104 protein-coding genes, 1 other RNA gene and 1 pseudogene (1 of these 106 cut by a window edge) are annotated in these 110,970 nt (G+C 56.1%); 39 read left to right on the top strand and 67 right to left on the bottom strand.

Annotated elements, in window-relative coordinates:
• Together mscK and acrR are read right to left on the bottom strand one after the other, a co-directional pair.
• Positions 1–2,278: the 5' portion of a mechanosensitive channel MscK gene (mscK, locus tag N6P30_RS11200; RefSeq protein WP_023293140.1), read on the bottom strand. The gene continues 1,070 nt to the left of window position 1, outside the view; only the first 2,278 of its 3,348 coding nucleotides appear in the window; the start codon lies at positions 2,276–2,278; its stop codon lies beyond the left edge, outside the window.
• 113 nt (positions 2,279–2,391) lie between these two features.
• Positions 2,392–3,045: pseudogene (gene acrR, locus N6P30_RS11205) on the bottom strand (multidrug efflux transporter transcriptional repressor AcrR).
• Between the two features lie 140 nt (positions 3,046–3,185).
• On the opposite strand from acrR, the gene acrA reads away from it, so the two are divergent.
• The 6 genes from acrA to N6P30_RS11235 all read left to right on the top strand — a co-directional run bounded on the left by acrA (position 3,186) and on the right by N6P30_RS11235 (position 10,021).
• Positions 3,186–4,379, top strand: a complete 1,194-nt coding sequence (gene acrA, locus N6P30_RS11210) for a multidrug efflux RND transporter periplasmic adaptor subunit AcrA (protein ID WP_021241633.1) — start codon at positions 3,186–3,188, stop codon at positions 4,377–4,379.
• Positions 4,380–4,401: 22 nt separating this feature from the next.
• Positions 4,402–7,548, top strand: a complete 3,147-nt coding sequence (acrB, locus tag N6P30_RS11215; protein ID WP_008499289.1) for a multidrug efflux RND transporter permease subunit AcrB — start codon at positions 4,402–4,404, stop codon at positions 7,546–7,548.
• Positions 7,549–8,057: 509 nt separating this feature from the next.
• Entirely contained in the window at positions 8,058–8,432 is a 375-nt protein-coding gene (gene tomB / locus N6P30_RS11220) for an Hha toxicity modulator TomB (protein ID WP_008499288.1), read from the top strand.
• A gap of 27 nt (positions 8,433–8,459) precedes the next feature.
• Complete coding sequence (locus N6P30_RS11225; protein WP_008499287.1) at positions 8,460–8,678, top strand: HHA domain-containing protein; 219 nt, start codon at positions 8,460–8,462, stop codon at positions 8,676–8,678.
• A 206-nt stretch (positions 8,679–8,884) separates the two neighbouring features.
• Positions 8,885–9,436: a maltose O-acetyltransferase gene (gene maa / locus N6P30_RS11230; RefSeq protein WP_023293144.1), complete on the top strand. Its 552-nt coding sequence runs from the start codon at positions 8,885–8,887 to the stop codon at positions 9,434–9,436.
• A gap of 117 nt (positions 9,437–9,553) precedes the next feature.
• On the top strand, positions 9,554–10,021 hold the full coding sequence (locus tag N6P30_RS11235; RefSeq protein WP_008499285.1) for a YlaC family protein: 468 nt from the start codon (positions 9,554–9,556) through the stop codon (positions 10,019–10,021).
• Here the strand turns inward: N6P30_RS11235 and N6P30_RS11240 are convergent.
• The gene (locus tag N6P30_RS11240; RefSeq protein WP_023293145.1) at positions 9,993–11,453 is read right to left on the bottom strand and encodes a PLP-dependent aminotransferase family protein; all 1,461 of its coding nucleotides are present in this window, start codon (positions 11,451–11,453) and stop codon (positions 9,993–9,995) included. The two genes, N6P30_RS11235 and N6P30_RS11240, sit on opposite strands and share 29 nt — an antisense overlap.
• Positions 11,454–11,554: 101 nt before the next feature.
• Here N6P30_RS11240 and N6P30_RS11245 point away from each other — a divergent pair, with 101 nt between their 5' ends.
• Positions 11,555–12,265: a GNAT family N-acetyltransferase gene (locus N6P30_RS11245; RefSeq protein WP_023293146.1), complete on the top strand. Its 711-nt coding sequence runs from the start codon at positions 11,555–11,557 to the stop codon at positions 12,263–12,265.
• On the opposite strand, the gene ykgO is transcribed toward N6P30_RS11245, so the two are convergent.
• Both ykgO and N6P30_RS11255 read right to left on the bottom strand, forming a co-directional pair.
• Complete coding sequence (gene ykgO / locus N6P30_RS11250; RefSeq protein ID WP_003859006.1) at positions 12,262–12,402, bottom strand: type B 50S ribosomal protein L36; 141 nt, start codon at positions 12,400–12,402, stop codon at positions 12,262–12,264. The genes N6P30_RS11245 and ykgO overlap by 4 nt on opposite strands.
• Before the next feature lie 2 nt (positions 12,403–12,404).
• Positions 12,405–12,665 carry a type B 50S ribosomal protein L31 gene (locus N6P30_RS11255; RefSeq protein ID WP_006176933.1) on the bottom strand — a complete coding sequence of 87 codons (261 nt, stop codon included), beginning with the start codon at positions 12,663–12,665 and terminating at the stop codon, positions 12,405–12,407.
• A 219-nt stretch (positions 12,666–12,884) separates the two neighbouring features.
• On the opposite strand from N6P30_RS11255, the gene N6P30_RS11260 reads away from it, so the two are divergent.
• Entirely contained in the window at positions 12,885–14,450 is a 1,566-nt protein-coding gene (locus N6P30_RS11260; protein WP_008499281.1) for an EAL domain-containing protein, read from the top strand.
• Here the strand turns inward: N6P30_RS11260 and N6P30_RS11265 are convergent.
• Positions 14,443–14,715, bottom strand: a complete 273-nt coding sequence (locus N6P30_RS11265) for a metal-sensing transcriptional repressor (RefSeq protein ID WP_008499280.1) — start codon at positions 14,713–14,715, stop codon at positions 14,443–14,445. The genes N6P30_RS11260 and N6P30_RS11265 overlap by 8 nt on opposite strands.
• A 132-nt stretch (positions 14,716–14,847) precedes the next feature.
• On the opposite strand from N6P30_RS11265, the gene N6P30_RS11270 reads away from it, so the two are divergent.
• Positions 14,848–15,675, top strand: a complete 828-nt coding sequence (locus N6P30_RS11270; protein ID WP_023293147.1) for a nickel/cobalt efflux protein RcnA — start codon at positions 14,848–14,850, stop codon at positions 15,673–15,675.
• 39 nt (positions 15,676–15,714) lie between these two features.
• Here the strand turns inward: N6P30_RS11270 and N6P30_RS11275 are convergent, their stop codons facing one another.
• The 3 genes from N6P30_RS11275 to N6P30_RS11285 all read right to left on the bottom strand — a co-directional run bounded on the left by N6P30_RS11275 (position 15,715) and on the right by N6P30_RS11285 (position 20,668).
• Positions 15,715–18,804: a beta-galactosidase gene (locus N6P30_RS11275; protein ID WP_023293148.1), complete on the bottom strand. Its 3,090-nt coding sequence runs from the start codon at positions 18,802–18,804 to the stop codon at positions 15,715–15,717.
• A 103-nt stretch (positions 18,805–18,907) separates the two neighbouring features.
• A complete protein-coding gene (locus N6P30_RS11280) occupies positions 18,908–19,978 on the bottom strand; it encodes a LacI family DNA-binding transcriptional regulator (RefSeq protein ID WP_023293149.1) in 1,071 nt (356 codons plus the stop codon).
• A 78-nt stretch (positions 19,979–20,056) separates the two neighbouring features.
• Positions 20,057–20,668: a YczE/YyaS/YitT family protein gene (locus N6P30_RS11285; RefSeq protein WP_023293150.1), complete on the bottom strand. Its 612-nt coding sequence runs from the start codon at positions 20,666–20,668 to the stop codon at positions 20,057–20,059.
• A gap of 86 nt (positions 20,669–20,754) precedes the next feature.
• Here N6P30_RS11285 and N6P30_RS11290 point away from each other — a divergent pair, with 86 nt between their 5' ends.
• The gene (locus N6P30_RS11290; protein WP_023293151.1) at positions 20,755–22,176 is read left to right on the top strand and encodes a PLP-dependent aminotransferase family protein; all 1,422 of its coding nucleotides are present in this window, start codon (positions 20,755–20,757) and stop codon (positions 22,174–22,176) included.
• Between the two features lie 82 nt (positions 22,177–22,258).
• Here the strand turns inward: N6P30_RS11290 and N6P30_RS11295 are convergent, their stop codons facing one another.
• The 6 genes from N6P30_RS11295 to ffs form a co-directional block, all read right to left on the bottom strand.
• The gene (locus N6P30_RS11295) at positions 22,259–22,474 is read right to left on the bottom strand and encodes a hypothetical protein (RefSeq protein WP_023293152.1); all 216 of its coding nucleotides are present in this window, start codon (positions 22,472–22,474) and stop codon (positions 22,259–22,261) included.
• The gene (locus tag N6P30_RS11300; protein ID WP_021241644.1) at positions 22,471–22,722 is read right to left on the bottom strand and encodes a hypothetical protein; all 252 of its coding nucleotides are present in this window, start codon (positions 22,720–22,722) and stop codon (positions 22,471–22,473) included. Before N6P30_RS11300 ends, N6P30_RS11295 begins: the two co-directional genes overlap by 4 nt.
• Positions 22,723–23,157: 435 nt before the next feature.
• The gene (locus tag N6P30_RS11305) at positions 23,158–23,565 is read right to left on the bottom strand and encodes a hypothetical protein (RefSeq protein WP_023293153.1); all 408 of its coding nucleotides are present in this window, start codon (positions 23,563–23,565) and stop codon (positions 23,158–23,160) included.
• A 106-nt stretch (positions 23,566–23,671) separates the two neighbouring features.
• Complete coding sequence (locus tag N6P30_RS11310) at positions 23,672–24,280, bottom strand: hypothetical protein (RefSeq protein ID WP_023293154.1); 609 nt, start codon at positions 24,278–24,280, stop codon at positions 23,672–23,674.
• Positions 24,277–25,428, bottom strand: coding sequence for an N-acetylmuramidase family protein (locus tag N6P30_RS11315; RefSeq protein ID WP_227113906.1), 1,152 nt, complete (start codon positions 25,426–25,428; stop codon positions 24,277–24,279). The genes N6P30_RS11310 and N6P30_RS11315 overlap by 4 nt, the downstream gene beginning before the upstream one ends.
• A 60-nt stretch (positions 25,429–25,488) precedes the next feature.
• Positions 25,489–25,585, bottom strand: an RNA gene (gene ffs / locus N6P30_RS11320) — signal recognition particle sRNA small type.
• Between the two features lie 118 nt (positions 25,586–25,703).
• On the opposite strand from ffs, the gene N6P30_RS11325 reads away from it, so the two are divergent.
• A complete protein-coding gene (locus N6P30_RS11325; protein ID WP_023293156.1) occupies positions 25,704–26,069 on the top strand; it encodes an MGMT family protein in 366 nt (121 codons plus the stop codon).
• A 32-nt stretch (positions 26,070–26,101) separates the two neighbouring features.
• On the opposite strand, the gene N6P30_RS11330 is transcribed toward N6P30_RS11325, so the two are convergent.
• Positions 26,102–26,629, bottom strand: a complete 528-nt coding sequence (locus N6P30_RS11330) for a YbaY family lipoprotein (RefSeq protein WP_008503301.1) — start codon at positions 26,627–26,629, stop codon at positions 26,102–26,104.
• Between the two features lie 203 nt (positions 26,630–26,832).
• Here N6P30_RS11330 and tesB point away from each other — a divergent pair, with 203 nt between their 5' ends.
• Complete coding sequence (tesB, locus tag N6P30_RS11335) at positions 26,833–27,693, top strand: acyl-CoA thioesterase II (protein WP_023293157.1); 861 nt, start codon at positions 26,833–26,835, stop codon at positions 27,691–27,693.
• Positions 27,694–27,788: 95 nt separating this feature from the next.
• On the opposite strand, the gene amtB is transcribed toward tesB, so the two are convergent.
• The 5 genes from amtB to N6P30_RS11360 all read right to left on the bottom strand — a co-directional run bounded on the left by amtB (position 27,789) and on the right by N6P30_RS11360 (position 33,708).
• Positions 27,789–29,078 (bottom strand): ammonium transporter AmtB, encoded by a 1,290-nt coding sequence (amtB, locus tag N6P30_RS11340; RefSeq protein WP_008503303.1) that lies wholly within the window; start codon positions 29,076–29,078, stop codon positions 27,789–27,791.
• A gap of 35 nt (positions 29,079–29,113) precedes the next feature.
• A complete protein-coding gene (glnK, locus tag N6P30_RS11345) occupies positions 29,114–29,452 on the bottom strand; it encodes a P-II family nitrogen regulator (RefSeq protein WP_008503304.1) in 339 nt (112 codons plus the stop codon).
• Between the two features lie 220 nt (positions 29,453–29,672).
• Positions 29,673–31,454, bottom strand: a complete 1,782-nt coding sequence (locus N6P30_RS11350) for a SmdB family multidrug efflux ABC transporter permease/ATP-binding protein (protein WP_023293158.1) — start codon at positions 31,452–31,454, stop codon at positions 29,673–29,675.
• Complete coding sequence (locus N6P30_RS11355; RefSeq protein WP_021241647.1) at positions 31,447–33,219, bottom strand: SmdA family multidrug ABC transporter permease/ATP-binding protein; 1,773 nt, start codon at positions 33,217–33,219, stop codon at positions 31,447–31,449. Before N6P30_RS11355 ends, N6P30_RS11350 begins: the two co-directional genes overlap by 8 nt.
• A gap of 30 nt (positions 33,220–33,249) precedes the next feature.
• Positions 33,250–33,708, bottom strand: coding sequence for an Lrp/AsnC family transcriptional regulator (locus tag N6P30_RS11360; RefSeq protein WP_008503307.1), 459 nt, complete (start codon positions 33,706–33,708; stop codon positions 33,250–33,252).
• A gap of 115 nt (positions 33,709–33,823) precedes the next feature.
• Here N6P30_RS11360 and N6P30_RS11365 point away from each other — a divergent pair, with 115 nt between their 5' ends.
• A complete protein-coding gene (locus N6P30_RS11365; RefSeq protein WP_008503308.1) occupies positions 33,824–34,870 on the top strand; it encodes a PLP-dependent cysteine synthase family protein in 1,047 nt (348 codons plus the stop codon).
• A 40-nt stretch (positions 34,871–34,910) separates the two neighbouring features.
• Here N6P30_RS11365 and cof read toward each other — a convergent pair whose 3' ends face one another.
• The gene (cof, locus tag N6P30_RS11370; RefSeq protein WP_023293159.1) at positions 34,911–35,729 is read right to left on the bottom strand and encodes an HMP-PP phosphatase; all 819 of its coding nucleotides are present in this window, start codon (positions 35,727–35,729) and stop codon (positions 34,911–34,913) included.
• Between the two features lie 101 nt (positions 35,730–35,830).
• Between cof and N6P30_RS11375 the strand changes: the two genes are divergently transcribed.
• Positions 35,831–37,531: an SgrR family transcriptional regulator gene (locus N6P30_RS11375; protein WP_023293160.1), complete on the top strand. Its 1,701-nt coding sequence runs from the start codon at positions 35,831–35,833 to the stop codon at positions 37,529–37,531.
• A gap of 66 nt (positions 37,532–37,597) precedes the next feature.
• Entirely contained in the window at positions 37,598–38,293 is a 696-nt protein-coding gene (gene queC, locus N6P30_RS11380; RefSeq protein WP_008503311.1) for a 7-cyano-7-deazaguanine synthase QueC, read from the top strand.
• A 61-nt stretch (positions 38,294–38,354) separates the two neighbouring features.
• Here queC and N6P30_RS11385 read toward each other — a convergent pair whose 3' ends face one another.
• From N6P30_RS11385 to bolA, 9 genes are all read right to left on the bottom strand, one after another.
• Positions 38,355–38,753, bottom strand: a complete 399-nt coding sequence (locus N6P30_RS11385) for a YbgC/FadM family acyl-CoA thioesterase (protein WP_021241651.1) — start codon at positions 38,751–38,753, stop codon at positions 38,355–38,357.
• 99 nt (positions 38,754–38,852) lie between these two features.
• Positions 38,853–39,233 (bottom strand): helix-hairpin-helix domain-containing protein, encoded by a 381-nt coding sequence (locus tag N6P30_RS11390; protein ID WP_023293161.1) that lies wholly within the window; start codon positions 39,231–39,233, stop codon positions 38,853–38,855.
• A gap of 148 nt (positions 39,234–39,381) precedes the next feature.
• Positions 39,382–41,253, bottom strand: a complete 1,872-nt coding sequence (gene ppiD / locus N6P30_RS11395) for a peptidylprolyl isomerase (RefSeq protein WP_023293162.1) — start codon at positions 41,251–41,253, stop codon at positions 39,382–39,384.
• A gap of 212 nt (positions 41,254–41,465) precedes the next feature.
• Positions 41,466–41,738 carry a nucleoid-associated protein HU-beta gene (hupB, locus tag N6P30_RS11400; RefSeq protein WP_002444653.1) on the bottom strand — a complete coding sequence of 91 codons (273 nt, stop codon included), beginning with the start codon at positions 41,736–41,738 and terminating at the stop codon, positions 41,466–41,468.
• A 210-nt stretch (positions 41,739–41,948) separates the two neighbouring features.
• On the bottom strand, positions 41,949–44,303 hold the full coding sequence (gene lon / locus N6P30_RS11405) for an endopeptidase La (RefSeq protein ID WP_008503315.1): 2,355 nt from the start codon (positions 44,301–44,303) through the stop codon (positions 41,949–41,951).
• Between the two features lie 182 nt (positions 44,304–44,485).
• Positions 44,486–45,760 (bottom strand): ATP-dependent protease ATP-binding subunit ClpX, encoded by a 1,275-nt coding sequence (clpX, locus tag N6P30_RS11410; protein ID WP_008503316.1) that lies wholly within the window; start codon positions 45,758–45,760, stop codon positions 44,486–44,488.
• 126 nt (positions 45,761–45,886) lie between these two features.
• Positions 45,887–46,510: an ATP-dependent Clp endopeptidase proteolytic subunit ClpP gene (gene clpP, locus N6P30_RS11415; RefSeq protein WP_008503317.1), complete on the bottom strand. Its 624-nt coding sequence runs from the start codon at positions 46,508–46,510 to the stop codon at positions 45,887–45,889.
• Positions 46,511–46,770: 260 nt separating this feature from the next.
• Positions 46,771–48,069, bottom strand: coding sequence for a trigger factor (gene tig, locus N6P30_RS11420; RefSeq protein ID WP_008503318.1), 1,299 nt, complete (start codon positions 48,067–48,069; stop codon positions 46,771–46,773).
• A gap of 330 nt (positions 48,070–48,399) precedes the next feature.
• Complete coding sequence (gene bolA, locus N6P30_RS11425; RefSeq protein WP_021241655.1) at positions 48,400–48,717, bottom strand: transcriptional regulator BolA; 318 nt, start codon at positions 48,715–48,717, stop codon at positions 48,400–48,402.
• A gap of 305 nt (positions 48,718–49,022) precedes the next feature.
• On the opposite strand from bolA, the gene N6P30_RS11430 reads away from it, so the two are divergent.
• The 8 genes from N6P30_RS11430 (at position 49,023) to N6P30_RS11465 (ending at position 57,898) form a co-directional block, all read left to right on the top strand.
• Complete coding sequence (locus N6P30_RS11430) at positions 49,023–49,601, top strand: lipoprotein (protein WP_023310568.1); 579 nt, start codon at positions 49,023–49,025, stop codon at positions 49,599–49,601.
• A gap of 46 nt (positions 49,602–49,647) precedes the next feature.
• Entirely contained in the window at positions 49,648–51,123 is a 1,476-nt protein-coding gene (gene ampG / locus N6P30_RS11435; protein ID WP_023293163.1) for a muropeptide MFS transporter AmpG, read from the top strand.
• Between the two features lie 479 nt (positions 51,124–51,602).
• A complete protein-coding gene (gene cyoA / locus N6P30_RS11440; RefSeq protein WP_008503322.1) occupies positions 51,603–52,550 on the top strand; it encodes a cytochrome o ubiquinol oxidase subunit II in 948 nt (315 codons plus the stop codon).
• Positions 52,551–52,566: 16 nt separating this feature from the next.
• The gene (cyoB, locus tag N6P30_RS11445; protein WP_008503323.1) at positions 52,567–54,558 is read left to right on the top strand and encodes a cytochrome o ubiquinol oxidase subunit I; all 1,992 of its coding nucleotides are present in this window, start codon (positions 52,567–52,569) and stop codon (positions 54,556–54,558) included.
• A complete protein-coding gene (locus tag N6P30_RS11450; protein ID WP_008503324.1) occupies positions 54,548–55,162 on the top strand; it encodes a cytochrome o ubiquinol oxidase subunit III in 615 nt (204 codons plus the stop codon). Before cyoB ends, N6P30_RS11450 begins: the two co-directional genes overlap by 11 nt.
• A complete protein-coding gene (locus N6P30_RS11455; protein WP_006176899.1) occupies positions 55,162–55,488 on the top strand; it encodes a cytochrome o ubiquinol oxidase subunit IV in 327 nt (108 codons plus the stop codon). Before N6P30_RS11450 ends, N6P30_RS11455 begins: the two co-directional genes overlap by 1 nt.
• An 11-nt stretch (positions 55,489–55,499) precedes the next feature.
• Positions 55,500–56,387 carry a heme o synthase gene (gene cyoE / locus N6P30_RS11460; RefSeq protein ID WP_008503325.1) on the top strand — a complete coding sequence of 296 codons (888 nt, stop codon included), beginning with the start codon at positions 55,500–55,502 and terminating at the stop codon, positions 56,385–56,387.
• Positions 56,388–56,536: 149 nt separating this feature from the next.
• Complete coding sequence (locus tag N6P30_RS11465) at positions 56,537–57,898, top strand: MFS transporter (RefSeq protein WP_023293164.1); 1,362 nt, start codon at positions 56,537–56,539, stop codon at positions 57,896–57,898.
• Positions 57,899–57,929: 31 nt separating this feature from the next.
• Here the strand turns inward: N6P30_RS11465 and N6P30_RS11470 are convergent, their stop codons facing one another.
• Entirely contained in the window at positions 57,930–58,421 is a 492-nt protein-coding gene (locus tag N6P30_RS11470) for a YajQ family cyclic di-GMP-binding protein (RefSeq protein ID WP_023293165.1), read from the bottom strand.
• Between the two features lie 121 nt (positions 58,422–58,542).
• On the opposite strand from N6P30_RS11470, the gene panE reads away from it, so the two are divergent.
• A complete protein-coding gene (gene panE / locus N6P30_RS11475; protein WP_008503328.1) occupies positions 58,543–59,454 on the top strand; it encodes a 2-dehydropantoate 2-reductase in 912 nt (303 codons plus the stop codon).
• A complete protein-coding gene (gene yajL, locus N6P30_RS11480; RefSeq protein WP_008503329.1) occupies positions 59,417–60,010 on the top strand; it encodes a protein deglycase YajL in 594 nt (197 codons plus the stop codon). Before panE ends, yajL begins: the two co-directional genes overlap by 38 nt.
• A 94-nt stretch (positions 60,011–60,104) precedes the next feature.
• Here the strand turns inward: yajL and thiI are convergent, their stop codons facing one another.
• Entirely contained in the window at positions 60,105–61,553 is a 1,449-nt protein-coding gene (gene thiI, locus N6P30_RS11485; RefSeq protein WP_023293166.1) for a tRNA uracil 4-sulfurtransferase ThiI, read from the bottom strand.
• A gap of 191 nt (positions 61,554–61,744) precedes the next feature.
• On the opposite strand from thiI, the gene xseB reads away from it, so the two are divergent.
• From xseB to N6P30_RS11505, 4 genes are all read left to right on the top strand, one after another.
• Positions 61,745–61,987 carry an exodeoxyribonuclease VII small subunit gene (gene xseB / locus N6P30_RS11490; protein ID WP_008503331.1) on the top strand — a complete coding sequence of 81 codons (243 nt, stop codon included), beginning with the start codon at positions 61,745–61,747 and terminating at the stop codon, positions 61,985–61,987.
• On the top strand, positions 61,988–62,887 hold the full coding sequence (ispA, locus tag N6P30_RS11495) for a (2E,6E)-farnesyl diphosphate synthase (protein ID WP_008503332.1): 900 nt from the start codon (positions 61,988–61,990) through the stop codon (positions 62,885–62,887).
• Positions 62,888–62,911: 24 nt separating this feature from the next.
• A complete protein-coding gene (gene dxs / locus N6P30_RS11500; protein WP_008503333.1) occupies positions 62,912–64,774 on the top strand; it encodes a 1-deoxy-D-xylulose-5-phosphate synthase in 1,863 nt (620 codons plus the stop codon).
• Positions 64,775–64,838: 64 nt separating this feature from the next.
• On the top strand, positions 64,839–65,813 hold the full coding sequence (locus N6P30_RS11505; protein WP_023293167.1) for an aldo/keto reductase: 975 nt from the start codon (positions 64,839–64,841) through the stop codon (positions 65,811–65,813).
• 61 nt (positions 65,814–65,874) lie between these two features.
• On the opposite strand, the gene thiL is transcribed toward N6P30_RS11505, so the two are convergent.
• From thiL to nrdR, 5 genes are all read right to left on the bottom strand, one after another.
• Positions 65,875–66,846: a thiamine-phosphate kinase gene (thiL, locus tag N6P30_RS11510; RefSeq protein WP_021241664.1), complete on the bottom strand. Its 972-nt coding sequence runs from the start codon at positions 66,844–66,846 to the stop codon at positions 65,875–65,877.
• A 77-nt stretch (positions 66,847–66,923) separates the two neighbouring features.
• On the bottom strand, positions 66,924–67,343 hold the full coding sequence (gene nusB / locus N6P30_RS11515; protein ID WP_006809908.1) for a transcription antitermination factor NusB: 420 nt from the start codon (positions 67,341–67,343) through the stop codon (positions 66,924–66,926).
• Positions 67,344–67,364: 21 nt separating this feature from the next.
• Positions 67,365–67,835, bottom strand: a complete 471-nt coding sequence (ribE, locus tag N6P30_RS11520) for a 6,7-dimethyl-8-ribityllumazine synthase (protein WP_003859098.1) — start codon at positions 67,833–67,835, stop codon at positions 67,365–67,367.
• Between the two features lie 87 nt (positions 67,836–67,922).
• Positions 67,923–69,026 (bottom strand): bifunctional diaminohydroxyphosphoribosylaminopyrimidine deaminase/5-amino-6-(5-phosphoribosylamino)uracil reductase RibD, encoded by a 1,104-nt coding sequence (gene ribD, locus N6P30_RS11525; protein ID WP_023293168.1) that lies wholly within the window; start codon positions 69,024–69,026, stop codon positions 67,923–67,925.
• A gap of 4 nt (positions 69,027–69,030) precedes the next feature.
• Entirely contained in the window at positions 69,031–69,480 is a 450-nt protein-coding gene (nrdR, locus tag N6P30_RS11530; RefSeq protein ID WP_008503337.1) for a transcriptional regulator NrdR, read from the bottom strand.
• A gap of 152 nt (positions 69,481–69,632) precedes the next feature.
• On the opposite strand from nrdR, the gene N6P30_RS11535 reads away from it, so the two are divergent.
• Together N6P30_RS11535 and N6P30_RS11540 are read left to right on the top strand one after the other, a co-directional pair.
• Complete coding sequence (locus N6P30_RS11535) at positions 69,633–70,172, top strand: DUF3251 domain-containing protein (protein WP_008503338.1); 540 nt, start codon at positions 69,633–69,635, stop codon at positions 70,170–70,172.
• Between the two features lie 270 nt (positions 70,173–70,442).
• Positions 70,443–71,327: a nucleoside-specific channel-forming protein Tsx gene (locus tag N6P30_RS11540; RefSeq protein WP_031275068.1), complete on the top strand. Its 885-nt coding sequence runs from the start codon at positions 70,443–70,445 to the stop codon at positions 71,325–71,327.
• Between the two features lie 87 nt (positions 71,328–71,414).
• On the opposite strand, the gene N6P30_RS11545 is transcribed toward N6P30_RS11540, so the two are convergent.
• The 7 genes from N6P30_RS11545 to queA all read right to left on the bottom strand — a co-directional run bounded on the left by N6P30_RS11545 (position 71,415) and on the right by queA (position 78,080).
• Positions 71,415–72,095: a helix-turn-helix transcriptional regulator gene (locus N6P30_RS11545; protein ID WP_008503340.1), complete on the bottom strand. Its 681-nt coding sequence runs from the start codon at positions 72,093–72,095 to the stop codon at positions 71,415–71,417.
• A gap of 14 nt (positions 72,096–72,109) precedes the next feature.
• Positions 72,110–72,475, bottom strand: coding sequence for a VOC family protein (locus N6P30_RS11550; RefSeq protein ID WP_008503341.1), 366 nt, complete (start codon positions 72,473–72,475; stop codon positions 72,110–72,112).
• Positions 72,476–72,616: 141 nt separating this feature from the next.
• Positions 72,617–73,588 carry a protein translocase subunit SecF gene (secF, locus tag N6P30_RS11555; protein WP_008503342.1) on the bottom strand — a complete coding sequence of 324 codons (972 nt, stop codon included), beginning with the start codon at positions 73,586–73,588 and terminating at the stop codon, positions 72,617–72,619.
• Between the two features lie 10 nt (positions 73,589–73,598).
• Positions 73,599–75,446, bottom strand: coding sequence for a protein translocase subunit SecD (gene secD, locus N6P30_RS11560; protein ID WP_021241665.1), 1,848 nt, complete (start codon positions 75,444–75,446; stop codon positions 73,599–73,601).
• A gap of 27 nt (positions 75,447–75,473) precedes the next feature.
• On the bottom strand, positions 75,474–75,806 hold the full coding sequence (yajC, locus tag N6P30_RS11565) for a preprotein translocase subunit YajC (protein ID WP_000007630.1): 333 nt from the start codon (positions 75,804–75,806) through the stop codon (positions 75,474–75,476).
• Positions 75,807–75,828: 22 nt separating this feature from the next.
• Positions 75,829–76,956 (bottom strand): tRNA guanosine(34) transglycosylase Tgt, encoded by a 1,128-nt coding sequence (gene tgt, locus N6P30_RS11570; protein ID WP_003859110.1) that lies wholly within the window; start codon positions 76,954–76,956, stop codon positions 75,829–75,831.
• 53 nt (positions 76,957–77,009) lie between these two features.
• Positions 77,010–78,080, bottom strand: coding sequence for a tRNA preQ1(34) S-adenosylmethionine ribosyltransferase-isomerase QueA (queA, locus tag N6P30_RS11575; protein WP_008503345.1), 1,071 nt, complete (start codon positions 78,078–78,080; stop codon positions 77,010–77,012).
• A gap of 92 nt (positions 78,081–78,172) precedes the next feature.
• Between queA and acpH the strand changes: the two genes are divergently transcribed.
• Both acpH and N6P30_RS11585 read left to right on the top strand, forming a co-directional pair.
• Entirely contained in the window at positions 78,173–78,754 is a 582-nt protein-coding gene (acpH, locus tag N6P30_RS11580) for an ACP phosphodiesterase (protein ID WP_023293170.1), read from the top strand.
• A gap of 127 nt (positions 78,755–78,881) precedes the next feature.
• Positions 78,882–79,484 (top strand): peroxiredoxin, encoded by a 603-nt coding sequence (locus N6P30_RS11585; protein ID WP_008503347.1) that lies wholly within the window; start codon positions 78,882–78,884, stop codon positions 79,482–79,484.
• 43 nt (positions 79,485–79,527) lie between these two features.
• Here the strand turns inward: N6P30_RS11585 and N6P30_RS11590 are convergent, their stop codons facing one another.
• From N6P30_RS11590 to phoB, 7 genes are all read right to left on the bottom strand, one after another.
• A complete protein-coding gene (locus tag N6P30_RS11590) occupies positions 79,528–80,913 on the bottom strand; it encodes a DUF3999 domain-containing protein (protein WP_023293171.1) in 1,386 nt (461 codons plus the stop codon).
• On the bottom strand, positions 80,910–83,531 hold the full coding sequence (locus N6P30_RS11595) for a DUF2339 domain-containing protein (protein ID WP_023293172.1): 2,622 nt from the start codon (positions 83,529–83,531) through the stop codon (positions 80,910–80,912). Before N6P30_RS11595 ends, N6P30_RS11590 begins: the two co-directional genes overlap by 4 nt.
• An 86-nt stretch (positions 83,532–83,617) precedes the next feature.
• Entirely contained in the window at positions 83,618–85,435 is a 1,818-nt protein-coding gene (gene malZ, locus N6P30_RS11600) for a maltodextrin glucosidase (RefSeq protein ID WP_023293173.1), read from the bottom strand.
• Between the two features lie 162 nt (positions 85,436–85,597).
• A complete protein-coding gene (proY, locus tag N6P30_RS11605; RefSeq protein WP_260629945.1) occupies positions 85,598–86,971 on the bottom strand; it encodes a proline-specific permease ProY in 1,374 nt (457 codons plus the stop codon).
• 81 nt (positions 86,972–87,052) lie between these two features.
• Positions 87,053–88,372 carry a branched-chain amino acid transporter carrier protein BrnQ gene (gene brnQ, locus N6P30_RS11610; RefSeq protein ID WP_008503262.1) on the bottom strand — a complete coding sequence of 440 codons (1,320 nt, stop codon included), beginning with the start codon at positions 88,370–88,372 and terminating at the stop codon, positions 87,053–87,055.
• Between the two features lie 409 nt (positions 88,373–88,781).
• Entirely contained in the window at positions 88,782–90,077 is a 1,296-nt protein-coding gene (phoR, locus tag N6P30_RS11615; protein ID WP_008503264.1) for a phosphate regulon sensor histidine kinase PhoR, read from the bottom strand.
• A 21-nt stretch (positions 90,078–90,098) separates the two neighbouring features.
• On the bottom strand, positions 90,099–90,788 hold the full coding sequence (gene phoB, locus N6P30_RS11620; RefSeq protein WP_008503265.1) for a phosphate response regulator transcription factor PhoB: 690 nt from the start codon (positions 90,786–90,788) through the stop codon (positions 90,099–90,101).
• A 187-nt stretch (positions 90,789–90,975) separates the two neighbouring features.
• On the opposite strand from phoB, the gene sbcD reads away from it, so the two are divergent.
• Both sbcD and sbcC read left to right on the top strand, forming a co-directional pair.
• The gene (gene sbcD, locus N6P30_RS11625; protein WP_032664034.1) at positions 90,976–92,181 is read left to right on the top strand and encodes an exonuclease subunit SbcD; all 1,206 of its coding nucleotides are present in this window, start codon (positions 90,976–90,978) and stop codon (positions 92,179–92,181) included.
• Positions 92,178–95,309 (top strand): exonuclease subunit SbcC, encoded by a 3,132-nt coding sequence (gene sbcC / locus N6P30_RS11630; protein ID WP_023293176.1) that lies wholly within the window; start codon positions 92,178–92,180, stop codon positions 95,307–95,309. Before sbcD ends, sbcC begins: the two co-directional genes overlap by 4 nt.
• A 110-nt stretch (positions 95,310–95,419) precedes the next feature.
• Here the strand turns inward: sbcC and mak are convergent, their stop codons facing one another.
• Complete coding sequence (gene mak / locus N6P30_RS11635; RefSeq protein ID WP_021241673.1) at positions 95,420–96,325, bottom strand: fructokinase; 906 nt, start codon at positions 96,323–96,325, stop codon at positions 95,420–95,422.
• A 123-nt stretch (positions 96,326–96,448) separates the two neighbouring features.
• Here mak and rdgC point away from each other — a divergent pair, with 123 nt between their 5' ends.
• The gene (gene rdgC / locus N6P30_RS11640) at positions 96,449–97,363 is read left to right on the top strand and encodes a recombination-associated protein RdgC (protein ID WP_008503269.1); all 915 of its coding nucleotides are present in this window, start codon (positions 96,449–96,451) and stop codon (positions 97,361–97,363) included.
• A 48-nt stretch (positions 97,364–97,411) separates the two neighbouring features.
• Here rdgC and ppnP read toward each other — a convergent pair whose 3' ends face one another.
• The 5 genes from ppnP to N6P30_RS11665 form a co-directional block, all read right to left on the bottom strand.
• A complete protein-coding gene (gene ppnP / locus N6P30_RS11645) occupies positions 97,412–97,699 on the bottom strand; it encodes a pyrimidine/purine nucleoside phosphorylase (RefSeq protein WP_008503270.1) in 288 nt (95 codons plus the stop codon).
• A gap of 71 nt (positions 97,700–97,770) precedes the next feature.
• A complete protein-coding gene (locus N6P30_RS11650) occupies positions 97,771–98,448 on the bottom strand; it encodes an AroM family protein (RefSeq protein WP_008503271.1) in 678 nt (225 codons plus the stop codon).
• 237 nt (positions 98,449–98,685) lie between these two features.
• Positions 98,686–98,877 carry a protein YaiA gene (yaiA, locus tag N6P30_RS11655; protein WP_008503272.1) on the bottom strand — a complete coding sequence of 64 codons (192 nt, stop codon included), beginning with the start codon at positions 98,875–98,877 and terminating at the stop codon, positions 98,686–98,688.
• A 44-nt stretch (positions 98,878–98,921) separates the two neighbouring features.
• Positions 98,922–99,446: a shikimate kinase AroL gene (gene aroL, locus N6P30_RS11660; RefSeq protein ID WP_032639634.1), complete on the bottom strand. Its 525-nt coding sequence runs from the start codon at positions 99,444–99,446 to the stop codon at positions 98,922–98,924.
• Positions 99,447–99,587: 141 nt separating this feature from the next.
• Positions 99,588–100,049: a YaiI/YqxD family protein gene (locus N6P30_RS11665; RefSeq protein ID WP_021241674.1), complete on the bottom strand. Its 462-nt coding sequence runs from the start codon at positions 100,047–100,049 to the stop codon at positions 99,588–99,590.
• Positions 100,050–100,146: 97 nt separating this feature from the next.
• On the opposite strand from N6P30_RS11665, the gene proC reads away from it, so the two are divergent.
• Positions 100,147–100,956, top strand: a complete 810-nt coding sequence (gene proC, locus N6P30_RS11670; protein WP_021241675.1) for a pyrroline-5-carboxylate reductase — start codon at positions 100,147–100,149, stop codon at positions 100,954–100,956.
• A 16-nt stretch (positions 100,957–100,972) separates the two neighbouring features.
• Here proC and adrA read toward each other — a convergent pair whose 3' ends face one another.
• The 6 genes from adrA to N6P30_RS11700 form a co-directional block, all read right to left on the bottom strand.
• Positions 100,973–102,076, bottom strand: a complete 1,104-nt coding sequence (adrA, locus tag N6P30_RS11675; protein ID WP_023293177.1) for a diguanylate cyclase AdrA — start codon at positions 102,074–102,076, stop codon at positions 100,973–100,975.
• A gap of 102 nt (positions 102,077–102,178) precedes the next feature.
• A complete protein-coding gene (gene psiF / locus N6P30_RS11680; RefSeq protein WP_008503278.1) occupies positions 102,179–102,499 on the bottom strand; it encodes a phosphate starvation-inducible protein PsiF in 321 nt (106 codons plus the stop codon).
• Positions 102,500–102,588: 89 nt separating this feature from the next.
• A complete protein-coding gene (phoA, locus tag N6P30_RS11685; RefSeq protein WP_021241677.1) occupies positions 102,589–104,004 on the bottom strand; it encodes an alkaline phosphatase in 1,416 nt (471 codons plus the stop codon).
• A gap of 99 nt (positions 104,005–104,103) precedes the next feature.
• A complete protein-coding gene (gene iraP / locus N6P30_RS11690; RefSeq protein ID WP_023293178.1) occupies positions 104,104–104,364 on the bottom strand; it encodes an anti-adapter protein IraP in 261 nt (86 codons plus the stop codon).
• 209 nt (positions 104,365–104,573) lie between these two features.
• Complete coding sequence (locus tag N6P30_RS11695) at positions 104,574–105,788, bottom strand: multidrug efflux MFS transporter (RefSeq protein ID WP_008503282.1); 1,215 nt, start codon at positions 105,786–105,788, stop codon at positions 104,574–104,576.
• Positions 105,789–105,955: 167 nt separating this feature from the next.
• Positions 105,956–106,639 (bottom strand): extensin family protein, encoded by a 684-nt coding sequence (locus N6P30_RS11700; RefSeq protein ID WP_023293179.1) that lies wholly within the window; start codon positions 106,637–106,639, stop codon positions 105,956–105,958.
• Positions 106,640–106,742: 103 nt separating this feature from the next.
• On the opposite strand from N6P30_RS11700, the gene ddlA reads away from it, so the two are divergent.
• Positions 106,743–107,843 (top strand): D-alanine--D-alanine ligase, encoded by a 1,101-nt coding sequence (gene ddlA, locus N6P30_RS11705; RefSeq protein ID WP_023293180.1) that lies wholly within the window; start codon positions 106,743–106,745, stop codon positions 107,841–107,843.
• Here the strand turns inward: ddlA and N6P30_RS11710 are convergent.
• Positions 107,840–108,076 (bottom strand): DUF2754 domain-containing protein, encoded by a 237-nt coding sequence (locus N6P30_RS11710; RefSeq protein ID WP_008503286.1) that lies wholly within the window; start codon positions 108,074–108,076, stop codon positions 107,840–107,842. The genes ddlA and N6P30_RS11710 overlap by 4 nt on opposite strands.
• 247 nt (positions 108,077–108,323) lie before the next feature.
• Here N6P30_RS11710 and N6P30_RS11715 point away from each other — a divergent pair, with 247 nt between their 5' ends.
• The gene (locus tag N6P30_RS11715; RefSeq protein WP_008503287.1) at positions 108,324–108,623 is read left to right on the top strand and encodes a DUF2755 family protein; all 300 of its coding nucleotides are present in this window, start codon (positions 108,324–108,326) and stop codon (positions 108,621–108,623) included.
• On the opposite strand, the gene N6P30_RS11720 is transcribed toward N6P30_RS11715, so the two are convergent.
• Both N6P30_RS11720 and sbmA read right to left on the bottom strand, forming a co-directional pair.
• Positions 108,620–109,717 (bottom strand): DUF1615 domain-containing protein, encoded by a 1,098-nt coding sequence (locus N6P30_RS11720; RefSeq protein ID WP_023293181.1) that lies wholly within the window; start codon positions 109,715–109,717, stop codon positions 108,620–108,622. The two genes, N6P30_RS11715 and N6P30_RS11720, sit on opposite strands and share 4 nt — an antisense overlap.
• Positions 109,718–109,731: 14 nt before the next feature.
• On the bottom strand, positions 109,732–110,952 hold the full coding sequence (gene sbmA, locus N6P30_RS11725; protein ID WP_008503289.1) for a peptide antibiotic transporter SbmA: 1,221 nt from the start codon (positions 110,950–110,952) through the stop codon (positions 109,732–109,734).
• Between the last annotated feature and the right edge of the window lie 18 nt (positions 110,953–110,970).

The raw sequence follows: 110,970 nt of genomic DNA on the forward strand, positions 1-110,970 counted from the left end.
GACGACGCGCGATGGCGCGGCGATAGGCAATGCGGCGTGCCGCCACGCTCAGGCCGCGCAGTACGGTCTGATAGAGCAGGTTCCAGACGATCACCAGATAGACCGTTTCAATCCAGCGCCCGGACAGGCGCAGCGTGGTATAGAAGTAGCCCGTCGCCGTTAGCACCATCAGCGCCAGCGGAATGATCGCCAGCACCGTCACGGTGGCCAGACGAATATTGTGGGACTCTTTATCACGCCAGCTGTCGCGACACATCGGCCACATCAGGATCGCAATCAGCAGCAGGTTCAGCAGGATGACCAGCTGGCCCAGCACGTCATCCATCAGATGCAGCGGGGAAAGCTCAGAGACAACCGACCAGAAGTGCAGCGGCAGCAGCGCCAGGCTGATGCGCACGATCTGACGACGCCAGTGGCTGGTCAGCTGCGCTGGCATGTTGAAATGACGCACCGCCACGCCGTCTTTTTCCAGTACCTTCCAGCACAGGCCAAACACCAGCCAGAACAGCGCCAGTTTTTTACTGAACGCCCACAGCAGATCGCTGACGTTGAGCTGCATAGTGAGCAGAATCAGACCCACAGCCAGAATAATCAGGCACACCGGCAGGGCGCGAATAAGGTCAATCAGAATCGCTTTTGGCGTATGGAGCTGGCTATCGTTGCGCAGCTGCCCTACTTCGGAAGCCAGCTTCGCCTGGTATTTTTTCAGCCAGCCCAGACGCCAGCGGATAAGACCAGCAATCAGCAGCAGCGGCAAACCGGCCAGGAAAGCAATCATTACCGCAGGCCAGGCTTTCTCCCAGTTTACGGTGATCTTCATGCTCTTAATCTGCGTTTTCAGCGTCTCAGGGAAGGATTTAACCCAGTCCCAGTCCATCGGCTTGTTGCTGTTCACCCAGAAAATCTGCTGGGTCAGGATCTCCTGCAGACTTTTCGAGACGCTCACCAGCTGCTGCTGGTTGATTTGCAGGTTAATGGCCATCATCAGCTGGTTACCCAGCTGTTTATTGAGCTGGTCCAGCAGCTCGCGACGCATATCCACGACCTGGAGCAGCGCGTCGTGCACTTCCGGGTTCACGTCGCTGGAATGCCCCTCCTCAATTTTGGCGACAAAGGTATCGCTCTGAAAAAGGGCATCGCGCTGCTGGTTGACGTCAAACTGCTCCAGACGTAAATCCGCAATGCGGTTGGTCATGTCCTCCAGCTCGTCGGCGGACGGAAGCGTCTGCTGCTGCTGGTAGAGAATACGCGACAGCAGGAGGCTGCCCTTCAGGACCGCGATCTGCTCTTTGATGTTGCGTTCCGCCTGCAGGGCGCGATCCAGCCAGTTTTTCACCTTGATATTTTGCTGAACCAGCGAGTTGCCGTTTTCCGTCGCCAGTATCAGGCGCTGACTGAGCTGATGGTTAGCCTCAAGCTCCTGTTTTACCAGCGGGTTGGCCTGAATACGGGCGGTTTCGTCAGGGGATACGGCCTCCTGGGCGGTTTTTTCCGTCAGGGTCAGGCGTTTGCTGTTAACCGCCTCCTGCAATAGCTGAAGCTGATGCTCCAGACGATTAATGTTCGCGGTGACGTAATCACGCTGTTTCTGCAGAGTGTCCTGCAGCACCGTATTCCCTTCCAGGCTTTTACGCTGCTGTTCGATCTGCGCATTGAGCAACGACTGCTGAACCAGCAGCAAGGTTTGCTGCGTCGGGCGCAGCGTGCCTTCGCCCACCGTCGTGCCGTTCAGGCGGTTGCGGATCTGCTGCAGCTGCTGAGACGCGGTATACATCGCATTTTGCACGCGCTCGGGCTGGGTTTGCAGGGAAACAAGCTGGCTGTTGTAGGTCGCGAGATCGGACTGCGCGGTTTGCAGATCGTCGAGCAACTGGGCAACGCGCGATTCCAGCTGGCGTAAGGAGAGCGTGGCGAGCGTTTTGCGCGTTTCGTTGTCGTTATCAACGTCACTCAGGGCATTCAGCGACTCCGTCGCTTTGCGCATGTTTTCAGGGGCCTGCGCCACCTTCTGACGAAGCTGGGCGGTTTCAGCCTTAACGCGTTCAATTTTATCCAGCGTTTCCAGCGTTTCCGTCAGGTCCTGCTGCGTCAGTTTTTCCTGAGGAGAGAGTTCTTTTTGTTTGTTCAGCGTGTCGAGCTGCGACTGAACGTCAGCACGGGTGGGAATATCGTTGCTGTTATCGGCGCGGGCCCAGGTCAGCGGCGCCGTGGCGAAGAAAAACAGCATCGCAAAGAGCAATGCAAAAACAGGATGTTGCGAGCGATTGATGGGCAGCATAGTTGTGAATGATGTCAGAAGATGACCGAAAATAGTCCGGCGTGAAGAATATCACGCTCGTCAGATGCAGAATAGCGCGAACGTAAGCCTCTGAGATAAATCCTGGAAAGGGGTCAGGCCGTTAGCGAAGGCGCGTCGCTGCGCAGCGTCGGGCTGAGCTGTAGCATTTCCAGTAAAATCGCCACGTAGCTGCGGGCTTCCGCTTTAAGATCAAACGATTGCGGTGCAAAAAGCCAGTTTTCCATCAGACCAGAAATGTAGCTGCGCATCAGAATCGCCGCCCGACGGGTCAACAGATTGGCAGGTAGTAGTTTTGCCTCCATACAGAGGTTCAGGTTGTGCTCAATACGGTCATAGCTTTCCAGACTGAGGCTTCGTTGCGCCTGCTACACGACCGCCATCTCGCCCACGAACTCGCATTTATGAAAAATAATCTCCATCATTAATCTGCGACGTTCTTCAACTACCGTTGCTTCAAGGATATATACTAATATTTCTCTCAATACTGAGAGTGGATCGTCTGGGAATTTTGCCCGATACTCACTCTCGAGATCGCTAATGCTGGACTCTGAAAGCTCCCAGATTTCACTGAACAGATCTGACTTGTTTTTAAAATGCCAGTAAATCGCTCCTCGCGTCACACCGGCGGCCTGAGCAATTTGCGCCAGCGAGGTTGCTGAAACACCTTGCTGCGAGAACAAACGTATCGCCACATCCAGAATATGTTGTCGGGTTTCCAGCGCTTGTTGTTTAGTTTTTCGTGCCATAGGTGAGTGAATTTACAGGAGTCAGATTTACATACATTTGTGAATGTATGTACCATAGCATGACGATAATATAAACGCAGCAATGGGTTTTAGACTCAGGACCCTTGATCAATTTGAAATCGGACACTCGAGGTTTACATATGAACAAAAACAGAGGGTTAACGCCTCTGGCGGTCGTTCTGATGCTTTCAGGCAGCTTAGCGCTAACAGGATGTGACGACAAACCGGCTCAACAAGGAGCTCAGCAGGCGCCAGAAGTAGGCGTTGTGACGCTCAAATCTGAACCTCTACAAATCACCACCGAATTACCCGGCCGTACAAATGCTTACCGCATTGCGGAAGTGCGTCCTCAGGTTAGCGGCATTATCCTGAAACGCAACTTCACCGAAGGCGGTGATGTGCAGGCCGGTGAGTCTCTGTATCAGATTGATCCCGCAACCTATCAGGCGTCTTATGAAAGCGCGAAAGGCGATCTGGCTAAAGCACAGGCCGCGGCTAAAATTGCCCAGCTGACGCTGAACCGCTATCAAAAACTGCTCGGTACCAAGTACATCAGTCAGCAGGATTACGATACCGCCCTGGCGGATGCCCAGCAGGCTAACGCCGCCGTGGTGGCAGCCAAAGCGGCCGTCGAAACCGCGCGCATTAACCTGGCCTATACCAAAGTGACCTCCCCTATCAGCGGTCGTATTGGTAAATCTTCCGTCACGGAAGGGGCTCTGGTGCAGAACGGTCAGACCACTGCGCTGGCGACCGTGCAGCAGCTCGATCCGATCTATGTTGACGTCACGCAGTCCAGCAATGATTTCCTGCGCCTAAAACAGGAGCTGGCTAACGGCACCCTGAAACAGGAAAACGGCAAAGCCAAAGTGGAGCTGATTACCAACGACGGTATCAAGTTCCCGCAGGAAGGGACGCTGGAATTCTCTGACGTGACGGTCGACCAGACCACCGGTTCCATCACCTTACGTGCGATTTTCCCGAACCCTGACAAAAATCTGCTGCCAGGTATGTTCGTTCGCGCACGTCTGGAAGAAGGAACGAATCCAACCGCCCTTCTGGTTCCACAGCAGGGTGTGACCCGTACGCCACGCGGCGATGCGAGCGCACTGGTTGTTGGGGCTGATAACAAAGTCGAAATGCGCAACATCACCGCCACCCAGGCGATTGGGGATAAATGGCTGGTGACGGAAGGTCTGAAAGATGGCGATCGCGTGATTGTTACTGGTTTGCAAAAAGTTCGTCCTGGCGCGCAGGTTAAAGCACAGGAAGTGAAATCTGACGATAAACAACAAGCTTCGGCCGCTGGCCAGTCAGAACAAACCAAGTCTTAACTTAAACAGGAGCCGTTAAGACATGCCTAATTTCTTTATCGATCGCCCCATATTTGCGTGGGTGATCGCCATTATCATCATGCTGGCCGGGGGACTTGCGATCCTGAAGCTGCCTGTCGCGCAATATCCAACGATTGCGCCACCGGCGGTGACGATTTCCGCGACCTACCCAGGGGCTGATGCAAAAACGGTGCAGGACACCGTCACTCAGGTTATCGAACAGAACATGAACGGTATCGATAACCTGATGTACATGTCCTCAAACAGTGACTCTACCGGTACAGTTCAGATCACCCTGACCTTCGAGTCAGGTACGGATGCTGACATTGCGCAGGTTCAGGTGCAGAACAAACTGCAGCTGGCGATGCCGCTGCTGCCGCAGGAAGTACAACAGCAGGGCGTGAGCGTCGAGAAATCGTCCAGTAGCTTCCTGATGGTTGTCGGCGTTATCAACACCAACGGCACCATGACGCAGGAGGATATTTCCGACTACGTGGGCGCCAACATGAAGGACGCCATCAGCCGTACGTCCGGTGTGGGTGACGTGCAGCTGTTCGGTTCTCAGTACGCAATGCGTATCTGGATGGATCCGAACAAGCTGAACAACTTCCAGCTGACGCCGGTTGACGTGATTAACGCCATTAAAGCGCAGAACGCCCAGGTGGCAGCCGGTCAGTTAGGCGGTACGCCGCCGGTGAAGGGCCAGCAGCTTAACGCCTCGATCATCGCGCAAACCCGTCTGACCTCCGCGGATGAGTTCAGCAAAATTCTGCTGAAAGTGAATCAGGACGGCTCGCAGGTTCGCCTGCGCGACGTGGCGAAAGTCGAGCTGGGCGGCGAGAACTACGACATCATCGCGAAGTTCAACGGTAAACCGGCTTCCGGTCTGGGTATCAAACTGGCGACAGGCGCGAACGCCCTGGATACCGCCACGGCGATCCGTGCAGAACTGAAGAAAATGGAACCGTACTTCCCGTCAGGCCTGAAGATCGTTTATCCGTACGACACCACGCCATTCGTTAAAATTTCGATTCACGAAGTGGTTAAAACGCTGGCAGAAGCGATCATCCTGGTGTTCCTGGTCATGTATCTGTTCCTGCAAAACTTCCGCGCGACGCTGATCCCAACCATCGCCGTTCCGGTCGTTCTGCTAGGGACCTTTGCTATCCTCGCGGCCTTTGGCTTCTCGATAAACACCCTGACGATGTTCGGGATGGTGCTTGCCATCGGCCTGCTGGTGGATGACGCCATCGTCGTGGTAGAGAACGTCGAGCGCGTGATGGCGGAAGAAGGTCTGCCGCCGAAGGAAGCCACCCGTAAATCAATGGGTCAGATCCAGGGCGCGCTGGTTGGTATCGCGATGGTACTGTCTGCGGTATTTATCCCGATGGCCTTCTTCGGCGGCTCTACCGGTGCGATTTACCGTCAGTTCTCGATCACCATCGTTTCCGCAATGGCGCTGTCGGTACTGGTCGCATTGATCCTGACGCCTGCGCTGTGTGCCACCATGCTGAAGCCGATTCAGAAAGGCGGTCATGGCGAGCATAAAGGGTTCTTCGGCTGGTTTAACCGCATGTTTGATAAGAGCACGCACCACTACACCGACAGCGTGGGCAACATCCTGCGCAGCACCGGTCGTTACCTGCTGCTCTATATCATCATCGTGGCGGGGATGGCGATCCTGTTCGTTCGTCTGCCAAGCTCGTTCCTGCCGGATGAAGACCAGGGCGTGTTCCTGACGATGGCACAGCTTCCTGCGGGTGCGTCGCAAGAGCGTACCCAGAAAGTGCTGGACGAAGTGACGGACTACTACCTCACCAAAGAGAAAGACAACGTTGAATCCGTGTTTGCGGTTAACGGCTTTGGCTTTGCGGGTCGTGGTCAGAACACCGGTATCGCCTTCGTTTCTCTGAAAGACTGGTCTGAACGTCCGGGCAAAGAGAACAAGGTTGAAGCCATTACCGGCCGTGCGATGGGCACCTTCTCGCAGATTAAAGATGCGATGGTGTTCGCCTTCAACCTGCCGGCGATTGTTGAACTGGGTACCGCGACCGGCTTCGACTTCCAGCTGATTGACCAGGGCGGTCTGGGTCACGAAAAACTGACGCAGGCGCGTAACCAGCTGTTTGGCGAAGTGGCTAAGCACCCTGACCTGCTGGTCGGCGTGCGTCCAAACGGCCTGGAAGATACGCCGCAGTACAAAATCGACATCGACCAGGAGAAAGCTCAGGCGCTGGGCGTGTCCATCAGTGACATCAATACCACGCTGGGCGCCGCCTGGGGCGGTAGCTACGTTAACGACTTCATCGACCGCGGTCGCGTGAAGAAAGTGTACGTGATGTCCGAGGCGCAGTACCGTATGTTGCCAAACGATATCAACAGCTGGTTCGTGCGCGGCAGCAATGGTCAGATGGTACCGTTCTCGGCATTCTCAACGTCACGCTGGGAATACGGTTCGCCGCGTCTGGAACGCTATAACGGTCTGCCATCAATGGAGATCCTGGGTCAGGCTGCGCCGGGCCGAAGCACCGGTGAAGCCATGAACCTGATGGAAGAGCTGGCGAGCAAACTGCCTTCGGGTGTTGGCTACGACTGGACCGGGATGTCCTATCAGGAACGTCTGTCCGGTAACCAGGCCCCTGCCCTGTACGCGATTTCACTGATCGTCGTCTTCCTGTGTCTGGCAGCGCTGTACGAGAGCTGGTCAATTCCGTTCTCTGTTATGCTGGTGGTACCGCTCGGGGTTATCGGTGCGCTGCTTGCGGCAACGTTCCGCGGACTGACCAACGACGTGTACTTCCAGGTAGGCCTGCTGACAACCATTGGCTTGTCGGCGAAGAACGCGATACTTATCGTTGAATTCGCCAAAGATCTGATGGAGAAAGAAGGCAAAGGTCTTATTGAGGCGACGCTTGAGGCTGTTCGTATGCGTCTGCGCCCAATCCTGATGACGTCACTGGCGTTTATCCTCGGCGTACTGCCGCTGGTTATCAGCTCCGGTGCTGGCTCCGGTGCGCAGAACGCGGTCGGTACGGGCGTTATGGGGGGTATGATCACCGCAACCGTACTCGCTATCTTCTTCGTACCGGTGTTCTTCGTGGTGGTTCGCCGCCGCTTCAGCCGTAAGAATGAAGATGTTGAACACGCGCATTCGGTAGAACCTCACTGATACCGGTTTCACATGATAAAAAGGCCGCATTAGCGGCCTTTTTCATTTTCAGAAAAAATCATAAATTACGCTTATTGTGATTCAATTTATTTTCTGCCATCTTAATTAGACATATCATAATTAACTGATAACTTAATCGGTGAATTCAGGATTTTTTTAATTTCATTTCCCCGCTTAAGCTATTAGGAATATTCCTAATAAGAAGTTCTGACAACGTGAAGTACGAATCTGAACTTTTCTCGCCATTTTTGCTAAGCCAATGAAACGTAAGGAAGCGATAAAACAGCGCGTTAATTTGGACAAAAAAGGGGTGTCCAGGGTGGAACATTGCGTACATGCTCGCAGTCTCCGGTTTTATTTGTAATTTTTCGTAATAGCGCGATGAAATCCAGGAAGGAGTGGCTTATAGTTAGGTTATCAGGAACACAGCACTCATGTAGCTAAGTCAGTTGTATCCATCCCGACAATGATGTTCGGTGAGTAAGAAATCACTCAGAAGGGGATGCGCTATGGACGAGTACTCGCCAAAAAGGCATGATATCGCGCAGTTGAAATTTCTCTGCGAATCCTTGTACCATGACTGCCTTGCCAACCTTGATGAAAGCAACCATGGCTGGGTAAACGACCCAACGTCTGCCATCAATTTACAGTTGAATGAGCTGATAGAGCATATCGCAACCTTCGCACTTAATTATAAAATTAAGTACAATGAAGATAATAAGCTCATTGAGCAAATTGATGAATACCTGGACGACACCTTTATGTTGTTCAGTAGTTACGGCATTAACGCCCAGGATTTGCAAAAATGGCGTAAATCGGGAAACCGGCTATTCCGCTGTTTCGTCAACGTGAGCAGAGCTAACCCGGTTAGCCTTTCCTGTTAAAATTATTACAATTACTAAGGTGAATTTATGTCTGATAAACCACTCACTAAAATCGATTATTTGATGCGCTTACGACGTTGTCAGTCAATTGACACCCTCGAACGCGTGATTGAAAAGAATAAATACGAGCTTTCTGATAATGAACTGGCCGTATTTTATTCAGCCGCTGACCATCGTCTTGCTGAGCTGACCATGAATAAGTTGTATGACAAAATCCCTACTTCTGTATGGAAATTTGTCCGTTAATCTTTGAAGGGTGTCTGTAGAGTTCTACGCCACGTTCTGAGTTTTTTACCTATCCCGTTTTGTTCCCTGTGCCCAGGCCAGGTCTCCGTGTAAAACGTGTTCATCAGCAACAATGTTGTGACGACAGTCACATCGGCTTTTCGGGAACGTTCCCCTCTCGACCTGTTCCGATTACCCTGCGGTAATCATTTCCAGAGAGGTTTCCTATGAGCGTAGAAAAACAGAAGATGATTGCCGGTGAACATTATCGCCCCGGCGATGAGACGTTACGGGCCGACCGACTGCGGGCCCGCCATCTGGTTTACCGCTATAACCACACCGCGCCCGATGAAAAAACAGAACGCCAGAATATCCTGGCGGAACTTCTGGGGCAAAGCGAAGGCGCTTATATAGAACCGAGCTTCCGCTGCGACTACGGATACAATATTTATCTGGGCAAAAACTTTTACGCGAACTTCGACTGCGTGATGCTGGATGTCTGCCCTGTTCGTATCGGCGATAACTGTATACTCGCGCCGGGTGTGCACATTTATACGGCCACCCACCCGCTGGAAGCAGAGGAACGGAACAGCGGCGTGGAGTTTGGGAAACCGGTCAACATTGGGAATAATGTCTGGATTGGTGGCCGGGCGGTCATTAACCCTGGCGTCACGATCGGTGATAATGTGGTGGTGGCCTCCGGCGCCGTGGTGACAAAAGACGTCCCGGCTAACGTCGTCGTGGGCGGCAATCCGGCAAAAATCATCAAAACTTTATAAGGGCGCGGGGAGCCAACTGTTATGGTCTTTTAGCGCCGGACTGTTACTTTTTTCAGCCCGATGGCTCCCCTAAAATTGGCAGACACCCTGTATTGTCAACTCTTATGAAGGCAAAAAATGACCGAGATACAGCGCCTGCTTACCGCCACCATCGACGATCTTAACCTCCGCGAAAAGCGCGACAATCGCCCGCGCTTTAGCATTAGCTTTATTCGCAAACATCCTGGACTGTTTGTCGCCATGTATGCCGCCTGGCTGGCGACGCTGATTGTGATGCTGAAGTCCGAAACGCTGGTGGACTCCGTCTGGCTGCTGGTTGTGCTGTTTGTGGTCTTTAACGCCTTTTTCTTTTTCGACGTGAATCCGCGCTACCGTTACGAAGATATCGACGTTCTCGATTTCCGGGTCTGCTACAACGGTGAATGGTATAACACACGTTTCGTGCCTACGGAGCTGATCGACAGCATCATGCACTCTCCGGCCGTTGAAACAGCGCAAAAAGAGAAGCTGCAGAAAATGGTCTCCACCAAAGGCCAGCTCTCTTTCTATGATGTCTTTACCCTTTCGCGCCCTGCTGCTGCGTAATTAACGCCTGCAGACGCCGGATCCCCGGCGCAAACTGCGAAGCAGAGGTGTTGCCGTAACCTAAAACCAGACCGGTTTGCCCCTGCTTCGCCTCCAGGTAATACCCGCTCAGTGCAGCGGGTGCCAGCTGAAACGCCCTCGCCTGCGCCACCAGCGTCTGGTCGTCAATATCGTCTATCGCCAGCGTCAGATGCATCCCGCCTTCACCGGCCAGTATACGGTGCGGCGTGTGAAGCTCTGCCCCCAGCACCTCCCGCAGCTGGCGGTATCGCTTACGATAGAGCCGACGCATGGCGGCAAGATGACGGGCATAGTGGCCTTCTTCAATGAACAGCGCCAGCGTACGCTGTTCGGCACGATGCCCGCCCCGCAACAGCGAGCCGATGGCCGGGCGAGCCGCTTTCGCCAGCGCTGGCGGCAAGACCATGAAGCCCATTCTGAGCGACGGAAACAGTGTTTTACTGAACGTTCCCAGATAAACCACGGGCGCGTTGTTGACCATCCCCAGCATCGCCGGAACAGGCTCACCGGCATAACGGAATTCGCTGTCGTAATCGTCTTCTATGATCCACGCGTTCTGCTGCCGGGCCAGTTCCAGCAGCGCCAGACGTCGCCGGGCGCTGAGCACGCTTCCGTAAGGGAACTGGTGCGAAGGCGAGGTAAAAATCAGCGAGGGAGCAGGCGCATCCCGTCCTTCCCAGCACATTCCCTCGTCATCAACAGGGATTCCCGTCATGGTCAGGCCTGTTTTAACAAACGCGCTCTTTGCCCCGCTATAGCCGGGGTTTTCCACCCACGCGACATCGCCAGGCTCACTCAACAGCATGGTGCACAGATTAACCCCCTCAAGCGCCCCTTCCGTTATCACTATCTGGCCGGCGTCGCAGTCGATACCGCGGGACAGGGCGAGGTGTCGGGCAATCGCTGCCCGCAGCGACGGTTCACCGGCCGGGTCGCCATACCCTAGCAGGGCACTTCCCTCCTCGCGCATCACGCGATCGTACAATCGCCGCCACAGCGGTAGCGGAAAATAGTTGATAGCCGGGGTTCCCGGGGTAAACGCCAGCACCGGCGTGTCCCGGGGCACGGGCGCTGGCAGCAGGCCGACCCGCCGGGCGAGCCTGATGGCAGGGTCCGGCAATGTCTGGGCGACAGAGCGGTGAGCGAGCTGTGCCACCCGCGTTCCCTGGCGGTTACGCTGCAAATACCCTTCCAGCGTGAGCTGGTCCAGCGCCGCATTGACGGTATTGCGGGAAAGGGAGAGCTGCTGAGCCAGCGTTCGCGAACCGGGAAGCTGGCTGCCGGACAGTAGCCTTCCGCACAGTATGGCCTCCCGTAACGCAAGATAAAGCGCGCGCTGGCGCGTCTCTTTCCCACGTTTTTGCAGGGCAGCATTGAGCAAGGTATAAAATTCATCACCCGGTATATTCATCTCGCCTCCTCGTGGCACCATCAAAACATAGCGCAGTGGTTCTTTTTAAGGAACCAGCAATTCACTAGTCTGGAACTCTTTTCAACGTCACGGAAATTAAGATGAAGACATTCAATCAGTTCGGACAGCCCGTAGGCGAAGCGCTTAGCGACTGGCAGCCTCGTCAGCACCCGTCCCGGGTCGTGCTTCAGGGACGCTTTTGTCGGCTTGAACCGCTGCGCGTGGAGCATGCCAACGCGCTGTTTTCCGCCTATTCCCTGGCTGAAGATACGCGCAGCTGGACGTGGCTACTGCGTGAACCCGATGCCACCGCAGAGGAGTTTGCCGAATGGGTGGCGAGCGTAAGTGAGTTATCCGATCCCATCCACTTTACCGTGATGGATAACCGGACTCAGTCCCCCGTTGGGACGCTGTCCCTGATGCGGATCGATCCTAAAAACGGGGTTGTGGAGGTGGGGCACGTTCACTTCTCGCCTCTTTTAAGCCGCACGCCCATGTCAACAGAGGCGCAATATCTGCTGATGCGGTATGTGTTCGATACCCTGGGCTACCGGCGTTATGAGTGGAAGTGCAATAGTTTGAACGAGCCTTCCCGCAAAGCGGCACTGCGTCTGGGTTTTCAGTTTGAGGGGCGTTTTCGTCAGGCGCTGGTCATAAAAGGTCATAACCGGGATACCGACTGGTTTTCGATTCTCGACAAAGAGTGGCCGGCGCTGGCAAACGCCTTTGAAAGCTGGCTTGCCACCGACAATTTTACTGCCGATGGCAAACAGAAAAGATCCCTGGAAAGCTGGCGAGAAACGCGCGTTTAGCGTCTTTTTTTACGGCCCTGCACCGCCTTAAAGCGCGGATTGGATTTGCAAATCACGTACAGGCGTCCCTTGCGTTTGACTATCTGGCAATCCGGGTGACGCTGTTTTGCACTGCGCAATGAGTTAAGTACCTGCATGGTTAGCCCCGCTTCGCATTGAGAAAACCGCCAAAACGCTTGCGGAAGCGCGCTGCGCTGCCGTCCGTGGAGAACGTTTTCTGCTTACCGGTATAAAACGGGTGCGATTTTGAAGAAACCTCGATGGTAATGTACGGATACGTTTCACCGTCGAGTTCAATTTCGCGGTCGGTCTTAATGGTTGAACCCACTTTGAAGTATTCATTCGCGCTGGTGTCGTGGAATACCACGGTGCGATACGCTGGATGGATGTTTGGTTTCATCGTAAATCCCTTATGTTTTGTTATAACATAACAAAATAATATCCAGGCCAGGTTAAAAAAACAACCCCTTCCTTCTGACGATATTTTCTGGTTTACCTGAGATAAAATGAAAATCACGCCACCCACGTGCTATAACTATATCATTTCGCGGTAAAATCTTTCTCTTCAGGCAGGGAACTCAGTGCTCAGGAACGGGTATACGAGGAAGGAAACGACAGCATGAAAACCCGACATCTGGTCAGTCTGGTGACTGGCATACTTATCTTTTCCGTGCTGGTCCCCATTTGCCTGAGCATCTGGCTGGCTCATCGTCAGGCGGAAGATAAATTTGTCGATGCGCTGGATAACTATGCCTCACGCGTGCTGATACGTACCGACAAGGTCGTGGATCAGGCGAAGGAAGCGCTCAATCATCTGCAGGCCTTTGAGGGTGTGCCGTGCAGCCCCCTGCAGTTAAGGGAGATGCGACGGGTCGCTTTCTCGTGGCGATATGTGCAGGAAGTGATTTATATCGACAACCTCAGGCCACTCTGCTCCTCTCTTGAACAAACCAGCCATGCCGCCCCTTTCCCCCCGCCGATGCGCGTTACCGAAGATGGTTACAGCGCATGGCTGACCACGCAAAACGATCTGGGGTTTCATCGCTACATGGCCGTACTGGGGCAAGGTCATTACCTGGTTCTGGTCGATCCGGCCTCGCTTGTGGATGTGATCCCCTTCGGCGAGATAGCGATTGATGCTGCCCTGGTAGGAAATACCACACGCCGCATCTTTGCCAGCAGCAATACGCTCGATCCGCATATCCGTGACATGATCATGGGTCAGGAGATGACCAGCATACAGTACGATGGTTCAATGTACGTTATGAAGCCCGTCCCTGAACTGGGGTTTACCGTCGTTGCATGGGCTACGCTCAAACCGCTGGCTGAAACCTGGCACCGGCAGCTGCTTTTGTGGCTGCCCTTCGGCATCCTGATAAGCCTGCTTGCCGCGCTCTTTGTCCTGCGGATACTGCGTCGCATCCAGTCGCCGCGCAACCGCCTGCTCGACGCCATTAACAGCCGCGATTTTGTGGTTCACTATCAGCCCATCGTGGCGCTGTGTAGCGGAAAAATTGTCGGCGCAGAGGCGCTGACCCGCTGGCCGCAGCCGGACGGAAGCAGCCTCTCGCCTGATATTTTTATCCCTCTTGCTGAACAAACCGGGCTTATCTCCCAGCTGACGCAGCTCGTTATCGAAAAGGTGTTCGAGGATATGGGCAGCTGGCTGCATCTTCACCCCGATCAGCATATCTCCATCAACCTCGCGCCCGCCGATTTGACCTCCGGCACGCTGCCGCCGCTGCTGAGTCACTTGCTGAACAAATGGAAGGTCCACCCAGGCCAAATCGCCCTTGAGGTTACCGAGCGCGGCTTTGCCGATCCCAAAATCAGCGCGCCGGCTATCGCCGCATTCCGCCGTTCGGGGCACCCTGTCTATATTGATGATTTTGGTACGGGCTATTCCAGCCTGAGCTATCTGCAGGATCTGGATGTCGACACGCTAAAAATTGATAAATCGTTCGTGGATGCGCTGGAGTATAAAAACGTGACGCCGCACATTATTGAAATGGCGAAGTCGCTGAAGCTGGCGATGGTGGCGGAAGGCGTCGAGACCGCCGGGCAGCTCGCCTGGCTGCACCAGCACGGCGTGCAGTACGGGCAGGGCTGGTACTACAGCAAAGCGCTACCAAAGACGGAATTTATTCTTTGGGCAGAGAATAACCTCGGCACGCACGCTACTTAAGGTAGGATTTCATCACCTGCAGCACCACGCCAAGATCGGCTTCACGCTGCGCCTCTTCGGGCTCTTTCACCACGTGATCGGTAAGGTGCCCTTCAATCACCTGCATCATCATGCCGTTGACCGCTCCACGGATCGCCGCCAGCTGCTGTAACACCTCGGCACATTCGTGTTCGCTGTTGAGCATTTTTTCGAGCGCGGTGCTCTGCCCCTGAATTTTCTTCAGGCGAGTCAGTAACATCTTCTTGTCGCGAACGGTATGTGACATCTCTGTCTCCCTCAGTTTTGGCTTTTAGAGCATATCACGCTCTACTCCCCCTGAGTATTTTTCTACTGGGGGGTAGTATTAAGCTACTGGGGGGGAGTACTATTTGCGCACGCTTCCACTCCGGAAATTTCAATGAACGATTTCGCCTCACTCCTGCAGCAGGGTAATGCCTGGCTGTTTGTTCCCAGCGCTATCCTGCTCGGTGCACTACATGGCCTGGAGCCGGGTCACTCAAAAACCATGATGGCCGCCTTTATCGTGGCTATCCGCGGCACGCTGAAACAGGCGGTCCTGCTCGGCCTGGCAGCCACGCTTTCGCATACGGCAGTAGTCTGGATTATCGCCATGGCGGGTTTATGGTTTGGTCGGGGATGGGATGCGCATACGTCTGAACCCTGGTTCCAGCTGATCTCAGGGGTATTGATCGTTGCGATCGCCCTGTGGATGGCGTGGCGAACCTGGAAAGAGAACCAGCCACACGATCATCATCACGACCATGATCATCACCACCACCATGACCATGACCATGACCATCATCATGAACATCACCACCACGAACACCCGCTGGTTGAAGAAGAGTGGCAGGACGCCCACCAGCGCGCGCACGCGCAGGATATTAACCGGCGCTTCAGCGGCCAAAACGTCACCACCGGACAGATCGTGATGTTTGGCCTGACCGGCGGGCTTATCCCCTGCCCGGCGTCCATTACCGTTCTGCTGATCTGCCTGCAGCTGAAGCATTTCGCCCTCGGCGCGACGCTGGTGTTCAGCTTTAGCATTGGTCTGGCGTTAACGCTTGTCGCTTCCGGCGCGATTGCCGCCTTGAGCCTCAAGCACGCGACCAAACGCTGGCCCGGGTTTAGCGAATTCTCCCGTAAAGCACCGTGGATCTCCGCTGCGCTGATTACCGTGGTAGGTATTTATATGAGCCTGCATGGCCTGAGCGGCATTCTGGCGTAAGCCTGCGGCCACACTCTGTGGCCGCATCTCCAGGGTCAGTTAAGGGTTCTGCTGCCAGCTGAAGGTATAGCGAAGCTGGCGTGTCTGCAGGAGGAATTCCGGCGAGACGCTGGGGCTCCAGGAGTCGTCGCCGCCCACGCCCATATGGAACGCATCGAGATTGAGCCAGCATCCCGGCTCTTCGCGCAGCAGATGGTGATGGGTTGTCTCCCGCAGCTGCTGCTGGCCGTAGCGGCTCACCGAGAAATGGAACCGGCCGTTCAGCTGATGCGTTCCCAGCGCCAGCTCCCGCGTATCACAGCGCAAACCATTTTCCGTCGGGAAGATATACGGCGTGTGCATCTCCGCCAGGGGTAATGTCCAGCGCCCCTGCTGCGCCGCCAGCGTTCTGTCCGGGTAGTTTTCATGCGGCCCCAGCCCCAGCCAGGACACGTTTTCCGGCGTTTCGGCGAGATGAACGCTCAGGCCAACGCGCGCGGGTTCCGGGATATCAGACGCAATATCCACCTGAATGTCGCCGTGCAGAACTCCCCGATCGTCCACCCGCCAGGTTTTACGACTCAGAAACAGCGCGTTGCCGCGATACGCAAGCACGTGCTGGGTTGTGACCACCACCTCGTCTGCGTGCTGCGCTGCCTCACAGTACAGAACGCGCGAGGTGAGATCGTACATGCCCGCCGCTTTCCAGCGCTCAACCCAGGCATTCGGATCGATCTTCGTCGCTTCACTCACCCCAATATCATTGTCCAGCGGCGCACGGCTGACGTTATCCGTCAGAGGCGATATCAGCGTTTCCACGCCATTTCGCCACCATTGAGCCAGGTTTCCGGTTGCGCGATCGAACTGCCAGCGCTGTTGACCATGCGCGATCTCAAGGATGCGGTCGTTTTGCGTCAAAACCGGCGGCTCGCCCGCAGAGGCTGGCGGTGCGACAAACAGCGGAGACGGAAGCAGCCACTGTTCCCACGCGCAGCGATGGTCAGCCGGTGACCACGGCGTTGCCCGCGGCTGGCGCACTTCAACATTCAGCCAGACTTCCCCCGGCTCGGCTTTCAATTCCGGCAGAGCGATCTCCAGACGCTGAACGCCTTCAGGGGCTATCGCCAGCGTCACCTCGCCCGAAGCCAGTACCTTCCCATCCCGGGCAACCGTCCAGCTCAGCACTTCGTTATCGGTATGGCGGAACAGATACCCGCTTTGCACCTCAATCACCAGCGGAGAAGTGCTGACCCGCGTAAAGGTGAAGAACTGCTGCGCGCGCTGCGCCTCGAACAGCGCCGGGTGCGGCGTGCGATCGGGGAAGACCAGGCCGTTGAGGCAGAACTGTCGATCGTTTGGCTTATCGCCAAAGTCCCCGCCGTACGCCCAGAACGCGTTGCCATTTTCGTCTTTCTTCGTTAGTGCCTGATCGACCCAGTCCCAGACAAATCCCCCCTGCAGGCGAGGATGGCTGCGAAACGCCTGCCAGTATTTCGCGAACCCGCCGAAGCTGTTTCCCATCGCGTGGGCGTATTCGCAGAGGATCAGCGGACGCGTTTCATCCGGCATGCCGATCCATTTTTTGATTGACCATTTAGGCACCGCCGGGAAGGGTTGATCCTGATCGACCCGGGCATACATCGGACAGACAATATCGGTCGCCGCCGTGTTCGCGCCGCCGCCTTCATACTGCACCGGACGCGTCGGATCCGTGGATTTCACCCAGCGGTACAGTGCGTCGTGGTTTGCGCCGTGCCCGGACTCATTGCCCAGCGACCAGATGATAATTGAGGGATGATGACGATCGCGCTGCACCATGCGGGTCACGCGCTCGCTCATGGCGGGCAGCCAGCGCGGATCGTCAGCAAGGCGGCTCATCGGCACCATGCCATGGGTTTCGATATTGGCCTCGTCAACGACGTACAGCCCGTAGCGATCGCAAAGCCGGTACCACAGCGGATGATTCGGGTAATGCGAGCAGCGCACGGCGTTGAAGTTGTGCTGCTTCATGATCTCGATATCGCGACGCATCGTCGCTTCGTCCATCACCTGGCCGTTTTCCGGATGATGCTCGTGCCGGTTAACCCCGCGGATCAGCAGCGGTTTACCGTTGAGCTTCAGCAGGCCGTTGCTGATTTCAATCCGGCGGAAGCCGACATCGCAGGCTTCCGTCTCCAGCACGTTGCCCTGCGCATCCAAAAGCGCGATCGTCAGACGATAGAGTTCCGGGGTTTCTGCGCTCCATAACGCCGGGGCTGTAACCGGGATCGCCGCCGTTAACCGCTCGGCCCAGTTGCCGCGCTCGTCCACAATGGCAGATCCGGGCCGTTGGGTAGTACTGCCACACCGCTCGCCGTTGCGCCACAGCGTGATCGCCACCTCGCATTCCGGGTAGTCAGTGCCTGCCAGCGCGACGTCGACTTTGAGCACCGCGCGGTCCAGCTCCGCATTCAGATCGGTGACCACGTGATAATCCGCAATGTGCGTCTCCGGCTTATGCAGCAGGGAGACATCGCGGAAAATGCCGCTCATGCGCCACATGTCCTGATCTTCCAGATAGCTGCCGTCGCACCAGCGCAAGACCATGACCGCCAGGCGGTTCTGCCCGGGGCGTAATGCCGCCGAAAGGTCAAACTCGGCGGGCAATCGACTGTCCTGGGAATAGCCTATCCACTGCCCGTTACACCACAGATGGAACGCCGAGTTCACACCGTCAAAAATAATTCGGGTTTGCCCGCGCTGAAGCCAGGCGTCATCCACGTCAAATGTGAGCGAGTAACAACCTGTCGGGTTGTCCTGCGGCACAAAAGGTGGGTTAACGGGAATGGGATAGGTGACATTAGTGTAGATAGGCGTGTCGAACCCCTGCATCTGCCAGTTCGACGGCACGGGCATCGCGACGGCATCCGCGCAATCTTCGCTGCCCCATGCCTCAGGAACCTGCTCGGGTGCAGAAAAGTAGCTAAATCGCCACATCCCGTTAAGAGAGCGCCTGCTGATAGATCCAGCGTCATCTCTGGCGGAAGATTCATTACGCCAGCTGTGCAACGGCGCGTGTGCGGGCAGGCGGTTCCACTGGGTAACGCCGGGGTTTTCCCAGTCCCGACGGGCCAGGATGTCGCTGAGGGTCAGCGAGGATGTGTTGGACATAGTAACCTCTTTGCGAAGCGCTCACAATTTTGGTTAACATGCCCTGGCATTCTGCGACGGTAAAGCATTCAATCGCAGGCTAGCGAGTCCGATCACAAAAGTCTTATTTGCGGACAAGCTGCTCGGCCAGGAGAGCCAGGCTTCTGAGCTGCTGCGCCAGATCCTCGCGTTCGGCCTGCTGCGGCGCGCGGCGCGCGCTGGAATGGCGGGTAACCAGCGTCACCGGCAGCTGAACCTGCCAGCACGTCTCGCCTTCGGTGGGCGCCAGCAGCCACTCCACGCTACGCTCGCCCGCCTCGCGAAATGCCTGGCGAATGGTCGTCAGCGGCGGGGAAAACCAGGCGCTGTCAGCCGTATCGTCGAACCCGACCACCGACATCTGACCTGGAATCGCGATCCCCTTTTCCGCGCAGGCGCGCATTACCCCCAGCGCCATTTGATCGTTCGCCACCAGAATGGCATCCGGCAATGCGGTACCCGACAGCAGCACATGTCCTTTCTCATAACCGCTGGCCGCGCTCCAGTCTCCGTAGGCCACCGCAGTGGCTTCATGCCCCGCGCGGGCCAGAGCCGCTTTCCATCCCGCCAGACGCGCCCGAGCAGAGACCGAGCTTTCCGGCCCGCTCAGCAGAGCAATATGCTGATGCCCCAGCGAAAGCAGATGCTCAACGCCCAGATGCGCGCCCTGCCCGGCGTTAAACACGAGGCTGTTTACCTGTGCTGAAGGCGAGACATCAAGGAACAGCACCGGAACAGGTGATGCCAGCGCCCTGAGCGCTTCGGCGTCAGGATCGTCGAGCGGCACATTCACCAGCAACGCCTCCACCCGCTGTGCCAGCAGCGCCTGAAGCGCGGCCTGACACTGCTGCGGTTGCTCCACCATGGAAATGAGGACGCTCGCCCCTTTTTCGGCCGCACGTGATTTTACCGCCGACACAATTTGCGAGGGCGCATGCAGGGCCAGATCGGTGGTGATGAGTCCCAGCGTGCGGGTGCGTTTACCCGCCAGCTGCTGTGCCCGCAGGTTAGGCACGTAGTGCAGCTCCGCCATCGCCTGCTGAACCTTTTCCCGGGTACGGGCAGACACATGCTCCGCGTCGTTAATGACGCGAGAGACGGTCTGATAAGAAACCCCCGCAAGGAGGGCGACATCATAGAGAGTGATAGCTTTCATGCATTGTGGCATCGCGTGAGTCGGGGCCCATTATTGTGGCACAGCGACGCCGTTAAAACATGTGAGCGCTTCGCAAAATTAAACAACCCGCTCCGGCTGCGCGATTTCAGCAACCCGCGGCTTCTGGCGGAACCAGGGCAGACAGAGCTGGATAAGCGGGCCAATGGTCAGAGCATACACTACCGTTCCCACCCCAAACGTGCCGCCAAGCACGCACCCAATCAGCAGGACGGAGACCTCAATGGAGGTACGCACGCTGCGAATGGACCATCCCAGCCGGGCATGAATGCCGGTCATCAGGCCGTCGCGCGGGCCTGGCCCAAAACCGGCACCGATGTACATGCTGGTCGCAATCGCGTTCATCACGATGCCCGACACCAGGAAAGCGATGCGCACAGGTAACGAGTCCAGTTCCGGGATAAGCGCCATGCTGGCATCCGCCGCCAGACCGATACAAATCACGTTGCTGATGGTGCCCAGGCCCGGCATCTGGCGCAGGGGGATCCACAGCAGCAGCACCGCAGCACCGGTTAAAATGATCACCATTCCGATAGTCATCCCCAGCTGTATCCCCACCCCAAGGTGAAAAACATCCCAGGGATCGACACCCAAATCGGAACGAATAAACATCGCGGTGGACAGGCCATACAGTCCTAAACCGACATAGAGTTGTAGCAGACGACGTACCATTTTTATCTTCTCCAGTGAACCAGACTTTCATCCTGACCTAAAATGGCACTATGATTAATGTCCAGTTTTCAAATAGTGGACTGCATATGTCGTCACGCCGCTTCGGAAGTCAGTCTCTGGTACGCCTTTTAGGCCACTGGCAACAAGCCTCATCCCGAACCCCGCTCTGGCGACAGCTGGCCGACGCGCTGCGCCTGTTAATTCTTGATGGACGTCTGGCACTGAATACACGGCTACCGGGAGAGCGCGAGCTGGCCACGGCGCTGGACGTAAGCCGGACCACCATCAGCAGCGCCCTCGCCCATCTGCGCGAGGAGGGATATCTTGAGAGCCGCCACGGCAGCGGGTCACGCGTGATCCTCCCGGATACGCGCGCCGTTCCCACGCTTTCCGCGGCGAGTGCCGCACTGGATCTCTCTACTGCCGCCCTCAATGCCGGGCCGGAAATCCACCAGGCGTATACCCACGCGCTCACGGCCATTACGCAGCACCTCGCGCTGACGGGTTACGATCAGCTAGGGCTCCCGACGCTGCGGGAGGCCATCGCTGCGCGCTACACCGCGCGGGGCCTTCCCACCCGCGCGGACGAAGTGATGGTGGTCAATGGCGCCGTCAGCGGCTTCGCGCTGGTCCTGCGGATGATGACCGGGCCCGGGGATCGCGTCGTGGTCGATCATCCCACCTATCCGCTGGCGATTGCCGCCATTCAGGGCGCGCAGTGTCGGCCCGTGGGGGTGTCGCTGCCGGAAACGGGCTGGGATACGGACGGCTTCGCCGCCACGCTTGCCCAGACCGCGCCGCGCCTGGCGTACCTGATGCCTGATTTTCATAACCCCACCGGGCGCTGCATGAATGTCGCGACCCGTCAGGCCATTACCGACATTGCTGCGCAAACCCGTACGACGCTGGTGGTGGATGAAACGATGGTGGATCTCTGGTTTGACGCCCCTCCTCCGCCCCCGCTGGCCTCCTTTAACCCGCAGGCCACCGTCATCACCTTAGGTTCTGCCGGAAAAAGCTTCTGGGGCGGGCTGCGTCTCGGCTGGATCCGCGCGTCCTCGCGCACGATCGCCACGCTTGCCCAGACGCGCGATACGCTGGATTTAGGCTCGCCGCTGCTGGAACAGCTAGCGGCGCTGTGGCTCATCAACAACAGCGAGACGTTTCTACCCGCACGCCGCAAAATGCTGGCGGAACGACGCGATCGATGCGGTGAACTGCTGCGTGAACATTTCCCGGAGTGGACATTCCATGAAGCAGAGGGCGGGCTCTCATACTGGATTGAGCTCCCCGGCATGCTGGCGACGCAGCTTGCCGCGCGGGCTGAGATTCTGGGGATTAATCTGGGGACCGGTACGCGGTTTGGTTTATCGGGTGCGTTTGACCGCTATTTGCGGATGCCCTTCTCGCTCGAGCCGACAGAGCTTGAACAGGCGCTGCTGAGGATTAAACCGTTATGGCTCGCCCTGAATAAAAACGTGCCATCCGTAAAACGCAGCGTCATTTAATAGCAAAAGTTTGAAGCCGATCATAAAAAATAAAAACTGCTGACTGTCATGGATACAGTCAGCAGTTTTCACCAGTCCGGAATTAATGCTGAGCAGGAATAGGAAACCCTTTAAGTGAAATAACGAAGTTTTCACCGTCTTTCTTTATTTTTGCGCCAGTATCACACCAGTCAGACGCAATACGAAAGAACTCATCACTTCCGACATTCCAGCCAAGACGTACATGCTTCACGTAGCCTGAACGCAACAAATCGCAGGCCTCTTTGTAGTCATTGGCAGTTGACAGTTGTTGTTTCATTTTCTCTTCTTCAGAAGTTTACGTAGAGCCTTGATTTCTTTAGGAGTAAATGGAGAAACATTCTCTTCTTCCGTATGCTGATTATCAATATCCTCTTCCGATACTCCCGCCTCTTCTACTGCCTCGAACGCCAGCAGCAGCAGTTTCTCTGTCGTCACGCTTAAATTCTCGTTATTCACTTCCGCATAGTGGCGAAGCCTTTCTTTTAGCGCGTCATCAATCTTAACGTTTAATACCGCTGTAGCCATGTTTATCACTTCCCTTCGGAATAAGTACTTTATTTAATACACGAAGTTAACAATGTTATCCAGATATAAATTTTTTCGAGTTATGGAAGAAAATAGACGTCCAATTATAAAATGACAGTCTATTATTACAGGTTTATGACAATAATATTTCAGCGCGATGAAATATATATTACACGATATAGGCATAATATTATTGTGGGATAGCAGTCAAAAGTGAGAGGTGAAAGCAGGAAGATTTTATGAGGGCGGAAATGGGTAGGGGCCCTGCCAGCTAAGCTTTTTCTAATAAAACCTATGTATTTCAATGCACTAAAAAGCGGTGGGGCAATGATTTTGTATCACCAAAAGTATACACTGGCAAGCCGTTTTCTCATGCGACAGACACAAAAAAACCGGGGCTGACCCGGCTTTGTATGGCTTTTGACCAAACTCCATCTAAGCTACATTTTCCACTACCATGTAGGATCGCCCAACCTCTTCAATCAGTGGTTGGAGGTTCGTATTGCTGCCTTTGACTGTAAATAGGTCTTCTGGCTGTTCATCTTTTACGGCTTTTTTAACATAACCATAATACGGACGACTAACCGCAGTCCTTAAAGATACCGCCGTACAAGAAGATAAAGCGACCACATTTTCCCCTGTGTACCTGAACACTGGCGGCTCATAGTTTTTGATCACGCTTCGGCAAGAGTTCACAAATTGTGTGAACGCTTCAATTTTACCTTCCAGTGCCATACGACGGGCATGTTCGATCTCATCTACCGTGAGATCGGGAGCGGAATATCTGTCGCACAAATGGGTGGGCCCCTGACGGCTAGCTATAACTCTCATTTTCAGTGTCATAGGGTGCGGTCATGCGGGGAAAATAGCGTTACGGATTAGCTTAATGAGATTGCCGATGCGAAAGCATCGCCCGGCAATATTGAATTCAGGGGGAGAAATAAATCGATCAGGATGCAGGAGGCGTTAACGGCTGAACGTCATTGCTATTCACCCAGCCGTGCGTCGTTTTTCCGCTACGGGCGACAAACTCTACCTCTGCCCAGCCAGCCTGGGTTTGTATTACCCCTACTACGTCTCCTTTAACGATCCAGGCTTTACGCCGGGTCGCGGCATCAGGCGTGGAGCTCAGATAAGCCCGCGGGCTGCTTACCTTCATCAGCGTTTGCCACTGTGTCTGCCGCGTCCTCTCCAGTTCCAGACCTGTCGCAATTTCAGGCATCAGCACATTCATACACCCAGCATGGTTTTGCCCATCAGGAATGGCTAATGTGACACCCGCGGTATTCGCGGCAATATGGCCCGCGAGCACAGATGAAGACCATGAAGTGATGGTGTCTGGCTGTTGCGCTGAAACATGGCCTGTCAGAAAGAAATTGCAGGTACGTTTTATGCTGTCTTCAGCCGATTCAGAGTAATACCCGGTGATATTGCCCGTCGGTGAGACGGCGAGTAACAAACCTTCATATACGCCAGACTGTAGCGTCGTGGCATACGAAGAAAACGCCGCCATTAAGACTGAAAAACCGCAAACTATGCGCATCATTTTAATTTTCATCTCCGCCCCTTCTCCAGGCTTTCATACGTTCTGCGAATTTTAACGTCATAATCACCGAAATCGCTTCCGTTATAGTTGAATGCCATATTATAAAAGTCCTTATTTACCATTGCCGACAGTAGTGAGCTGTTCTTATTGCACAAATGTAAAAAAGCATTTAATTGCTTACCGGCATTTGACTTCATATCTTTTAAAAATGTGCCGAGATCTTTATAACCGCACGATTCGTAATTAAACCCCATAATCTGAAACATCCCCCATGAACACGATTTTATCGCAGCTTCGGCATCAAGTGCGTAAGCCTTCGCCAGGGTATTCCATGCAGAAAGCTGGTCGATATTGTTTTTTTGCCATTCCGGACCCGCTTTCTTTACATATTTATAAGACAAAAAAGGGTGGGTTTGATCGTATTTCCTTTTGGTGTATTTACGGAAAATATGCCCTTCATACGCAATAATCGGTAGATTTAAAGCATTAAACCCAGATCGTCCGCCCGACTCCACAATAGAAAAAGCTTTGATGATATTCAGTTCTACCCGACGATTAAGATTTTCCCAGGCTTCAGTAAAGTCCTGTTCCGTCAGCGATACAGCCCCATCAATACCAGGTGCCATGAGCTTGCTTCGCTCAAGGGTTTCATCTGCTACGTTGTAGCGCTCTTTTCTCAGATAATCGTTAACCAGCTGACGGACGCTATTTTCATTGGCAGAAGGTTGCCTAAAAAATGAAGACGTGAAAGACGATTGTTGAGACGCAAGGGGATATTTCATCGCAGCAGCAACTAATCCACGGAAAGTCTTCCCTTCTGGCTCAATAACCCCATCGGGATGCTGGAAACGCAAATGAATGGACTGAAACTGGCTGATGGTTCTGATCAATGTCGGGGAAATAATCCCATCTTCTGGGATGTCATACTGGATGATAGGCTTAATGAAATTAAACAGGTATTGCACGATAATCACGTCGCGCTGAAAGTTTCCTGCTTTACCTGGCGTTCCTACGGCACTTTTCAATAAAGGTGACAAACGTCTGAGAGAATTATCCATTTCTGAGTACTCATAAATGAAAAAATATACGGTTAGTGGGAAACCGCATCTCGTGATCGACAGCATCAAGCTGCTCACATCCAGCAGGCATTGATACGCCACTTGCGCCGCACCAGGTAAACACTGAAAACAGGAGTTATTGGGAGCACAAATGGGTGGGGGCCCTGCCAGCTACATCCCGGCACACACGTCGTCTGCCCTGGCTGCTTCCTTCCGGACCTGACCTGGTGAACAGAGTAGCGTTGCGGGAGAACCAACAGAGCCCCCATTGAGAGCGTTGATAACCAACGCGCTGGCGCATTATCCCTGTGCTAAAGCCCAATTGCAAGTGACCAGGAACCGGATGCTGGTTTCTTGCGCAAACAGGCGCAGCAATCATGAAGATCTTCGTTTACCATAGCGTTCCAGAAACTCCCCCCACAGGTGAAGGTATGGACGAACACGACTCCTTTCCACAGCGCGTATGGCAAATCGTGGCCTCAATACCGGAAGGCTATGTCACTACCTATGGTGATGTTGCGCGCCTGGCCGGTTCCCCGCGCGCGGCGCGACAGGTTGGAGGCGTCCTGAAACGGCTGCCGGAAGGCAGTACGTTGCCCTGGCATCGCGTGGTGAATCGTCATGGGAACATTTCGCTCACCGGGCCGGATCTTCAGCGTCAGCGTCAGGCGTTACTTTCAGAGGGTGTCCAGGTGTCAGGGTCGGGTCAGATCGATTTGCAGAAGTACCGGTGGGTGTACTGACCCCTCTCCCGAAGGAGAGGGGAATAACCACATTACATCTGCGTCGGTGGGGTTGGCAGAGACGGCTGATTGGTTTGCGGTGCGACCGGTACTTCGGTCTGCTGTACTGGCACCAGGTTCAGGTCGATTTTGGTTCCACCGTTGTTAATCGCTTCCTGGACCGTATCGGTGATAAACACCAGCTTACCGTTGATGGTGACCGCTGCGCTCAGCAGAATACGGGCATTAGGCTGCACGTCCGACGGGTTATACGGCAACACGAAGCTAAACGGCGCCTGCTTGCCTTCAGTACGGACGGCACGCTGGGCCACGACTTTCGACGGCGCGTCGGCCAGGGAAGCATCAGACAGCGTCACCGTTAATACCGCATCCGGCGGCAACGCAACTTTCTGTTTAATCCAGATGGTACCGGAAACGTTAGGCTGCTGAATGGACTGCTGCGAAAGGGTATTAATCCCGTTCGGGTCAGCTGCTGGCACTGGCACCTGGGCGCTCTTACCGGCACAGGCGGACAACGCCACCGCAATCGCTACACCACTTAGCATAGGCACGAGTTTCATTGAAGTCTCCTTATCATCAATGCACCAGCGGGATCGATCCCATCCGATGTCGTTTCAATCACATAACGTTTTTAAGTGTGGCACAACTCACTGATTAATGCCTGAAATCATCCCGATATTCAGATTATTCTACCCATCGGACCACTTTCATTTCTGCGTTATACTCTGCCTATCTTTCGCTACGGCGTTTATTGAGGACAACTATGAGTCAGGCACTGAACAATCTGCTGACATTACTGAATCTGGAAAAAATTGAGGAAGGACTCTTTCGCGGACAGAGCGAAGATTTAGGCTTACGCCAGGTCTTCGGTGGGCAAGTCGTTGGACAAGCGCTGTACGCTGCAAAGGAGACTGTCCCGGCAGACCGTCTGGTGCATTCATTCCACAGCTACTTTTTACGCCCTGGCGATAGCGCGAAACCCATCGTGTATGACGTTGAAGTTCTGCGAGACGGCAACAGCTTCAGCGCGCGCCGCGTCGCGGCCATCCAGAACGGTAAGCCGATCTTTTACATGACCGCCTCTTTCCAGGCGCCGGAGCCGGGTTATGAGCATCAGAAAGTCATGCCCCCTGCCCCCTCGCCGGACGATCTCAAATCGGAAACGGATATCGCTCGCGCATTGGCGCATCTGCTGCCGCCGCAGGTTAAAGAGAAGTTTCTCTGCGATAAGCCGCTTGAGATCCGCCCCGTCGAGTTCCACAACCCGATGAAGGGCCACACCGCCGAGCCAAAGCGTCAGGTGTGGATCCGCGCCAACGGCACCGTGCCGGAAGATTTCCGCGTCCATCAGTATCTGCTGGGCTATGCGTCTGACTTCAACTTCCTGCCGGTGGCGCTGCAGCCGCACGGCGTCGGCTTCCTCGAAAAAGGGATGCAGGTCGCGACGATCGATCACTCGATGTGGTTCCACCGTCCCTTCAACATGAACGAGTGGCTGCTCTACAGCGTGGAGAGTACGTCGGCATCCAGCGCCCGCGGGTTTGTGCGTGGGGAGTTTTATACTCAGGACGGCGTGCTGGTCGCTTCAACAGTGCAGGAAGGGGTGATGCGTAACAGAGGTTGATGTAAAAAGCCCGGTGGCGCGATGCTTACCGGGCCTACGTTTTGTGCTGTTGTAGGCCGGGTAAGGCGAAGCCGCCACCCGGCAAGACACTCAGATCATGCGTTATACGCATTCTCGCCGTGGCTGTTCACATCCAGACCTTCGCGCTCCTGCTCTTCCGGTACGCGCAGGCCCACCGTCATGTCCGCCAGCTTGTAGCCGATGAACGCGACAACTGCAGACCACACCACGGTGATAGCGATGCTTTCCAGCTGCACCAGCACCTGATGAACCATGGTGACGCCTTCTGCGTAGCCCACGCCACCGAGCGATTTCGCCGCGAAGATACCGGTCATGATACAGCCGACAATCCCGCACACGCCGTGCACGCCGAACACATCGCAAGGGTCATCCACGCGCAGAACTCGTTTCAGTGCGGTGACGCCCCACAGACCCGCCAGACCAGACACCAGGCCGACCAGCAGCGCGCCGCCGACACCGACATAACCACACGCAGGGGTGATACCAACCAGACCGGCAATCGCACCTGAACAGGCACCCAGCAGGGAAGGTTTACCGCGCACCGCCCACTCGCCAAACACCCAGGAGAGGATTGCACCCGCCGTGGCCACCACGGTGTTCACGAAGGCCAGTGCGGCAATTTCGTTCGCGGCACTGGCTGAGCCGGCGTTGAAGCCAAACCAGCCAAAGTAGAGGATCGCGGTACCGGTAAAGACCATCGGCAGGTTGTGCGGTTTGAACGCTTCTTTACCGAAGCCCACGCGTTTGCCAATCAGGTATGCGCCCACCAGACCCGCGACCGCGGCGTTAATGTGAACAACGGTACCGCCCGCGAAGTCCAGCGCGCCGTGCGTGGCCAGCAGACCACCGCCCCAGACCATGTGCGCAATCGGCACATAGGAGAGCGTTAGCCAGACCACAACGAAGATCAGGACCGCAGAGAAACGAATGCGCTCGGCGAGCGCGCCCACAATCAGCCCGACGGTAATGCAGGCGAACGAGCCCTGGAACGCCACGTGAATATACTGATAGAAGCTGCCCATCAGCGCGGTCAGTTCAATGTTTTTCAGCATCACCCAGTCGAAGTTACCAAAGAACGCGTTACCCGTGCCGAACGCCAGAGAGTAACCGTAAACCACCCAAAGCACGCAGACCAGTGCAAACGTCACGGCAACCTGCGTCAGCATGGAGAGAACGTTTTTGCCACGGATCAGACCGCCGTAGAACAGCGCAATGCCCGGAATGGACATGAACAGCACCAGCGCGGTGCTGATCATCATAAAGGCGTTATCGGCTTTGTCGGCCACCGCAGGGGCAGCAGCCAGCGCCAGGCCCGGCAGCAGCGCCAGCGAACCCAGACCCGTTTTAAGTGTTGCTATCTTCATTTTCTCGATCCCTATCACTGTGTGCCAGGCGTTAATTACAGTGCCGCTTCGTCAGATTCGCCGGTACGGATGCGAATGACGCGCTGCAGTTCGGCAACGAAAATTTTGCCGTCGCCAATTTTGCCGGTGTAGGCCGCTTTGCTAATGACATCAATGACTTCATCAAGCTGATCGTCAGCAATCGCGACATCAATTTTTACTTTTGGCAGAAAGTTAACGCTGTATTCCGCCCCGCGATAAAGCTCGGCATGACCCTTCTGACGACCAAAGCCTTTCACTTCGGTGACAGTCAGTCCCTGAATACCCATTGAAGACAATGCTTCGCGCACGTCTTCGAGTTTGAATGGTTTGATTACAACCGTAACCAGCTTCATAGATCCCCTCCAGTCAGAATTCGGTAATGGCCGCAGCTTACGCGGAAAGTATTGCAAGGGATGTGCCAGAAATGAAAACGTGAGGGAATCGCGGCGCGATGTGCGTTACGCGGTTCTGATAAATGAACCGGTGAAAAAAAACGCACCATGCCGGTGCAGGGTGCGTTTCAGTTTTGCACCAACAGGAATGACTGTTAGCGCGGCGCCTCATTTTAGTGCATCAGGCGCTAAGGGACTCTTCATCACGCACGCTGGCGGCCAGCTCTTCGCCCGCCAGCTGCAGCTGGTACATCTGCCAGTAGCGCCCTTGTGCTTCCAGCAGCTCGCGGTGCGTACCGCGCTCCACGGCCTGTCCGCGATGCAGCACCAGAATCGTGTCCGCGTCAACGATGGTGGAGAGCCGGTGAGCAATCACCACCAGCGTCGTATGGTCGCGTACGGCGGCCAGCGCCTGCTGAATCGCCTGCTCGGTTCCAGAATCTATGCTGGCCGTGGCTTCGTCCAGAATCAGCACCTGCGGCGTTTCAATCAGGACGCGCGCCAGCGCCAGGAGCTGTTTTTGCCCCACGGAGAGATTGTTGCCCTGCTCGCCCAGTTTCGTGTTGATCCCGTCGCTGAACCCGCGCGCCAGCTCTGCCAGCTGCACCGTTTCCAGTACCGCCCAAACCTGCGCCTCCGAATAGTCCCGTCCCAGGGTTACGTTGGCGTAGAAGGTATCGGCCAGCACGACCGGATCCTGCTGCACCATCGCAACGCCTTTGCGTAACACCGTGTGGCTAAGCGACGCGAGCGGACGTCCGTCGAGGCGGATTTCGCCTTGCGTGACCGGATAGTAGCCCATCAGCAGGCTGGCGAGCGTGCTTTTACCGCTGCCGGTATGGCCCACCAGCGCGACGAAACCGCGTGACGGCACATCGAGCGTAATGTCCTGCAGCACCAGACGGTCTTCGCGATAGGCAAATGAGACGTTATCAAAGGTGATAGCCCCGCTTTGCAGAGGTCGCTCGTCATTGCCGTAGGCCTGGCGCGGCCTGTCCATCAGCTCAAAGACGCGCTCACCGGCGACAACCGCCTGTTGCAGCATCGATTGCTGCGTAGTGAGTTCGATCAGCGGCTCGTTAAGGCGTCCCAGATAGCTAATGAAAGCGTACAGCACACCCACTTCAATCGTACCGTTTGCGCTCAGGCCAAAGAGCATCAGCAGCCCGCAAAGCACCAGCGCCGAGAACAGGCTCAGCAGCGGTCGCAGCAGGAAACCGTCCAGGCGCAGCGTCTGCATACGCGCCATATAGTGCGAACGGCTGGCTTCGCCCATGCGCTCGCCAAAGCGCGCCTGCTGGCGGAACTGCTGGATGACGCTCATGCCGTTGATCACTTCGTTGAAGCCATCGTTGATATCGGCCAGATAGGCGCGCACCCGGCGCACAATTGGCGTGCTGTAACGCTGGTAAATCACCATGACGATCAGCACCGCCGGGAAGATCGTTATCGCCACCAGCGCCATGCGCCAGTCGAGGCTGAACATCGCCACCAGCATCGCGCCAATCAGCGCCGCGCTGCGCAGCACGGTTGCCACCACGGTGACGTACAGATCGCGGATCACCTCGGTATCGTTGGTCACGCGCGAAATCACCTGCCCGACCGGCTGGATATCAAACTCGCTGAGCGGCTGGCGAAGCGCCGCGTCCATCACATCGGTACGCAACTGCTGAACAACGCCTACGGCTGCACGGTTAAACAGCAGCGACTGCGCATAGTGCAGCCCTGCCGCCGCCAGCTGCAACCCAACGTAGGCCACGCCTAACCCCGCCACCAGCCCGAGCGGCAGGTAGCTTTTGGCGACCATATTGTCGATGAAATAGCTGATGAGCAGCGGTCCGCTCACTTCGGCAATCGCCGCAATCCAGAGTAAAAGCACGGCCACGGAGAGCGGTTTGCGCCACGGCGAGCCGTAGGCCAGCAGACGTTTGAGCGTCGGCGACATCGTTCCAAGCTTACGCATTGGCGGCCTCCTCATCCTGCTCCGGCGCATCGTCCAGCGCCGCCTCAAGCTGCTGATAGCGGTACATATCGCGATACCAGCCCGGCTGCTCGCTAAGCGTTTCATGCTGCCCGCGCTGGGCAATATGGCCGTGCTGCAAAACCAGAATTTCGCTGGCTTCGGTGAGCGCTGACAAACGGTGGGCACTGATAATTATCGTGCGTCCGTCGCCCCACTGGCGCAGGTTATGCAGGATCTGATGCTCGGTACGGCCGTCCACGGCGGAGAGCGCATCGTCCAGAATCAGGATTTCCGCATTGAGCAGCAGCGCGCGGGCAATGGAGATACGCTGTTTTTGCCCGCCGGACAGCATGACGCCGCGTTCCCCGACTTCCGTTTCGTAGCCCTGCGGCAGGCGCAAAATGTCATCATGTACGCTGGCTAAACGCGCCACATGCTCGATCTCTTCCTGCGTTGCCGCAGGGCACCCAAGTGCGATGTTGTTCGCCACGGTGTCAGAAAAAAGAAACGGCGTCTGGCTGACGACCGCCAGGCGACCACGCCACTCATCCAGCAGCAGCCTGGTCAGCGGAATATCATGGAAACGAATATCGCCCTCGGTAACGTCAAAATGGCGCTGGAGCAGCGAGAGTACGGTACTTTTACCGGAGCCCGTCGGGCCGCAGATGCCGAGCATCTGGCCCGGCTGAAGGGTAAAACTGACGTTCTCCAGTACCGGATGTTCCGTTTGCGGATAGATAAACTTGCGGACGTCGACTTTCATGACGCCGCGTCCTTCCGGCAACGCTTCGCTGCCGTCATTGACCACCGGCGCTTCGGCCAGCATGGCGCGAATACGGCTGTAGGCGGCGCTGCCGCGCTCCACGATGTTAAACATCCAGGCCAGCGCCAGCATCGGCCAGATCATCAGCCCCAGATACATGGCAAAGCTGGTCAACTGGCCCAGGGTGAGCGTGCCCTGCACCACCATCCAGCTCCCGCCGCCAATCGCCAGCATATTTGCCATGCCAATTGCGATATAAATCGTTGGATCAAATCGCGCGTCAATACGCGCGACGCGCATGTTTTTCGCCCCCGTGTCGGCCGCATCGGCGGCAAACAGCGCGGACTGCCGGTCTTCCAGACCAAACGCTTTGATCATGCGTATGCTGGTCATGCTCTCCTGGGTGCGATCGTTCAGCGACGAAAACGCCGCCTGCGCCAGCTTGAAGCGCTCGTGCAGCTGTTCGCCGTAGCGATTGATCGCCAGCGCCATGAGCGGCATCGGCAGCAGCGCCAGCAGGGTCAGCTGCCAGCTGATCTGCGTGGACATGACGATCAGCACCGCGCAGCCCATTACCAGCGAGTCCACCAGCGTCAGCACCCCTTCCCCGGCGGCAAAGACCACGCGATCGACGTCGTTAGTCGCGCGCGCGATAAGATCCCCGGTGCGATGGCGCAGATAAAATTCGGGATGCTGTCGACTCAGCTGGCGATAAAAATCTTCACGCAGCTCAACGGCCAGCTGATAGGACGCACCAAACAGCAGCACGCGCCAGACGTAGCGCAGCAGATAAACAATGACCGCCGTCAGCACCAGCGTGCCAACCCACATCAACACCCGTGCGGTGGTGTAATGCTGTTCGGTGACGCCATCCACGACGTAGCCCACCACTTTCGGCGGGATCAGCTGCAGGATAGCAATGATAATAAGCAGGGCGACTGCACCGAGGTAGCGTTGCCACTCCCGACGAAAGTACCAGCTTAATTGGGCAAATAATCGCACGCGGTTTGTTCCTGAAGGTATTTTACGAAGTTATTCAATGGGTAATGCTGTGGTGTATTTAATCTGTTCCATAGCGAAGCTTGAGGTGACGTCCGATAACCCCGGCACGCTGTTCACCAGCCGCTTGTAGAAGTCATCATAACGCTTCATGTCGGCCACCTGGACGCGCATCAGGTAATCGTACTCGCCGGCCATACGCCAGAAACCGAGCACTTCGGGCATCTCAGACACCTGGGTAACGAAGCGGCAATACCACTCGCTGCTGTGATGCTGGGTTTTTATCAGCACAAATGCCGTCAACCCAAGCCCCAGTTTTTCAGGATCTAACAGCGCGACGCGCCCCAGAAGAATACCGTCATCTTCCAGCTTCTTAAGCCGCTTCCAGCACGGGGTGGTGGTCAGATTAACGGCATCTGCCAGCGCCTGCAAAGAGAGGGTACAGTCACTTTGCAGCAATGAAAGGAGCTTGCGGTCAATTTTATCTAGCATACCCACCTCACAGAGAAAATTTTTCTCCCTTAATTCTATTTTAAAGGCCAGATAGCAACAATTTTTTCTGTGCTTTTCGCTATGCTAGGCACAAAATGACAAACGGATAACGACGATGAATAGCACCTGGGTTAAACATGCGATCAGCGAAATCAATGCCGACTATCAGCGCTCGGCGGATACGCACCTGATTCGCCTTTCCCTGCCGGGATTTGACGGCATTCAGCTCTATCTGAAAGATGAAAGCACCCATCCTACCGGCAGCCTGAAGCATCGCCTGGCGCGCTCGCTGTTTTTATACGGTTTATGTAACGGCTGGATTAAAGAAGGCACCACCATCATTGAATCCTCTTCCGGTTCAACGGCGGTGTCCGAAGCCTATTTCGCCCGCCTGCTGGGCCTGCCGTTTATTGCGGTGATGCCCTCCTGCACCGCAAAACGCAAAATCGAACAGATCGAATTTTACGGCGGTCGCTGCCACTTTGTGGAAAGCGCCTGCGAAATCTACGCCGCCTCCGAAATGCTGGCCCGTGAGCTGAACGGCCACTATATGGACCAGTTCACCTTCGCCGAGCGCGCGACGGACTGGCGCGGTAATAACAACATTGCCGACAGTATTTTCCGCCAGATGACCCACGAACCGCATCCGGTTCCGTCCTACATTGTGATGAGCGCCGGTACCGGCGGTACGTCAGCCACGATCGGACGCTATATCCGCTGTCAGGGTTACGATACCCAGCTGATGGTAGTTGACCCGCAGAACTCCGTGTTCCTCGACTACTGGCAAAACCGCGATGCCGGTCTGCGCAGCCCGGTGGGGAGTAAAATTGAAGGGATTGGCCGTCCGCGCGTCGAGCCCTCTTTCATCCCCGACGTGGTGGACGAGATGATGCGCGTGCCGGATGCCGCCAGCGTGGCAACGGCGCACTGGCTGGAAACGCAGCTGGGCCGCAAAGTGGGCGCCTCGACGGGCACCAATATGTGGGGCGCGCTGCAGCTTGCCGCACGTATGCGCGAAGCGGGACGCACCGGTTCCATCGTCACGCTGCTGTGCGACAGCGGCGAGCGTTATCTCGAGACCTACTACAATGCGGAGTGGGTGCAGGCCAACATCGGTGATATCGCCCCCTGGAAGGCGCAGATTGCTCAACTGCTGAAATAAAAAAAGCCAGACCGAAGTCTGGCTTGCTGGAAGGGTCTCACTATTCGGGGGAATATGGGAGGTTGTTATTGTCCAGCCAATGCGTCAAAAAATGGGACACTGCTTCATTACGGCAGTGACCGATAACCGGCAGATGGGGAAGTTCTGCTTTCAGCTGCGCCATCGCATTCCCCATGATCAGACCGCGACCTACGCTACCCAGCATTTCGCGGTCGTTCATGGCGTCACCGAACGCCATACACTCCTGCAGCGTTAAGCCCAGGTGGTCGCTCAGCACCGCCAGAGCGGAACCTTTGTTACAGCCCACCGGCAGCACTTCCAGGCAATCCACCGCCGAGAAGGTCAGGTGCGCCCGGTCGTCCAGCGCCTCATTCAGTTGGATCCGTAAGCGACAGAGATCGTCGTGATCGCCGCAGAAGCAGATCTTGGTCACCGCATGGGCGGGGATCCGACGCAGATCGATAAGCTGGTATTTAAAACCGCTATACACATGCGCGTGCAATAATTCCGGGATGTCGCTTCCGGTAAACCAGCCCCGATCGTTAAAGACGTGGATGCTGGCCTGCGTGTCCCAGGTACTGTGCAGCACGATATCCGCCACTTCCGGGTTGAGATCCTGTCGGTACAGCACATCGCCTTCTACAGAGTGAATTCGCGTCCCGTTACCGGTGATCAGAAAGGCATCGAGGGCAAACGCGCCCAGCAAATGGCGCATTTCCAGAACATGGCGCCCGGTGGCAAACGTCAGGGTGACATTACGCTCGTGCAGGCGCTTCAGCGTGTTCAGGGTTTTCTCCCCTAAACGGTGATCCGGCATTAACAGCGTACCGTCCATATCAAATGCAGCGAGCCGAGCCATGATTACTCCCGAAATGTGATGCGGTTAACTTGTGCATCAGTATCGTGTGAGATATACGGAAGTAATAGTGAATAGATGAAAATTATTGTTCCGGGTTTCTTATGCGCCAGCTTAACCGTCTTAACCAGTATCAACGCCTGTGGCAACCTTCCGCTGGCGCGCCGCAGCAGGTAACCGTAAATGAACTTGCCAGCCGCTGCTTTTGTAGCGAGCGACATGTCCGTACTCTGCTGCGTCAGGCCCAGGAGGCGGGCTGGCTGACCTGGCGCGCGCAATCCGGGCGTGGAAGGCGCGGTGCGCTGACGTTTCACGTCACTCCGGAATCACTGCGCAACACGATGATGGAAGAAGCGCTAAAAAGCGGGCAGCAGCATAACGCCCTCGAGCTGGCGCAGCTTGCTCCCGAAGATTTGCGTGCGCTGCTGCACCCGTTTTTGGGTGGGCAGTGGCAAAACGACACGCCGACGCTGCGCATCCCCTACTACCGCTCACTGGAGCCGCTTCAGCCGGGCTTTTTACCGGGTCGGGCAGAGCAGCATCTGGCAGGGCAAGTCTTCTCAGGTTTGACGCGATTTCACGGCAACAGCAGTGAGCCTACGGGCGATCTGGCGCATCACTGGGATGTGTCGGATGATGGCCTGCGCTGGCATTTCTACATTCGCTCCACGCTGCACTGGCATAACGGCGATAAAATTGAAACGGCGCATCTCCAGCGGAGCCTGACCGCGCTGTTGACGCTTCCCGCCCTGCGCACCCTGTTTCAGAGCGTCCTCTGTATCGAAACAACGCATCCGCAGTGCCTGACGTTTACGCTGCATCATCCGGACTACTGGCTGCCGCACAGGCTGGCAACCTACTGTAGCCGTCTGGCGCATCCCGACCATTCGACGATTGGCAGCGGCCCCTTTCGGCTGGTCGCCTTTGAACCCGACCTGGTTCGTCTGGAAAGCCATGAGCAGTACCACCTGAGCCATCCGCTGCTCAAAGCCATCGAATACTGGATCACACCCCAGCTTTTTGATCACAGGTTGGGTACCAGCTGCCGTCACCCGGTGCAAATCGCGATTGGTGAGGCCGACGAGCTGGAAAGTCTGCGGCTGGTAAGCAGCAGCACCAGCCTGGGGTTCTGTTACCTCACGCTAAAACAGAGCGCACGCCTGAGTGAGAACCAGGCAAAGCGGCTGATTAATATCATTCATCACTCCAGGCTTCTCCACACGCTTCCGCTAAACGAAGGGCTCATCACCCCCACCGGGGAACTGCTTCCCGGCTGGACAATCCCCGAATGGACTGATTTAACCGATGTTGCCCTGCCTGAAGCACTGACGCTGGTTTACCATCTTCCCGTTGAGCTTCACACCATGGCCAGCCAGTTGAAGACGTACCTGGCGCTACAGGGTTGTGAGCTGACCGTCATCTTTCATGACGCCAAGACGTGGGACGGATGCCAGCAGCTTGCCGAAGCAGACATCATGATGGGCGACAGGCTGATTGGCGAAGCGCCAGCGTATACGCTTGAGCAGTGGCTGCGCTGCGATACGCTTTGGCCACACGTGTTAAGCGCACCGGCGTACGCCCATTTGCAAGCCACGCTGGATGCGGTACAGACTCAGGCCGAAGCTCGGGATCGGCACGCGGGCCTGAAGGCCATTTTTAGCCGATTAATGGAAAATGCTGTGCTGACGCCGCTCTTTAATTATCAGTATCAGATCAGCGCGCCGCCGGGCGTGAATGGGATTCGCCTCAACACCCGCGGCTGGTTTGATTTTACCGAAGCCTGGCTGCCCGCCCCCAAATCGTGAAGAAGCTGGTCGCCGCCACAGGCAGACGGTAACATAACGTTTTTACCGTAACAGTCGAGATGATTTATGAAACGTGCCGTCGTCGTGTTCAGCGGAGGACAAGACTCTACTACCTGCCTGGTCCAGGCTCTTCATCAGTACGATGAGGTTCACTGTGTCACTTTCGATTATGGTCAGCGACATCGCGCTGAGATCGACGTTGCCCGTGAACTGGCCCTGAAACTGGGGGCACGCGCGCATAAGGTGCTGGACGTTACGCTGTTAAATGAACTGGCCGTGAGTAGCCTCACCCGGGACAGTATTCCCGTCCCGGACTACGAACCCGATGCCAGCGGCATTCCGAATACCTTCGTGCCGGGCCGCAATATTCTGTTCCTCACCCTGACGGCAATTTATGCCTACCAGGTAAAAGCCGAAGCGGTGATCACGGGCGTGTGTGAAACAGACTTCTCCGGCTACCCGGACTGTCGTGATGAGTTCGTGAAGGCGTTAAATCACGCCGTCAATCTGGGGATGGCGAAAGAGACGCGCTTTGAAACCCCGCTGATGTGGCTGGATAAAGCCGAAACCTGGGCGCTGGCCGACTACTGGGGCAAGCTGGACCTGGTTCGCAGCGAAACCCTCACCTGCTACAACGGGATTAAAGGCGACGGTTGCGGCCAGTGCGCCGCCTGTAATCTGCGCGCTAACGGGCTGAACCACTATCTTGCCGATAAAGCCGGCGTCATGGCCGCAATGCAGAAAAAAACCGGGCTTAAATAGGGTGACCTGACCGTGCTGTCGCATAACAGGTGTCGACAGCACGGGTAAGCCTGAACCTGTGTTACACGATCATTAGTTCCAGCTTTTCGCGCAATTCCCCTTCCAGCGGCAGCGCTTTCTGCGTTTTCAGATCGATACAGACAAAGGTGATCAACGCATCAGCCACCACCTGCCCTTCGGGATCGAGCGTCACCACCTGGCTTAACACGCCGCTTTTGCCATTGATCTGCTGCACCTGGCTGGTCACCGTGAGCACATCGCCCAACACGGCAGGGCGACGGTAGTTGATATTAATATTGACGACCACGAACGCGATGTTGTGCGCGGTCATCCACTGAAAGCTTTCGCTGTTTTCCAGCCCGTCCCAGCGCGCTTCCTCAAGAAACTCCAGGTAGCGGGCATTGTTCACATGCTGGTAAACGTCGAGGTGAAAACCGCGTACTTTTATTTTTGTCTGCATAGCGCAATAGCCTTTACTGTTATTGTAGGATGAGAGGTCATAACTGGTATGACCTCTTTATCCTGGCAAAATTTTGCCGCTGTGCAAGTAATTGTGAGATTACAACGTCAGGTGTGCGAGGTTGCGCTCAACCAGCGCGCTCCCCATGCCCGGAACCTGCTTGAGATCGTCGACCGTTTTGAAAGGACCATACTCTTCACGATAGCTTACGATGGCCTGCGCTTTTTTCAGCCCGACGCCATTCATCACGCGGGCCAGCTCTTCCGCAGAGGCCGAATTGATGCTGACTCGCGTACCGTCATCATCCACGTTTTTACCAACGTCAGCCGCTTTGGTTTGCCCCTGCCCCGGCGCTGCGGTGTCGTTTTTACTCTGTACCGCCTGTGGTTTAGCGGCAGGTGTCGCTGCCAGTGCGCCCGCGTTCAGCCCGGTGGTGGCAATAGCCAGCGTAATTAACAGTGCTTTGATTCCACATTTCATGCTGTTATCTCCTTGTTTGTAGACAGCCACGTCACGATAGCCGCCCGATAAAAGAGGCACAAACAGCAGAGTGCAGAAATGGAAAAGGCCGCGAAAGCGGCCTTTAATTATTGCAGAGCGTTGCGAAAATCTGCGAGCAGATACGTAATTATTGCTGCTGAGTAATGATATCGCCCAGCTTAATTTTGGCCTCTTTACGCAAGTTGCTCATCATGGCTTCGAAGGCAATCTGGGCATTGTTCTGGGTAATCCCCTGGACCATCGCCTTCTTCTGCGCGTCTGGCAGAGTGCCGGCTTTCACTTCATCCAGCGCCAGCAGAACGACGTTACCCTGCATATCGGTAGTGATGCCGAAGCTTGGCTTGTCTTTCGCCGGCAGAGTCAGGCCAAACGCGGCCTGGCTGATAGGGTCCTGACCAGTACGGCTCAGCGTTTTCGCTTCACCGAAGCTCAGGCCAGCCGCTTTCAGCGCGTCCTGTTTACCCGCTTTCAGATCGGCCAGAATCTTCTCAGCATCCAGTTTCGCCTGCTGTTCCGCTTTGTTGTGCTTAACCTGAGCGACGACCTGATCCTTCACTTCCGCCAGCGGTTTGACCGCTTCTGGCTTGTGCTCGCTGACGCGCAACACAAACGCACGATCGCCATCGACGGTGATGATGTCTGAGTTACTGCCCGGCGTGCCGTTCTCACCAACCAGACCACCGTTGAAGATGGCATCAGAAACCGGTTTGAAGTTCAGCTCTTCCGGCAGGTTGTCACGACCAAACCAGCCCGTCTCAACCGCTTTCACCCCAGCCGCCTGCTCGGCACCCGCCAGAGATTCGTTGTCGTTGCTGGCAGCATCACTCACTTTCTGCTGCAGCGCATAGTAGGCATCCAGCGCTTTTTCCTGCTTCACTTTTGCCGCGATATCGTCACGAACCTCAGCCAGCGGCTTGGTTTTCGCCGCGGTGATGTCATCCAGACGCACGACCAGGAAACCTACGGAGGATTTAATGACGCCAGACAGTTGGCCTTTCTCTTTCAGACCCGCATTTTTCAGCTCGTCCGGCGTGGTCGCGTCTTCCAGCCAGCCCATATCGCCGCCGTTTTTCGCAGAGATAATGTCGGTGGATTTCGCTTTCGCGACGGTCGCAAAATCAGCGCCTTTGTTCAGCTCATCCAGTACCGCTTTGGCATCCGCCTCGGTTTTGGTCTGAATCACGCTGTAGCGGTTACGCTGCGGCTGTGTGAACTGATCCTGATGCTGGTCGTAGTAAGACTGGATTTCCGCGTCAGACGCGCTTTCCTGCAGCGCAGCCGCATCCAGCTTGATGTAGCTCACGCGGAACTGTTCAGGAGAAACAAAGGTATTCTTGTTCTGCTCGTACCAGGCGTTAATGTCAGCGTCGCTCACCTGCTGTTTCGCCGCCAGGGCGTTAACATCAATGGTCGCTTCACGTACAACGCGCTGCTGCGCCACCAGCGCAGCCAGTTCATCCGTTTCGCCTTTGAGCATGAAATCGGTGCCAACAACGGCATTGATGAGCTGCTGGGTGGTCAGTTGGTTACGCAGCGCCTGCGCGTACTGATCGGCCGTCATCCCCATCTGGTTGACGATGCTGTTGTAACGCGCGTTGTCGAATTTACCGTTAGACTGGAAGGCTTGCGTGGAGAAGATGGCTTTTTTCACCTGCTCATCGCTAATGCCAAGGCCGAGTTTTTTGGCATACTGATCCAGCAGCGCTTCGTCGATAAGACGGTTCAGCGTCTGCTGACGCAGGGTCTTCATATACCCTTCGTTTGCTGCCAGTTCAGAGAATTGGTCGCCCAGCTGTTGCTGCATACGGTTACGTTCACCGGCAAAAGCATTCTCGAACTGGCCGCGGCTGATCTCCTGGCCATTCACTTTTGCGGCATAGTTCGCGCCACCGCCAATAAGGTAACTGCTCACGCCGGTCAATATGAACGACACGATAATGATACCGAAAATAATCTTGAGCACGAGACTGTTAGCAGCCGTGCGTAAGCTGTCCATCATGGTGTAACAACACTCCGCTGTAGGTGACTGGTTACCTGACGCTGACGGAAAATCCTGCCCGTCGCGCGTAAAGTCGTATTGTGACAAGAAAACGGGGCGATTGTCAGCCCACAACTCGCATAAACTCGCACAAATCAGGTCTGGACAAACAAAAAAGGCACATCAAAAGATGCGCCCTTGTACTATCCGGCTTCCCTGAAACGGGAAAGCAATCAGTTTACTGCGTCTTTCAGCGCTTTACCTGCACGGAAACCCGGCACTTTAGCGGCAGCAATGGTGATCTCTTTACCGGTCTGAGGGTTGCGGCCAGTACGGGCAGCACGCTCTTTAACAGCAAAAGTACCGAAGCCTACCAGTGCAACGTCGTCCCCAGCCTGCAGAGATTCAGTAACAGAAGCAATTAATGCATCTAACGCACGTCCAGCTGCAGCTTTAGAAATATCAGCACCAGCAGCAATTTTGTCAATCAGTTGAGATTTATTCACTGTTCTCTTCCTCTCTTTATAATTTATATCGCGCCTGAATCCTTCACAACGCGACCGCGCAGCAGTTATATCAGGCCTGCCATGACCTTACAACACCCGTTGTTGATGGCTGACCTAATCAGCAATCTAAATTAGCTATACAAAAAAAGGCTGGCAAGTGCGAAATGACTTACCAGCCTTGTTTTTATTGACGCTCTTTGCGCGAGGTCACTATTTTGCGGTTACAACCTGCATTCCGGACGGTTCATTCTGCAATGCGAGACTAAGTACTTCCTCAATCCGCTTAACAGGATGGATCTGCAGGTCGGCAATCACGTTGTCCGGAATCTCTTCCAGATCGCGTTTGTTTTCGTAAGGGATCAATACGGTTTTGATCCCACCACGATGCGCCGCCAGCAGTTTTTCTTTTAAGCCACCGATTGGCAGAACCTGACCGCGCAGGGTAATTTCACCGGTCATTGCCACATCAGCACGCACCGGGTTACCTGTCAGGCAAGAAACCAGAGCGGTACACATGGCAATACCCGCGCTTGGACCATCTTTCGGCGTCGCCCCTTCAGGTACGTGTACGTGGATGTCGCGTTTTTCGTAGAAATCCGGGTTGATACCCAGTTTCTCCGCGCGCGCGCGCACCACGGTCAGCGCCGCCTGAATGGACTCCTGCATCACTTCACCCAGCGAGCCGGTATAGGTCAGCTTGCCTTTACCCGGTACACAGGCGGTTTCGATGGTCAGCAGATCGCCGCCCACTTCCGTCCATGCCAGACCGGTCACCTGGCCAACGCGGTTTTCGTTGTCCGCACGACCGTAGTCGAAACGCTGAACGCCGAGATAGGCATGCAGGTTATCACCATTAATCGTGATGTGTTTCAGGCTCTTATCCAGCAGCAGCTGTTTCACCGCCTTACGGCACAGTTTAGAGATTTCACGCTCAAGGCTACGCACGCCCGCTTCACGGGTATAGTAGCGGATGATGCCAATAATCGCGCTGTCCTCGACGGTCAGCTCGTTGGCTTTCAGCGCGTTACGCTCAATCTGTTTCGGCAGCAGGTGCTGTTTCGCGATGTTCAGCTTCTCGTCTTCGGTATAGCCGGAGAGACGGATCACTTCCATACGGTCCAGCAGCGGCGCCGGAATGTTCATGGAGTTCGACGTCGCCACGAACATCACGTCGCTCAGGTCGTAGTCCACTTCCAGGTAGTGATCGCTGAACGCCACGTTCTGTTCTGGATCAAGCACTTCCAGCAGCGCCGAGGCCGGATCGCCACGCATGTCCGAGGACATTTTGTCGATCTCATCGAGCAGGAACAGCGGGTTTTTAACGCCCACTTTCGCCATCTTCTGGATCAGTTTACCCGGCATAGAACCGATGTAGGTACGGCGGTGACCGCGGATTTCCGCTTCATCGCGTACGCCGCCCAGCGCCATACGGATATACTTACGTCCGGTCGCTTTAGCGATGGACTGGCCCAGAGAGGTTTTACCCACCCCCGGCGGTCCTACCAGGCACAGAATCGGGCCTTTAATTTTATTCACACGGCTCTGTACCGCAAGGTACTCAAGAATGCGGTCTTTCACACGTTCCAGGCCGTAGTGGTCGGTATCCAGGATTTCCTGTGCCTGACGCAGGTCTTTTTTGACCTTGCTGCGGGCGTTCCAAGGAACCTGCACCATCCACTCAATGTAGCCGCGTACGACGGTCGCTTCAGCCGACATCGGAGACATCATTTTCAGCTTCTGCAGTTCTGCTTCCGCTTTCTCTTTCGCCTCTTTCGGCATCTTCGCCGCGTCGATCTTACGCTTCAGCGCTTCGTTTTCGTCCGGCGCATCGTCCATCTCGCCCAGCTCTTTCTGAATGGCCTTCATTTGCTCATTCAGATAGTACTCACGCTGAGATTTCTCCATCTGCTTTTTCACGCGGTTGCGAATACGCTTCTCAACCTGCAGCAGATCGATTTCGGACTCCATCATCGCCATCAGGTATTCCAGACGTTCGTTAACGTCGGACATTTCCAGCACGGACTGTTTGTCAGCCAGCTTCAGCGGCATATGGGCAGCGATGGTGTCCGCCAGACGTGCAGGATCGTCGATGCTGTTCAGCGACGTCAGCACTTCTGGTGGGATTTTCTTGTTCAGCTTGATATAGCCTTCAAACTGGCTAATCGCGGTGCGAACCAGCACTTCCTGTTCGCGCTCATCAAGTTCAGGCGAATCAAGGTACTCTGCCTTCGCAGAGAAGTGTTCGCCGTCGTCTGACAGAGTGGTAATACGCGCACGCTGCAGGCCTTCTACCAGCACCTTCACGGTGCCGTCAGGCAGCTTCAGCATCTGCAAAATAGAGGCCACGGTCCCGACGGTGAAAAGATCGTTTACACCCGGCTCATCCGTTGATGCTTCTTTCTGCGCCACCAGCATGATTTTTTTATCATGATCCATAGCGGCTTCGAGGCAACGGATAGATTTTTCCCGCCCTACAAATAAGGGTATGACCATGTGCGGATAAACCACCACATCGCGCAACGGCAATACGGGGATTTCAATGCGTTCAGAACGCTCAGGATTCATAGAGCTCTCTCTTAGTTAGTGTCCGCCAGGTAAGCTGGTCATGTCACTGTGCTTCACATAACCATTAACATGTATCCAGTATATGGGGATGTTTCCCACACATTCAACGCTATGAATACGGAAAAAGTAAAGGGGAGATAAAATCCCCCCTTTTTGATTAACTGCTTGTATGATTTGGTGAATTATTCGCCAGATGCCTGCTGGGCTTCCGGTTTACCGTAAATCAGCAGCGGCTTGGTTTGACCGCTGATGACCGACTCGTCAATCACCACTTTCTCAACGTCTTCCATCGACGGCAGATCGTACATGGTGTCGAGCAGTGCCGCTTCAACGATAGAACGCAGGCCACGCGCGCCGGTTTTGCGGCTCATTGCTTTTTTGGCAATCGCATCCAGCGCTTCGTCGCGGAATTCCAGATCAACCCCTTCCAGATTGAACAGCGCCTGATACTGCTTGGTCAGCGCATTTTTCGGCTCTTTCAGGATCTGGATCAGCGCCTCTTCACTCAGCTCATTCAGCGTAGCCACAACCGGCAGACGACCGATGAATTCAGGGATCAGACCGAATTTGATCAGATCTTCTGGTTCAACCTGTGCCAGGAGTTCGCCTTCGTTCGGTTTTTCGGATGTGGATTTCACCGTTGCGCCAAAACCAATGCCGGAGCCGGTTTCAACACGGTGGGAGATGACTTTATCCAGACCAGCAAATGCACCGCCACAGATGAACAGGATCTTGGAGGTATCAACCTGCAGGAACTCCTGCTGCGGATGTTTACGACCACCCTGTGGCGGAACGGCGGCAACCGTACCTTCGATCAGCTTCAGCAGTGCCTGCTGTACGCCTTCACCCGATACGTCACGAGTGATGGACGGGTTGTCGGATTTACGGGAGATCTTGTCGATCTCATCGATGTAAACAATCCCGCGCTGGGCTTTCTGTACGTCGTAATCGCACTTCTGCAGCAGTTTCTGGATGATGTTTTCGACGTCCTCACCCACGTAACCGGCTTCGGTCAGGGTGGTGGCATCCGCCATGGTGAACGGAACATCAAGCAGACGCGCCAGGGTTTCAGCCAGCAGCGTTTTACCGGAACCGGTTGGGCCGATGAGCAGAATGTTACTTTTACCCAGTTCCACGCCATTGCTGGTATCGCCGTTACGCAGGCGTTTGTAGTGGTTATAGACCGCTACCGCCAGCACTTTCTTGGCCTGCTCCTGGCCGATGACGTAGTCGTCAAGGTGATGACGAATTTCATGCGGCGTTGGCAGCGCGCTGCGCTCACGGTGCGGTGCGACTTCTTTAATCTCTTCGCGAATGATGTCGTTACATAAATCGACGCATTCGTCGCAGATATACACGGACGGCCCGGCAATCAGTTTACGCACTTCATGCTGGCTTTTGCCGCAAAAAGAGCAGTACAGCAGTTTGCCCGAACCATCTTTGCGTTTATCTGTCATGAGTCCAAACCTCTTTTTAAGTTCTTTGTGCCGCACATGACGACGCAAATGCCATTCTAAGACGCAAGCTGCATCAAGCAGCGTGCCGCCCTACCTTAGTATAGCGGCACACTCGCGTCGCGGGCATCAATTACGATGGGTCAACACGGAGTCGACTAAGCCGTACTCAACTGCCTCTGAAGCAGAGAGGAAGCGATCGCGCTCGGTATCGCGCTCGATCTGCTCGAGAGGTTGACCCGTATGCTGCGCCATAAGTTCATTCATGCGCGCTTTTACTTTCAGGATTTCGCGGGCGTGGATTTCGATATCCGTCGCCTGCCCCTGGTAACCGCCCAGCGGCTGGTGAATCATCACGCGGGAATTCGGCAAGCAGAATCGCTTACCCTTCGCCCCTGCAGTTAACAGGAACGCGCCCATAGATGCGGCCTGACCCATACAGATCGTGCTGACATCCGGTTTGATGAATTGCATGGTGTCATAAATGGACATCCCTGCGGTAATCACGCCACCCGGGGAGTTAATGTACAGGTAAATGTCTTTTTCCGGGTTTTCCGCTTCCAGAAACAGCATCTGCGCCACGATCAGGTTAGCCATGTGGTCTTCCACCTGGCCGGTCAGAAAGATAACGCGTTCCTTGAGCAGACGGGAATAGATATCAAAAGAACGCTCACCACGTGAGGTCTGTTCAATAACCATTGGCACCAGAGCCATATGGGGTGCAAAGTTATCTCGTTCGCCACTGTATGACATTTCCGTCTCCTGGATCAAAATTGAAAACACCTGCTGTACTGATTGTAACCTTACGGACGGATTATCAGCCAGTCTCATTCATCATGATTACGTACTTATGGGGTTCACAGTGCCCTATTTCAAGCATAACAACCTTTTGTTGTTACGCTAACACCGAAAGGGCGTTTTAGCACTCTTCCTGGGCTCTGGCTGCGATAAAAAAAACCCGCTGCCGCAAGGCAACGGGTTTTCTGTTCAAACTTTAAACCGTTGGGGCGAAATTACGCCTGCTGGTTCATCAGTTCGTTGAAAGAGGTCGCTTTTTCGGTCACTTTCGCTTTCGCCAGTACCGCTTCAACAGCCTGCTCTTCCAGGGCAACGTTGCGCATGTTGTCCATCAGCTCTTTGTTCTTACCGTAGAACTCGATCACTTCTGATGGATCTTCGTATGCAGAAGCCATCTCTTCGATCAGGCCTTTCACACGCTCTTCGTCAGCTTTCAGCTCGTGGGTACGAATCACTTCGCCCAGCAGCAGGCCAACCACAACGCGGCGTTTTGCCTGCTCTTCGAACAGCTCGCGCGGCAGTTCCATCGCTTGCTGCTGGTTGCCACCGAAACGCTGTGCAGCCTGACGGCGCAGAACGTCGATTTCGCTGTCGATCAGTGCAGCAGGAACGTCGATTTCGTTGGCTTTCACCAGACCTTCGATCGCCTGAGACTTCACGCGGTTACGCACAGCACCGTTCAGCTCGCGCTCCATGTTTTTACGCACTTCGGTACGCAGGCCAGCAACAGAACCGTCTTCTACGCCGAAACGTTTGATGAACTCTTCAGTCAGTTCTGGCAGTTCGCGCTCTTCCACTTTCTTCAGGTTGATGACGAACTTCGCTGCTTTACCTTTCAGGTTTTCAGCGTGGTACTCTTCCGGGAAGGTCACGTCGATGGTGAACTCTTCGCCAGCCTTGTGGCCTTTGATACCGTCTTCGAAGCCTGGGATCATACGACCCTGGCCCATTGCCAGTACGAAGTCAGACGCTTTGCCGCCTTCGAACTCTTCGCCGTCTACAGAACCGGTGAAGTCGATGGTTACGCGGTCTTCCGCGTCAACAGCGCCTTCTTTCTCTTTCCAGTTCGCCTGCTGCTTACGCAGGGTGTCCAGCATGCCGTCAACGTCTTCGTCAGTCACGGAGACAATCGGTTTTTCAACTTCGATAGATTCCAGACCTTTCAGCTCAACTTCCGGATACACTTCAAACTCTACGGAGTAGGTGAAGTCTTCGCCCAGTTTGTATTCGCCTGGAACGTAGTTTGGCGCACCGGCCGGATTGATTTTTTCTTTGATGATCGCATCGATAAAGTTGCGGCTCATCAGTTCACCCAGCACATCCTGACGCACGGAAGCGCCATAACGCTGAGCAACAACATTCATTGGTACTTTGCCCTTACGGAAGCCGTCAATACGTACTTTTTTTGCTACGTTGACCAGCTCGCTTTTCACAGCAGTTTCGATGCTGTCAGCAGCGATAGTAATCGTTACACGGCGGCCAAGGCCTTGAGTGGTTTCAACTGAAACTTGCATCTTGTTACCTCAAAAAAATCACAGTGCTCGGTCAACTCTGAATCTGTCTGTTATACCGGGATGCTCTCTTAGTGCAGATTCACATTCCCTGTCGCCAGAATCATCCCGAAGACATTCAATAAGACGCGGCATTATAGCGGCATCACTTAGGTGAGTCGAGAACGGTTGGGGCATGTTGCTGCGGCTTTTTTCACACTTTAAGGCTATTTTTAGCCTTAAAATCGCACCATCCGCTCAAAACTCAGACAAAACAAAACGGCCCGAAGGCCGTTTTGAGGAAATCTGTAAGCAACATACTGGAAAAGCTCCAGCCGTTGCAAATCCGATTTATCAGGCGATAGTGCCTGCACCGCGACAGGGCGGCGATGCGAAAACCGTATCCTGCAAGCCTTCCCATTCCTTAATGGTATAGGTATGCAGTGCCAGCGCATGCACGGTCGTGGAGAGCTCTTCCGTCAAGGTGCTGTAGATCAAGCGATGTCGGTTCAGGAAACGTTCTCCCGTGAAGCGATCGCTAACCAGAACCACTTTAAAGTGGCTTTCAGAACCTGCCGGTACGTTATGACGATAGCTTTCGTCGACGACTTCGAGGAACACAGGGTTGAACGCTGCCCTTAATTTATCTTCTATATGCTCACGTATCATCATGAAATTACTCCTCCGACAACGCCAGGATGTCACCCATCCCTTTAAATATTAGCCGCTTTTACCGTTTCCATTACACATTGACAACAAATATTTAGCTTTCGTCCGATTTTCTCATTCAAACGAATGAAGTTAACTGTGAGGCTCATACCTTTTATCATCCATGAAAGGAGAAAATGAGTGAGCTGGTCAGTTTTCAGACAAGACGATGAATTTACATGCGTTGACCACTTCCCCTGACCGTTGGCGATGTTATGATGGCGGCAATTTTTCTCTCTATTATGCTTACGATTCGTGAGAACTTAAAAATGTTAAAAAAACTCTTCTTTCCATTGGTAGCCCTTTTTATGCTGGCAGGCTGTGCTACCCCGCCTACCACCATTGATGTCTCACCAAAAATCACCCTGCCTCAGCAGGACCCAAGCCTGATGGGCGTCACCGTGAGCATTAACGGTGCCGATCAGCGTCAGGATCAGGCGCTGGCAAAAGTGACCCGCGATAACCAGCAGGTGACGCTCACCGCGTCACGTGACCTGCGCTTCCTGCTGCAGGAAGTGCTGGAGAAACAAATGACCGCTCGCGGCTATATGATCGGCCCAAGCGGTGCGGTTGATCTGCAGATCATCGTCAACAACCTGTACGCTGACGTGTCACAGGGCAACGTGCGCTACAACATCGCCACCAAAGCGGATATCGCCATCATTGCCACCGCGAAGAATGGCAACAAGATGACCAAAAACTACCGCGCGAGCTACTCTGTTGAAGGTGCGTTCCAGGCATCCAACCAGAACATTGCTAACGCCGTTAACAGCGTGCTGACCGATACCATCGCCGATATGGCGCAGGACACCAGCATCCACGACTTTATCAAGCAGAACGCACGTTAATCCTGCTCACTGACCCGGTGTAACACCGGGTCAGTCTTATAAGAACATGTCCAGCCATTACTTACGCATTTTCCAGCAACCGAAATCAGCGATTCTGCTGATCCTCGGCTTTGCCTCGGGTTTACCCCTCGCGCTCACCTCCGGCACGCTTCAGGCGTGGATGACGGTCGAGAACATCGATCTCAAAACCATTGGTTTCTTCTCGCTTGTCGGTCAGGCCTATGTCTTCAAGTTCCTGTGGTCGCCGGTGATGGATCGCTATACGCCGCCGTTCCTCGGGCGTCGCCGCGGCTGGCTGGTGATGACGCAGGTCCTGCTGCTGCTGGCCATCGCGGCGATGGGGTTTCTTGAGCCCACCACGCAGCTGCGCTGGATGGCCGCGCTTGCGGTGGTGATTGCCTTCTGTTCCGCCTCTCAGGATATCGTGTTCGACGCCTGGAAGACGGACGTGTTACCTGCGGAAGAACGCGGTGCCGGTGCGGCCATCAGCGTGCTGGGCTATCGCCTCGGGATGCTGGTCTCTGGCGGGCTGGCGCTGTGGCTGGCCGACCGTTACCTCGGCTGGCAGGGCATGTACTGGCTGATGGCCGCCCTGCTTATCCCCTGCATTATCGCCACGCTCTTTGCCCCCGAACCGAGCGACGTTATTCCGGTTCCCCGCTCGCTGGAGCAGGCCGTGGCGGAACCGCTGCGCGACTTCTTTGGCCGCAACAACGCCTGGCTGATCCTGCTGCTGATCGTCCTTTATAAGCTTGGCGACGCCTTTGCCATGAGCCTGACCACCACCTTCCTGATCCGCGGTGTCGGTTTTGACGCTGGTGAAGTGGGGGTAGTGAATAAAACGCTGGGGCTGTTTGCGACCATTGTCGGGGCACTTTACGGTGGCGTGCTGATGCAGCGCCTGACGCTGTTCCGCGCACTGCTGATCTTCGGCATTCTTCAGGGCGCCTCTAACTCGGGCTACTGGCTGCTGTCGATTACTGACAAACATATGATCAGCATGGCCGCTGCGGTGTTCTTCGAAAATCTCTGCGGCGGTATGGGGACAGCAGCCTTTGTCGCCCTGCTGATGACCCTGTGCAACAAATCATTTTCCGCCACGCAGTTCGCGCTGCTCTCGGCGCTCTCTGCCGTTGGCCGCGTTTACGTAGGTCCGATTGCCGGCTGGTTTGTGGAAGCCCACGGTTGGCCAACGTTTTATCTTTTCTCCGTCGTGGCTGCCGTGCCGGGGATTTTATTGTTGCTGGTCTGTCGCCAGACGCTGGAATATACCCAGCGGACCGAACACTTTATGCCACGAACGGAATATCACCGCGCCTACCGTTTTGCGTTACGTCTGTTAATGATGGGCTGCGTTGCGCTGGCACTCTGGCTTATCGTGCTCATTATTAATGCCAGCACACCACTGGCGCTCCCGTTTGAGGCCCTTCTGCTGGACGCCGGAGCCCTGCTGGCCATCGTTGGGATCCTGACGGGCGGTCTGCTCGATTTCATGGCGTTGCGTAAAACGCAGCTGACCTGAAGAAAAATGCGAAAGGTTATTTCCCGTTGTAATCACCAACCGAAATTATAACGGTGAAATAGCCACCATCGACTAAAAAAAATATTTGTTGTTTTGTGCGGGATAGGATTTGGAAATTATTGGCTCTGGTTCCAAAACGCTATTTTTCATTAAACGATTCAGCATGCGATAGTTTGATTTTTCGTTTTTTAGATGTCTTTTTATTGATAATTAATTGTTAATTTTTTGTTTATTTTTAACAATGGTTATACCAATTGTCCCTTTTAGGGTATGCTTGGGGGTCCTTTCGTTATAAAGCCCATCTCATGCGGCTTCGGTCATAAAAACCGACATAATTTGCAACACTTGTGACACGTGCGGCAGAACCCGGTAACACCTTCCTGACACAGGCCTAATGATGTTTACAGTAATGTAACCTTCCCGTAAAATGCCCGCACACTTTAAACGCCACCAGACTCCCGTGGAATTGAGGTCGTTAAATGAGACTCAGGAAATACAATAAAAGTTTGGGATGGTTGTCATTATTCGCAGGCACTGTATTACTCAGTGGCTGTGATTCTGCACTACTAGACCCCAAAGGACAGATTGGACTGGAACAACGTTCACTGATATTGACGGCTTTTGGCCTGATGTTGATTGTGGTTATTCCAGCCATTTTGATGGCTGTTGGTTTCGCCTGGAAGTATCGTGCGAGCAATAAAGATGCGAAGTATAGCCCGAACTGGTCACACTCCAACAAAGTGGAAGCTGTGGTCTGGACGGTACCTATCCTGATCATCCTGTTCCTTGCCGTACTGACCTGGAAAACCACTCACGCACTTGAGCCAAGCAAGCCGCTGGTTCACGATGAAAAACCGATTACCATTGAAGTGGTCTCCATGGACTGGAAATGGTTCTTCATCTATCCAGAGCAGGGCATTGCCACCGTGAATGAAATCGCCTTCCCGGCGAACACTCCGGTTCAGTTCAAAGTGACCTCCAACTCCGTAATGAACTCCTTCTTCATCCCGCGTCTGGGTAGCCAGATTTACGCGATGGCCGGTATGCAGACTAACCTGCATCTGATCGCGAATGAAGCAGGCACCTACGATGGTATCTCCGCCAGCTATAGCGGCCCGGGCTTCTCAGGTATGAAGTTCAAAGCTATTGCAACGCCAGACCGTGCCGCTTTCGACCAGTGGGTTGAAAAAGCGAAACAGTCTCCAAACACCATGTCTGACATGGCGGCGTTCGAAAAAGTGGCTGCACCCAGCGAATACAACAAGGTGGAGTACTTCTCTAACGTGAAGCCTGATTTGTTCAAAGACGTTATTGGCAAATTTATGGATCACGGCAAGAGCATGGACATGACCCAGCCAGAAGGCGAGCACAGCGCGCACGAAGGTATGGAAGGCATGGACATGAGCCACGCGGAAACCGCTCACTAAGGGGCCGAGGAAGAAAATGTTCGGAAAATTGACACTGGATGCAGTGCCCTACCATGAACCGATTATCATGGTTACGGTGGCTGCAATTATCATCGGTGGCGCGGCCTTAGTTGGCCTGATCACTTACTTCGGTAAGTGGAGCTACCTGTGGAATGAGTGGCTGACTTCGGTTGACCACAAAAAACTCGGTATCATGTACTGCATCGTCGGTATCGTCATGTTAATTCGTGGCTTTGCGGATGCGATCATGATGCGTAGCCAGCAGGCGCTCGCGTCTGCGGGTGAAGCCGGCTTCCTGCCACCGCACCACTACGATCAGATCTTTACCGCCCACGGCGTTATCATGATCTTCTTCGTGGCGATGCCGCTGGTTATCGGTCTGATGAACGTGGTCGTTCCGCTGCAAATCGGCGCGCGCGACGTTGCGTTCCCGTTCCTGAACAACCTGAGCTTCTGGTTCACCGTTGTCGGCGTTATTCTGGTTAACCTGTCACTGGGTGTGGGCGAATTCGCGCAGACCGGCTGGCTGGCTTACCCACCGCTGTCAGGAATTGAGTACAGCCCGGGCGTTGGCGTCGACTACTGGATTTGGGCGCTTCAGCTCTCCGGTGTCGGTACGACCCTGACCGGTATCAACTTCTTCGTGACCATTATCAAGATGCGTGCCCCTGGCATGACCATGTTCAAGATGCCGGTATTTACCTGGGCATCTCTGTGCGCCAACATCCTGATTATTGCGTCCTTCCCAATTCTGACTGTTACCATCGCGCTGCTGACCCTGGACCGCTACCTGGGCACCCATTTCTTCACGAACGATATGGGTGGCAACATGATGATGTACATCAACCTGATTTGGGCATGGGGTCACCCGGAAGTTTACATCCTGGTTCTGCCTGTATTCGGTGTGTTCTCCGAAATCGCGGCAACCTTCTCGCGTAAACGTCTGTTTGGTTACACCTCTCTGGTGTGGGCAACCGTGTGTATTACCGTTCTGTCGTTCATCGTTTGGCTGCACCACTTCTTCACCATGGGTGCGGGCGCGAACGTAAACGCCTTCTTCGGTATTACCACCATGATTATCGCCATCCCGACCGGGGTGAAGATCTTCAACTGGCTGTTCACCATGTATCAGGGCCGTATCGTGTTCCACTCAGCAATGCTGTGGACCATCGGCTTCATCGTGACCTTCTCCGTAGGTGGGATGACCGGCGTACTGCTGGCGGTACCGGGTGCTGACTTCGTTCTGCACAACAGCCTGTTCCTGATTGCGCACTTCCATAACGTTATCATCGGTGGCGTGGTCTTCGGCTGCTTCGCTGGCGTAACCTACTGGTGGCCAAAAGCGTTCGGCTTCACGCTGAACGAAAAATGGGGTAAACGCGCGTTCTGGTTCTGGATCATCGGCTTCTTCGTCGCCTTTATGCCGCTGTACGTGCTGGGCTTCATGGGTATGACCCGTCGTCTGAGCCAGCAGATTGATCCGCAGTTCCACCCAATGCTGATGGTTGCAGCGGGCGGTGCCGTGCTGATTGCCTGTGGTATCGCGTCTCAGCTGATTCAGTTCTACGTGTCTATTCGCGACCGCGACCAGAACCGTGACCTGACCGGTGACCCATGGGGTGGCCGTACGCTGGAGTGGGCGACCTCTTCTCCACCGCCTTTCTATAACTTTGCCATCGTGCCTCAGGTTCATGAACGTGACGCATTCTGGGAAATGAAAGAAAAAGGTGAAGCGTACAAGCAACCTGCTCATTACGAAGAGATCCATATGCCGAAAAACAGCGGTGCGGGCATTGTCATTGCCGCCTTCGCAACGGTATTTGGTTTCGCAATGATCTGGCACATCTGGTGGATGGCGATTGTTGGCTTTGCTGGCATCGTAATCAGCTGGATTGTGAAGAGCTTTGACGAGGACGTGGACTACTACGTACCAGTCCGTGAAGTTGAAAAGCTGGAAAATCAGCATTTCGACGAGATTTCTAAAGCGGGGCTGAAAAATGGCAACTGATACTCTGGCGCACTCAACTGCCCACGCGCATGAACATGCGCACCACGATACAGGACCGACCAAAGTCTTCGGTTTCTGGATCTACCTGATGAGCGACTGCATTCTGTTCTGCTGTCTGTTCGCGACCTATGCCGTTCTGGTGAACGGCACAGCGGGCGGCCCGACCGGCAAGGACATCTTTGAACTGCCGTTCGTTCTGGTTGAAACCGCACTGCTGTTATTCAGCTCCATCACCTACGGCATGGCGGCTATCGCCATGTACAAAAACAACAAGAGCCAGGTTGTCTCCTGGCTGGCGTTGACCTGGTTGTTTGGTGCTGGATTTATCGGGATGGAAATCTATGAATTCCATCACCTGATCATGGAAGGCTTCGGCCCGGATCGCAGTGGCTTCCTGTCCGCGTTCTTCGCGCTGGTTGGCACCCACGGTCTGCACGTGACCTCCGGTCTGATCTGGATGGCAGTACTGATGTTCCAGATCTCCCGTCGCGGCCTGACCAGTACTAACCGTACCCGTATCCTGTGCCTGAGCCTGTTCTGGCACTTCCTGGACGTGGTGTGGATCTGTGTGTTCTCTGTTGTCTATCTGATGGGGGCGATGTAATGAGTCATTCTAACGATCATGGCGCTTCCCACGGCAGCGTAAAAACCTACATGACAGGTTTCATCCTGTCGATCATCCTGACGGTGATCCCGTTCTGGATGGTGATGAGCGGTTCTGCGTCTAAGCCGGTTATCCTGGGTGCAATCCTGGTGACCGCGGTGATTCAGATTCTGGTGCATCTGGTTTGCTTCCTGCACATGAACACCAAGTCCGATGAAGGCTGGAACATGACCGCCTTTATCTTTACCGTGATTATCATCGCTATCCTGGTAGTCGGTTCCATCTGGATTATGTGGAACCTCAACTACAACATGATGGTTCACTAAGAGCGGCGAGTATGTTTAAGCAATACCTGCAAGTAACGAAACCAGGCATCATCTTTGGCAACCTGATCTCCGTGATCGGAGGGTTCCTGCTGGCCTCTAAGGGCAGCATTGATTACGCCCTCTTTATCTACACGCTGGTCGGTGTGTCACTGGTTGTTGCGTCCGGTTGTGTATTTAACAACTACATCGACATGGATATCGACAAGAAGATGGAAAGGACCAAAAATCGGGTGCTGGTGAAAGGCCTGATCGCCCCTTCCGTCTCGCTGGTGTACGCCACCTTGCTGGGTATTGCTGGCTTTATGCTGCTGTGGTTTGGTGCTAACCCGCTGGCCTGCTGGCTGGGGGTGATGGGGTTCGTGGTGTATGTGGGCATCTATAGCCTGTATATGAAACGTCACTCCGTCTACGGCACGCTGATTGGTTCTCTCTCCGGCGCTGCGCCGCCGGTGATTGGCTACTGCGCGGTTACGAACGAGTTCGACAGCGGTGCGCTGATCCTGCTGGCTATCTTTAGCCTGTGGCAGATGCCGCACTCCTATGCCATCGCGATTTTCCGCTTTAAGGATTATCAGGCAGCGAACATCCCGGTTCTGCCGGTCGTGAAGGGCATCTCCGTTGCCAAGAACCACATCACGCTGTACATCATCGCCTTTGCCGTGGCAACGCTGATGCTCTCTCTGGGTGGTTACGCCGGATATAAATATCTGGCGGTAGCGGCTGCGGTGAGCGTCTGGTGGCTCGGCATGGCGCTGCGCGGTTACAAAGTGGAAGATGACAAAGTCTGGGCGCGCAAGCTGTTTGTGTTCTCGATTGTGGCCATCACCTCGCTGTCCGTGATGATGTCCGTGGATTTCATGGTGCCAGATTCACATAACCTGCTGACTTACGTCTGGTAAGCCACAACAGGTAAATAAAGGGGTGCTTCGGCACCCTTTTTTATTCATAAAATCCATTAATAACGCATGTAATATTTGTTAAATAACCCTTTATTTACCCCGCCCCTTCCCCGCACTACACTATGGCCTGCTTTTGAACTGAGGTGGTAATGAACGATTATAAAATGACGCCAGGCGAGCTGCGCGCGACCTGGGGCTTAGGGACTGTCTTCTCGCTACGGATGCTTGGCATGTTTATGGTCCTGCCTGTTCTGACCACGTACGGTATGGCGCTGCAGGGGGCCAGCGAGGCGCTGATTGGCCTCGCCATTGGCATTTATGGTCTGGCGCAGGCGGTGTTCCAGATCCCGTTTGGCCTGCTCTCTGACCGGGTGGGCCGCAAACCGCTGATTGTCGGCGGGCTGCTGGTCTTTGTGCTCGGAAGCGTCATTGCCGCCCTTTCCCACTCCATCTGGGGGATTATTCTTGGCCGCGCCCTGCAGGGCTCCGGCGCGATTGCCGCCGCGGTGATGGCGCTGCTGTCAGACTTAACCCGCGAGCAGAACCGCACCAAAGCCATGGCCTTTATCGGCGTCAGCTTTGGCGTGACGTTTGCGATTGCGATGGTGCTGGGTCCGATAATCACCCATGCGCTCGGCCTGCACGCCCTGTTCTGGATGATTGCCGTGCTGGCGACCCTCGGCATTGCCTTAACCCTGTGGGTGGTGCCGGACAGCAAAAACCACGTCCTCAACCGTGAGTCGGGGATGGTTAAAGGCTGCTTCAGCAAAGTGATTGTCGAGCCGCGCCTGCTTAAGCTGAATTTTGGCATTATGTGCCTGCACATCCTGCTGATGTCGACCTTTGTCGCCCTTCCCGGCCAGCTTGCCGCAGCGGGTTTCCCGGCGGCTGAGCACTGGAAAATCTATCTGGTCACGATGTTGATTTCGTTTGTCTCCGTCGTGCCGTTCATCATCTACGCCGAAGTGAAGCGCAAAATGAAGCGCGTCTTCGTGGGCTGCGTGGCGCTCCTGCTGATTGCCGAGATCGTGCTCTGGGGCGCCGGCCCGCACTTCTGGGAGCTGATCGCCGGGGTACAGCTGTTCTTCCTGGCGTTTAACCTGATGGAAGCCCTGCTGCCGTCGCTGATCAGCAAAGAGTCCCCCGCCGGTTACAAAGGCACGGCGATGGGCATTTACTCCACCAGCCAGTTCCTCGGTGTGGCGATCGGCGGCTCGCTTGGCGGCTGGGTCGACGGCCTGTTTGATTCACAAACCGTGTTTCTCGCGGGCGCGCTGCTGGCAACAGTCTGGCTGCTGGTTGCCGGCACCATGAAAGAGCCGCGCTACGTGAGCAGCCTGCGCGTAGAAATCCCGGATGATGTGGAGATTAGCGACGCGCTGAAACAGCATCTGGAAGCAAAAGAAGGGGTCACGGAGGTGCTGATTGTTCCCGAAGAGCGCAGCGCTTATGTCAAAATTGACAGCAAGGTGACCAATCGCTTTGAGGTCGAGCAGGCGCTGAAAGCGTGAAAAAAAGCCCGGGTAAACCGGGCTTTTTATATTAATCGCGGAAGTTTTTAAACTGGAACGGTTGCCCCAGGTCGCCGCCGCGCACCAGCGCCATCACGGACTGCAGGTCATCGCGGGATTTACCGGTCACGCGAATTTCTTCGCCCTGGATCTGCGCCTGCACCTTCAGCTTGCTGTCTTTGATGAGCTTAACGATCTTCTTCTGCACCGCGCTCTCGATGCCCTGCTTCAGCTTCGCTTCAACAAACCAGTTCTTACCGCTGTGCACAAACTCGTCCGGCACGTCCAGGGACGTCCCTTCGATGCCGCGCTTCAACAGCTTGGCGCGCAGAATGTCGAGCAGCTGATTCACCTGGAAATCAGACTCGCTCAGCACCTTAATGGTCTTATTTGCATCGTTCAGCTCAAACGACGCCTCAACGCCACGAAAATCGAAACGTGACTCAACTTCGCGGGTTGCGTTCTCAACGCCGTTGCGAACTTCCTGGATATCAACTTCGGAAACAATATCGAAAGATGGCATCTTTTCTTCTCCCTTCACTTTTGTTGCGTTGCATAATACCCGCTACGAGGCATAACTCAACAGAAGCTTAGCTGTATAATTAAGCTGTAACACCTGGCGCAGTTGCAGGTGAGGAGGAACAATGAAAATTACGGTGCTCGGATGCGGAGCGCTTGGTCAGCTGTGGCTGACTGCACTGTGCAAGCACGGACATGAGGTTCAGGGCTGGCTGCGCGTGCCCCAGCCTTATTGCAGTGTAAACCTGATTGGTGAAGACGGAAGCATCTTTAACGAATCCCTCACCGCGAACGATCCTGATTTCCTGGCGCAAAGCGACCTTTTACTGGTGACGCTTAAAGCCTGGCAGGTCTCAGACGCGGTAAAAACGCTGGCCGCGCAGCTCCCCCCCACTTCGCCCATACTGCTGCTGCATAACGGCATGGGGACCCTGGATGAGCTGAAAAGCGTTCCGCAGCCCCTGCTGATGGCCACGACCACCCACGCTGCGCGCCGCGACGGCAACATCATCGTGCATGTCGCCAGCGGCGTGACGCACATCGGGCCTGCCAGAACGCAGGATGGGGACTACAGCTATCTTGCCGATGTGCTGCAGAAGGTGCTCCCGGACGTGGCCTGGCATAACCACATTCGCCCTCAACTCTGGCGCAAGCTGGCCGTTAACTGTGTGATCAACCCGCTGACGGCGCTGTGGAACTGCCCGAACGGTGAACTGAAAAACCATCCGCAGGAGGTGGCGTCCCTCTGTGCAGAAGTCGCGGCGGTCGTTGAGCGGGAAGGGCTACATACCTCGGCAGACGATTTACGCTGTTATGTCGAGCAGGTTATTGAGAGTACAGCTGAGAACATCTCCTCGATGCTGCAGGATGTTCGGGCATTACGCCACACGGAGATCGACTACATCACCGGCTATCTGCTAAAACGCGCCCGCGCGCACGGCATCGCGGTGCCGGAAAACGCCCGTCTGTATGACCTGGTTAAACGTAAGGAGAGTGAATATGAGCGCGTCGGCACTGATCTGCCTCGCCCCTGGTAGCGAAGAGATGGAAGCGGTCACCACCATTGATCTGATGGTGCGCGGCGGCATTAAGGTCACCACCGCCAGCGTCGCCAGCGACGGTAATCTGGCAATCACCTGTTCACGCGGGGTGAAAATCCTTGCAGATGCACCGTTGGTACAGGTGGCTGACGGAGATTACGACATCATCGTGCTGCCCGGCGGGCTGAAGGGCGCGGAATGTTTTCGTGACAGCCCGCTGCTGGTTGAGACCGTGCGTCAGTTCCATTTATCCGGCCGCATCGTCGCCGCCATTTGTGCCGCCGCCGGAACGGTTTTGGTTCCACACGATATCTTCCCCATTGGCAACATGACCGGCTTCCCGGGGCTGAAAGACACCATTCCGGAAGATCAATGGGTGGACAAGCGCGTCGTCTGGGATCCCCGCGTCAACCTGCTGACCAGCCAGGGCCCGGGCACCGCGATTGATTTTGGCTTAAAGATTATCGACCTGCTGGTCGGGCGCGAGAAGGCGTACGAAGTGGCGTCATCGCTGGTGATGCCGGCGGGGATTTATAATTACTATGAAGAGTAGTGCATAAAAAAAGCCGGGTGGCGGCTACGCCTTACCCGGCCTACAAATGCACGGTACCGTAGGCCCGGTAAGCGAAGCGCCACCGGGCGAGAAACTACGGACGATACACCTTCACATTGGCAAAGCCCTGCTCGCGCAGATACAGCGCCTGCAGGCGACTCATCACCCCGCGCTCACACCACAGCAGGTACGTTTTGCTCTGGTCGAGGTCGCCAAACTTTGTGCTCAGCTTGTAGAACGGCAGAGAAACCACTTCGACGCCGTCAACCTGCAGCGGCTTGTCATCCTGCTCGTCAATGGAGCGGATATCCAGAATCGCGTCGTTCGCGCCGAAACCGCTCACGGTCTCCACTTCTACCACTTCCTGCTCGGTCTGCTGGGCGATCTCGCGGATATCAATGTTGGACGCTTCTTCCACCACTTTATCCAGAATGCTGAAATCGAAGTTCTCTTCTTCCGCTTCGATCTTCGCCTTCACCGCTTTGACGGTCGGGCTTTTTGAGATCACGCCACAGTATTCCGGCATGGTGCGGGCAAAATCTTCGGTACCGATTTCGCGCGCCAGATCGATGATGTGCTCTTTATCATGGGAGATCAGCGGACGCAGGATCAGGGTATCAGACACGTTGTCGATCAGGCGCAGGTTGGTCAGCGTCTGGCTGGAGACCTGCCCCAGCGCTTCACCGGTGACCAGCGCCTGCACGCCGTAGCGTTCAGCCACTTTGGATGCCGCACGCACCATCATACGCTTGAGGACAACGCCCATCTGGCCGTCGTCCACTTTCTCAAGGATTTCGCCGACCACCGGTTCGAAATTGATTGCCACGAAACGCACGCGGTGAGAGCTGCCGAAGCGGTTCCACAGGTAATGCGCCACCTGACGAACGCCGATTTCGTGCGCCGCGCCGCCCAGGTTGAAGAAGCAGTAGTGTACGCGGCAGCCGCGGCGCATCAGCATATAGCTGGAGACGCCGGAGTCGAAGCCGCCGGAGATCAGGGACAGAACATCTTCCTGAGTCCCGATCGGGAAGCCGCCGATACCTTCATAACGGCCTTTCACCAACAGCAGGCGATCGTTTTCGATCTCCAGATTAACGGTCACGTCCGGGTTGGTCAGACGCACGCGCGCCGTCTCAACGTGCTGGTTCAAACCGCCGCCAACGTAACGTTCCACTTCAATGGAGCTGAATTCATGCTTACCGCGACGCTTCACGCGCACGCAGAAGGTTTTGCCTTCGATCTGGTCGCGGTACTGGACCAGCGCTTTCTCGAAGATGTCGTGCATATCGCTAAACGGGACATCTTCCACTTCCAGGATATGGTGGATACCTGGAATACGGGTCAGCGCGTTGCGAATATCCTGACGTTTGTTTTCGTCTTTTGCACGGACCTCAACGTGGTCCCAGTGGCGCACCACGGCGAGGGTTTCGTCGTAGTGCTTTAAAACGTTACGAATGTTCCCGGTGAGAATTTTAATAAAGCGCAAACGCACAGATTGGCTTTTGATGGTGATTTCAGGGAACAATTTAATGATAAACTTCATGGCGGCAATGTTTCTTAGGCAAGCGTATTAAGGCTTGTAATGGAAAAGAGTACAGCAGCCCACACCCGTGGCTGCATCCAGGCGCGCAAGTATACCACCATCGCGCCGCTCCTGTGCACATTGCGCGTTATTTGATAATTGCCCTGAGTCCGTTACCATGTCGGGGCTGAGAATATAAGAGTCAATTCACTATGCCGAAGAAGAACGACGCACCGGCCAGTTTCGAAACTGCGCTGAGTGAACTGGAGCAAATCGTTACCCGTCTTGAGAGCGGCGATCTCCCGCTGGAAGAGGCGCTCAACGAATTCGAGCGCGGCGTGCAGCTGGCGCGCCAGGGGCAGGTCAAACTGCAGCAGGCCGAGCAGCGCGTGCAGATCCTGCTTTCCGACAGCGAAGACGCGAAAACCACGCCTTTCACACCGGACGCCGAGTAAATGGATTTTGCCAACGAGCTTCAGGCGCGCGTCGTGCGTGCCAACGACGCCCTGCGCCGATTTATTGCGCCACAGCCTTTTCAGAACACTCCTCTGGTTGAAGCCATGCACTATGGCGCACTCTTGGGTGGAAAGCGCCTGCGCCCGTTCCTGGTGTACGCCACCGGCAACATGTTTGGCATCAGCGATAACACGCTGGACGCACCGGCAGCCGCCGTTGAGTGCATCCATGCCTACTCGCTGATCCACGACGATCTCCCGGCGATGGACGACGACGATTTGCGTCGGGGTCAACCCACCTGCCACATCAAGTTTGGCGAGGCGAATGCCATTCTGGCGGGTGATGCCCTGCAGACGCTGGCGTTCTCGATTCTGAGCGACGCGCCAATGGCCGAAGTGGCTGACCGTGACCGTCTGGCAATGATTTCCGAACTGGCCATGGCCAGCGGCGTGGCCGGCATGTGCGGCGGTCAGGCGCTGGATCTTGAAGCGGAAGGACGTCAGGTTAATCTGGAACAGCTGGAGCGTATTCATCGCCATAAAACCGGGGCATTGATTCGTTCCGCCGTTCGCCTGGGCGCGCTGAGCGCGGGTGAGCAAGGGCGCAAAGCCCTGCCGATTCTGGACAGATACGCAGAAAGTATCGGTCTGGCATTCCAGGTTCAGGATGACATTCTGGATGTGGTGGGCGATACTGCAACATTGGGTAAACGTCAGGGTGCGGACCAGCAGCTTGGCAAAAGTACCTACCCCGCCCTGCTGGGTCTTGAGCAAGCCCAACGTAAAGCCCGGGATCTGATTGACGATGCCCGCCAGTCACTGAATGAACTGGCTGCGCAATCGCTGGATACCTCGGCACTGGAAGCGCTAGCGGACTATATAATCCAGCGTGATAAATAAACTATATATCTCGATGAGCCTTTGATGAGTTTTGATATTGCCAAATACCCGACACTGGCGTTAGTTGACTCCACCCAGGAGTTACGTCTGTTGCCGAAAGAGAGCCTGCCGAAGCTGTGCGACGAGCTGCGTCGCTACCTGCTCGACAGCGTAAGCCGCTCCAGCGGCCATTTCGCCTCCGGGCTTGGCACGGTAGAGCTGACCGTGGCGCTGCACTACGTCTATAACACGCCGTTCGATCAGCTCATCTGGGACGTGGGCCACCAGGCCTATCCGCACAAAATTCTGACCGGACGTCGCGATAAAATTGGCACTATTCGTCAGAAAGGTGGCCTGCATCCGTTCCCGTGGCGCGGTGAGAGCGAGTATGACGTGCTGAGCGTCGGCCATTCCTCCACCTCCATTTCTGCGGGCATCGGTATTGCCGTCGCCGCCGAGAAAGAGAACAAGCAGCGCCGCACCGTCTGCGTGATTGGCGACGGTGCCATCACCGCGGGTATGGCCTTCGAAGCCATGAACCATGCGGGCGACATCAAGCCGGACATGCTGGTTATCCTCAACGATAACGAAATGTCGATCTCCGAGAACGTTGGCGCGCTGAACAACCATCTGGCACAGCTGCTCTCCGGCAAGCTTTACTCCTCGCTGCGTGAAGGCGGTAAAAAAGTCTTCTCCGGCGTACCGCCGATCAAAGAGCTGCTTAAGCGTACCGAAGAGCACATCAAAGGCATGGTCGTGCCGGGTACCCTGTTTGAGGAGCTGGGCTTTAACTATATTGGCCCGGTTGACGGCCACGACGTACTGGGGCTGGTCACCACGCTCAAAAACATGCGCGACCTGAAAGGCCCGCAGTTCCTGCACATCATGACCAAAAAAGGGCGTGGCTACGAACCAGCGGAAAAAGATCCGATTACCTTCCACGCGGTACCGAAATTTGACCCGTCCAGCGGCTGTCTGCCGAAAAGCAGCGGCGGCATGCCGAGCTATTCAAAAATCTTCGGCGACTGGCTGTGCGAAACCGCCGCAAAAGACAACAAGCTGATGGCGATCACCCCGGCCATGCGCGAAGGCTCCGGCATGGTAGAGTTCTCTAAAAAATACCCTGACCAGTATTTCGACGTGGCCATTGCCGAGCAGCACGCAGTGACATTTGCAGCGGGCCTGGCGATCGGCGGCTACAAACCGGTTGTCGCTATCTATTCCACTTTCCTGCAGCGCGCCTACGATCAGGTGATCCACGACGTGGCGATCCAGAAGCTGCCGGTGCTGTTTGCTATCGATCGTGCGGGCATCGTCGGTGCCGACGGCCAGACGCACCAGGGCGCGTTTGACCTGTCGTTCCTGCGCTGCATTCCGGATATGGTGATCATGACGCCAAGCGACGAGAACGAATGTCGTCAGATGCTGTTTACCGGCTACCACTATCAGGATGGCCCAAGTGCCGTTCGCTATCCGCGCGGCAATGCGGTGGGCGTTGAGCTGCAGCCGCTGGAGAAGCTGGCGATCGGTAAAGGTCTGGTTAAACGTCGCGGTGAGAAAGTGGCGATCCTGAACTTCGGCACGCTGATGCCAGAGGCGGCGAAAGTAGCTGAAACGCTGAATGCCACCCTCGTGGATATGCGCTTTGTGAAGCCGCTCGACGAATCCCTGATCCTGAGTATGGCTGAGGCGCACGACGTGCTGGTCACGCTGGAAGAGAACGCGATTATGGGCGGTGCGGGCAGCGGCGTGAACGAGGTGCTGATGGCAAACCGTAAAGCCGTTCCGGTACTGAACCTCGGCCTGCCGGACTACTTCATCCCGCAAGGTACCCAGGACGAAGCCCGCGCGGCGATTGGCCTGGACGCTGCCGGTATCGAAGCTAAAATCCGCGCCTGGCTGGACTGATCCCTCCCCCCTTTTCCGCTCCTGCTATGCTTAAACGTATTGTTTAAACAGCAGGAGCGGAACCGTGCAATACACAACATTAGGAAAAACGGACCTTAAGGTTTCCCGACTTTGTCTGGGATGCATGACCTTTGGCGAGCCCGATCGGGGGAACCACGCCTGGACGCTGCCGGAAGAGAGCAGCCGTCCGATTATCAAACGCGCCATCGAGGGCGGCATTAACTTCTTTGACACCGCCAACAGCTACTCCGATGGCAGCAGCGAGGAGATTGTCGGCCGCGCCCTGCGCGATTTTGCCCGTCGGGATGACATCGTCGTTGCCACCAAGGTCTACTACCCGGTGGGGGACCTGCCGCAGGGCCTTTCTCGCGCGCAGATCCTGCGTTCCATTGACGACAGCCTCAGGCGCCTGAACATGGATTACGTCGACCTGCTGCAAATTCACCGCTGGGATTACAACACGCCGATCGAGGAGACGCTTGAGGCGCTCAACGACGTCGTCAAAGCCGGTAAAGCACGCTACATCGGCGCATCGTCGATGCACGCGTCGCAGTTTGCTCAGGCGCTGGATCTGCAGGCGCAGCACGGCTGGGCGCGCTTTGTCACCATGCAGGATCACTACAATCTGATCTATCGTGAAGAAGAGCGTGAGATGTTGCCGCTGTGCCATCAGGAGGGCGTGGCGGTCATCCCCTGGAGCCCGCTCGCGCGCGGTCGCCTGACCCGTCCGTGGGGGGAAACCACGGCCCGGCTGGTATCCGATGAGGTGGGGAAAAATCTGTACGGCGGAACAGAAGCCAGCGATGCGCTGATTGCCGAACGTTTGGCCGGGATTGCCGACGATACCGGCGCAACCCGCGCCCAGGTAGCGCTGGCATGGCTGCTGGGTAAACGCGGCGTCGCGGCTCCCATTATCGGCACGTCCCGGGAAGAGCAGTTGGACGAACTGTTAAACGCGGTGGATATCACGCTGACGCCCGAACAGGTTGCCGAGCTGGAGACGCCGTATCAGCAGCATCCGGTGGTGGGGTTTAAATAAGCCCCTCTTTTGTAGGCCGGGTAAGGCGGAGCCGCCACCCGGCAATACAGAGCGTACAACATCACGCGAAGTGATCGTACCCTTTCCAGTCCAGCGTAACCGGCGCACCGTCTTTCACAAACTTCAGCCCTTCACTCTCCGGCATGATCTGCCCGATACAGGTGAATTTCGCGCCAAGATGCGCTAACGCCACGTCGAGCGTTCCACGGTTCAGCTCCGGAACGGTAAAGCACAGTTCATAATCTTCACCACCGGACAGCGCCCAGCGCAGCGCCTGCTCAGGTTCGACATGACGAAGCAGTTCCTCTGACAGCGGGAACAGATCCAGGTCAACGCGCGCGCCGACACCGCTCGCCTTCAGAATATGGCCAAGATCTGAGATCAGCCCGTCAGAGAGATCGATAGCCGAGCTTGCGCGCTCGCGCAGCGCCTGACCGTGCAGAATACGCGGCGTCGGGCGCAGATGGCGTTTCACCAGATACGCCGCATCGTCAGCGTTCTTCACGGTTAAGCGATCCTGAAGAATCGCCAGGCCCGCGGCGCTGTCGCCCGGTGTACCGGTCACGTAGATCCAGTCGCCGGGTTTTGCACCCGAACGCTTCAGCGCGCGACCAAGCGGTACATAGCCATGGATCGCCAGCGTCATCGACAGCGGCCCGGCAGTGGTATCACCGCCAATCAGCTGCATATCGTAGTAGTTAAGCTGCTCAAACAGCGCATCGCTGAAAGCTTCAAGCCAGGCTTCGTCTACCTCAGGCAGCGTCAGCGCCAGGGTTAACCACGCGGGATCGGCCCCCATCGCCGCCAGATCGCTGACGTTAACCGCCAGTGCCTTATACGCCAGATCGGCAGGATCGATATCCGGTAAAAAATGACGTCCGCACACTAAGGTGTCGGTGCTGATTGCCAGCGTCTGTTTTTCGGGAATATTGAGAAGTGCACAGTCATCGCCGATGCCGGTTTCAACATCAAGACGAGAGGTTCTGACACGGTCGAAATAACGGGCAATCAGGGAGAATTCGCCGCATGCCATACGTTATGCCTCAGCAAATAAAAGAAAAAACCGGAGCCGCACTGCCCGTCAGGCAATGCAGAACTCCGGTTTGCGGATCACTTTTTGTGGGGACGGATCGCAGGTGCTGCTTTATCAAGTACGCCGTTTACAAACTTGTGGCTGTCTTCAGCGCCGAAGGTTTTCGCCAGTTCGATCGCTTCGTTGATGGCCACTTTGTACGGCACATCATCACGTTTAGACAGCTCAAACAGCGCAATGCGCAACACTGCTTTTTCTACCTGACCCAGCTCTTCGAGCAGACGGGACAGGTAAGGTTTCATCAGACCATCGAGATACGCGCTATTAGTCGCCACTCCCGACAGCAGTTCACGGAAGTACAGAACGTCAACGTCTTTCACGTCCTGTTCTGACAGGAACTGGTATTCAACATCAGCGATGTCGTTCTGGGACAACTGCCAGGAGTAAAGTGCCTGGACGGCACATTCACGGGCGCGGCGACGAGCAGCAGGTTTCACGGAATTCCCCTTACAAAAAAATCAGGCCTTGATGGCTTTCAATACATTGATCATTTCAAGCGCGGTCAGTGCAGCTTCTGCACCTTTGTTACCGGCTTTGGTGCCAGCACGTTCGATGGCTTGTTCAATACTTTCGGTGGTCAGCACGCCGAACGCGACAGGAATTTCAGCATCCTGCGCAACGTGTGCCAGACCGTTGCTTGCACCGCCCGCAACGTATTCGAAGTGCGCAGTGCCGCCACGAATAACGGTACCCAGCGCAATCACCGCGTCATATTTACCGGTTTTCGCCAGCGCGCCCGCCGCCAGTGGCAGTTCGTAAGCGCCTGGAACCCAAACAACGGTAATGTTGTCATCTTTAACCTGGCCGATACGTTTCAGGGCGTCAACCGCACCTTCCAGCAGGCTATCGTTGATGAAGTTGTTGAAACGCGCAATGGTGATGGCGACGCGAGCGTCCGGGGTAGCTACAGCAGCTTCAATAATGTTCATACTCTTCCTTTACGGGTTCATTTGGCCCCGCAGGGGGGCGGATTTTATCATAATACTTTGCGCACTGCTTCCCTATTTCGGGAGCAATTACGCTGTCGTTAAGTGGAGGCAGACATCCGGACCTACCGGACGAATCTCGCTAAATTTGAGTTGTGGTGCATCGGCCAGTTTTTCAAGGCCGGGCAGCACAAACAGGCCGCGCGCGTCACTGCCCAACAGTTTAGGCGCAACGTAGACGAGAAGCTCATCCACCAGCCCGGCCTGTAAGAACGCGCCGGCGAGCGTCGGGCCTGCTTCGACCCAGATGCTGTTCACCTGCTGCTTGCCGAGCAGCATCATCAGCACCACCAGATCCAGATGCCCGTTATGTTCCGGCACCGTAATGCTGCGTACGCCTTCCGGCCATGCGCGCGTATCTTCTTTGGTGCGCGCAATCCAGGTTTCCCCTGGCTGCTTGACGATGCGGTGCTCCGGCGTCACGCGGTTCTGGCTATCAATGACAATACGCAGCGGCTGACGCAGGTTCTCCTGCGGATACAGAGCCTGGGTATCGGCATTCAGCTCGTCCCAGCGCACGGTCATGGCCGGATCGTCAGCCAGAACGGTTTCACTGCTGGTGAGAATAGCATGGCTTTGCGCGCGCAGACGTTGCACATCGCGCCTTGCCTGCGGAGATGTTATCCACTGGCTCTCGCCGTTTGCCATTGCCGTACGACCGTCCAGCGAGGCACCCAGCTTAAGCTGGATATACGGGAACCCGGTACGCATGCGCTTCAGGAAACCTTTGTTGAGCGCTTCCGCGTCCTGCATCATCAGGCCATGGCTGACGTCAATGCCTTCCTGCTGCAGACGATACAGACCACGTCCGGCCACCTGCGGATTCGGGTCCTGCATCGATGCAACCACGCGCGACACCCCCGCGGCAATCAGCGCGTCGCAGCACGGTGGCGTACGCCCGTGATGGCTGCAGGGCTCCAGCGTAACGTAGGCCGTCGCACCGCGCGCCTTCTCGCCGGCCATGCGCAGCGCATGAACCTCAGCATGCGGTTCGCCTGCGCGATAGTGAAAGCCCTCCCCCACGATCTCGCCATCGTTAACGATAACGCACCCGACGTTCGGGTTGGGATGGGTCGTAAAACGACCGCGCTGCGCCAGCTTCATGGCTCGCGCCATGTACATCTCATCTTGCATGAGCTTAATCCTGTAAGCGGGCGATCTCTTCGCCAAACTCTTTGATGTCTTCGAAACTGCGGTAGACCGAGGCAAAGCGGATATAGGCGACCTTATCGAGCTTTTTCAGCTGCTCCATTACCAGGTTGCCGATCATCTTGCTGGGCACTTCACGCTCACCCAAACCACGAAGGTAAGATTTTATGTGGTTTAGCGCCATCTCCACGTCGTCCGCGCTGACGGGACGTTTTTCAAGGGCTTTCAGCATTCCGCTGCGCAGTTTCTCTTCGTTAAACGGCTCACGCACGTCGTTACTTTTAACCACGCGCGGCATGACCAGCTCTGCCACCTCAAAGGTCGTGAAACGCTCGTTACACACCAGACACTGCCGACGACGGCGCACTGAAGACCCTTCGCCCACAAGGCGAGAGTCGATGACTTTGGTATCCACAGCGGAGCAGAATGGGCAATGCATACGGTATCCCTGTTATCTGGTTAACTGATTTTCATTTTACCCTGAACTGGCCTGACAACAAAGGAAGAGCTTTTTGAGAAAAAGGATCTATGTCTGACACAATGATGCTGGCTACCATTAGGACGATCCGTTATTTCAAGGAAATAAACGCAATGACAAGACGTTACCTGAAAATATTGCTGGTGGGGAGCCTCTTCACCCTTAGCGCCTGTGCACAGCAAACCGAAGTCCGTCAGATGAAACAGAGCGTCAATACGCTCAATACGGCGATGGACAAGCTAAACAAAGAAACGGTGAAGATCACCCAGCAAAACGCGCTGAACGCGAAATCTACCAGCGGGGTGTACCTGCTGCCGGGAGCGAATACGCCTGCCCTGCTGAACAGCCAGATTGGCACGCTAAAAATGTCTCTGGTGAATGTGGCGGCGAATGCCGATGGTACTCGCGCAACATTACGCATCAAGGGAGAGTCCAACGATCCGCTTCCGGCCTTCAGCGGCACCGTCGAGTGGGGCCAGATCCAGGGCACCACGGAGAACTACCAGGAGGTGAACGTGAAGAATCAGCTCTTCACCGCCCCGGCCAGTGTTTTAGCACCCAGTGATGTGGATATTCCGCTTCAGTTAAGCGGCCTTACGCCGGAACAGTTAGGCTTTATCCGCATTCACGACATTCAACCCGCCGCGCAGTAATCCTCTCTTTTTTAGCGGAGTGAAATGTCACTCCGCTAACATTTACATTTCGTATGGATTGGCAACATAAATGATTGCCGCTACAATCCCGGCCGTTTAAAGTACGCAAACGTGAACGCAATCGATTACGCGTATGAGAGATATGTGAAACAACACATATTTTTGTGAGCAGGGATTCCTATAATAGGCACCGCAGAAACACGAAATATTTAGAAACGCAATTCGCGCATTTTTCACTCCCGGAAGGGAATTTCAATCAGTGGCATGATTATGAAAAAAACATTACTCGCAGCTGGCGCCGTGCTGGCACTGTCCTCTTCTTTCACTGTTAACGCAGCGGAAAACGACAAACCACAATACCTCTCCGACTGGTGGCACCAGAGCGTTAACGTGGTCGGCAGCTACCACACGCGTTTCGGACCTCAGATTCGTAACGATACCTACCTGGAATATGAAGCGTTCGCCAAGAAAGACTGGTTTGATTTCTACGGCTACGTCGATCTGCCAGTATTCTTTGGTGGTAACACCGATGCGAAAGGTATCTGGAACAACGGCTCTCCGCTGTTTATGGAAATCGAACCACGCTTCTCTATCGATAAGCTGACCGGCACCGACCTAAGCTTCGGGCCGTTCAAAGAGTGGTACTTCGCGAATAACTACATTTACGACATGGGCCGCAACGATTCTCAGGAACAAAGCACCTGGTATATGGGTCTGGGTACGGACATCGACACCGGCCTGCCAATGAGCCTGTCTCTGAACGTGTACGCTAAGTATCAGTGGCAGAACTACGGTGCCGCGAACGAAAACGAGTGGGATGGCTACCGTTTCAAAGTGAAATACTTTGTGCCAATTACCCAACTGTGGGGCGGTAACCTGAGCTATATCGGCTTCACCAACTTTGACTGGGGCTCAGACCTGGGTGACAACGATTTCCGTGACCTGAACGGTAAGAAAGCGCGTACCAATAACTCCATCGCCTCCAGCCACATTCTGGCGCTGAACTACGATCACTGGCACTACTCTGTTGTGGCACGTTACTGGCACAACGGTGGTCAGTGGAACGACGACGCCAGCCTGAACTTCGGCAACGGCGACTTCAGCGTGCGTTCTACCGGTTGGGGTGGTTACCTGGTTGTAGGTTACAACTTCTAATCAGTGCGGGTTTCGCCCGGTGGCGCTACGCTAACCGGGCCTACGAGCCAAATGTAGCCGGGTAAGGCGTAGCCGCCACCCGGCTTTTTACTGCCTCACCTTGCGCAAAAAATCCGCCAAAGACCTGTCCGCACTTTCGCTAAACCGCCTTTCCGTAGCCACAATATTGAGGCATCTGTCGAGCCGGAAACAGCGATAGTCATCGCGCCGTTCACACCACGCCGCCAGCAGCCAGCGCTCTCCCCAGAAGAACAGCCCCAGCGGCTGAACCTCACGTTTAGACAACTGTCCTGCTTCATCACGGTAATGCAGCGCCAGCACCTGCTGGGCGGAAATTGCCTGATGGATCCTGTCAAAATCGCTGCGGGAGTGGCTTTGCATGCAAAAATCCGGGGCGTAGATCCGCGTCTGCTCCGCCTTTCGACGACTCTCCTCGGGCAGAATCGCCAGCACCTTTTCCTGAGCCGACTCCAGCTCGCGCGACAGCGATTCCCCGCCCCAGGTTTTGAGCAGGCGAATCGCGACGATCAGCGCCTCGGACTCCTTATTTGTCAGCATCAGCGGCGGCAGGTCAAAGCCCGACATCAGCCGATATCCGCTCCCCGCCTCGCCTTCCACCGGCACGCCGGAAAGCGACAGGTCGCGGATATCGCGGTAGACCGTACGCTCGGACACGCCAAGCCGGTCCGCCAGATGCGCTGCCGTTGTCAGACGCCTGCCCCGCAGGATCTGCACAATCTGAAACAAACGGTCAGCGCGTCGCGTCATTTCTTAGTTCGCTCTCAGGCAGGTTGATGGAGGCCGACGCGGTTACCCTCGCTGTCGGTAAACAAGGCGATAGTGCCAATGCCATGCGGCAGTTCCAGCGGGCCAAACACGCACTCGCCGCCCGCAGAGGCGATGCGATCGAGCGTTGCCGCCAGATTGTCAGTATGCAGGTAAATAATAGCGCCCTGCAAAGACGGTGTAACGCCGTCAAATTTTGCCAGGGCGCCTCCGGTGGCGGGATCCTCATGCGGAAAAACGGCCAGCTCCGCACAGTCCATTTTCTCGCGACGCAGCGCAAGCTGCATCACCGGCTCATAAAATTTGATGGCGCGATCCATATCCGAGACCGGAATTTCAAACCAGTTAATGACGCTTTTCATACATCCTCCTGCCTGTTGTTTGGGTTCAGAAGGAGTCTACGACAGGGCTCCTGACAGCATACTGTCAGGAGTGTTTGTCAGGAGCAGATAAAAAAAATCCCGGTCAACCGACCGGGATTTTGATACGCAGTAAACGTCGCCTTACGGCAGAATGGACGGCTGATCCGCGCCTTCTTTTTCGACTTTCTGCTGGAGCAGGTGCTCACGCTTCATGCCGAGTTTCAGCGCCAGGGCGGACGCAACGTAGATAGACGACGCCGTACCGATGGTGACACCAATCAACATGGTCAAGGAGAAGCCTTCCAGAACCGGGCCACCGAACAGGAACAGCATCAGGATCACCATCAGGGTGGTACCGGATGTGATCAAGGTACGGTGCAGCGTCTGGGTCAACGACACGTTAAAGATTTCGTACGGCGTACCGCGACGGATCTTACGGAAGTTTTCACGGATACGGTCAGATACCACGATACTGTCGTTCAGTGAGTAACCGATGACGGACATCAGGGATGCCACAATCGTCAGGTCAATCTCAATGTGGAACAGCGACAGTATGCCCATGGTGATCACCACGTCGTGCGCCAGAGCGATAACCACACCGGCCGCCAGTCGCCACTCAAAGCGGAAACCGACGTACACCAGGATGGAGATCAGCGCCACCAGCAGCGCCATCGCGCCGGTCTGCGCCAGGTCAGCACCTACGCTTGGGCCGACGAACTCAATACGCTTAACCGCCGCGTTCTGGCTGGTTGTTTCGTTAATCACGCTAACAACCTTACTGCCCAGCTCCTGGCTGCCGTTGGCATCGTGCACCGGCGGCATACGCACCATGATGTCGCGGCTGCTGCCAAAGTTCTGCAGCAGCGGCTCTTCAAAGCCCGCTTTCTGCAGCGATTCGCGCATCTGGTCCATATCGACCGGTTTTTCCAGGGAGATTTCAATTACCGTACCACCGGTAAAATCGAGACCCCAGTTAAAGCCTTTCACGCCCATAATGACGATGGACAGAATCAGCAGGAAACCTGAAATGCCGAAGGCCCAGTAGTCCCAGCGCATAAAGTCCCAGACTTTACGGCCGTGGTTCAATTGTTCAACAGTATATTCCTGTGCCACAACGCACTCCTCAGATAGACAGCTTTTTGACGCGCTTGCCGCCGTACAGCAGGTTCACGATGGCACGGGTGCCGACAATAGCGGTAAACATTGACGTTGCGACACCGATACCGGTTGTAATCGCAAAGCCTTTGATCGCGCCAGTACCCACTGCATACAGGATAAGAACCTTAATCAGTGTTGTTACGTTCGCATCGAAGATAGAGCTGAACGCGCCTTTATAACCTTCATCAATCGCCTGCTGAACAGAGCGACCGTTGCTCAACTCTTCTTTGATACGTTCGTTAATCAGTACGTTGGCGTCGACCGCCACCGCAAGGGTCAGAACGATACCCGCAATCCCCGGCATGGTCAGCGTCGCTCCCGGCAGCAGGGACATGATGCCGATAATCAGCACCAGGTTCGCGATCAGCGCGGAGGTCGCAATCAGACCAAACTTCTTATAGAAGAAGATCATGAACAGGATAGAGACCACCAGACCGGCCAGACACGCTTCCAGGCCCTGCTGGATGTTTTGCATACCCAGAGTTGGACCAATGGTACGTTCTTCAACAATCTGAATTGGCGCTATCAGCGCACCGGCACGCAGCAGCAGGGAGAGCTGACGCGCTTCGTTCGGGTTGTTAATACCGGTAATACGGAAGCTGTTACCCAGACGAGACTGGATATTGGCGATGTTAATCACCTCTTCCTCTTTCACCAGCACAGCACGGCCGTTTGCATCTTTCTTACCGCTGTCTTTGTACTCCACGAACAGGGTCGCCATCGGTTTACCGATGTTGTCCTTGGTGAAGTTAGACATGATGTTACCACCCGCGCTATCCAGCGAGATGTTAACCTGCGGCTGGTTGTATTCATCCTGGCTCGACGTGGAGTCGGTGATGTGGTCACCGGTCAGAATCACGCGTTTGTACAGCACAACCGGCTGACCTTCGCGGGTCTGTTTCACTTCGGAGTCACCCGGAATACGGCCAGAGGCGGCAGCAGACTGGTCAACGTTGGTATTCACCAGACGGAATTCCAGCGTTGCGGTCGCACCGAGAATCTCTTTCGCACGCGCGGTGTCCTGGATACCCGGCAGTTCAACCACGATACGGTCAGCACCCTGACGCTGCACCAGCGGCTCGGCCACGCCCAGTTGGTTTACACGGTTACGCAGAATGTTGATGTTCTGCTGAACGGCATATTCACGCGCTTCTTTCAGGCGCGCATCGGTCATCACCGCGCGCAGCTGGTTGCTGCCCTGCGAGGAGATCACCAGGTCACGATGACGTTGGGTCAGGTAATCTACAGCCTGATCGCGCGCCGCGCTGTCGCGGAACGTGATGCTCATGCCGTAGTTATCTTCTTTACGCACGGTGGTGTAAGCGATGCCTTTATCACGCAGATCGCTGCGCAGGCTGTCGATATTCTGTTCCTGCAGCTTGCCGAGCGCGGTATCCATATCCACCTCCATCAGGAAGTGAACGCCGCCACGCAGGTCAAGACCGAGTTTCATTGGCTCTGCATTCATCGCAGCCAGCCAACGCGGGGTTGCAGGGGCAAGGTTAAGCGCCACGACGTATTTATCACCCAGCACGCCCATCAGCGCTTCACGTGCGCGGAGCTGCGTGTCGGTGGTGTCGAAGCGAGCAAGAATTGCGCCCTCTTCCAGTGCCACAGACTTAGCGGTAATTTTTTCTTCTTGTAACGTTTTCTGGACCTGGATCAGCGTTTGCTCACTGGCGGCGACACCGCGCGCGCCAGTGATTTGAACAGCCGGATCCTCACCATACAGGTTGGGAAGCGCGTACAGCAGGCCGACGAGAATCACGACGACCAGCATGATGTACTTCCACAAAGGATAACGGTTTAACACGGCAGTTCCCTTTGGGAAAAGTTGGGATTACAGCGCCTTCATGGTGCCTTTCGGCAGAACGGCAGCTACGAAGTCACGTTTGATGACCACTTCAGTGGTGTCGTTCAGGGCGATTGCAATGTAGCCACTTTCAGCCACTTTGGTTACGCGACCGACCAGACCACCGTTGGTCAGCACTTCATCGCCTTTCGCGATGGAGTCCATCAGCTTTTTGTGCTCTTTGGTGCGCTTCTGCTGTGGGCGCAGGATCATGAAATAGAAGATCAGACCGAACACAACCAGCATCAGAATCAGAGACATTGGGCTGCCCTGCGCTGGAGCGCCTGTTGCTGCTACCGCATCAGAAATAAAAAAGCTCATTCAAATTCCCTCATTATTAAAATTAATCAACGTTCAACGGTGGAACATCCCGCCCCTGACGTTGGTAGAAATCGGTCACGAAGCTCTCTAATTTACCCTCTTCGATAGCCTTACGTAAACCAGCCATTAAGCGCTGATAATAACGAAGATTATGAATGGTATTGAGACGCGCGCCCAAAATCTCGTTGCAACGATCGAGATGATGCAGGTACGCGCGAGAATAATTGCGACAGGTATAGCAATCGCACTCGGAATCGAGCGGGCTGGTGTCACTCTTATGCTTCGCGTTACGGATTTTCACCACGCCATCGGTAACGAACAGATGGCCGTTACGCGCGTTGCGGGTTGGCATGACGCAGTCGAACATATCAATGCCGCGGCGTACGCCTTCAACCAGATCTTCCGGTTTGCCCACGCCCATCAGGTATCGTGGTTTATCCGCCGGGATTTGCGGGCAGACGTGCTCCAGAATGCGGTGCATGTCTTCCTTCGGCTCACCCACAGCCAAACCGCCGACAGCGTAGCCATCAAAACCTATCTCTACCAGACCTTTAACAGAGATATCGCGTAAATCTTCGTAAACGCTGCCCTGGATAATGCCGAACAGCGCATTTTTGTTCTGCAGGGAGTCAAAACGGTCACGGCTACGCTTCGCCCAGCGCAGAGACATCTCCATGGAACGCTTGGCGTAGTCCCAGTCGGCCGGATACGGCGTGCATTCGTCGAAGATCATCACGATGTCAGAGCCGAGATCGTACTGAATCTCCATTGATTTTTCGGGATCGAGGAAAATCGGATCGCCGTTGATCGGGTTACGGAAGTGAACGCCCTGCTCGGTGATCTTGCGGATATCCCCCAGGCTGAAGACCTGGAAACCGCCGGAGTCGGTCAGGATAGGGCCTTTCCACTGCATGAAGTCGTGCAGGTCGCCGTGGAGCTTCATGATCTCCTGACCCGGACGCAGCCACAGGTGGAAGGTATTGCCGAGGATAATCTGCGCGCCAGTGGCTTCAACTTCTTCCGGCGTCATCCCTTTTACGGTGCCGTACGTGCCCACAGGCATAAACGCGGGGGTTTCCACCACGCCGCGATCAAACACCAGGCGACCGCGGCGCGCGCGACCGTCGGTGGTATCGAGTTCAAATTTCATTTTTTCTCCGACGTCAGAAAAACAGTCCAACGTTGTAAAACGGTGCCGCGGACTTATTCCCCGACACGCTCATTCAAAGCCTGCGGATTGTACGTGATAAACATCGCGTCCCCGTAGCTAAAAAAGCGATATTTTTGTTCTACCGCAGACTTGTAGGCATTCATCGTATGCTGATATCCCGCGAACGCAGAGACCAGCATAATCAGCGTCGATTCAGGCAGATGGAAGTTGGTCACCAGCGCGTCAATCACTTTGTACTGGTAACCCGGGTAGATAAAGATCTGCGTATCGCCAAAGAACGGCTCAATCAACTCGCTTTTCGCGGCCTGCGCGGCGCTCTCCAGCGAGCGCACAGACGTCGTACCGACCGCCACGACGCGGCTACCGCGCGCTTTCGCCGCCAGCACCGCGTCCACGACATCCTGCGGCACTTCAGCATACTCAGAGTGCATGATGTGGTCTTCAATGCTGTCCACGCGCACCGGCTGGAAGGTTCCCGCCCCGACGTGCAGCGTTACAAACGCCATCTCAATGCCTTTCGCGCGCAGTTTTTCCAGCAGCGGTTCATCAAAGTGCAGGCCTGCCGTCGGGGCCGCGACCGCGCCAGGCTTCTGGCTGTAGACGGTCTGGTACAGCTCGCGGTCAGCCTCTTCGTCCGGACGCTCAATGTACGGCGGCAGCGGCATGTGGCCGATGGCGTTCAGAATATCGAGCACCGTGCGCTCGTCGTTGAACTCCACCTCGAACAGCGCGTCGTGGCGCGCGGTCATGGTCGCCTTGATGCTCTCGTCATCGCCCAGCAGCAGCTCCGCGCCCGGCTTTGGCGCTTTGGATGCGCGAATATGTGCCAGAATACGTTTATCATCGAGCATACGTTCGACCAGCACTTCAATCTTGCCGCCGCTGGCCTTACGGCCGAACAGGCGCGCCGGGATCACGCGGGTATTGTTAAAGACCAGCAGATCGCCAGGGTTGAGCTTGTCGAGCAAATCGGTGAAAGTACCGTGCGTCAGCTCGCCCGTTGGCCCATCCAGTGACAGTAAACGACAGCTGCTGCGCTCAGGCATGGGATAGTGAGCAATCAGGGATTCAGGTAGTTCAAAGGAGAAATCGGCGACGCGCATGACGTATACTCGTGACTTAAAAACAGGCGGCATAGTCTAGTGCTCACACCCTTTTGCTGCAACAACTAGCCGCCCCCGGACAAATAAAACGCATGAATTTTCTCGCTCACCTGCATCTCGCTCACCTCGCTGACAGCTCCCTGTCCGGCAATTTGCTGGCCGATTTCGTACGCGGCAACCCCGCGGAAGCGTACGCCCCTGAGGTTGTCGACGGGATTTTTATGCACCGCCGCATCGACGTGCTGACGGATAAGCTGCCGGAAGTGACGGAAGCCAAAGCGTGGTTTCGGCCGGAAACGCGCCGCGTCGCACCGATCACGCTTGATGTGATGTGGGACCATTTCCTGTCGCGCCACTGGGCACAGCTCTCGCCGGAGCTTCCCCTGCCGGAATTTGTGCGTTATGCCCATCAGCAGGTGTCGATCATTCTGCCCGACTCGCCGCCGCGCTTTGTGAATCTGAATAACTACCTGTGGTCAGAGCGCTGGCTGGAGCGCTATCGCGAGATGGATTTCATTCAGAACGTGTTGAATGGGATGGCGAGCCGTCGCCCGCGCCTGGATGCGCTGCGGGATTCCTGGTATGACCTGGATGAACATTACGATGCGCTGGAGACCCGCTTCTGGCGGTTTTACCCGCGCATGATGGCGCAGGCGAAAAACAAACAGCTCTAACAGAATTCGTATTGATAGGTAAAAGCTGGCGGAACGATTGTCACCACCTCTTTGTCTTATCCATGAACACTCTCTATACTGGCTCGCGTTGCGTTCCAAATAACCTTAGTATCTACAGGAGAATCATATGGTTCTGGTAACTCGTCCGGCTCCGGATTTTACAGCTGCAGCAGTTCTGGGCAACGGTGAAATCGTTGAAAACTTCAACTTCAAACAGCACACCAACGGTAAAGCGACCGTTCTGTTCTTCTGGCCAATGGACTTCACTTTCGTTTGCCCGTCTGAGCTGATCGCGTTCGACAAACGTTATGAAGAATTCCAGAAGCGTGGCGTGGAAGTGGTTGGCGTCTCCTTCGACTCTGAGTTTGTACACAACGCATGGCGTAACACCCCTGTCGACAAAGGCGGCATCGGTGCGGTGAAATACGCAATGGTTGCGGACATCAAACGCGAAATCCAGCAGGCTTACGGTATCGAACATCCGGACGCTGGCGTTGCGCTGCGCGGTTCCTTCCTGATCGACGCGAACGGCATCGTTCGTCACCAGGTGGTGAACGATCTGCCGCTGGGTCGTAACATCGACGAAATGCTGCGCATGGTTGACGCGCTGCAGTTCCACGAAGAGCACGGCGAAGTGTGCCCGGCTCAGTGGGAAAAAGGTAAAGAAGGTATGGCTGCTTCCCCAGACGGCGTAGCTAAATACCTGTCTGAGAACGTATCCAGCCTGTAATCGGCACGGTTTACGAGAAAGGCCCGCTTATGCGGGCCTTTTTTTATGCCTTGCGCTGCGTTTCCCGCCAGATGCGCCAGGCCATGCCCGCCAGCAGGAGCACGCCCGCGATCAGCACGCCCCACACCAGCAGGGCGTTCATCCAGCTCGCCCGCTCGCCTGCAGAGGTGGCGTTTAGCCGCCCCTCACCGCCCAACGCGACATCATCCAGAATATCGGCCTGCGGCAGGTTCGCCATATCATAGGTCTTGCGCAGATCGGCTGGGATCAGCATGTCAGGTTCCACCTGTGCAGGCTTTGCGGCGCCGTTGCCCCAGGCGAGCACGTACGGCGCTTTACCCTGCGCGTTGAACACCAGGTCATAGCGGTCGCGATGCCCCGTGACGCTCGGCAGGTATTCTGGCAGACGCGCATTCAGCGTCGTGATTTTCACGGCCTGCACCAGGTCCCCGTTTAGCGAAACCGGTCCGGATGTTTTCCCCTCCAGGCGGTAAATCACCTCTTTTTTCAGGGGATGCCATGTGTCTTTTTCCGTACGCCGCCACGCGATCTCCACGGGAAGGACGCCATCGCCGTTCAGCGAGATGCTAACAGCGCTCAGCGGCTGCGGACGCGTCCAGCGCCACTGCGCTTCGGTTGTCGATAACTGCTCCCCTTCCCCCTCAAGATTGATCTCTTCCGGGGCCGCCTGCGCAGGTGCGCTGATTGCGTTTACGCCGGTCAACGTTACCCCCTGGCTCTGCGTATTCAGCACCACCATGAGATAGCGATTCGCCTCGGGAGATAAAACCGTGTCGGTATCGATCCGATCGAGCTTAAGGCGATCCTGGCCGCTGGCGACGTCCAGCAGCGGCATATCTTCGCGAAGGGTATACCAGCGCTTAAGATCCTCGCTGTAATAGACCGACGCCGTTCCCTGCCACGGCGTCTGCGGGGTATTCCAGAGCAGCTGCAGCTGGGATATGGCCAGCTCACCCGTCGTCTGCTCCGGCAAGCTCAGCAGGTAATGCTGCCCGGCTGCGGCGGCTTTTTGCCCCTCCAGCACAATCTCAACGCCGTTTCGGGAACGGAGCCGGATCTTATCGCTGTCACCGGCGTCTGAGGCAGCCGCGAGCGGCGAGGCATCCAGCGGAAAGAGGCGCAGCGCCGTGGATTGCACTATGGCCTGCGGGCGCGTCGCGGCGATCAGGCTAAAGGGAACCGGCTCACCCGACTGGTTAAAGACGCGAACATCATGCAGATCCGCGGATGTGCTCTGCTCATAGACGGCAAGCGGCAGCATCACTCGATACCACCGGGAAGGAACGGACGTGTCGAGTGAACGACCAAAGGCGTAGTCCCGTGGCGATTCCGCCGGTACCTCGTCGCAGAACGCCGGGCCGGAAAGCGCCAGCAGCGCGGTACACGCTACCGCTTTCATCCATTTCATTTTTTATCTCCTGTTTTTGGCGGTAGCGGCGAGAAATAGCCCACTATCAGTACCAGTATCGCCACGCCGATAAACGCCACCGCGCGCGACAGACCGCCTCCGCCCGCGCTGTCCACCAGCATCAGCTTAACCATCACCACACCCAGCAGCGCGGCCCCGCAGAGCCACTCCTGCCGGGAAGCCCGACGGGTGGCATGGATCATGACCACCAGCGCACTCAGCATCCAGAACAGGGCAAAGCTGGTCTGGATAAGCCGCGAATCCCACAGCGATGCCATATTCCAGGCCACGTCGCCGTACCAGGCCAGGGCTCGCATCAGCGCACCGTTCAGCCACCAGAAGCCAAACGCCATGAGCGCGACGGCAGGCCACGGACGCGCTTGCGCAAGCAATGCCGGGTAGTAGCGATCCACCGCCCGATAAAAGACCACCAGCCCCAGCAACGCGAACGCTGCGCCTTCCTCAAGCGGGTTTACCAGCGGGAGCCAGGTTTGACGATAGACCACGCCGTCCTGGAAATTGGTCACCACCAGCAATACCAGCAGCGCCACGACGGCAGGGATCGGTGCCAGACACGCATAGAGCGCAGGCCATTCCCGGAACGGCCACGCGCGACGCCGTACCGCAGCAGAGAGCGCCATAATCACCCCGCCGCCTGCTGCCATCGCTAATCCGCTGCCCCAGGCCGCCATGCCCCACGGCAGAGACCGGGCAAACCAGTAAAGCTCGGCGGCCAGCGCCAGTAAAATCATCCAGCACAGCGACAGGTGTAGCCCCATCGCGATACGCGGCAGAACCCTTTCACCATCGCGCCGCAGCAGCATCAGCGCGGCAGGAAGCGCAACGCACCAGGCCAGGTTTGACCAGCCGGCGGCAACGATCTGCTGATGCCAGATCTGATACCCCACCATCAGCAGCATAACCGGCCACAGCAGCCATTTGCTGGCGTCCAGCTCTCGCCACGCCAGACGAGCGGCCACCTGCCGCCAGCCCCAGACCGACGCCGCCGTCAGCGCCAGCACGCCCGCCAGAATCGGTAATTCTTTCGTAAGTACAAGCTGCGACGCACCCAGCTGCGCTACCAGCCAGAACAGCAGCCCGCCTGCCAGCAGCGCCCAGCTGACCGGCAGAAAAAGAGTCCGCCACAGCCAGGCCGCTGCCAGCCAGCAAAGGCTGAGGATGGCGAAGATAAGGAGCAGGCTCAGCGACGTAACGCCGTCCGTTTGCGCCCACAGCGCGCTGCCGAGGGCCAGCACCAGCAGCGCCGTACCGCTATAGCTCATGCGCCGCTGGTGCTGCTGCACGCCCAGCCAGAGAATACCCAGCCCCTCCAGCGCCCAGGCCATTGCCGTCCAGCGCGCCGACAGCGCCAGCGGAATGGCGAGCGTGGCAAACCCGCCGCCGATCGCCAGCGCTGCCATGACCAGCGGCCGTCCGAGGGAGGGATAGCGCCGCAGCGCGAGGTACGCGAGGGTGAGATAAAATGCGCCGTATCCCAGCGCGCTCAGCGCCGGGCCATATTCCCAGTGTCGGGTCATGCCGTACTGCATCCCGAAGCCGATCAGCGGCGGGGCAAACAGCAGCACGCCGTCAACGATCTGCTTCCCTTTCTCCTGCGCCCGCAGCGACAGCGCCACGCTCAGCACGCCGAAGATCAGCGTATTGGCAATCAGGAACAGCTGGCAGATCCAATAGTCTTCAGGCTGGTAATCACTCAGCCCCCACAGGCCGCCCACGCCGAACGTGAACAACAGCCCGAGCAGGTTCAGCTCGCGCCAGTGCTGCCAGATACTGATGGCAAGAATGCCGATAGACAGCAGGAGATAGAAAGAGAACAGCGCGACAAAGCTGCCGCCCCCGGTAGACAACAGCAGCGGCGCAAGGTAGCCGCCGAGGCTCGCCAGCATGGCCAGGCTCAGCGCCTTCTGCAGCACCGCCAGCCCGACGCTCGCCGCGCAGATCACCACCAGCAGCGCAAAAGCCAGCGTCATCGGCAGCATTTGCCAGAGCCGGAAGGCACCAAACACCGTCAGGTAGAGCACCCCGGTCGCCCCGCCCTGGAGGATCAGCGCATAGACCCGCTGCCTGTGCCGCAGCCGCCACCCAATCGCCAGCAGAACAACGGCAAACAGCGCCGCTGCCACGAGGCGCAGCTCAAGCGGGAACAGGGAATGTTCGACGGTATAGCGCAGCAGGAAAGAGAGGCCGAGGAAGAGCAGCAGAATGCCCAGCTTCGCCAGCGGATTGCCCTGCATGAACCAGCGCGCCAGCGACGTCAGGATGCCGCCAAAGGCTGAAGGCTGTTTTGCCGCAGGGGTCGGGGCCTGGGAAGAAGCGGGTTCTGCCACCGCTGCGGGAATATCGGGTCGCCAGGGGTCGACAGGCGGGAGAGCGTCCTCCACCACTGGCGCGGTAATTGCCTCCGGCGCGGCGGTCTGCACCGGTTCCGACGCGTTCTCAGGCACGCCGCGCTGCTCAAGCGCCTCTATGCGCTGGCGTAGCCGGGCGATCTCCTGCTGCGCCGCCGTACTGCGATTAAACCCGATAACCGCAAGCACGGGCGCAACCAGCAGCGCAAAAACCAGGAATAAACAGCCAAGGATGTAAAGCTCGTCCATGTTTCCACCTTCACCGTAAACGATCTGTTAAGATTGACACAAATCGTTGCATTTGCGCCATCTTAAAAGGTGGAAACAAACGCGTATTAGCTGCCGAACCAGATCGTCGCGGATATTGCAGGCAGCGCCAGCACGCCGTCCTGTATTGTCGCCTTGCCCTCTTTGCTCTTCCACGCAGCGACATTCAGCAGCGGTGAATCATCCAGCACCACTTCGCAGGCCTCGCCCCGGTTGATCGCCACCAGCACGCGCTGCTGGTTATAAACGCGGGCAAAGACCACGACGTTATCATGAGCGTATACCACCTGGCAGCCGCCGTAGCGCAGGGCAAGACTCTGCTTACGCAGCTTCGCCAGCCGCTGATACAGGCTGAACAGCACTTTGTCCTGTTTCTCTGGTGACCACGGGAAGGTTTTGCGGCAGAACGGATCGTTGTTGCCGTCCAGCCCCACCTCGTCTCCGTAGTAGATGCACGGCACGCCCGGCCAGGTGAAGAGCCAGGTGACCGCCAGCGGCAGACGCGCGACATCCTTGCCCAGCAGGGATTTAAAACGCGCGGTATCGTGGCTATCGAGCTGGTTAAACATCCGCAGCTGCTGCTGATGCGACAGCCCGGCGCGGTAGTTCTCCATCCACGCCATGCAGGTTTCCGCGTCGATATGATTTGGATCGTAGGAGATATCGGTGTTGGCGAGGAATCCCCACAGCGGAAAGGTAAAGCCGCGATAGTTCATCGCCGCATCTTCCGCATCATTCTGCAGCCACTGGCGCGCGTCACCAAAGTGCTCGCCAAAAACGAACGCTTCCGGCTGTGCGGCTTTTGCCGAGCGCGTTATGCCGGCGACGTGCTGAAGGTTATTCCGCGCCCCGCCCGCTTCGCCGAGCATATGCACCACGTCCAGACGCCAGCCGTCCATATTCCACGGCGCCTTCAGCCAGTGTCGGACGATGCTGTCTTCGCCGCCGTAGATTTCATTAACGAGCGTTGGCGACTGGAAATCCAGCTTCGGCAGGCTCGGGTAGCCCAGCCAGTCCAGCGCGCGGCCCTCCTCGTTAAAGCTGTACCAGTCGCGCTGCGGCGAATCCGGGTTATGACATGCCCCGCCCATCGACTGGTTATGCCGATCAAACCACGCATGCGAATCGCCGCTGTGGTTGAACACGCCGTCCAGGATCAGGCGCATCCCCTCTTTTTGCGTATTCTTACGCAAGCGCAGCAGCGCCTCGTCGCCGCCAAACTGCTCATCAACGTGGCGATAATCTTCGGTATCGTATTTGTGTACGCTCGGGGCTTTAAACACCGGGTTGAGGTATAGCGCCGTCACGCCCAGTTTTTTCAGGTACGGCAGCTTTTCGCTGATACCGTCGAGATCGCCGCCGTAGAAGGTCGAGCCGCCCGCCTGCGCGGTTAACGGCTCATCCCACGCATTCAGGATAATGTCGTGGCCCGCGGCATGGTGGTAATAGATCTTATCCTGGTCGGCAGTGCGCTTTTCGCTGCGCGCAAAACGGTCCGGGAAAATCTGGTAAAAGACCTGATCGTTAACCCACTGCGGGCCGTTATCCGGATAATCGACCGCAAACTGCTCCAGCCGTGCAGGCGGGAAACGGCTAAACCCCTGCGGGGTAAACCACAGCTGGCGGTTGTTCCACAAAAGCTTAAAGCTGTAGCGGCGGCGCGGCTGTCCGCTACTCAGGTCGATATTCGCCCGCCAGGCGGTGATCCCCGGCTGCGGCTGGCTGCGCAGCTTGTGCATTTTCAACCCGGTCTCTTCGTTATCGATTTCGGCGCGGAGCGTCACGCGATCGGGCTGGTTTTCCCCCGCCAGCCAGAGCGTAATCACAAGGTTGTCTTTGTTTTGCTTAACAAATGGGGCAACCGGAAGGTGCCAGGCGTTTAACATCACGAATCCCCTCTGATGAAATTGACGTCACCTTGCCACAGGGTGGTTAAGGATAGCTCACCATGATGGGATTTATTGGGGGAGGAGGACGGGGGAGGAGTTTTTTGGGGGGTAAAAGGGAGTGTAGGCCGGGTAAGCGCAGCGCCACCCGGCATTTTTACCTTACTGCGCTTCCGCCAGCTGACGGTCGCGGCGGCATTTGAACACCCAGCCCACCAGCAGCAGCACGATCCACGCGCATCCCACGTAGAGCGAAATGCGGGTGTCCGGATGGTAGCCAATCAGGCCAATGATAAACACCAGGAAGATCAGCCCCACGACGGTGGTCGCCACCCCGCCAGGTGCTTTGAACTTCAGCGCTTTCGCCTCATCCGGCGACAGGCGACGGCGGAAGGCAATCTGCGACAGCAGGATCATGATCCACACCCACACCGTCGCGAAGGTCGCCAGGGATGCAATCACCAGGAAGACGTTCTCCGGCATGATGTAGTTCAGATAAACCGAGAACAGCAGCGCCACGGTCATCACCACAACGGTCACCCACGGCGTGCCGCGGCGCGAGGTTTTGGCGAACACCTTCGGCGCGCTGCCCTGCTCTGCCATGCCGTGCAACATACGCCCCACGCCAAAGACGTCACTGTTGATCGCTGAAAGCGACGCGGTCAGCACCACAAAGTTGAGAATGCTGGCGGCAAACGCAATGCCCATATGCTGGAAGGTCAGGACAAACGGGCTACCGTTGGTACCCACCTGATTCCACGGGTAGATGGACATGATCACAAACAGCGTACCCACATAAAACACCAGAATACGCATCGGCACCGAGTTGATGGCGCGCGGAATGGATTTCTCCGGGTCTTTCGCTTCCCCGGCAGTAATACCGATAATCTCGATACCGCCGTAGGCGAACATCACCATCTGCAGGGACATCACCATGCCGAGCCAGCCGTTGCTGAAGAAGCCACCGTTGCTCCAGAGGTTATGGATCCCGGTCGGCTGCCCGCCGTTGCCAATCCCCCAGATGATGATCCCGAAACCGGCCACAATCATGATGATAATGGTGGCGACCTTGAAGAAGGAGAACCAGAACTCCAGCTCGCCGAACACCTTCACGCTCATCAGGTTGACGGCGCAAATGATCAGCACCACGCTCAGCACCCAAATCCAGTGCGGCACCGCCGGGAACCAGACGCCCATATAGATGCCAAACGCCGTCACGTCGGCTATTGCCACGATCAGGATTTCGAAGCAGTAGGTCCAGCCGGTGATAAACCCGGCCAGCGGGCCGAGGTTTTCCTGCGCGTAGCGGGAGAAGGAGCTGGCGGAGGGGTTATGAACCGACATTTCGCCGAGGGCGCGCATGATGATATACGCCGCCACGCCGCCGATGATGTACGCCAGCAGCACGCTTGGACCGGCCATTTTGATGGCATCTGCCGAGCCATAAAAAAGACCGGTGCCGATAGCCGAGCCCAGCGCCATAAAGCGGATGTGGCGCGTGCTCAATCCACGTTTAAGTTTGTTAGTGCTTTCCATTTAAATCTTGCCATTCAACACGAAAAAAACAAAAAACCACGGGGCCTTAAGCCCCGTGGTTAAACAGTTTGTTGCCGTTGATTAATGGGCGTTCGATGCGACCTGACGCCCTGCAGCACGATCCCAGATAACCGCCAGAACCAGTGCAACAACGGTAGGCATCAGCCAGGCCAGACCCTGCTCGGACAGCGGCAGACGCTGTGTCCAGGCTGGCAGAATTTCAGCGAACGCTGATGCTTTAATCCCGTCAAGGATACCAAAAATCAGGCTGATAAACATGGCTGGCGCAATAATTCGTGAGGAGTTGTTCCACCACGGGCGGGTGAAGCTCAGCACCACCAGCACGATGCACGGCGGATAGATCGCCGTCAGTACCGGAATAGAGACCTGAATCAGGTGGCTCAGACCGAGGTTGGATACCGCCATGGAGAAGATACCAAGGATAAACACCAGGGTGCGGTAAGAGAGCGGCAGGTACTGCGCAAAGAACTCAGCACAGGCGCAGGTCAGGCCAACCGCGGTAACCAGGCAGGCCAGGAAGATGAGCGCCGCCAGCAGCATACTGCCTGCACCACCGAAGGTGTGCTGGACGTAGGCGTGCAGGATAGCCGCACCATTCGCGTTTTGATCGACCAGCATCGCGCTATCGGAGCCCAGGCGGAACAGCGCCAGATACAGCAGCGTCAGGCCTACACCGGCCATCAGGCCAGCCCAGATGGTGTAGCGGGTCAGCAGACGCGCTTCGGTCACACCGCGGGAACGCGCGGCGTTAACGATAACGATACCAAACACCATCGCGCCCAGCGTATCCATCGTCAGGTAGCCGTTCACAAAGCCGTTAGAGAACGCGGCGTTTTTATAGGCGTCCATCGCGTCGCTAATCGGGCCTGCGGGCCAGACGATAGCCGCCACCGCCAGAACAATCAGCGCCACAATTTTCAGCGGAGCCAGGAAGTTACCCACGGTATCCAGCAGCTTGCCCGGATAGAGGGAAACCAGAATCACGATAGCGAAGTAGATCAGGCTGTAGATGAACAGCGGCATCGCGCCGTCACCGGTCAGCGGAGCAATACCCACTTCAAAGGAAACGGTCGCGGTACGCGGGGTGGCAAACAGCGGACCCACGGCCAGGTAGCAGACGGTAGCCAGCAGAACGCCCGCCACTTTGCCAATCGGGGTGCTGAGGCTATCCACACCGCCGCCGACTTTCGCCAGCGCGATGACGGTCAGCACCGGCAGACCCACGGCAGTAATCAGGAAACCAAACGCGGCGGTCCAGACGTGTTCACCCGCCTGTAAGCCAACCATTGGAGGGAAAATGATGTTGCCTGCGCCAACGAACAGCGCAAATGTCATAAAGCCCAGCGCGATGATGTCACGCGATTTTAAGTGATGGGTCATAAAACCTTACTGCCTGTGGATGTGGTGTTGAAAACATTGAGATTTTCGCTGCCCCTGACGGGACGATACAGCCGAAAATTTGCTCAATTTTAGCGGGATATGCTCCCGTCCTGGCGTGGAGAAGAATAGTTTTTCGATTTACCACGCAAATACAGTCGGTCTGACAGTATCTGGGGGGCAATTTAAACGCTTATAACGTTTAAAGGCAAGGTGGGATCGTAAAACCAGAACAATATGCCAGCATGAAAATACACTCCAGCACAATACGCTAATTATAAGAAAAACCCATGGCTAATCATGCGAACAAAAAACAGCCAGCCGTATAAAATTCACACGCGTTTCGCTTGACTGCAAAGCAAACGGGCCAGCGATGGCTGACCCGTGGAAAGGTAAAATGACACGCCTGCCGTCAGGCGATCTTTTTGGCAATTAATCGTTCCGGGATCACGAAGCTGAAGCGGGTTCCTTTACCCAGGGTACTCTGAATATCGAGACGGCTTTCATGGTGATTCACCGCGTGTTTCACAATCGCCAGCCCCAGGCCGCTTCCGCCCGTCTGCCGCGATCGCGCTTTATCCACGCGATAGAAGCGCTCGGTCAGACGCGGAATATGCTCCGGCGCGATCCCCGGCCCGTTGTCTTCCACGCTAAACTCGGCCCCCGTTGGAGTATGCTGCCAGCGCACCACGATCTCCGTCCCTTCCGGCGTATGGTTTACCGCGTTATACACCAGGTTGGAGATAGCGCTGCGCAGCTCATCTTCACTGCCCAGCACCTTTAGCGTGTTGTCGACCTCAAAGGTCAGGTGGTGCTTTTTGTGGCTTAACGTCTGCGCTTCACGCTCCACGACCCGCAGCATCATTGGCACATCAATGGTGTCATTCAGCGCGAGCGTGGGTGCTGCTTCAATCTTCGAGAGCGTCAGCAGCTGCTTCACCAGGCCTTCCATCCGGTGCGTTTGCTCGCGCATGGTGTGCAGCGCTTTTTCACGCGGCGCACCTTCCAGCGTTTGCTCCTGCATCATCTCCAGGTAGCCCTGCAGCACGGTCAGCGGGGTACGCAATTCGTGACTGACGTTGGCGAAGAAGTTGCGGCGCGCCCCTTCCAGCTGGTGCATCTGGGTGACATCGCGCGCCACCATCAGCCACTGCTTATCGCTGTAGGGCATCACGCGGATCTCCAGATGGCGACCGTTATTGAGCTTGAGATTGTGCGGACGGGTAAAATCACGCTTTTTCAGGTACAGCGTAAACTCGGGATAACGCAGAAGGTTGAGGATATTCTGGCCATTATCATCCGGCCAGCGCAGGCCCAGCAGCTGCTGCGCCAGGCCGTTACACCAGAAGATCGTCCCTTCTTCGGTGGTCAGAATGACCGCATCCGGTAGCGACTCCGCACCGCTGCGAAAACGCTTAATCAGGCTTCCCAGCTCGCGGCGGCGCTTTTTATTTCGCATCTGCATCTGGTGCAGACCGTACAGCAGCGGCTCCCAGCTGCCGCTTCCGGGCGGCGGCGTCATGCTTCGATCAACCCACAGCCACCAGGAGAGGCGCAGCAGGTTCCAGAAATGCCAGATCAGCAGCCCGGTGACCGACGCCAGCAGAAACCACGGCAGATGTCCAAGAAAGGCCCCCAGAATGAAGGCCGGAATACAGCATAAGATCAGTTCAAAGACAAGCCTTTTCCATGACAGACGTTCCAGCACGCGTCACACTCCTGTCATTGTTCAGAAACGGGTAGAAAAACGATAACCCGTGCCGCGGACCGTCTGCACCATGCGATCGTGGCCGCTCAGTTCCAGCGCTTTTCGCAGGCGGCGAATATGTACGTCAACCGTCCGGTCTTCGACATACACGTTAGTTCCCCAGACGTTATTCAGCAACTGCTCGCGGCTGTACACGCGTTCCGGGTGGGTCATAAAGAAGTGCAGAAGTTTAAATTCGGTAGGCCCCATGTCGAGGGGATTTTCACCGGTCATCACGCGGTGAGAAGTCGGATCAAGGCTCAGCCCCTGCATCTCAATCACCTCTTCCACCGCCATCGGCGAAATACGGCGCATCACGGCTTTAATGCGGGCCACCAGCTCTTTGGGGGAGAACGGTTTGGTAATGTAATCGTCCGCGCCGGTCTCCAGACCGCGCACACGATCCTCTTCTTCTCCGCGCGCCGTAAGCATCACAACCGGGATGTCGCGGGTCAGCGCTTCACGCTTCAGGTGTTTGATAAACTGCAGTCCGGAGCCGCCGGGCAGCATCCAGTCCAGCAGAATCAGATCGGGCCAGGGTTCATTCAGCTGGTTCACTGCGCTGTCATAATCTTCCGCTTCAACCGGCTGGAAGCCGTTTTGCTCGAGCACGAAGCACACCATTTCACGAATTGGAGCTTCATCTTCTACGACCAGAATACGTCTCGCCATACTTTGCCCTGTCTTATCTTATTTACGTTACAAGTTTGTAATTCGGCGCCATTATGCGTCAGATTTATGACAGATTTATGAAAAACAGAACCACTATAAATGGCAAACTGTTGTTTTATTACAGCGGTTATTTTCCCTTCTCTGAACGTTTATAATCCTGCTTTCTCTTTTTTGCCACGGATCAGCTATGCGCATACTTCACACCTCGGACTGGCATCTGGGTCAAAATTTTTACAGCAAAAGCCGTGCGGCTGAACATGAAGCGTTCCTGAACTGGCTGCTGGAAACGGCCCGGACGCATGAGGTGGACGCGATTATCGTGGCGGGAGATATTTTTGATACCGGCTCGCCGCCAAGCTATGCCCGTGAGCTGTACAACCGCTTCGTGGTGAATCTGCAGCAAACCGGCTGTCATCTGGTGATTGTCGCCGGCAACCATGATTCCGTCGCGACGCTTAACGAATCCCGCGACATCCTGGCGTTTCTCAATACCACCGTCGTCGCCAGCGCCGGGCACGCCCCGCAGATCCTGAAAAAGCGCGACGGGTCGCCCGGGGCGGTACTGTGTCCGATTCCCTTTTTGCGTCCGCGCGACATCGTGCAAAGCCAGGCGGGGCTGTCGGGCGCGGAAAAGCAGCAGCATTTGTTACAGGCGATCGCCGACTATTACCGCCAGCAGCACGCCGAAGCCTGTGCCCTGCGCGGTGACCAGCCGATTCCGGTGATTGCGACCGGGCACCTCACCACCGTCGGGGCCAGTAAAAGTGACGCCGTGCGTGACATCTATATCGGCACGCTGGATGCCTTTCCGGCGCAGCACTTCCCGCCCGCCGACTACATTGCGCTCGGGCACATTCACCGGGCGCAGATCGTCGGCGGCTGCGAGCACATCCGCTACTGCGGCTCGCCCCTTTCGCTCAGCTTTGACGAAACGGGCAAAGCCAAATCCGTACATCTGGTGACCTTCTCCGACGGAAAACTCAGCGCCGTCGACACGCTGGAGGTGCCCGTAACTCAACCGCTGGCGGTGCTGAAAGGCGATCTCGATGTCATCACCGCCCAGCTGGAGCAGTGGCGCGGCGTCGAGCAAGATCCCCCCATCTGGCTGGACATCGAAATCACCACCGACGACTACCTGCACGATATTCAGCGGAAAATCCAGGCGCTGACCGAAGACCTGCCGGTAGAGGTCTTGCTGGTGCGCCGCAGCCGCGAGCAGCGCGAGAAAATTCTGCTAAGCGCTCAACGCGAAACGCTCAGTGAACTGGGGGTCGAAGAGGTATTTGAACGCAGGCTCTCACAGGAGGAGATTGACGATGCGAAGCGCGCAAGGCTCAGCGAACTGTTCAGCCATACCCTACGTGCGCTCAATGATGAGGAAGAAAACGCATGAAAATTTTGAGCCTGCGCCTGAAAAATCTCAACTCCCTCAAGGGCGAGTGGAAAATTGACTTTACCGCTGAGCCGTTTGCCAGCAACGGGCTGTTTGCCATCACCGGCGCAACCGGGGCAGGTAAAACCACCTTGCTCGACGCCATCTGTCTGGCGCTTTATCACGAAACGCCGCGCCTGAATAAAGTCTCCCAGGCGCAAAATGACCTGATGACCCGCGACACCGCCGAGTGTCTGGCGGAAGTGGAGTTCGAGGTAAAAGGCACCGCCTATCGCGCCTTCTGGAGCCAGAACCGGGCGCGCAACCAGCCGGACGGCAACCTGCAGGCGCCGCGCGTGGAGCTGGCGCGCTGCGAAGATGGCAAAATCCTGGCCGACAAAGTGACGGATAAGCTGGAGCAAACCGCCGCACTCACCGGGCTGGACTACGGGCGCTTTACCCGCTCGATGCTGCTCTCTCAGGGGCAGTTTGCCGCCTTCCTTAATGCCAAACCGAGCGATCGCGCCGAGCTGCTGGAAGAGCTGACCGGCACCGAAATCTACGGTCAGATTTCCGCCATGGTGTTTGAGAAACACAAAGCGGCCCGCAGCGTGCTTGAAAAGTGCGAGGTGCAGGCGGCGGGCGTCGTGCTGTTGAGCGAAGAACAACAGCAGCAGTTACAGCAAAGTTTGCAGGCACTTACTGACGCAGAGAAAACCCTGCTGGAACAGCAGCAAAACCAACAGAAACATTTTCAGTGGCTTACGCGCCATGATGAGCTCGTGCGCGAGCAACAGCGCGTCGCCGCAATGCAGCAGCAGGCGCAACAGGCGCTGACGGACGCTGCGCCTGAGCTGGCAAAGCTCCAGCTCGCTCTGCCCGCCGCCCAGCTTCGCCCGCTCTGGGAACATCAGCAGGAGCAAACCGCGCGTCTGGCACAAACGCAGCAGCGAATTATCGAAGTAAATACTCGCTTACAAGCCAGAACCGCGCTGCGTTCACGTATTCGCAATACCGCCCTGCGTAACCACGAGCCGCTTCAGACCGAACTGACGGCGCTGGCGCAGTGGCTGACGGAGCACGAGCGCTATCGTCTGTTGGGCCAGGAGATTGCAGGCTGGCGCGCCCAGTTCTCTCAGCTTAACCGTGATAAAACGCAGTTAGCCTCGCTTGCTGCGCGGATAGGTGAATTACGCAACAGGCTGGCTGCGATGCCGGAAAACGCGCTGACGCTGACGGCGGATGAGGTCAGCGCGGCCATGGAGCAGCAGTCCAGGTCCCGCACGCTGCGCCAGCAGCTGACGTCGCTGCATGCCCGCTATCAGCCGCTGCAAAAGCGCCTGCGCCAGAGCAGTGAAAGCGTGCAGAAGGCGCAGGCCGAACAAAATAAACTCAATGAAACGCTGACGCTGCGCCGCCAGCAGTACAAAGAGAAAAACCAGCACTATCTCGACCTGAAAGCCCTGTGCGAAACCGAAGCGACAATTAAGAAGCTGGAGCATTACCGCTCCCGGCTTGAGGCGGGCAAACCCTGTCCGCTGTGCGGTTCCTGTGAACATCCCGCCGTTGAGCAATATCAGTCGCTTGAGCTGACGGATAACCAGCGCCGCCGTGATGCCCTGGAAAAAGAGGTCGTCGCCCTTAAAGAGGAAGGCCTGCTGGTGCTGGGACAGGTCAATGCCCTGACTCAGCAGATCCAGCGCGAGACAGACGACGCGAAGACGCTTTCTCAGGAAGAGCAAGCGCTCACTAAAGAGTGGGTGGCAGCCTGCACGTCCCTGAACATTACCTTGAATATTCAGGACGATATCGCGCCATGGCTGAACGAACAGGAACAGTACGAGCGCCAGCTTTATCAGCTCAGTCAGCATCTCACCCTGCAGAACCAGCTCAACGAACAGGACGCGCAGGAGCGGCAGTATCAGCAGCAGCTGGCGGCCACGCGGCAGGCGCTGGAACATGCCCTGCTCGCGCTCTCGCTTAACGCACCTGAAGAGGGTCAGGAAGCCGCCTGGCTTCAGGCCCGTGAAGCTGAATTCGCGCAGTGGCAGGAGAAGCAAACGCAGCACGGCGTGCTTCAGGAACGCATAAACGCCCTGAAGCCGCTGCTCGACGCGCTTCCGGCAGCGAACAGCGAAGACGCCGAACCGGTTATTCCTGATAACTGGCGCACCATCCACGACGAGTGCGTGTCGCTGCAAAGCCAGCTTACCGCGCAACAGCAGCAGGAAGCGCTGGAGCGAGAGCGCCTGCAGCAGTCGCAGACGCAGTTCACCGCGGCGCGCTCGGCGAGCTGCTTTGCCGACCAGGACGCGTTTCTTGCCGCCCTGCTGGATGACGATGCCATTCACCATCTCGAACAGCTGAAACAGTCTCTGGAAAACCAGATCCAGCAGGCCGCGGCGCTGTGCGGGCAAGCTAACCAGCAGCTGCAGTCTCATCTGGCGCTGCGCCCGGAAGGGCTCGACGCCGATGCCGCCACGCTGCAAAGCCAGCTGCAGGAGCTGGCGCAACAGCTGCGCGAGAACACCACGCATCAGGGCGAGATCCGCCAGCAGCTTAAGCAGGACAGCGATAACCGGCAGCACCAGCTGGCGTTGATGCTGCAAATTGAAGAGGCCGCGCGCCAGGCAGATGACTGGGGTTACCTGAACGCACTGATCGGCTCCAGCACCGGCGACAAGTTCCGTAAGTTCGCCCAGGGGCTGACGCTGGACAATCTCGTCTGGCTCGCAAACCAGCAGCTTAACCGCCTGCACGGGCGTTATTTATTGCAGCGTAAGGCCAGCGACGCGCTGGAGCTGGAAGTGGTGGATACGTGGCAGGCGGATGCGGTCCGCGATACCCGTACCCTCTCCGGCGGCGAGAGCTTCCTGGTCAGCCTGGCGCTGGCGCTGGCGCTTTCCGACCTGGTAAGTCATAAAACGCGGATCGATTCCCTGTTCCTGGATGAAGGGTTCGGCACGCTCGACAGTGAGACGCTGGATACGGCGCTGGATGCGCTCGACGCGCTGAACGCCACCGGGAAAACCATCGGCGTGATCAGCCACGTTGAGGCGATGAAAGAGCGTATTCCGGTACAGATCAAAGTGAAGAAAATTAACGGGCTGGGGTACAGCAAGCTGGATAAAGAATTTGCCGTGCAGTAAAGGTCCACTCCACATGTAGGCCGGGTAAGGCGTAGCCGCCACCCGGCTTTTTTATTGTGGCTACCTGAATTCGCCCGGTGGCGCTTCGCTTACCGGGCTTACAGAGCCGTTTATTCTGGCCACAGCCACGCCGCGCCGCGCACGCCGCTGGAGTCCCCGTGGACGGCTTTGCGGATCGGCGTTTCACACTCGCCGCCGAAGACCCACTGCTTCACCAGGTTCGGCACCGTGGCGTACAGCCGGTCGACGTTGCTCATGCCGCCGCCCAGCACAATTACGTCCGGATCGAGAATATTCACCACGTGCGCCAGGGATTTCGCCAGCCGCATTTCATAGCGGCTCAGGGCCAGCTCCGCCACCGGATCCTGCGCTTCGACCAGACGCATGATCTCATTTCCCTTGAGCGGCTGGCCGCTCAGGCGGTGGTAATCGGTCGCAAAACCGGTACCGGAGATAAAGGTCTCAATACAGCCCTGCTTTCCGCAGTAGCACGGCACTTCGGTGCGGTATTTGAGTTCGTCTTCATCCATCCACGGCAGCGGGTTGTGCCCCCACTCGCCCGCGGTGCCGTTACCGCCGATATGGGCGCGCCCGCCGAACGCTACGCCCGCACCGCAGCCGGTGCCGATGATCACGGCAAACACGGTCTGGGCACCGGCCGCCGCGCCGTCGATGGCCTCAGAGACCGCCAGGCAGTTGGCGTCGTTGGCCAGACGCACTTCCCGCTTCAGGCGCGCGCTTAAATCTTTATCAAACGGCTGACCGTTGAGCCAGGTGGAGTTGGCATTTTTAACCACGCCGGTATACGGCGAGATCGACCCCGGTATCCCCATCCCGACGCTGCCGGTTTGCCCTGTCGCCTGCTCGGCCATCTCGACCAGCCTGGCAATCGTCTCGATAGTCTGGTGATAATCATCGCGCGGCGTTGGCAGACGATGGCGGAACAGCTGCTCCCCCTGCTCGCTCAGTGCGATGACTTCTGTTTTGGTGCCGCCCAAATCGATCCCAATACGCACAAGACTCTCCTCATTATTTTGATTATCAACAGAGTAGAAGCACGCTTCCCGATTAGCAATGCAAGCGATGCGACAATTCGTTATCATGCCCGCTGATTTAACGACAAGGCCGTGGAAATTATCATGCTGTGGTTCAAAAATTTGATGGTTTACCGTCTCAGCCGCGACGTTTCGCTGCGTGCAGAAGAGATGGAAAAACAGTTAGCCGCTTATACCTTTTCCCCTTGCGGTAGCCAGGATATGGCGAAAACCGGTTGGGTTCCGCCAATGGGTTCACAAAGCGATGCACTGACCCACGCCAGCAGCACGGGTCAAATCATCGTCTGCGCCCGTAAAGAAGAGAAAATACTGCCGACGCCGGTGGTTAAGCAGGCACTCGAAGCGAAAATTCTCAAGCTGGAAGCCGAACAGGGCCGCAAGCTGAAAAAGACCGAAAAAGATTCGCTGAAAGATGAAGTACTGCACTCCCTGCTGCCGCGCGCCTTCAGCCGCTTCAGCCAGACCATGATGTGGATCGACACCGTTAACGGGCTGATCATGGTGGACTGCGCCAGCGCCAAGAAAGCAGAAGATACGCTGGCCCTGCTGCGTAAAAGCATCGGATCTTTACCGGTCGTTCCGCTGGCGCTGGAAACGCCGATCGAGCTGACGCTGACCGAATGGGTACGCAGCGGTGCTGCGGCTCAGGGTTTCCAGATCCTTGATGAAGCCGAGCTGAAAGCCCTGCTGGAAGATGGCGGCGTGATCCGCGCGAAGAAGCAGGATCTGGTGAGCGATGAAATCGCCGTCCACATCGAAGCGGGTAAAGTGGTCACTAAACTGGCGCTCGACTGGCAGCAGCGTATTCAGTTTGTGATGTGCGACGACGGCTCCGTGAAGCGTCTGAAGTTCTGCGACGAGCTGCGCGATCAGAATGAAGATATCGACAGGGAAGATTACGCTCAGCGTTTCGACGCGGACTTCATCCTGATGACCGGCGAGCTGGCGGCGTTGATTCAGAATCTGGTGGAAGGTCTCGGCGGCGAAGCGCAGAGATAACGGGCAAACCGTAGGCCGGGTAAGCGTTAGCGCCACCCGGCTAATTTTTTATTTCAGGTAGCGGCACAGATAAGAGGTAGGTTCAGCCACCTGCAGATGGAACTCACTGTGGCCAGGGACGTTGAAAACCTGTCCGGCTGCGTAAACTTTCCATTCCGTTTCACCCGGCAGTAAGACGTTCAGCGCCCCGCTGACGACCGTCATCTCTTCCGCTTCCGCCGTGCCGAAGGTGTATTCCCCTTCCGCCATGACGCCAACGCTGGCGCGGCCAGTGCTGCTGCTGGTAAAACCAATGGATTTCACTTTACCGGAAAAGTATTCGTTACTCTGAAGCATGAACTGGCCCTTATATTTTTAGATAAAAATTCACTATAGGGGCCATGCTCATCACCTGTCACGCAAAATCATTACATGAGCAGTTCCGAGGCCAGGCGAGCCATCAGAACGTTGGATAACAGCACCGGCACATCCAGCGCTTTTTGCAGTAAATCACGATGATGCTGGTGGAACCCCAGGCAGTCCAGAATCAGGACATCGGCCCCTCTTTCCAGCAGTTCCTTCCCGGCCGCAATGAGTTTGGCCTCGCTGTCCCAGAACGGATTGGCCAGCGCGTACAAGGGCACTTTTTCCAGCACGTGCCATTTTGCCTCCTGGTTATCCATGAGCTCCTCGATGGGGACAATCACCCCCACCTGATGACCATCCACGATGGAGGCCACCAGCGGCGGAATGATGCGCATCGGTTCCAGCAAAATCGCATTGCGCGCCGTAAGTCCCTTTATGGGGGCGGTGCTCATCAGCAAAATAACGTCATAGCCCTGATTATCGAGCACTTCTATTACGCCCTGCAGCGAGCGCTCGATCTTCTGGCGGGAAACATGCGCCAGTTTACCGTCACTTAATAACGTCGCCAGGGGATCCTCCCCCGCCTCGACAGCGTAGTCCTCCATGACCTCTTCCCGACTCATCTTGCCCAGCAGGCTGAGATGCGTAATCTGTTGTTCAGATACATGCTCGGTTAAGAGCGGTAACACTTCGCTTACAGGGACCACACCAATGGTGAGGATCGCCAACGTTGCCTTCATCTTTATCGCCTTCCATTACTCCAACATCGTGCACACAGGTACAGGCTCACTACGCTGCACAGTTCGTTTTTTCAACAAAACAGCACCAAGCGTAGCAGGTGATCCCGACACCGAAATGTAAAGATCGCCTGCCGATACCAGAGTTACTTGTATTAACTAAATATTAACTCCTGCTTAACTTTTACGATGAGTAAAAAGTGTGATTCAGGCACGATCCTGGAGCGTTTAGGAAACCGCTCAGGTTATGTCGGGATCTTCATAGCGCCGCTTCGCATCCAGCGCTTCCTGTTCCGTCTCGTGTTCACTGATCAGCGAGTCGGGTTTGGGGTGATCGGCACGTAGTTGATACCAGGTCACAGTGTGACCTGTCTGGCCTTTTTCAACGGTCACAATGCGCGCTTCACGCGGATAGGGAGGTCTTGTTGGCATAGCTCATCCTTTTTTTATGTCTGAGCTATAAGTATAGACGCCGCTTAGCTGGCACACGCCAAACGCAGGGCGGTAATAATCTGAATCACAACGTCTTCGGGAGAAGCGGACGCATCCACCACGTGGTGAGCCGCTTCGCGGTATAACGCATCGCGTTCGGCCAGCACTTCACTCACCTCTTCGTTCAGCGGCCTGGAGGTCAGCGCAGGGCGTTGCCCCTCTTCCGGAAAGGCTTCCAGACGCCCAACCAGGGCCGACACCGGCGCGCTGAGGTAAATCACAATCCCCTTTTCGCGCATAAAGTGACGATTACACTCCGCCAGAACAATGCCACCGCCGGTGGCGATCACCGCGGACGGGGTCGTGACCGCTTTCAGCGCGGCCGTTTCGCGTGCGCGAAAGCTCTCCCAGCCTTCCTGCTCAACAATTTCGGCGATGGTTTTTCCGGCCTCGGTTTGCAGCCAGTGGTCGGTATCCACAAACTGGCGATGACACACGCGTGCCAGCTCCAGGCCAACGGTGGTTTTCCCACAGCCGCGGGGGCCAACTAAAAAGATGGGTTGGGTCATAGCCAGGTGTTCCCCTTGATGCCGGAAGGCTGAAGAGTGTAAAGAAATAATTGCAGAAGATGTTGCGATTACTTTACTGCAAAGCGGTACGGGATGACAACCCTGTGGAGGCCACACTGTACCACACATTGACAATAATTATCATTTCGCTGTACGGCGCTTCACTTCCAGCAGCCATTTATCCAGCTCGGCAGCAAACTGCTGGCGATCGCGCTGTGACAGGCTGTCCGGCCCACCGGTCTGCACGCCGCTGGCCCGCATGGTATCCATAAAATCGCGCATCGTAAGCTTCTCGCGGATGGTCGACGGCGAGTATCGCTCACCGCGCGGATTGAGCGCCGCCGCCCCTTTCTCCAGCACGTCGGCCGCCAGCGGAATGTCCGCCGTGATCACCAGATCTTCCGCGCTGCACAGGCGGACAATTTCGTTGTCCGCCACGTCGAATCCGGCAGGCACGCGCAAAGAACGAATGAAGCGCGAAGGCGGCACGCGAATGTTCTGGTTCGCCACCAGCGTCAGCGGCATCTGAACGCGCTCGGCGGCGCGAAATAAAATCTCTTTAATCACGTTCGGACACGCGTCCGCATCAACCCAAATCGCCATATTGTCTCCCCATAATGACTCTGCCGACTATTGTCGCCTGCATTTCGTTGTTAAGCTATCAATCAGAGAAAACAACGCATAATGACGGAGGATCGTGATGGACAAGAAAATCGGGTTTATCGGCTGCGGTAACATGGGCAAAGCCATTCTGGGCGGCCTGATCGCCAGCGGGCAGGTGCTGCCGGGTCAGATTTGGGTCTATACCCCGTCACCGGACAAGGTCGCCGCGCTGCGCGATCAATACGGGATTAACGCCGCCGAAAGCGCGCAGGAAGTGGCCCAGGTCGCCGATATCGTCTTTGGCGCCGTCAAGCCGAACATCATGATCAAAGTGCTGAGCGACATCACCTCCAGCCTGAATAAAGAGACGCTGGTGGTGTCGATTGCCGCGGGCGTGACGCTTGACCAGCTGGCGCGCGCGCTGGGCCATGACCGCAAAATTGTTCGCGCAATGCCCAATACCCCCTCGCTGGTTAACGCCGGCATGACCTCCGTCACGCCTAACGCGCTGGTGACCCCGGAAGACGTAGCCGATGTGCTGAACATTTTCCGCTGCTTCGGCGAAGCGGAAGTGATTGCCGAATCGATGATCCATCCGGTGGTGGGCGTGAGTGGTTCTGCGCCTGCGTATGTCTTCATGTTCCTGGAAGCGATGGCCGATGCCGCCGTGCTTGGCGGAATGCCGCGCGCCCAGGCGTATAAGTTCGCCGCGCAGGCCGTCATGGGCTCCGCCAAAATGGTGCTGGAAACCGGCAAACACCCGGGTGAACTGAAAGATATGGTTTGCTCCCCGGGCGGTACCACCATCGAAGCGGTGCGGGTGCTGGAGGAGCGCGGATTCCGCTCGGCCGTCATTGAAGCAATGGCAAAATGCATGGAAAAATCAGAGAAGCTGAGTAAATCCTGATCGTTTCAGTCGGGCGTCAGGCGGCCACTTCGGTGCGGCTGCGCCCGGCATTTTTCGCCCTGTACAGCGCCACGTCAGCCGCCTTTAGCCATTCCCGATAATGTGCAAACTGCGGCCCCCAGGGGGCAACGCCCACGCTGATGCGCAGCGCCTCTTTTGGCGCGCACGGTAGCGACAGCGTTTCCAGCCGCTCATGCACCCGGGACATGACGGCGATGGCGCTTTCCGCTGCGGTCTGCGACATAATCACCGCAAACTCATCCCCGCCAAACCGGCCGATGGCATCACCTGACCGCACCGACATCTGAAGCTGGCGCGTGATGGCAATGATCGCCTCATCCCCCACGGCGTGCCCCCAGGTATCGTTGATATTTTTAAAGTGGTCAATATCAATCAGTAAAATCGTGGCGGTGCAGCGATCGCGGCGGCAATGCTCAAATTCATTTCGCAGCAGCATTTCCCAGTGTCGGCGATTATAGACCCCGGTCATGCCGTCGCGGGTGCTCATCATTTCCAGCCGCTGCTTGTGCTCAGCAAGCCTGACGGCGGTGCGGTGGCTGAGCCAGGCAAACAGCATGGGATAAAGCACCAGTACGGGAAGCGTTAAGCTCCACTCCACGAGGTCGGGGTTGAAGACGGCCACGCGCCCAACAAGCGGCAGCGTCACCAGCGCGGAGAGCAGAGTCAGCAGGACCCCCGGGATAAACAGACGACAGCCCCCGGAGCCCATCATATTCATTCCGACCATCATCACCAGCGCTGCCGAGGGTAACGCGCTCATCCCCATCACGCCGATCCAGAGCCCGGCGATAATGGCATCGATCTTAAGATTGAACTCTTCCTGCTGATGAGGTGACGCGGCCCGGCAGGATAACTGCCAGGCGAAATGGGGCCAGACGAACGCCCACCCCACCAGTAAAAGCCACCAGCCTCCGGGTAAAAAATGGGTGACCAGCATGCCCGCAACCGGGAAAAACATCGCTGCCAGCCCCACGGCGCGCGCCAGCCGAACGCGCCGGGCAAACTGAATGCCGGCGCGGTGAGGGTCATCCTGAGAAAGGGTTAAATTCCACTCTTCCCGAATGCGCTTTGTGTTGTAATACGTTTCATCATTCATCATTTTTGGGAATATTCTGAAACATTTTCCCAAATTATAGAGAGGGGGTCTGCGGGGAAAGTATGAAATTTCGGGTGAGCCGCCGGAGCCGCTCACCCGTTCGAACTACACTTTTTTCTTCAGGCAGGCACTCATGAACTTGCTGCGGTCATCCCCTTTCAGGGACTGCTCGGTTGCCTTGGCATTACACTCGCGCATCTTTTGCTGCTGAGGCGTCAGGCTTTTTTCAGCTGGCTTTGAAGCGCCGTTTTTGAGGCAGTCGCTCATGTAGGTCTTGCGGGCATCGCCCTTCAGACTCTGAGACGTCGCCTGTTGATTACAGGTGGTCATACGCTGCTGCTGCGGCGTTAATGTTTTCTCTTCCGCGTTCGCCGATGCGACCAGGAACAGGCCGGAGAGCAGAGTAACCAGTAATGTTGTTTTCATTGCACCATCCTTTTGTGAACATTCCCTGTAAGTCTGGTTCGTGACAGGAAAAAAACCACCCGGCAGATGTGATTTCCGCCGGGAATTTATCATTTCAGACCCAGCGCCGCCTTCATGGTGTAGAACAGATCCGTTTGATCGGTCAGGCCTACCACGTTGGCCGCGTGCGGGCCGTAGGCGGCAATGCGCAGCTGGGTGCCGGTGTGCTCCATAGACTCTTCTTCAGAGTTGCCGTAGCTCATCACCATGACGGCGCCATCTTTGGTGTTGAGCGCCTGCGTCAGGCCAGGGGCTTTGGTATCTGGCGGAACGATCTGGCTGGCGTGCGCGTGATCCGCAGTGACGATCACCAGGGTGTTACCGTCTTTTTTCGCGAACGCGAGCGCCTTCTGCACCGCTTCGTCCAGATCGACGGTTTCGCCAATCTGACCGCACGGATTTGCCGCATGATCCTGCTTATCGATTGACGCCCCCTCAACCTGCAGGAAGAACCCTTTTTCGCTCTTGCTCAGCAGATCGATCGCTTTATCGGTCATCGCCGCCAGCGTCGGTACGCTGTCCGTGCGTTTAGGGTTAGGCGTACAGGTCACCGCTGGCTTATCGATATTGCCGTGATATGAGGCTTTTGGACCTTCCCAGCGCACGGGCATGTTGCCGTCAGAGAACAGCCCCAGCAGCGGTTTGTCCTGGTTCGCCTCGGTTATCGCCGCCAGCGAATTTGCGTCACTCACCAGCTGATAGCCGCGCGCCTGCGCCTGCTCGCGCAGCGTTTTGCCCTGCCACTCGCCCGCCGTCGCGGTTTCCGCGAAGGTTTTCGCGCCGCCGCCCAGCGTCACGTCAGGACGCGCATTCAGCAGCTGTTCCGTAATCGAGCCTTTGCCACCTTTTTCCAGCGCGTTCGTTGGGCATTTTTCGCTGGTCACTGACGGGCCGTAGCATTTACGCGAGGTCACGTGTGCCACCAGCGCCGCAGGCGTCGCATCCTGAAGTTCAGCGGTGGAGACGTTACCGGTCGCCAGGCCCGCCGCTTTTGCCATCTCCAGAAGGGTTTGACGATCTTTTTCGTGAATATCCACGCCCAGCGCGCCATTATAGGTTTTCACGCCGGTGGACCACGCCGTGGCCGAGGCCGCAGAGTCCGTTACGTAATCCGGTTTACCGGTTTTTTTATCCAGCGCGTAGTGGGTATATTGTCCGGTCAGCGGTAATGCGTCGATACCTTTAAAAAAGCCGCCCGCCCCCTCGGCATAGTTTCGCGCCGCCGTGATTTCGGAATCACCCATTCCATCGCCAATCAGCAGAATAATATTTTTCGCCGGTTTTTCATTAAGCGAAGCGCGAATGGCGGCGGTTTGATCTTCCGACAATCGGCGCGCGCCGCCGGGCTGGGTGATATCCCCTTTTGCCGCACGATTATCCAGGACGCTGGTTTGCGTCGTGTCAGCATAAATGGCAGGGGTAATTAACAGAGGAAGTAATGCGATGAAAAGTGCGCTCTGTTTCAATTTATTTTCTCCATGTAAAAATACATAAAAATAAAAACAGAGCGACTATAGGCATCCTGCATGACAATTCTATGACACGTCGTTACGTCCTGTGACGGTTTAGCTGCGCGGATGCCTTAACAGCTTCTTTACGTACTGGTGGAGCATCTCAGCATCTTCAACCGGTACCTGCGATTCAGGCCTGACGCTCTCCAGCGCGCCTTCCACGCTCTCAATCAACGCCTGCTGATCGGTTTTCGCCATTTGTCGCAGCAGCGCGGTGACCACAATTTCAAGCGCTTCGACCTGGGCCACCAGCTCTTTTGACTCTTCTTCCTTTTGTGCCAGCTTGACCAGCAATTCAGCAATGAGGTTTTTCATCGTGCCAGTTCCTTTTCAGTTTTATCTGACGTTATCACTCTGAATCCATAATGCAAAGAGAAGAAATTAATTATGGTATGCAAAAGTGATACAGAAACGGAAATAAAGAGACCTCGCCGTGAGTGAAACGTTTTTCTATAAAAAGACGCCGCATTTTGTTATATAAAAATGCGGCTACCATAAGAATATATAATACATCTGCGAAAGCGTTATCTCGCCGATTTCGCCTCCGCCATTTGTCTGCGGCGTCGCAGCGCAATAGCCAGCTGGATAATATTGATTAAAACGACAATCGCCGTCGCCGCAAATACCCAACGAAAACCGGCCATCGCGGAAACGGAGGCGCCAATAAGCGGACCGGCAACATTCCCCAGATACATAAATGACTGGTTATATCCAAAAATACGCCCCGTCACCTGGTCGCTGGAATATTTGACCAGCAGGGTCTGTACCGCAGGCAACATGGCGCCATCGGCAAAGCCGAGCAGAAATCGCAGTACGCCAAGCTGAAGCGGAGAGGTGACGAACGACATCGCAAAGAAGAGCACCACCGCAAAGATCAGCGTCGCCATCAGGATGCGCGCCGTACCGATCCTGTCACCCAGTTTTCCGAGACGCGGCGCGGAAATCAGGGCGGATACGCCCGGCACGGCGGCAATCATGCCGCTTAAAAAAGCGATGTTCGTGCTCTCCGGCTCCATTGACTTGATAAACAGCGCCAGTATCGGCCCCACCGAACCGTTACAGAGCTGGATCACCATGGTGGTGACAAACAGGCTGATCATCAGCCCCGGATAAGGCAGCGAGGCGAAAACGGCCTTGCCGCTCAGGCGTTCAGATTTACTGATAACCGGGCGGCCTCCCTCTTTAATCAGAAAGAGCGTGACCAGAAAACTGACCACCAGCAGAACCGCAGTGATGATAAATACCGCGCGCAGTCCGACGTGGTCCGCCAGAAAGCCCCCCAGCAGCGGGCCACCGATGACGCCGCTGATCTGCGCCGTGGAGAGCGTGCTCAGCGCCCAGCCGCTCCGCTCGCGCGGCACCTGAGAGGCGACCAGCGCCATGGCGTTTGGAATATACCCGGACGTCAGCCCCATCACCGCCCGCAGGAAGAACAGCTGCCAGACGTTGGTGGCGAAGGCCTGCAGCAGAATGGCTATCGCCATCCCGAGCGAGGCGCGCAGCAGCATCAGTTTTCTGCCTTTTCGATCGGCCAGGCTGCCCCACATGGGTGACACAATCGCGGAAACCAGAAAGGTGACGCTGAACGTCAGGCCGGACCACATGGAGAGCGCTTCGTGCGAGGTGACCCCCAGCTGCGAGACGTACAGCGGCAGGAACGGCAAAATCTGGCTGATGGCCAGCCCGGTGAAGAAGCAACCGAACCAGACCGAGATGAGATTAACTTTCCAGGATTCCATACAGAATAGTCTTCATTTTTAGGCGAATTCGCCGTCAGATTAGCAAGTTACGCGTGTTAACGTCGCACCAGAGATGCGGCCTGACCGACTTTGGTGTTTTATCTTCCCAGTCATCATATTTGTGAAATAAGTCACAATTCATCCATTTTCTGGCGGAATATTATGCTTCACCGGCACAGGCCAAAACCGCGCATTCCGAGATGAAAATGGTTGGCATGCGCCGCGTTGTACTCTGGCCCCAGACCGTTCCCGTAGTACCCGCAGCTTGCCGCCAGCATCGCCTTCAGCCAGGGCTGCGTCGTGGCCGCCTTCCAGCCGTTCAGCACCGTGACGCGTTCGCCGTTCGCCAGACGAAAAGCGGCAATATCCAGCGCCTCCGCCGTGGCATGTTCACTGCGGCGCGCGTCAGGGCGGTGGTAAATATTGCGGCAGGCAAAGCTGCCGAGGTGATCGATACGCGCGAGGTCGCTGCCCGTATAGCGTTTTGTCAGCGGCCGGGCCTGCTGGCTGATAAAGAGGGCTGAGCTGAGCGCCAGCGGACAGCTGGCAAGAAAGCTGCTGTTCAGGCCGACAGGGCCGAAGTCACGCACGCGCACGACGTTACTCAGCGGGCATTCCCCGGCGCTGTCAGCGACCGGCTGGGTGCGGATGAGATCGCGTTGATTAGCCTGCGCAAGCAGGCTTGCGCAGGCCTCGGGCGTTAAGCGCCGAAGCTTATACTGGGTGATTCGGCCTGGCGGATCGTCAAGCGCCAGCGGTATGAAAGGATTGTAGTAAGGCGGCAACCAGCGGTAACCCACCGTTGCGACGGCGATAAGAATCAAAACGGTCAGCAGCGTTTTTCCTTTCACTCGCCCCCCTGTACATTCCCCCAAACATTATGGCAGAAGGTCGCGAAACCCGCCGGGCATCGTGGTATGTTATTGGCTTTTCGTCAGACTGGAAGAGAGTGAGATGGCTAAGCAGCGCGTAGGTATTGTCTTTGGGGGAAAATCAGCGGAACACGAAGTGTCATTGCAATCGGCTAAAAATATCGTTGATGCGATCGATAAAAGCCGTTTCGACGTGGTGCTGCTGGGCATTGATAAACAGGGTCAGTGGCACGTTAACGATGCCAGCCAGTATCTGCTGAATGCTCACGATCCGGCCCATATCGCCCTGAATCCTTCAGAAATTAGCGTCGCCACCGTACCCGGCGTCGCGAAGGGGCAGCTTATCGATGCAGGCAATGCACAGGCTCTCGCCCAGATCGACGTGGTCTTCCCTATCGTTCACGGTACCCTGGGGGAAGATGGTTCCCTGCAGGGGATGCTGCGCATGGCCAACCTGCCGTTCGTCGGCTCGGACGTACTCGGCTCCGCCGCGTGCATGGACAAAGACGTCACCAAACGCCTGCTGCGCGACGCCGGGCTGAATATTGCCCCGTTCGTTACGCTCACCCGCGCCAACCGAGACAAACACACCTTCGCGCAAATCAGCGGAGAGCTGGGTCTGCCGCTGTTTGTGAAGCCAGCAAACCAGGGCTCCTCCGTGGGCGTCAGCAAAGTGACCAGCGAAGCTGAGTTCACCCAGGCCGTCCGCCTGGCGTTTGAGTTCGACCATAAAGTGGTGGTTGAGCAGGGCATCAAAGGCCGTGAAATTGAGTGCGCCGTGCTGGGCAACGATTTTCCACAGGCGAGCACCTGCGGCGAAGTGGTCTTAAACAGCGACTTCTACTCGTACGACACCAAATACATTGATGATAAAGGCGCGCAGGTTGTCGTGCCTGCGGATCTCGATCCGGCGGTTAACGATAAGATCCGGGCGATCGCCATTCGCGCTTATCAGACGCTCGGCTGCTGCGGCATGGCGCGCGTGGATGTGTTCCTGACGGCGGAAAACGAGGTGGTGATCAATGAAATCAACACGCTGCCGGGGTTCACTAACATCAGCATGTATCCGAAGCTGTGGCAGGCGAGCGGCCTCAGCTATCCGGAACTGATCACCCGCCTGATCGAACTGGCGCTGGAGCGTCACGCCGCCGACAGCGCGCTTAAAAGTTCCGTAAACGGTTAATCGGCGCGCTTCGCCGACGCTGCCTCATCCGCTGTCGTCTCTTCAGGACGGCGGCGGATAATCAACCCCGCCAGCCAGAAACTGATAACCCAGGTCACCAGCCCAACGGCATAGGTTTGCCAGCCTTTTGCCTCAAACCCCAGCAGGCCCACGACACCGTTAAGAATAAAGATCAGCCCGATAGCGAAGGCGTAGTAGTGCCAGTCACGGCGTAGTTTGGACGTGAGCTTCATAACAACTCCGGCAGGAAAAAAAGACATCCTCTCACAGTTTTACGGCCAGGTCTGTGGCAGATACGGAAATTCTGAAACGCGACGCAATTTCACTTAAGTTAATAAATTGTGACGTGCTGCAGAAATCAACAATCCAGGAGGATTCCGGCGCGTAAATTACCACGATTCTGATATTGACAAATGCGATGACCTGTCAAACTCACCCTGTACGAAGCGTATTAACAGAGCGATTTATCCGGAGGTCATCATGGCTGACTTTACATTGTCGAAACCGATTTTTGGCGGAAAACCAAAAACCTCCACGGCGGGTAATATCGCGTATGCCCTGTTTGTTCTGTTCTGCTTCTGGGCTGGCTCGCAGCTGCTCAATATGCTGGTCCATGCGCCTGGCGTTTATGAACATCTCATGCAGGTACAGGATAACGGACGCCCGCGAGTTGAGATTGGCTTTGGCGTCAGCACCCTGTTCGGCCTGATTCCCTTCCTCGCGGGATGTATGATTCTGGGCGTTGTGGCATTAGTGCTGCGCTTTCGCCGCCGCCGTTAAAGCCCCATACAGCGAGCCCGGCGATCGTCCACGCGTTTCGCGAACCACGCGGTGGTCAGGTTACGCGTGATCTTCGGGCTTTCCAGCTGGATGCCCGGCAGGATAGCCCTCGGTAACGTTTTCCCGCTTTTCTTATCGGCAAGCGCAAACACTTTCTTGTAGAGATCCGTTTTCTCAAAGGCCAGGCTGTCGCCTTTCTCAAGCTGACGGCGAATGTCGCTGTTGCTCATATCAAGCGTTGTCGATAATTTCCGGATCGCCCGCTCGGTGCTTCCCGCCTCGCTGCTGCCGTAGGCGATAAGATCGCCGTCCAGCGCCAGCTTAACGCCGCTTGCGCGGCTGACCGCACTCTGGAATGCCGCATTACGGCTGGCATACCAGCCTGCGTTAAAGTCGGCAAAGCGGTACAGCGGCTCATCGTAGTTTGCCGGGTAGTTCAGCAGATGATACGTGCCGAACCACAGTCCGCCGCGCAGGGAGAAGACCTCCTGGCGCACCGTACCGTCGATTTTCCACGGATAGCCGTCGGTGTGTTTCTCCGCGAACGCGATGCTTACCTGCATTGGGCCACCGGTGTGGACCGGGTTCAGTGAGCCAAACAGCTTCTGCCCCATCGGCACCATGTTGATGAAATCATCGAAAATAGCGCTAAGCTGTTTTTCGGTTTTCACCGTGTCCAGCCGTTCGCTGTAGCTTTTGCCGTTCGGCGAGGTGATTTTAAGCGCGGTATGCACGAGGAACACCGGGATATGCATGGACTCCGCGCGGCGGTCGATCTCTTTCCAGGCGATTTTATTCAGCCCCGGCACAGCCGGGTCTGACTGATACATCGACTCCTGCTGCGCCACCGCCAGCACCGAACAGATGTTCTCCTCGGTCGGCGCAATCTTTTGGCTCTCAAAGGTTTTTGCCAGCGCGTCTGCCCACGCATTGCGATCCTTCACGCTGGCGGGCATTTTCTGCCGCACAACGCTCGCCACATCAACGGGCTTCTCGCCCTTTTTGAGCGGAGCGGCCCCCTTTTCGGCACAGCCTGCCAGCACAAAAGCGGCCAGTATGGTCAACGGTAACGCGCGCGGTACGGCAAAAGGCATAGCAACGTCCTGTATTAGCTAAATGTGTTGGTGACTTCCTGCAGGTCACGATCGTCCAGCTCGCGTTCAAAGCTGCGCAGACGTTTGTAGATGGACATCAGTTCCACCAGCGTGGTCCAGGAGCTGATCAGGTACTGGAACGACCCACGAACCTGACCGAAAACGTTGGTGATCTGCGTCATCAGACCGAGCGTAATCGTACCCGCAACAATGGACGGAAACAGCAGGAACAAACCGAAAACGTTATCCACCTGCAGATACAAAATACGCGCAATGTTGAAATACATATAGTGGAAGTAAAGACGGAAATAGTTACGACGCACGGCGCCAAACAGCTCGCGGACGGTCGGCGGCGAGGCGCGGTTGGCATCGTCTTCACCGTACACCAGCTCTTTACGGTATGCGGCTTCGACGCGTTGATTTTTAAACTCCAGACCCGGCAGTTTAATCCCAACTACCGCCAGCAGGCCCGTGCCCATCAGCGACCAGACAATCGCGGCAATCACCAGACCATACGGAATATGACCGACAATCGGCAGATCCGGCACGTGCGCCGAGAGCGTCACCAGCACCGGCAGGAAGGCAATCAGCGTCATGATGGCGTTGATAAAGCTGACGCCCATGTCTTCAAGCGTGGAGGCAAAACGCATGGTGTCTTCCTGCACGCGCTGTGCGGCACCTTCGATATGACGCAGGTGCTGCCAGTGCGCCATATAATGTTCGTTCATCGCGGTACGCCAGCGGAAAACGTAGTGGCTAACGAAGAAGTTGTTCATCACGCCGATGATCACCGCAATCAGGGCGATGCCGAGGAAGACGCCGACCTCATGGTAGAACTGATTGATGGTCACCTTGTGTGGCGAGCTCAGCGCGGTCTGGATCAGATCGTAGAACGGTGCATACCAGGCGTTAACCGCTACGCCCACTTCCACCAGGAACCAGGTCACAAAGATAATCAGCGATGTGCCAAGGATCGACCAGTACTGCCAGCGGTGGGGTGAATAGACAAACCAGAACAGGGCAAACAGCCCTACGCACACCATGTAGTAGGCGTAAAACAGCAGGTAGCTCAGCGACCAGAAGCGCGCCGCGCTAATCGGCACCTCACCTGTCGCCCCCGTGATGCGCGTCAGCCATGCGCCGCCGCCCGCCTGCCAGAAAATGACAGCGATCAGTGCCCAAATAAATGCCGACAGGAAAAAAGGCCCCGGCTTTGGGAAAAAAGACTTAAACATAATGCTTGTAGATTCAAT

Source organism: Enterobacter sp. PL1, assembly GCF_945957325.1.
Classification (GTDB): domain Bacteria; phylum Pseudomonadota; class Gammaproteobacteria; order Enterobacterales; family Enterobacteriaceae; genus Enterobacter; species Enterobacter roggenkampii.

Bases quoted from the DNA above. Each gene is read 5' to 3' on its own strand.
- acrA (WP_021241633.1), top strand. From the start codon at position 3,186: ATGAACAAAAACAGAGGGTTAACGCCTCTGGCGGTCGTTCTGATGCTT.
- acrB (WP_008499289.1), top strand. From the start codon at position 4,402: ATGCCTAATTTCTTTATCGATCGCCCCATATTTGCGTGGGTGATCGCC.
- tomB (WP_008499288.1), top strand. From the start codon at position 8,058: ATGGACGAGTACTCGCCAAAAAGGCATGATATCGCGCAGTTGAAATTT.
- N6P30_RS11225 (WP_008499287.1), top strand. From the start codon at position 8,460: ATGTCTGATAAACCACTCACTAAAATCGATTATTTGATGCGCTTACGA.
- maa (WP_023293144.1), top strand. From the start codon at position 8,885: ATGAGCGTAGAAAAACAGAAGATGATTGCCGGTGAACATTATCGCCCC.
- N6P30_RS11235 (WP_008499285.1), top strand. From the start codon at position 9,554: ATGACCGAGATACAGCGCCTGCTTACCGCCACCATCGACGATCTTAAC.
- N6P30_RS11240 (WP_023293145.1), bottom strand. From the start codon at position 11,453: ATGAATATACCGGGTGATGAATTTTATACCTTGCTCAATGCTGCCCTG.
- N6P30_RS11245 (WP_023293146.1), top strand. From the start codon at position 11,555: ATGAAGACATTCAATCAGTTCGGACAGCCCGTAGGCGAAGCGCTTAGC.
- ykgO (WP_003859006.1), bottom strand. From the start codon at position 12,402: ATGCAGGTACTTAACTCATTGCGCAGTGCAAAACAGCGTCACCCGGAT.
- N6P30_RS11255 (WP_006176933.1), bottom strand. From the start codon at position 12,665: ATGAAACCAAACATCCATCCAGCGTATCGCACCGTGGTATTCCACGAC.
- N6P30_RS11260 (WP_008499281.1), top strand. From the start codon at position 12,885: ATGAAAACCCGACATCTGGTCAGTCTGGTGACTGGCATACTTATCTTT.
- N6P30_RS11265 (WP_008499280.1), bottom strand. From the start codon at position 14,715: ATGTCACATACCGTTCGCGACAAGAAGATGTTACTGACTCGCCTGAAG.
- N6P30_RS11270 (WP_023293147.1), top strand. From the start codon at position 14,848: ATGAACGATTTCGCCTCACTCCTGCAGCAGGGTAATGCCTGGCTGTTT.
- N6P30_RS11275 (WP_023293148.1), bottom strand. From the start codon at position 18,804: ATGTCCAACACATCCTCGCTGACCCTCAGCGACATCCTGGCCCGTCGG.
- N6P30_RS11280 (WP_023293149.1), bottom strand. From the start codon at position 19,978: ATGAAAGCTATCACTCTCTATGATGTCGCCCTCCTTGCGGGGGTTTCT.
- N6P30_RS11285 (WP_023293150.1), bottom strand. From the start codon at position 20,668: ATGGTACGTCGTCTGCTACAACTCTATGTCGGTTTAGGACTGTATGGC.
- N6P30_RS11290 (WP_023293151.1), top strand. From the start codon at position 20,755: ATGTCGTCACGCCGCTTCGGAAGTCAGTCTCTGGTACGCCTTTTAGGC.
- N6P30_RS11295 (WP_023293152.1), bottom strand. From the start codon at position 22,474: ATGAAACAACAACTGTCAACTGCCAATGACTACAAAGAGGCCTGCGAT.
- N6P30_RS11300 (WP_021241644.1), bottom strand. From the start codon at position 22,722: ATGGCTACAGCGGTATTAAACGTTAAGATTGATGACGCGCTAAAAGAA.
- N6P30_RS11305 (WP_023293153.1), bottom strand. From the start codon at position 23,565: ATGACACTGAAAATGAGAGTTATAGCTAGCCGTCAGGGGCCCACCCAT.
- N6P30_RS11310 (WP_023293154.1), bottom strand. From the start codon at position 24,280: ATGAAAATTAAAATGATGCGCATAGTTTGCGGTTTTTCAGTCTTAATG.
- N6P30_RS11325 (WP_023293156.1), top strand. From the start codon at position 25,704: ATGAAGATCTTCGTTTACCATAGCGTTCCAGAAACTCCCCCCACAGGT.
- N6P30_RS11330 (WP_008503301.1), bottom strand. From the start codon at position 26,629: ATGAAACTCGTGCCTATGCTAAGTGGTGTAGCGATTGCGGTGGCGTTG.
- tesB (WP_023293157.1), top strand. From the start codon at position 26,833: ATGAGTCAGGCACTGAACAATCTGCTGACATTACTGAATCTGGAAAAA.
- amtB (WP_008503303.1), bottom strand. From the start codon at position 29,078: ATGAAGATAGCAACACTTAAAACGGGTCTGGGTTCGCTGGCGCTGCTG.
- glnK (WP_008503304.1), bottom strand. From the start codon at position 29,452: ATGAAGCTGGTTACGGTTGTAATCAAACCATTCAAACTCGAAGACGTG.
- N6P30_RS11350 (WP_023293158.1), bottom strand. From the start codon at position 31,454: ATGCGTAAGCTTGGAACGATGTCGCCGACGCTCAAACGTCTGCTGGCC.
- N6P30_RS11360 (WP_008503307.1), bottom strand. From the start codon at position 33,708: ATGCTAGATAAAATTGACCGCAAGCTCCTTTCATTGCTGCAAAGTGAC.
- N6P30_RS11365 (WP_008503308.1), top strand. From the start codon at position 33,824: ATGAATAGCACCTGGGTTAAACATGCGATCAGCGAAATCAATGCCGAC.
- cof (WP_023293159.1), bottom strand. From the start codon at position 35,729: ATGGCTCGGCTCGCTGCATTTGATATGGACGGTACGCTGTTAATGCCG.
- N6P30_RS11375 (WP_023293160.1), top strand. From the start codon at position 35,831: ATGCGCCAGCTTAACCGTCTTAACCAGTATCAACGCCTGTGGCAACCT.
- queC (WP_008503311.1), top strand. From the start codon at position 37,598: ATGAAACGTGCCGTCGTCGTGTTCAGCGGAGGACAAGACTCTACTACC.
- N6P30_RS11385 (WP_021241651.1), bottom strand. From the start codon at position 38,753: ATGCAGACAAAAATAAAAGTACGCGGTTTTCACCTCGACGTTTACCAG.
- N6P30_RS11390 (WP_023293161.1), bottom strand. From the start codon at position 39,233: ATGAAATGTGGAATCAAAGCACTGTTAATTACGCTGGCTATTGCCACC.
- ppiD (WP_023293162.1), bottom strand. From the start codon at position 41,253: ATGATGGACAGCTTACGCACGGCTGCTAACAGTCTCGTGCTCAAGATT.
- lon (WP_008503315.1), bottom strand. From the start codon at position 44,303: ATGAATCCTGAGCGTTCTGAACGCATTGAAATCCCCGTATTGCCGTTG.
- clpX (WP_008503316.1), bottom strand. From the start codon at position 45,760: ATGACAGATAAACGCAAAGATGGTTCGGGCAAACTGCTGTACTGCTCT.
- clpP (WP_008503317.1), bottom strand. From the start codon at position 46,510: ATGTCATACAGTGGCGAACGAGATAACTTTGCACCCCATATGGCTCTG.
- tig (WP_008503318.1), bottom strand. From the start codon at position 48,069: ATGCAAGTTTCAGTTGAAACCACTCAAGGCCTTGGCCGCCGTGTAACG.
- bolA (WP_021241655.1), bottom strand. From the start codon at position 48,717: ATGATGATACGTGAGCATATAGAAGATAAATTAAGGGCAGCGTTCAAC.
- N6P30_RS11430 (WP_023310568.1), top strand. From the start codon at position 49,023: ATGTTAAAAAAACTCTTCTTTCCATTGGTAGCCCTTTTTATGCTGGCA.
- ampG (WP_023293163.1), top strand. From the start codon at position 49,648: ATGTCCAGCCATTACTTACGCATTTTCCAGCAACCGAAATCAGCGATT.
- cyoA (WP_008503322.1), top strand. From the start codon at position 51,603: ATGAGACTCAGGAAATACAATAAAAGTTTGGGATGGTTGTCATTATTC.
- cyoB (WP_008503323.1), top strand. From the start codon at position 52,567: ATGTTCGGAAAATTGACACTGGATGCAGTGCCCTACCATGAACCGATT.
- N6P30_RS11450 (WP_008503324.1), top strand. From the start codon at position 54,548: ATGGCAACTGATACTCTGGCGCACTCAACTGCCCACGCGCATGAACAT.
- N6P30_RS11455 (WP_006176899.1), top strand. From the start codon at position 55,162: ATGAGTCATTCTAACGATCATGGCGCTTCCCACGGCAGCGTAAAAACC.
- cyoE (WP_008503325.1), top strand. From the start codon at position 55,500: ATGTTTAAGCAATACCTGCAAGTAACGAAACCAGGCATCATCTTTGGC.
- N6P30_RS11465 (WP_023293164.1), top strand. From the start codon at position 56,537: ATGAACGATTATAAAATGACGCCAGGCGAGCTGCGCGCGACCTGGGGC.
- N6P30_RS11470 (WP_023293165.1), bottom strand. From the start codon at position 58,421: ATGCCATCTTTCGATATTGTTTCCGAAGTTGATATCCAGGAAGTTCGC.
- panE (WP_008503328.1), top strand. From the start codon at position 58,543: ATGAAAATTACGGTGCTCGGATGCGGAGCGCTTGGTCAGCTGTGGCTG.
- yajL (WP_008503329.1), top strand. From the start codon at position 59,417: ATGAGCGCGTCGGCACTGATCTGCCTCGCCCCTGGTAGCGAAGAGATG.
- thiI (WP_023293166.1), bottom strand. From the start codon at position 61,553: ATGAAGTTTATCATTAAATTGTTCCCTGAAATCACCATCAAAAGCCAA.
- xseB (WP_008503331.1), top strand. From the start codon at position 61,745: ATGCCGAAGAAGAACGACGCACCGGCCAGTTTCGAAACTGCGCTGAGT.
- ispA (WP_008503332.1), top strand. From the start codon at position 61,988: ATGGATTTTGCCAACGAGCTTCAGGCGCGCGTCGTGCGTGCCAACGAC.
- dxs (WP_008503333.1), top strand. From the start codon at position 62,912: ATGAGTTTTGATATTGCCAAATACCCGACACTGGCGTTAGTTGACTCC.
- thiL (WP_021241664.1), bottom strand. From the start codon at position 66,846: ATGGCATGCGGCGAATTCTCCCTGATTGCCCGTTATTTCGACCGTGTC.
- ribE (WP_003859098.1), bottom strand. From the start codon at position 67,835: ATGAACATTATTGAAGCTGCTGTAGCTACCCCGGACGCTCGCGTCGCC.
- ribD (WP_023293168.1), bottom strand. From the start codon at position 69,026: ATGCAAGATGAGATGTACATGGCGCGAGCCATGAAGCTGGCGCAGCGC.
- nrdR (WP_008503337.1), bottom strand. From the start codon at position 69,480: ATGCATTGCCCATTCTGCTCCGCTGTGGATACCAAAGTCATCGACTCT.
- N6P30_RS11535 (WP_008503338.1), top strand. From the start codon at position 69,633: ATGACAAGACGTTACCTGAAAATATTGCTGGTGGGGAGCCTCTTCACC.
- N6P30_RS11540 (WP_031275068.1), top strand. From the start codon at position 70,443: ATGAAAAAAACATTACTCGCAGCTGGCGCCGTGCTGGCACTGTCCTCT.
- N6P30_RS11545 (WP_008503340.1), bottom strand. From the start codon at position 72,095: ATGACGCGACGCGCTGACCGTTTGTTTCAGATTGTGCAGATCCTGCGG.
- N6P30_RS11550 (WP_008503341.1), bottom strand. From the start codon at position 72,475: ATGAAAAGCGTCATTAACTGGTTTGAAATTCCGGTCTCGGATATGGAT.
- yajC (WP_000007630.1), bottom strand. From the start codon at position 75,806: ATGAGCTTTTTTATTTCTGATGCGGTAGCAGCAACAGGCGCTCCAGCG.
- tgt (WP_003859110.1), bottom strand. From the start codon at position 76,956: ATGAAATTTGAACTCGATACCACCGACGGTCGCGCGCGCCGCGGTCGC.
- queA (WP_008503345.1), bottom strand. From the start codon at position 78,080: ATGCGCGTCGCCGATTTCTCCTTTGAACTACCTGAATCCCTGATTGCT.
- acpH (WP_023293170.1), top strand. From the start codon at position 78,173: ATGAATTTTCTCGCTCACCTGCATCTCGCTCACCTCGCTGACAGCTCC.
- N6P30_RS11585 (WP_008503347.1), top strand. From the start codon at position 78,882: ATGGTTCTGGTAACTCGTCCGGCTCCGGATTTTACAGCTGCAGCAGTT.
- N6P30_RS11590 (WP_023293171.1), bottom strand. From the start codon at position 80,913: ATGAAATGGATGAAAGCGGTAGCGTGTACCGCGCTGCTGGCGCTTTCC.
- N6P30_RS11595 (WP_023293172.1), bottom strand. From the start codon at position 83,531: ATGGACGAGCTTTACATCCTTGGCTGTTTATTCCTGGTTTTTGCGCTG.
- malZ (WP_023293173.1), bottom strand. From the start codon at position 85,435: ATGTTAAACGCCTGGCACCTTCCGGTTGCCCCATTTGTTAAGCAAAAC.
- proY (WP_260629945.1), bottom strand. From the start codon at position 86,971: ATGGAAAGCACTAACAAACTTAAACGTGGATTGAGCACGCGCCACATC.
- brnQ (WP_008503262.1), bottom strand. From the start codon at position 88,372: ATGACCCATCACTTAAAATCGCGTGACATCATCGCGCTGGGCTTTATG.
- phoB (WP_008503265.1), bottom strand. From the start codon at position 90,788: ATGGCGAGACGTATTCTGGTCGTAGAAGATGAAGCTCCAATTCGTGAA.
- sbcD (WP_032664034.1), top strand. From the start codon at position 90,976: ATGCGCATACTTCACACCTCGGACTGGCATCTGGGTCAAAATTTTTAC.
- sbcC (WP_023293176.1), top strand. From the start codon at position 92,178: ATGAAAATTTTGAGCCTGCGCCTGAAAAATCTCAACTCCCTCAAGGGC.
- rdgC (WP_008503269.1), top strand. From the start codon at position 96,449: ATGCTGTGGTTCAAAAATTTGATGGTTTACCGTCTCAGCCGCGACGTT.
- ppnP (WP_008503270.1), bottom strand. From the start codon at position 97,699: ATGCTTCAGAGTAACGAATACTTTTCCGGTAAAGTGAAATCCATTGGT.
- N6P30_RS11650 (WP_008503271.1), bottom strand. From the start codon at position 98,448: ATGAAGGCAACGTTGGCGATCCTCACCATTGGTGTGGTCCCTGTAAGC.
- yaiA (WP_008503272.1), bottom strand. From the start codon at position 98,877: ATGCCAACAAGACCTCCCTATCCGCGTGAAGCGCGCATTGTGACCGTT.
- aroL (WP_032639634.1), bottom strand. From the start codon at position 99,446: ATGACCCAACCCATCTTTTTAGTTGGCCCCCGCGGCTGTGGGAAAACC.
- N6P30_RS11665 (WP_021241674.1), bottom strand. From the start codon at position 100,049: ATGGCGATTTGGGTTGATGCGGACGCGTGTCCGAACGTGATTAAAGAG.
- proC (WP_021241675.1), top strand. From the start codon at position 100,147: ATGGACAAGAAAATCGGGTTTATCGGCTGCGGTAACATGGGCAAAGCC.
- adrA (WP_023293177.1), bottom strand. From the start codon at position 102,076: ATGATGAATGATGAAACGTATTACAACACAAAGCGCATTCGGGAAGAG.
- psiF (WP_008503278.1), bottom strand. From the start codon at position 102,499: ATGAAAACAACATTACTGGTTACTCTGCTCTCCGGCCTGTTCCTGGTC.
- iraP (WP_023293178.1), bottom strand. From the start codon at position 104,364: ATGAAAAACCTCATTGCTGAATTGCTGGTCAAGCTGGCACAAAAGGAA.
- N6P30_RS11695 (WP_008503282.1), bottom strand. From the start codon at position 105,788: ATGGAATCCTGGAAAGTTAATCTCATCTCGGTCTGGTTCGGTTGCTTC.
- ddlA (WP_023293180.1), top strand. From the start codon at position 106,743: ATGGCTAAGCAGCGCGTAGGTATTGTCTTTGGGGGAAAATCAGCGGAA.
- N6P30_RS11710 (WP_008503286.1), bottom strand. From the start codon at position 108,076: ATGAAGCTCACGTCCAAACTACGCCGTGACTGGCACTACTACGCCTTC.
- N6P30_RS11715 (WP_008503287.1), top strand. From the start codon at position 108,324: ATGGCTGACTTTACATTGTCGAAACCGATTTTTGGCGGAAAACCAAAA.
- N6P30_RS11720 (WP_023293181.1), bottom strand. From the start codon at position 109,717: ATGCCTTTTGCCGTACCGCGCGCGTTACCGTTGACCATACTGGCCGCT.
- sbmA (WP_008503289.1), bottom strand. From the start codon at position 110,952: ATGTTTAAGTCTTTTTTCCCAAAGCCGGGGCCTTTTTTCCTGTCGGCA.